100 protein-coding genes and 3 pseudogenes (2 of these 103 only partly in view) are annotated in these 115,343 nt (G+C 66.5%); 50 read left to right on the forward strand and 53 right to left on the reverse strand.

What is annotated here, in order from left to right; genetic code table 11:
- On the forward strand, positions 1–3,195 hold the 3' portion of the coding sequence (locus XAN126_RS0111445; RefSeq protein WP_024278731.1) for an autotransporter outer membrane beta-barrel domain-containing protein. It extends 279 nt beyond the left edge of the window; the window shows 3,195 of its 3,474 coding nt (coding positions 280–3,474); its start codon lies beyond the left edge, outside the window; its stop codon occupies positions 3,193–3,195.
- 87 nt (positions 3,196–3,282) lie between these two features.
- Here the strand turns inward: XAN126_RS0111445 and XAN126_RS0111450 are convergent, their stop codons facing one another.
- The 8 genes from XAN126_RS0111450 to XAN126_RS0111485 form a co-directional block, all read right to left on the reverse strand.
- A complete protein-coding gene (locus XAN126_RS0111450; protein ID WP_024278732.1) occupies positions 3,283–4,116 on the reverse strand; it encodes a triphosphoribosyl-dephospho-CoA synthase in 834 nt (277 codons plus the stop codon).
- Between the two features lie 19 nt (positions 4,117–4,135).
- The gene (locus XAN126_RS0111455; protein ID WP_024278733.1) at positions 4,136–5,272 is read right to left on the reverse strand and encodes an ATP-grasp domain-containing protein; all 1,137 of its coding nucleotides are present in this window, start codon (positions 5,270–5,272) and stop codon (positions 4,136–4,138) included.
- A gap of 107 nt (positions 5,273–5,379) precedes the next feature.
- The gene (locus tag XAN126_RS0111460) at positions 5,380–6,360 is read right to left on the reverse strand and encodes a beta-ribofuranosylaminobenzene 5'-phosphate synthase family protein (protein ID WP_024278734.1); all 981 of its coding nucleotides are present in this window, start codon (positions 6,358–6,360) and stop codon (positions 5,380–5,382) included.
- 8 nt (positions 6,361–6,368) lie between these two features.
- Entirely contained in the window at positions 6,369–6,803 is a 435-nt protein-coding gene (locus XAN126_RS0111465) for an HIT family protein (protein ID WP_024278735.1), read from the reverse strand.
- A gap of 80 nt (positions 6,804–6,883) precedes the next feature.
- Entirely contained in the window at positions 6,884–7,735 is an 852-nt protein-coding gene (pstB, locus tag XAN126_RS0111470; RefSeq protein ID WP_024278736.1) for a phosphate ABC transporter ATP-binding protein PstB, read from the reverse strand.
- A 170-nt stretch (positions 7,736–7,905) separates the two neighbouring features.
- Entirely contained in the window at positions 7,906–8,745 is an 840-nt protein-coding gene (locus tag XAN126_RS0111475) for a transglutaminase family protein (protein WP_024278737.1), read from the reverse strand.
- A 108-nt stretch (positions 8,746–8,853) separates the two neighbouring features.
- The gene (locus tag XAN126_RS0111480; protein ID WP_024278738.1) at positions 8,854–9,804 is read right to left on the reverse strand and encodes an alpha-E domain-containing protein; all 951 of its coding nucleotides are present in this window, start codon (positions 9,802–9,804) and stop codon (positions 8,854–8,856) included.
- A gap of 293 nt (positions 9,805–10,097) precedes the next feature.
- Positions 10,098–11,513, reverse strand: a complete 1,416-nt coding sequence (locus XAN126_RS0111485) for a circularly permuted type 2 ATP-grasp protein (RefSeq protein WP_024278739.1) — start codon at positions 11,511–11,513, stop codon at positions 10,098–10,100.
- A gap of 170 nt (positions 11,514–11,683) precedes the next feature.
- Here XAN126_RS0111485 and XAN126_RS0111490 point away from each other — a divergent pair, with 170 nt between their 5' ends.
- On the forward strand, positions 11,684–12,436 hold the full coding sequence (locus XAN126_RS0111490; protein WP_024278740.1) for a molybdopterin-binding protein: 753 nt from the start codon (positions 11,684–11,686) through the stop codon (positions 12,434–12,436).
- Between the two features lie 6 nt (positions 12,437–12,442).
- Here the strand turns inward: XAN126_RS0111490 and XAN126_RS0111495 are convergent, their stop codons facing one another.
- From XAN126_RS0111495 to XAN126_RS28315, 3 genes are all read right to left on the reverse strand, one after another.
- Entirely contained in the window at positions 12,443–13,483 is a 1,041-nt protein-coding gene (locus tag XAN126_RS0111495; RefSeq protein WP_197024026.1) for an NAD-dependent epimerase, read from the reverse strand.
- A gap of 745 nt (positions 13,484–14,228) precedes the next feature.
- Positions 14,229–15,692 (reverse strand): undecaprenyl-phosphate glucose phosphotransferase, encoded by a 1,464-nt coding sequence (locus tag XAN126_RS0111505; protein WP_024278742.1) that lies wholly within the window; start codon positions 15,690–15,692, stop codon positions 14,229–14,231.
- Positions 15,693–16,535: 843 nt separating this feature from the next.
- Positions 16,536–17,009, reverse strand: coding sequence for a hypothetical protein (locus XAN126_RS28315; RefSeq protein WP_155982289.1), 474 nt, complete (start codon positions 17,007–17,009; stop codon positions 16,536–16,538).
- A 287-nt stretch (positions 17,010–17,296) separates the two neighbouring features.
- Here XAN126_RS28315 and XAN126_RS0111515 point away from each other — a divergent pair, with 287 nt between their 5' ends.
- The 6 genes from XAN126_RS0111515 (at position 17,297) to XAN126_RS0111540 (ending at position 24,582) form a co-directional block, all read left to right on the forward strand.
- Entirely contained in the window at positions 17,297–18,520 is a 1,224-nt protein-coding gene (locus XAN126_RS0111515) for a DMT family transporter (RefSeq protein WP_245272244.1), read from the forward strand.
- A 125-nt stretch (positions 18,521–18,645) separates the two neighbouring features.
- Positions 18,646–18,924, forward strand: a complete 279-nt coding sequence (locus XAN126_RS0111520; RefSeq protein WP_024278744.1) for a hypothetical protein — start codon at positions 18,646–18,648, stop codon at positions 18,922–18,924.
- A 219-nt stretch (positions 18,925–19,143) separates the two neighbouring features.
- Positions 19,144–21,396: a Wzz/FepE/Etk N-terminal domain-containing protein gene (locus tag XAN126_RS0111525; protein WP_024278745.1), complete on the forward strand. Its 2,253-nt coding sequence runs from the start codon at positions 19,144–19,146 to the stop codon at positions 21,394–21,396.
- 100 nt (positions 21,397–21,496) lie between these two features.
- Entirely contained in the window at positions 21,497–22,249 is a 753-nt protein-coding gene (locus XAN126_RS0111530; protein ID WP_024278746.1) for a hypothetical protein, read from the forward strand.
- Positions 22,240–23,724, forward strand: coding sequence for an O-antigen ligase family protein (locus tag XAN126_RS0111535; protein ID WP_024278747.1), 1,485 nt, complete (start codon positions 22,240–22,242; stop codon positions 23,722–23,724). Before XAN126_RS0111530 ends, XAN126_RS0111535 begins: the two co-directional genes overlap by 10 nt.
- A gap of 138 nt (positions 23,725–23,862) precedes the next feature.
- Positions 23,863–24,582 carry a GDSL-type esterase/lipase family protein gene (locus XAN126_RS0111540; RefSeq protein ID WP_197024027.1) on the forward strand — a complete coding sequence of 240 codons (720 nt, stop codon included), beginning with the start codon at positions 23,863–23,865 and terminating at the stop codon, positions 24,580–24,582.
- A gap of 25 nt (positions 24,583–24,607) precedes the next feature.
- Here the strand turns inward: XAN126_RS0111540 and XAN126_RS0111545 are convergent, their stop codons facing one another.
- The 5 genes from XAN126_RS0111545 to rfbC all read right to left on the reverse strand — a co-directional run bounded on the left by XAN126_RS0111545 (position 24,608) and on the right by rfbC (position 29,043).
- Entirely contained in the window at positions 24,608–25,381 is a 774-nt protein-coding gene (locus tag XAN126_RS0111545) for a ferredoxin--NADP reductase (protein WP_024278749.1), read from the reverse strand.
- Between the two features lie 159 nt (positions 25,382–25,540).
- Positions 25,541–26,413 carry a glucose-1-phosphate thymidylyltransferase RfbA gene (gene rfbA / locus XAN126_RS0111550; protein WP_024278750.1) on the reverse strand — a complete coding sequence of 291 codons (873 nt, stop codon included), beginning with the start codon at positions 26,411–26,413 and terminating at the stop codon, positions 25,541–25,543.
- Positions 26,410–27,372, reverse strand: coding sequence for a dTDP-4-dehydrorhamnose reductase (rfbD, locus tag XAN126_RS0111555; protein WP_024278751.1), 963 nt, complete (start codon positions 27,370–27,372; stop codon positions 26,410–26,412). The genes rfbA and rfbD overlap by 4 nt, the downstream gene beginning before the upstream one ends.
- Complete coding sequence (rfbB, locus tag XAN126_RS0111560) at positions 27,369–28,454, reverse strand: dTDP-glucose 4,6-dehydratase (protein WP_024278752.1); 1,086 nt, start codon at positions 28,452–28,454, stop codon at positions 27,369–27,371. The genes rfbD and rfbB overlap by 4 nt, the downstream gene beginning before the upstream one ends.
- A gap of 4 nt (positions 28,455–28,458) precedes the next feature.
- Positions 28,459–29,043, reverse strand: coding sequence for a dTDP-4-dehydrorhamnose 3,5-epimerase (gene rfbC / locus XAN126_RS0111565; protein WP_024278753.1), 585 nt, complete (start codon positions 29,041–29,043; stop codon positions 28,459–28,461).
- Positions 29,044–29,279: 236 nt separating this feature from the next.
- Between rfbC and XAN126_RS0111570 the strand changes: the two genes are divergently transcribed.
- Positions 29,280–30,425 (forward strand): AGE family epimerase/isomerase, encoded by a 1,146-nt coding sequence (locus tag XAN126_RS0111570; RefSeq protein ID WP_245272245.1) that lies wholly within the window; start codon positions 29,280–29,282, stop codon positions 30,423–30,425.
- Positions 30,426–30,460: 35 nt separating this feature from the next.
- On the opposite strand, the gene XAN126_RS0111575 is transcribed toward XAN126_RS0111570, so the two are convergent.
- Complete coding sequence (locus XAN126_RS0111575) at positions 30,461–31,915, reverse strand: mannose-1-phosphate guanylyltransferase/mannose-6-phosphate isomerase (RefSeq protein ID WP_024278755.1); 1,455 nt, start codon at positions 31,913–31,915, stop codon at positions 30,461–30,463.
- A gap of 85 nt (positions 31,916–32,000) precedes the next feature.
- Entirely contained in the window at positions 32,001–33,320 is a 1,320-nt protein-coding gene (locus XAN126_RS0111580; RefSeq protein ID WP_024278756.1) for a UDP-glucose/GDP-mannose dehydrogenase family protein, read from the reverse strand.
- A 798-nt stretch (positions 33,321–34,118) separates the two neighbouring features.
- On the opposite strand from XAN126_RS0111580, the gene XAN126_RS0111585 reads away from it, so the two are divergent.
- The 11 genes from XAN126_RS0111585 to XAN126_RS27735 all read left to right on the forward strand — a co-directional run bounded on the left by XAN126_RS0111585 (position 34,119) and on the right by XAN126_RS27735 (position 50,856).
- Positions 34,119–35,828: a hypothetical protein gene (locus tag XAN126_RS0111585; RefSeq protein ID WP_155982290.1), complete on the forward strand. Its 1,710-nt coding sequence runs from the start codon at positions 34,119–34,121 to the stop codon at positions 35,826–35,828.
- A gap of 148 nt (positions 35,829–35,976) precedes the next feature.
- Positions 35,977–37,440, forward strand: coding sequence for a D-glycero-beta-D-manno-heptose-7-phosphate kinase (gene rfaE1 / locus XAN126_RS0111590; RefSeq protein ID WP_024278758.1), 1,464 nt, complete (start codon positions 35,977–35,979; stop codon positions 37,438–37,440).
- Between the two features lie 380 nt (positions 37,441–37,820).
- Positions 37,821–39,089 (forward strand): nucleotide sugar dehydrogenase, encoded by a 1,269-nt coding sequence (locus tag XAN126_RS0111595; RefSeq protein ID WP_024278759.1) that lies wholly within the window; start codon positions 37,821–37,823, stop codon positions 39,087–39,089.
- Complete coding sequence (locus XAN126_RS0111600; RefSeq protein WP_197024028.1) at positions 39,086–40,444, forward strand: glycosyltransferase family 4 protein; 1,359 nt, start codon at positions 39,086–39,088, stop codon at positions 40,442–40,444. The genes XAN126_RS0111595 and XAN126_RS0111600 overlap by 4 nt, the downstream gene beginning before the upstream one ends.
- Positions 40,445–40,549: 105 nt before the next feature.
- The gene (locus XAN126_RS0111605; RefSeq protein WP_024278761.1) at positions 40,550–42,730 is read left to right on the forward strand and encodes a bi-domain-containing oxidoreductase; all 2,181 of its coding nucleotides are present in this window, start codon (positions 40,550–40,552) and stop codon (positions 42,728–42,730) included.
- 3 nt (positions 42,731–42,733) lie between these two features.
- A complete protein-coding gene (locus tag XAN126_RS0111610; protein WP_081762616.1) occupies positions 42,734–44,554 on the forward strand; it encodes a heparinase II/III family protein in 1,821 nt (606 codons plus the stop codon).
- Positions 44,555–44,590: 36 nt separating this feature from the next.
- Positions 44,591–45,805, forward strand: coding sequence for a glycosyltransferase (locus tag XAN126_RS0111615; protein ID WP_024278763.1), 1,215 nt, complete (start codon positions 44,591–44,593; stop codon positions 45,803–45,805).
- A gap of 15 nt (positions 45,806–45,820) precedes the next feature.
- Positions 45,821–46,378, forward strand: a complete 558-nt coding sequence (locus XAN126_RS0111620; protein ID WP_245272246.1) for a WcaF family extracellular polysaccharide biosynthesis acetyltransferase — start codon at positions 45,821–45,823, stop codon at positions 46,376–46,378.
- Positions 46,379–46,587: 209 nt separating this feature from the next.
- Positions 46,588–47,601 carry a glycosyltransferase family 9 protein gene (locus XAN126_RS0111630; protein ID WP_024278765.1) on the forward strand — a complete coding sequence of 338 codons (1,014 nt, stop codon included), beginning with the start codon at positions 46,588–46,590 and terminating at the stop codon, positions 47,599–47,601.
- An 83-nt stretch (positions 47,602–47,684) separates the two neighbouring features.
- Entirely contained in the window at positions 47,685–48,998 is a 1,314-nt protein-coding gene (locus tag XAN126_RS0111635; protein ID WP_155982291.1) for a hypothetical protein, read from the forward strand.
- A 55-nt stretch (positions 48,999–49,053) separates the two neighbouring features.
- The gene (locus XAN126_RS27735; protein ID WP_024278767.1) at positions 49,054–50,856 is read left to right on the forward strand and encodes an acyltransferase; all 1,803 of its coding nucleotides are present in this window, start codon (positions 49,054–49,056) and stop codon (positions 50,854–50,856) included.
- A gap of 23 nt (positions 50,857–50,879) precedes the next feature.
- Here XAN126_RS27735 and XAN126_RS28320 read toward each other — a convergent pair.
- The 7 genes and pseudogenes from XAN126_RS28320 to XAN126_RS0111670 form a co-directional block, all read right to left on the reverse strand.
- A pseudogene (locus tag XAN126_RS28320) lies at positions 50,880–50,990 on the reverse strand (IS5/IS1182 family transposase); the annotation flags it as partial.
- Between the two features lie 4 nt (positions 50,991–50,994).
- Positions 50,995–51,837 (reverse strand): annotated as a pseudogene (locus XAN126_RS27740) (IS21 family transposase); the annotation flags it as partial.
- 23 nt (positions 51,838–51,860) lie between these two features.
- A pseudogene (locus XAN126_RS26275) lies at positions 51,861–52,386 on the reverse strand (IS66 family transposase zinc-finger binding domain-containing protein); the annotation flags it as partial.
- 42 nt (positions 52,387–52,428) lie between these two features.
- Positions 52,429–52,785 (reverse strand): IS66 family insertion sequence element accessory protein TnpB, encoded by a 357-nt coding sequence (gene tnpB / locus XAN126_RS0111655; protein ID WP_024278770.1) that lies wholly within the window; start codon positions 52,783–52,785, stop codon positions 52,429–52,431.
- Positions 52,782–53,222, reverse strand: coding sequence for a transposase (locus XAN126_RS0111660; RefSeq protein ID WP_024278771.1), 441 nt, complete (start codon positions 53,220–53,222; stop codon positions 52,782–52,784). Before XAN126_RS0111660 ends, tnpB begins: the two co-directional genes overlap by 4 nt.
- A 467-nt stretch (positions 53,223–53,689) precedes the next feature.
- Positions 53,690–55,978 carry a hypothetical protein gene (locus XAN126_RS0111665; protein ID WP_155982292.1) on the reverse strand — a complete coding sequence of 763 codons (2,289 nt, stop codon included), beginning with the start codon at positions 55,976–55,978 and terminating at the stop codon, positions 53,690–53,692.
- Between the two features lie 705 nt (positions 55,979–56,683).
- Positions 56,684–57,172, reverse strand: a complete 489-nt coding sequence (locus XAN126_RS0111670; protein ID WP_024278773.1) for a disulfide bond formation protein B — start codon at positions 57,170–57,172, stop codon at positions 56,684–56,686.
- Positions 57,173–57,508: 336 nt separating this feature from the next.
- Here XAN126_RS0111670 and irrA point away from each other — a divergent pair, with 336 nt between their 5' ends.
- Positions 57,509–57,994, forward strand: a complete 486-nt coding sequence (gene irrA, locus XAN126_RS0111675; RefSeq protein ID WP_197023077.1) for an iron response transcriptional regulator IrrA — start codon at positions 57,509–57,511, stop codon at positions 57,992–57,994.
- Between the two features lie 66 nt (positions 57,995–58,060).
- On the opposite strand, the gene XAN126_RS0111680 is transcribed toward irrA, so the two are convergent.
- From XAN126_RS0111680 to acnA, 3 genes are all read right to left on the reverse strand, one after another.
- Positions 58,061–58,432 carry a DUF2794 domain-containing protein gene (locus XAN126_RS0111680; protein WP_024278775.1) on the reverse strand — a complete coding sequence of 124 codons (372 nt, stop codon included), beginning with the start codon at positions 58,430–58,432 and terminating at the stop codon, positions 58,061–58,063.
- A gap of 483 nt (positions 58,433–58,915) precedes the next feature.
- Positions 58,916–59,647, reverse strand: a complete 732-nt coding sequence (locus XAN126_RS0111685; protein ID WP_024278776.1) for a DUF1223 domain-containing protein — start codon at positions 59,645–59,647, stop codon at positions 58,916–58,918.
- A gap of 179 nt (positions 59,648–59,826) precedes the next feature.
- Entirely contained in the window at positions 59,827–62,523 is a 2,697-nt protein-coding gene (acnA, locus tag XAN126_RS0111690; protein ID WP_024278777.1) for an aconitate hydratase AcnA, read from the reverse strand.
- 175 nt (positions 62,524–62,698) lie between these two features.
- Here acnA and ccmA point away from each other — a divergent pair, with 175 nt between their 5' ends.
- A complete protein-coding gene (ccmA, locus tag XAN126_RS0111695; protein ID WP_029877080.1) occupies positions 62,699–63,307 on the forward strand; it encodes a heme ABC exporter ATP-binding protein CcmA in 609 nt (202 codons plus the stop codon).
- Positions 63,308–63,566: 259 nt separating this feature from the next.
- The gene (gene ccmB, locus XAN126_RS0111700; protein WP_024278779.1) at positions 63,567–64,235 is read left to right on the forward strand and encodes a heme exporter protein CcmB; all 669 of its coding nucleotides are present in this window, start codon (positions 63,567–63,569) and stop codon (positions 64,233–64,235) included.
- A 72-nt stretch (positions 64,236–64,307) separates the two neighbouring features.
- Here the strand turns inward: ccmB and XAN126_RS0111705 are convergent, their stop codons facing one another.
- Entirely contained in the window at positions 64,308–64,664 is a 357-nt protein-coding gene (locus XAN126_RS0111705) for a winged helix-turn-helix domain-containing protein (protein ID WP_024278780.1), read from the reverse strand.
- A 142-nt stretch (positions 64,665–64,806) separates the two neighbouring features.
- Here XAN126_RS0111705 and XAN126_RS0111710 point away from each other — a divergent pair, with 142 nt between their 5' ends.
- The 3 genes from XAN126_RS0111710 to XAN126_RS0111720 all read left to right on the forward strand — a co-directional run bounded on the left by XAN126_RS0111710 (position 64,807) and on the right by XAN126_RS0111720 (position 67,754).
- On the forward strand, positions 64,807–65,727 hold the full coding sequence (locus XAN126_RS0111710; protein WP_024278781.1) for a LysR family transcriptional regulator: 921 nt from the start codon (positions 64,807–64,809) through the stop codon (positions 65,725–65,727).
- Positions 65,728–65,962: 235 nt separating this feature from the next.
- Positions 65,963–67,168, forward strand: a complete 1,206-nt coding sequence (locus XAN126_RS0111715) for an NAD-dependent formate dehydrogenase (protein ID WP_024278782.1) — start codon at positions 65,963–65,965, stop codon at positions 67,166–67,168.
- A gap of 217 nt (positions 67,169–67,385) precedes the next feature.
- Positions 67,386–67,754 (forward strand): HPP family protein, encoded by a 369-nt coding sequence (locus XAN126_RS0111720; RefSeq protein WP_081762833.1) that lies wholly within the window; start codon positions 67,386–67,388, stop codon positions 67,752–67,754.
- 135 nt (positions 67,755–67,889) lie between these two features.
- On the opposite strand, the gene XAN126_RS0111725 is transcribed toward XAN126_RS0111720, so the two are convergent.
- Positions 67,890–68,312, reverse strand: coding sequence for a hypothetical protein (locus XAN126_RS0111725; RefSeq protein WP_245272247.1), 423 nt, complete (start codon positions 68,310–68,312; stop codon positions 67,890–67,892).
- Between the two features lie 321 nt (positions 68,313–68,633).
- Here XAN126_RS0111725 and murI point away from each other — a divergent pair, with 321 nt between their 5' ends.
- Both murI and XAN126_RS0111735 read left to right on the forward strand, forming a co-directional pair.
- Complete coding sequence (murI, locus tag XAN126_RS0111730) at positions 68,634–69,530, forward strand: glutamate racemase (RefSeq protein ID WP_024278785.1); 897 nt, start codon at positions 68,634–68,636, stop codon at positions 69,528–69,530.
- Positions 69,531–69,545: 15 nt separating this feature from the next.
- Positions 69,546–70,814: a lytic murein transglycosylase gene (locus XAN126_RS0111735; RefSeq protein WP_024278786.1), complete on the forward strand. Its 1,269-nt coding sequence runs from the start codon at positions 69,546–69,548 to the stop codon at positions 70,812–70,814.
- Positions 70,815–70,982: 168 nt separating this feature from the next.
- Here XAN126_RS0111735 and rpmG read toward each other — a convergent pair whose 3' ends face one another.
- From rpmG to rnr, 5 genes are all read right to left on the reverse strand, one after another.
- Positions 70,983–71,150: a 50S ribosomal protein L33 gene (gene rpmG / locus XAN126_RS0111740; RefSeq protein WP_012115832.1), complete on the reverse strand. Its 168-nt coding sequence runs from the start codon at positions 71,148–71,150 to the stop codon at positions 70,983–70,985.
- 164 nt (positions 71,151–71,314) lie between these two features.
- Positions 71,315–72,490, reverse strand: coding sequence for an MFS transporter (locus XAN126_RS0111745; RefSeq protein WP_024278787.1), 1,176 nt, complete (start codon positions 72,488–72,490; stop codon positions 71,315–71,317).
- Between the two features lie 10 nt (positions 72,491–72,500).
- Entirely contained in the window at positions 72,501–73,235 is a 735-nt protein-coding gene (locus XAN126_RS0111750) for an NUDIX hydrolase (RefSeq protein WP_024278788.1), read from the reverse strand.
- Between the two features lie 5 nt (positions 73,236–73,240).
- Entirely contained in the window at positions 73,241–73,780 is a 540-nt protein-coding gene (locus tag XAN126_RS26280) for a DUF983 domain-containing protein (RefSeq protein WP_024278789.1), read from the reverse strand.
- A gap of 64 nt (positions 73,781–73,844) precedes the next feature.
- Positions 73,845–76,148: a ribonuclease R gene (gene rnr / locus XAN126_RS0111760; RefSeq protein ID WP_029877083.1), complete on the reverse strand. Its 2,304-nt coding sequence runs from the start codon at positions 76,146–76,148 to the stop codon at positions 73,845–73,847.
- Between the two features lie 493 nt (positions 76,149–76,641).
- On the opposite strand from rnr, the gene XAN126_RS0111765 reads away from it, so the two are divergent.
- Both XAN126_RS0111765 and purB read left to right on the forward strand, forming a co-directional pair.
- A complete protein-coding gene (locus XAN126_RS0111765) occupies positions 76,642–77,610 on the forward strand; it encodes a hypothetical protein (RefSeq protein ID WP_024278791.1) in 969 nt (322 codons plus the stop codon).
- Between the two features lie 74 nt (positions 77,611–77,684).
- Positions 77,685–78,992 carry an adenylosuccinate lyase gene (gene purB / locus XAN126_RS0111770; protein WP_024278792.1) on the forward strand — a complete coding sequence of 436 codons (1,308 nt, stop codon included), beginning with the start codon at positions 77,685–77,687 and terminating at the stop codon, positions 78,990–78,992.
- A gap of 162 nt (positions 78,993–79,154) precedes the next feature.
- Here the strand turns inward: purB and XAN126_RS0111775 are convergent, their stop codons facing one another.
- Positions 79,155–80,423: a threonine ammonia-lyase gene (locus tag XAN126_RS0111775; protein ID WP_024278793.1), complete on the reverse strand. Its 1,269-nt coding sequence runs from the start codon at positions 80,421–80,423 to the stop codon at positions 79,155–79,157.
- A 22-nt stretch (positions 80,424–80,445) separates the two neighbouring features.
- A complete protein-coding gene (gene hemB, locus XAN126_RS0111780) occupies positions 80,446–81,492 on the reverse strand; it encodes a porphobilinogen synthase (protein ID WP_024278794.1) in 1,047 nt (348 codons plus the stop codon).
- Between the two features lie 236 nt (positions 81,493–81,728).
- On the opposite strand from hemB, the gene XAN126_RS0111785 reads away from it, so the two are divergent.
- From XAN126_RS0111785 to XAN126_RS0111795, 3 genes are read left to right on the forward strand one after another with little or no spacing between them, the layout of a single operon-like run.
- Entirely contained in the window at positions 81,729–82,799 is a 1,071-nt protein-coding gene (locus XAN126_RS0111785; protein ID WP_024278795.1) for an enoyl-CoA hydratase/isomerase family protein, read from the forward strand.
- Positions 82,796–83,227, forward strand: a complete 432-nt coding sequence (locus XAN126_RS0111790) for a DUF6163 family protein (protein WP_024278796.1) — start codon at positions 82,796–82,798, stop codon at positions 83,225–83,227. The genes XAN126_RS0111785 and XAN126_RS0111790 overlap by 4 nt, the downstream gene beginning before the upstream one ends.
- 60 nt (positions 83,228–83,287) lie before the next feature.
- Positions 83,288–83,953 carry an O-methyltransferase gene (locus XAN126_RS0111795; protein ID WP_024278797.1) on the forward strand — a complete coding sequence of 222 codons (666 nt, stop codon included), beginning with the start codon at positions 83,288–83,290 and terminating at the stop codon, positions 83,951–83,953.
- Positions 83,954–84,180: 227 nt separating this feature from the next.
- Here XAN126_RS0111795 and XAN126_RS0111805 read toward each other — a convergent pair whose 3' ends face one another.
- The 3 genes from XAN126_RS0111805 to XAN126_RS0111815 all read right to left on the reverse strand — a co-directional run bounded on the left by XAN126_RS0111805 (position 84,181) and on the right by XAN126_RS0111815 (position 85,681).
- On the reverse strand, positions 84,181–84,468 hold the full coding sequence (locus XAN126_RS0111805) for a helix-turn-helix transcriptional regulator (protein ID WP_155982294.1): 288 nt from the start codon (positions 84,466–84,468) through the stop codon (positions 84,181–84,183).
- Positions 84,469–84,555: 87 nt separating this feature from the next.
- Positions 84,556–85,263, reverse strand: a complete 708-nt coding sequence (locus XAN126_RS0111810) for an SDR family NAD(P)-dependent oxidoreductase (protein WP_024278799.1) — start codon at positions 85,261–85,263, stop codon at positions 84,556–84,558.
- Between the two features lie 85 nt (positions 85,264–85,348).
- Complete coding sequence (locus tag XAN126_RS0111815; RefSeq protein ID WP_024278800.1) at positions 85,349–85,681, reverse strand: Rieske 2Fe-2S domain-containing protein; 333 nt, start codon at positions 85,679–85,681, stop codon at positions 85,349–85,351.
- A 231-nt stretch (positions 85,682–85,912) separates the two neighbouring features.
- On the opposite strand from XAN126_RS0111815, the gene XAN126_RS0111820 reads away from it, so the two are divergent.
- From XAN126_RS0111820 to folD, 6 genes are all read left to right on the forward strand, one after another.
- A complete protein-coding gene (locus XAN126_RS0111820; protein WP_024278801.1) occupies positions 85,913–86,731 on the forward strand; it encodes an indole-3-glycerol-phosphate synthase in 819 nt (272 codons plus the stop codon).
- Positions 86,732–86,903: 172 nt separating this feature from the next.
- Complete coding sequence (locus XAN126_RS0111825; protein WP_024278802.1) at positions 86,904–87,131, forward strand: zinc ribbon domain-containing protein; 228 nt, start codon at positions 86,904–86,906, stop codon at positions 87,129–87,131.
- 153 nt (positions 87,132–87,284) lie between these two features.
- Complete coding sequence (locus XAN126_RS0111830; protein WP_024278803.1) at positions 87,285–88,355, forward strand: hypothetical protein; 1,071 nt, start codon at positions 87,285–87,287, stop codon at positions 88,353–88,355.
- Between the two features lie 142 nt (positions 88,356–88,497).
- The gene (locus tag XAN126_RS0111835) at positions 88,498–88,845 is read left to right on the forward strand and encodes an STAS domain-containing protein (RefSeq protein WP_024278804.1); all 348 of its coding nucleotides are present in this window, start codon (positions 88,498–88,500) and stop codon (positions 88,843–88,845) included.
- 357 nt (positions 88,846–89,202) lie between these two features.
- Positions 89,203–91,410, forward strand: coding sequence for an EAL domain-containing protein (locus XAN126_RS0111840; RefSeq protein WP_024278805.1), 2,208 nt, complete (start codon positions 89,203–89,205; stop codon positions 91,408–91,410).
- Positions 91,411–91,607: 197 nt separating this feature from the next.
- On the forward strand, positions 91,608–92,483 hold the full coding sequence (gene folD / locus XAN126_RS0111845; protein ID WP_024278806.1) for a bifunctional methylenetetrahydrofolate dehydrogenase/methenyltetrahydrofolate cyclohydrolase FolD: 876 nt from the start codon (positions 91,608–91,610) through the stop codon (positions 92,481–92,483).
- Positions 92,484–92,541: 58 nt separating this feature from the next.
- Here folD and XAN126_RS26285 read toward each other — a convergent pair whose 3' ends face one another.
- The 8 genes from XAN126_RS26285 to purC all read right to left on the reverse strand — a co-directional run bounded on the left by XAN126_RS26285 (position 92,542) and on the right by purC (position 98,122).
- Positions 92,542–92,799 (reverse strand): hypothetical protein, encoded by a 258-nt coding sequence (locus XAN126_RS26285; protein ID WP_051460593.1) that lies wholly within the window; start codon positions 92,797–92,799, stop codon positions 92,542–92,544.
- A gap of 100 nt (positions 92,800–92,899) precedes the next feature.
- Positions 92,900–93,238, reverse strand: coding sequence for a Grx4 family monothiol glutaredoxin (gene grxD / locus XAN126_RS0111855; protein WP_024278808.1), 339 nt, complete (start codon positions 93,236–93,238; stop codon positions 92,900–92,902).
- 158 nt (positions 93,239–93,396) lie between these two features.
- Complete coding sequence (locus tag XAN126_RS0111860) at positions 93,397–93,633, reverse strand: BolA family transcriptional regulator (RefSeq protein WP_024278809.1); 237 nt, start codon at positions 93,631–93,633, stop codon at positions 93,397–93,399.
- Positions 93,634–93,664: 31 nt separating this feature from the next.
- On the reverse strand, positions 93,665–95,872 hold the full coding sequence (gene purL, locus XAN126_RS0111865; protein ID WP_024278810.1) for a phosphoribosylformylglycinamidine synthase subunit PurL: 2,208 nt from the start codon (positions 95,870–95,872) through the stop codon (positions 93,665–93,667).
- A 37-nt stretch (positions 95,873–95,909) separates the two neighbouring features.
- Positions 95,910–96,608 carry a phosphoribosylformylglycinamidine synthase subunit PurQ gene (gene purQ / locus XAN126_RS0111870; RefSeq protein WP_024278811.1) on the reverse strand — a complete coding sequence of 233 codons (699 nt, stop codon included), beginning with the start codon at positions 96,606–96,608 and terminating at the stop codon, positions 95,910–95,912.
- A gap of 6 nt (positions 96,609–96,614) precedes the next feature.
- Positions 96,615–96,857, reverse strand: coding sequence for a hypothetical protein (locus tag XAN126_RS0111875; RefSeq protein ID WP_155982295.1), 243 nt, complete (start codon positions 96,855–96,857; stop codon positions 96,615–96,617).
- 61 nt (positions 96,858–96,918) lie between these two features.
- On the reverse strand, positions 96,919–97,161 hold the full coding sequence (gene purS, locus XAN126_RS0111880; RefSeq protein WP_024278813.1) for a phosphoribosylformylglycinamidine synthase subunit PurS: 243 nt from the start codon (positions 97,159–97,161) through the stop codon (positions 96,919–96,921).
- A gap of 166 nt (positions 97,162–97,327) precedes the next feature.
- Positions 97,328–98,122, reverse strand: a complete 795-nt coding sequence (gene purC / locus XAN126_RS0111885) for a phosphoribosylaminoimidazolesuccinocarboxamide synthase (RefSeq protein ID WP_024278814.1) — start codon at positions 98,120–98,122, stop codon at positions 97,328–97,330.
- A gap of 355 nt (positions 98,123–98,477) precedes the next feature.
- On the opposite strand from purC, the gene XAN126_RS0111890 reads away from it, so the two are divergent.
- Positions 98,478–98,801: a DUF1476 domain-containing protein gene (locus XAN126_RS0111890; protein ID WP_024278815.1), complete on the forward strand. Its 324-nt coding sequence runs from the start codon at positions 98,478–98,480 to the stop codon at positions 98,799–98,801.
- A gap of 97 nt (positions 98,802–98,898) precedes the next feature.
- Here the strand turns inward: XAN126_RS0111890 and rpsD are convergent, their stop codons facing one another.
- Positions 98,899–99,516, reverse strand: a complete 618-nt coding sequence (rpsD, locus tag XAN126_RS0111895; RefSeq protein WP_024278816.1) for a 30S ribosomal protein S4 — start codon at positions 99,514–99,516, stop codon at positions 98,899–98,901.
- A 228-nt stretch (positions 99,517–99,744) separates the two neighbouring features.
- The gene (locus XAN126_RS0111900; RefSeq protein WP_024278817.1) at positions 99,745–100,302 is read right to left on the reverse strand and encodes a manganese efflux pump MntP family protein; all 558 of its coding nucleotides are present in this window, start codon (positions 100,300–100,302) and stop codon (positions 99,745–99,747) included.
- A gap of 377 nt (positions 100,303–100,679) precedes the next feature.
- Here XAN126_RS0111900 and XAN126_RS0111905 point away from each other — a divergent pair, with 377 nt between their 5' ends.
- On the forward strand, positions 100,680–101,387 hold the full coding sequence (locus XAN126_RS0111905; RefSeq protein ID WP_024278818.1) for a type 1 glutamine amidotransferase: 708 nt from the start codon (positions 100,680–100,682) through the stop codon (positions 101,385–101,387).
- A gap of 205 nt (positions 101,388–101,592) precedes the next feature.
- Here the strand turns inward: XAN126_RS0111905 and rimO are convergent, their stop codons facing one another.
- Entirely contained in the window at positions 101,593–102,915 is a 1,323-nt protein-coding gene (rimO, locus tag XAN126_RS0111910) for a 30S ribosomal protein S12 methylthiotransferase RimO (protein WP_024278819.1), read from the reverse strand.
- Between the two features lie 190 nt (positions 102,916–103,105).
- A complete protein-coding gene (gene tyrS / locus XAN126_RS0111915) occupies positions 103,106–104,356 on the reverse strand; it encodes a tyrosine--tRNA ligase (RefSeq protein ID WP_024278820.1) in 1,251 nt (416 codons plus the stop codon).
- A 102-nt stretch (positions 104,357–104,458) separates the two neighbouring features.
- On the opposite strand from tyrS, the gene XAN126_RS0111920 reads away from it, so the two are divergent.
- A complete protein-coding gene (locus XAN126_RS0111920) occupies positions 104,459–105,568 on the forward strand; it encodes an anhydro-N-acetylmuramic acid kinase (RefSeq protein WP_024278821.1) in 1,110 nt (369 codons plus the stop codon).
- Positions 105,569–105,781: 213 nt separating this feature from the next.
- Here XAN126_RS0111920 and XAN126_RS0111925 read toward each other — a convergent pair whose 3' ends face one another.
- Positions 105,782–106,444 carry an alpha/beta hydrolase gene (locus tag XAN126_RS0111925; RefSeq protein WP_024278822.1) on the reverse strand — a complete coding sequence of 221 codons (663 nt, stop codon included), beginning with the start codon at positions 106,442–106,444 and terminating at the stop codon, positions 105,782–105,784.
- 309 nt (positions 106,445–106,753) lie between these two features.
- On the opposite strand from XAN126_RS0111925, the gene XAN126_RS0111930 reads away from it, so the two are divergent.
- The 8 genes from XAN126_RS0111930 to proS all read left to right on the forward strand — a co-directional run.
- Positions 106,754–108,004, forward strand: coding sequence for a cysteine desulfurase family protein (locus XAN126_RS0111930; RefSeq protein ID WP_348550907.1), 1,251 nt, complete (start codon positions 106,754–106,756; stop codon positions 108,002–108,004).
- A gap of 107 nt (positions 108,005–108,111) precedes the next feature.
- Positions 108,112–109,584, forward strand: coding sequence for a Fe-S cluster assembly protein SufB (gene sufB, locus XAN126_RS0111935; RefSeq protein ID WP_024278824.1), 1,473 nt, complete (start codon positions 108,112–108,114; stop codon positions 109,582–109,584).
- A 92-nt stretch (positions 109,585–109,676) separates the two neighbouring features.
- Positions 109,677–110,426, forward strand: a complete 750-nt coding sequence (sufC, locus tag XAN126_RS0111940; RefSeq protein WP_024278825.1) for a Fe-S cluster assembly ATPase SufC — start codon at positions 109,677–109,679, stop codon at positions 110,424–110,426.
- Between the two features lie 11 nt (positions 110,427–110,437).
- Positions 110,438–111,766, forward strand: a complete 1,329-nt coding sequence (sufD, locus tag XAN126_RS0111945) for a Fe-S cluster assembly protein SufD (protein ID WP_024278826.1) — start codon at positions 110,438–110,440, stop codon at positions 111,764–111,766.
- A 198-nt stretch (positions 111,767–111,964) separates the two neighbouring features.
- Complete coding sequence (locus XAN126_RS0111950) at positions 111,965–113,212, forward strand: cysteine desulfurase (RefSeq protein WP_024278827.1); 1,248 nt, start codon at positions 111,965–111,967, stop codon at positions 113,210–113,212.
- Positions 113,209–113,583: an SUF system Fe-S cluster assembly protein gene (locus XAN126_RS0111955; RefSeq protein WP_024278828.1), complete on the forward strand. Its 375-nt coding sequence runs from the start codon at positions 113,209–113,211 to the stop codon at positions 113,581–113,583. Before XAN126_RS0111950 ends, XAN126_RS0111955 begins: the two co-directional genes overlap by 4 nt.
- 9 nt (positions 113,584–113,592) lie before the next feature.
- Positions 113,593–114,036, forward strand: a complete 444-nt coding sequence (locus XAN126_RS0111960; protein ID WP_024278829.1) for a VOC family protein — start codon at positions 113,593–113,595, stop codon at positions 114,034–114,036.
- 577 nt (positions 114,037–114,613) lie between these two features.
- Positions 114,614–115,343 carry the 5' portion of a proline--tRNA ligase gene (proS, locus tag XAN126_RS0111965; RefSeq protein ID WP_024278830.1) on the forward strand. 593 nt of this gene lie beyond the right edge of the window, so 730 of the gene's 1,323 nt are visible here — the first part of the coding sequence; the start codon lies at positions 114,614–114,616; its stop codon lies off the right edge, out of view.

Below are 115,343 nucleotides of genomic sequence, written 5' to 3' on the forward strand. Positions count from 1 at the left end.
GACACCACAGGCGCCTTCACCGGGACCTTCACGCTCGACAACAAGGCCGGCGGCAAGGTCAATTCGAAGGATGATGCCTTCCGCATCAACGGGCCGCTCGCCAACGGCACGGTGGTCGTCAACAACGCCGGCGTCATCACCTCGCAGACCGGGCAGGCGCTGGACTTCGACAAGGCGACCGCTGCCACGGCCACCATCACCATCGGCAACACCGGTACCATCTCCTCGGCCGGCTCGGACGCCATCCGCCTCGGCGGCGGCACCATCGGCATCACCAATTCCGGGACGATCGCGACCACCTCGTCCGGCAAGCGCGCCATCAAGTTCGACACGGCCTCGAACTTCGACACGCTGAAGAGCCTCACCATCGTCAACGAGGCGAGCGGCGTCATCACCGGCACCGACGACGCCATCAAGATTTCGTCCACCACCAGCAGCACCGCGGCGCCGGTGATCTCCATCACCAATGCGGGGACGATCCAGTCGAAGTCGGGTGGTCAGGGCATCGACCTCGGCGACATCTATTCCACCAACGCCACGATCACGATCACCAACCAGAAGACCGGCCTGATTACCGCCGCCGACAATGACGGCATCCAGGGCACCAACGGCGTCACCATCAACAATTACGGGACCATCTCGTCCTATTACGCGGCCGGCACTGCCGACACGCAGAACAATTCCGCCGTCAAGGTGAGCGGCGACGACCAGGGCCACGCCATCACCCTCAAGGTGAACAATTATGCCGGCGCCCTCATCACCGGCGCCTATCACGGCATCAAGGCCACCGGCACCGACGACAACCTGATCGTCACCAACAACGGCACCATCGAGGGCCGCAACGGCTCGGGCGTGAACTCGAACGGCACGGGCACCGTCGTCAATTACGGGCTGATCTCCGGCACCTTCGATCCGGCCGCGAGCTTCGGCGATGGCGACGGCGTGGATTTCGACAAGGCCGGCACCGTCTACAACTACGGCACCATCGAGGGGCTCGGCTCCAAGGGCATCAAGCCGGGCGAGACCAAGCCCAGCACGTCAGAGGGCATCGCCATCGGCGGCGGGCTCATCGTCAACGGCGACGCCGCCCACACCTCGGCGCTGATCTCCGGCGCCAACAATGGCATCCTGGCCGACGACAGCAACGGCGGTGACGCCTTCGCCGCCCTGACCGTCACCAATTACGGCACCATCCAGGGCCTCGCCGGCTACGGCATCCGCTATGTGAACTCCGGTGTCGACACTTCCAAGTCGCTGACCATCTACAATTACGGCACCATTTCCGGCACTACCTATGCGGTGCAGATGGGTGGAGGGAATGATCTGTTCGTAATTGGTCCCAAAGGCAGCGTGGTGGGCATCGTGGACGCCGAAGGCGGCTTCGACACCCTTCAGCTGGGTGCCAATGGGGAGCAGGTCCGTTTCGATGTGAGCCTGCTCGGCAACAGCTCCACCTATCGCAATTTCGAGCGCCTCACGACGGGTACGGACACCTTCACGACCCTCTATGGCACCTCGGATTTCGCCGGCTCGGTGGTCTTCGACCAGGCGGCCGTCACCCTGCAGGGCGCCTCCCTCGCCAATGCCTCGGTCAGCGTGACGGGCACCGCCCTCATGGAAGGCAACCTTTTCGGCTGGGGAACGGTGGGCAGCCTCTCGATCTCAAGCGAGGCAAACGTCGACCTCGCGTCCGCGACCACGCGTTTCGGTACGCTCAATGTCGTGGGCAACGCCGCCATCGCCGGCTCCTACGTGGTGGACGTGGACACTTCAGGCCATACCGATCTCATCAGCGTCGGCGGCAAGACCACCATCGCGGACGGCGCCCAGGTCTACATGTTCGGCGAGCTCGCCTGGGGGACGCACTACACGATCCTGTCCTCCGACGGCGGCATCAGCGGCTCCTTCGGCTCCCTCAACGTGGTCACCCCCATCGACTATCTCTTCGTCGATCCGGCCCTGAGCCAGGACACCAACAACGTCTACCTCGCGCTGGAACGCAACGGCGTTGCCTTCTCTTCCTTCGCCGTGACGCCCAACCAGCGCTCGGTGGCCGGTGCGCTGGAGCGCATCGGGGCGGGTCCGAAGGCCGACACGTCGAAGCTCTATTCCGCCTTCGTGACCCAGACCGCCGACGACAAGCCGACGCTGGCCCTCTCCCAGCTCTCCGGTGACCTCTACGCCACGCTGCCCGGGCAGATGGCCACCGAGAACATGATGGTCAACGACCTCATCCTCGGCCGCCTGCGGCAGGCGGGCTACGCCGGCGCCAAGGGGGCGGAAGCCGCGCTCGGCGCGGGCGGGCCGGCCCGGGCCTACGCCGACCCGGCGACGCCGGGCGCGCAGGCCTTCAAGGCCATCAAGGCGCCCGAGCCCGGTCCGGTGTGGACCACCTGGGCGCAGGGCTACGGCCAGTGGCTCTCCACCTCGGCCAACGGCAATGCCGCGGCGGCTGACACCAATCTGGGCGGCCTGTTGATCGGTGCGGACGTTTCGGCCAGCAACTGGGTGATGGGCCTCGCCGCCGGCTATTCCTCCGCCTCCACCAGCGCGGACGCGGCGTCGGCGAACACCGAGACCTGGCGCATCGCCGCCTACGGTGGCGCCACCTTCGACGCGATCAAGCTCCGCGCCGGCGCCAGCTACGGCTGGAGCAGCATAGACCAGAACCGCTTCGTCGCCCTGACCGGCGAAAGCCCGAAGGCGAGCTACACCGGCACCGCCGGCAACCTCTTTGCCGAAGCCGGCTACACCTTCGCGTTCAGCGGCGTGGCGCTGGAGCCCTTCGCCGGCATCGGCTGGACCAGTGTGGATCTCGGCAGCTTCATCGAGAACAACGCGCCTGTCGCCGGCCTGTCCTCCACCGGCACGTCGTTCGACACCGCCTATTCCACCCTCGGCCTGCGCGTCGCCACCAGCTTCAACGCTTCCGGCATCGTCGTGACGCCCCACGCCTCGGCCGGCTGGCGCCACGCCTTCGGTGATGTGACGCCCCAGACGGTGCTGAGCTTCATCAACACCGGCACGGCCTTCGGCATTGACGGCCTCGCCATCGCCGAGGACAGCATCGTCGGCTCGGCGGGCATCGACTTCGCCTTCGCCACCGGCGCCACCTTCTCGCTGGGTTACGAGGGCATGGCCGGTGACGGCACCAGCTACAACGCCGGCAAGGCGACGCTGGCGGTGAAGTTCTGAGGAGATCGGGCGCGCGAGCAAGGCTGAATGCCCGGCATCGCGCGCCCGTCTCGTCGCCCACGGGGAGCAAGGGACGCGCCTAAGGCTTCAGCCCTTGGCCTGCTGCTCGATCAGCGTGGCGAAGATGCTCGCCACGGTCAGGTCGGCGCTGGTGCCCGGGTTGAGCCCTCGGGCCTTCAGGCTCGTGTCGAAGGCGAGAAGCGCGTCGTGACGTTCGCCCGGTGACAGGCCGGAGAGCCCGCCACGCAGCGCTACAGCCTCCTGCCGCACCACCTCCGCCTGCTCCGCCCCGAACTTGCGGGCGATGTGACTGTCCGGAAGCGTCGCCAGGAAGGCGAGGTAGGCGTCCTCAATGCGCCGCCGCTCCAGCGGCCCGCCGGCAAGTGCGGGAATGCCGAGCGCGAAGAGGTCGGCATATCCGGTCACATACTGGCGGGCGATGGCGTCGCGATCGGCGGCGAGCGCCATGGCTTCCTTGAGCGTGACGCTGGCCGGAGCGCGCACATCCGCCTCGGCCGATGCGCCGAGGCCGCCCGGCGACGCAGCCGCGATGGCGTGGAAGGCGTTTCCGGCGTCGCTGAGATCCAGCCCGTCGAGCACTCGCACCAGCCGCTCCCGGAGCGGGCCGCCGCCCTCGGCCGCCACGGCCAGAGGTGCGCAGAGCAGGATGATGCCGAGATTGGTGTTGCAGCCGGCGACCGAGAGCGAGGCTTCCACCGCCGCCAGCACCCGCGCGCCGACGGAAGCGCCGGCGCGGGCGATGGCAGGGGCCGCGGCAGCGGCCGCCGCCTCGAACTGATTGGTTTCCATGCCGTGCCCGGCGGCGAAGACATGGACGTTGCCGGGTTTCAGCGCGGACAGTTCCGCAAGGCAGGCGGCGCGGAAGGCCTCCGCCACCTCGGCCGGCGCAAGAGCCCTCATGCGGTGACGCAGGCGGTGCTCACGGGGCCGGTTCCATCACCGCGCCGAGTCCGAAGTCGCGCAGCAGGGCCTGCGTGCGCTCGCGCATGCGCGCCTCGGCGACTTCCGGCGTGGGGCCGGTGGCGCGCACCGTGCAGAGCGGGGCCCCCTTCAGCACCGAGGCACCTGCGGGCGGGCGGTCGGCCACGAATTCGGGCCATGCATCCTGCGGCACCACCATGTCGTGCGCGGCATAGATGACGCCGGCGGCGTGCGCCTGCGCGGGCACGGGCAGCACTTCCGGCAGCCTGCCGCCGCAGGCCGCCAGATGCAGGCCGAGCAGGGGGGGCAGGGGATCGGTGTCGAAGATGTCGAGGGTGGCGCCGGGGCGGGGGTTCACCTCCACCAGGCACCAGCCGTCATCGTTCACCACGAAGTCGAGCGAGACCAGCCCCACCAGCCCGCAGGCGAGCGTGACGCTGAGCGCGCCCTTCAGCATCTCGCCGGCGAACGCTTCCGGCAGGGCGACAGGCCCCGCGGCGCCGCCATAACGGAAGGGATGTTCCTCGTCCTGCGCGTGCCATTGCCGCGAGGCGCCGATGACCCGGGCGGCGCTGCCATTGGACAGGAGAAGCAGAGAGAGGGACTGCCCGTCGACCTCGCGCTGGAGATAGTGGCCCGGCGCGGGCGGGGAGAGGTCGCCGGGCGCACGCCGCCGGATGTGGGCACCGCCCGCCCCGCCGATCTTCTTCTCCAGCACCGGAGCGTCGCCGAAGGTCTCGGCGGTGGGTGCTTCGAGCGAAACGGCGGGGAAGGGAATGCCGAGATGGGCCGCGAGGGCGGCAAGGGCGATGGGGTCCTTCAGCACGCGCACGATCGCCGGTGCATTGCCGAGGATGGGGTTGCGCTCGGCGATGCGGGTCATGAGGGCGGTGTCGTCCTCCAGCCCGCCGCCCAGCACCACCGGCAGCCCGGTGGGCGCGAGGGAGTGGAGCGCCTGGATCAGGTCGTCGCCATCGAAGGCGCAGCCGTTCTTCTTGTGCACGCGCACGCAGCGCGCAGTGTGAGCACAGGTATCGAGATCAGCGAACAGGTCGAACGAGAGCGCGGCGAAGCCGGCACGGGCGGCGCTGGCCGCCAGCGGCCGGGCGGAAATGGCGATCAGAGCAATATCCATATGGATCCCAGCCTGTTGGTTCGGAGCCCACTTTCGGGGCCTTTTGTGCGGCGCGGCCCTTTGGGGCGCGCCTCCTCCCGTCCTGTCCGGTGCCGCGCCGGAGGTACTCAGAGAGCGATGATGTCCGCGCCCTGATTGTTTCCTCGCACGCAATCGAATGACAGGTTTGTGAACGATGCGAAGCGGTCGCGCAAGGTGGCGGCCAGTCGCGTCGCTGCCTCCTCGCCATCGACGATGGCGAATCCGGTCGGCCCCCAGGAGCTTTGGCCGACGCCGGGGACGCCCTCGGCCTCAATTGCGGCGATGGCTTCCGCAACCTGCGGGCTCAGGAAGCGCCCGCCGCCCTGAGCTGCGGCATAATGATCGCCCAGCACGCGCTGCCAGTGCCCGATGACGCTGCCGAAGCCGTCCGCATCCGCGGCCGCGAGCGCCGGCAGCGCCTGAAGCAGCATCATGTGGCAGAGCTCGGCCGCCTGTTCCGCCGGGAAGGGCGGAAGGGTGGCCATGGCCGCCGTCTCCTGCGGCCCGCTCAGTCCTTCGCGGGCAGCGTCGAACACCAGGAGGATGCGCCAGCTCTCGGGAATCTTGAAGCGCGCAAGCAGGGGCGGGGGCGCGCTGGCCGCCGGACCTTCGAGCGCCTTGCCGCCGTCGAGGATCACGCCACCGGCCGCAAACGCCTCCAGGCCGATGGCCGAGCGTCGGCCACGCCCGAGCACGGTGGCGACCTCGCGGGGCGACAAATCATGCCCGGAGAGACGCGCCACCGCGACTCCCACCGCCAGCGCCAGTTGGGTGCCGGAGCCGAGCCCGCCATGGGCCGGCAAGGCGGCGTCCACGTCGATGGCGAAACGCTCTTCAATGCCGAGCTTGTCGCGCACCAGATCCCGCGCGCGGGCGGCACGGTCGCTGTCCGGTCCTTCGGCGGCATCCTTGGTGCTGCGGAGGACGCTCACCTCGGTGGCCGGCCGTTCCAGCGCGATGCCGAGCGAGCCGAAGCGGCGGCCGAGCGAGCCGCCGAGATCGAGAAAGCCGAGATGCAGCCGCGCCGGCGCGCGCACCTTCACCCCGGCCGCGTTGCGCAGATCCACGCGGCGGCTCAGCCGGCGAGGGCGGCGCGCAGCCGCTCCGCATGGGCGGCGAGCACGTCGGGCTTCTCCATCTCGCTCGCCGGCGGCTTCATGGGCACACCCGAATGGCGCGGGATGACATGGACGTGGAGGTGGAACACCACCTGCCCGCCGGCCTCCTCGTTGAACTGCTGGATGGTGATTCCATCCGCCGCGAAGGCCTTCATGCCGGCGATGGCCACCTTCTTGGCGATGGTCGCCACATAGGCGAGGTCCTCGGGCGTGATGTCGAGGATGTTGCGGGCCGGCGCCTTGGGGATCACCAGCGTATGGCCGGGGCAGCGCGGCATGATGTCGAGGAAGGCGAGGGCCTTGTCGTCCTCATAGACCTTGTGCGCCGGCAGCTCGCCGCGAAGGATGCGGGCGAAGATGTTCTGCGGATCGTAAGCCGGCGTTGCGGTCATGCGCGTGTCTCCCTGTTGGGGGAGGAGATTGCAGGGCGCGGGCGGAGGGTCAAGCCCGCACCGGTGCGGCGCGGACGACCTCAGCCGAACCGGCCGGTGACGTAATCCTGCGTCCGCTGATCCCGCGGGTGGGTGAAGAGGTCCTGCGTGGGGCCGAACTCCACCATCTCGCCGAGATACATGAAGCCGGTGAAATCGGAGATGCGCGCCGCCTGCTGGAGATTGTGGGTGACGATGGCGAAGGTGTAGTGCGCCTTCAGTTCCTCGATGGTCTCCTCGATGCGTGCCGTGGTGATGGGGTCGAGGGCCGAGCAGGGTTCGTCGAGCAGGATCACCTCCGGCTTGAGGGCGATGGTGCGGGCGATGCACAGGCGCTGCTGCTGGCCCCCGGAGAGGCTGAGGCCGCTCTGGGGCAGGATGTCCTTCACCTCGTCCCACAGGGCCGCCTTGCGCAGCGCCTCCTCGACGCGCAGGTCGAGATCGGCCGGCTTCAAGTCTTCGTTGATGCGCAGGCCGATGGCCACGTTGTCGTAGATGGACATGGGGAACGGCGTCGGCTTCTGGAACACCATGCCGATGCGCGCCCTGACGCGCGCAGGGTCCATGGCGTCGCCGAGGATGCTCACGCCGTCGAGCAGCACGTCGCCCTCCACCCGCTGGTCCGGATAGAGCTCGTACATGCGATTGAAGATGCGCAGCAGCGTCGATTTTCCGCAGCCCGACGGGCCGATGAAGGCGGTGACGCAGTGCGCGCGCAGGTCGACCGAGATGTTCCTGAGGGCGATGGCGTCGCCGTAATAGAAGCTCAGGTTTCGGACGGAGAGCTTGACCGGAGGCAGGGTCGCCTGCCGGCTGGCGAAGACCGTCGGCGCGGGCAGGCCGGCGTGGGCCGAGCCGTCCGGGGGCAGCGACGACGGAGTGTGGATGGACATGGCGACCGATCCTCGGCAGGAGCTGATGTATCCTGCCTAGATCGTCTGCAGCGGGGCGTCCTTGCGCCAGCTCATGCGGCGCACGCGGAATGCGAAAAATCGAGCGACGGCGCCGCTTTTCCGGGGCGCCGGGCAGGACCGCTTCCTGCGCCGGCTCAGCGTCCCTCTGCTCAGTTCTGGCCCTGGCTCTGGGCCTGCGCCAGCTTCTGCGGCGCGCGGCCGTCGAGGGCGCTGATGCGCTCCTCCACATCGAGACCGGTGCTGCGCAGCGCCTGCACGCCCACGGCATCGAGGCCCACGGCGAGGCGGACGTAGTTCTCCGTGCCGCAGATGTTGCGGCCGGCATCGAAGGAGACCCAGCCGATCTTGGGCACATGCGCCTCGGCCCAATGGCGTGCCTCGCCCTCACCCTCCTCGCCGTCCTCAGGCGCGACATAGCCGGAGATATGGCGGGCCGGCAGGCCGAGGTGCCGGGCGGCGGCGGTGAAGACATGGGCGATGCTGCCGGCGCAGGCGATGCCCGCCTTCACGGCCTCGGCCGCGCTCAGGGGATCTCCGAGGGTCGGCCCGTCCTGCTCTTCCACCGTCTCGTGGACCTTGACCATGAGGGCGTGGAGCTGGGCCAGCGGGTCGTCGGCCGGCGCCTCGATGTCCGCCGCGAGGGCGGCGAGGGCGGCGTCGACTTCGGTGAGGTCGGTCTGGCGCAGGAACAGGGACGGCGGGAAGCGCTCCACCGTACCGCGCACGATGCCGGTGGTGTCCTGCGTCTCGATCTCGCCCTCGGCGCAGACTGTGAGGTGATCGGCCGGCCCGTCCACGGAGAAGGTGTGGCAGAGGTTGCCGAAGGCATCCTCCTGGGGGTGCAGGCGGCAGTCGGAATTGAGGTCCAGCGCCCAGCGCAGGATGAACTGGCCTTCGTGGGCGCGCGGGGTCATGCGCACGGTCACGGCCATGTTGCGGGTGCCGGGCTCGAAGCGCTGGGTGATCTCGTGGCGGATGCGGATGCGCATTGCGGGCGTCCCTGGTGACGATGCGGCGCGCGCGCCGCGACTGACATTCCCCCGGCGCGAGCCGGCCGCGCCGACGGGGAAGCTGATGGGGCCGCGAGGGGCCCGGGGTCAGGTCAGATACTGCTCGGTGATCTCGGCGCCGAGCTTGTTGTTGTCCGAGATGAACTCGGAAATGAACTCGTGCAGGCCGGTCTGGAAGATATCGTCGATGGACTTGTTGGTGAGTCGCGCCAGCATGGCCCGCGCCTGCCGCTGGGACGGACCCTGCCGACCATAGACCGAGGCGATGTCGTCCAGATTGCGGGCGAGGCTGTCGTAGCAGGCGGCCAGCGAGCGCGGCATCTGCCGGTTCAGGATGAGCAGGTCCGCCACCAGCCAGGGCTTCACGCTGTCGCGATAGACCCAGTGGAATGCGGTGAGTGCCGAAACCGAGCGCAGGATGGAGGCCCACTGGAAGTAATCGAGCGGGCCGCCGATGTGCTCCTTCTCCGGCAGCAGCACGTGATACTTCACGTCGAGGATGCGAGCGGTGTTGTCGGCGCGCTCAAGCTGGGCACCGGAGCGGGCGAACCAGTAGCCGTCATTGCGCAGCATGGTGCGGAACGTCGCTCCGTCGAAGCGCAGCGACGTTTCCTTCACGAAGGCGAGGAAGCGCGAGAGCTCGTCGCGGGTGAGCGCGCGGTTGGGGAAATTGCGCAGCTCGATCCAGGCCGAGTTGATGACGTCCCACATCTCCGAGGTCAGCGCCGTGCGCACCGAACGGGCGTTGGTGCGGGCCACCTCGAAGCAGTTGCGGATGGAGGAGGGGTTCTCCGACTCGAAGGCGAGGAACGACACCACGTTCTCCTCCTTCGCCTCCTCCAGCGGACCATAGCGCGCGACGAACTCGTCGGCGCAGCCTGCGGTGAGCACGGCCGAACTCCACTCGTTGGTGGAGCCGCCGTAGGTCACGGGCGTGTAGGCGAGGCGCTGGGAGACGTCGAGGATGCGGGCCAGGCAGTCGGCGCGTTCGACGTAGCGGGTCAGCCAGTAGAGGTTGTCGGCGGTGCGGGAAAGCATGGGGAGCCCGTTGCGGAAGGAGAGGGTGCGCGGCGCGGTTCATCCGCGCTCAGGCGTCCTGCACCCGGATGGCGTGGTGCCTCCGGGGGCGGTTCAGGCGGCGGAACCGGGCGGGGCCCCGGCTCCGGCAGTGGCACGGGCCGGGATGCCCGTGCGCGGGGAGAAACCTGCATCAACGATAGCGCTCACGCGCCGAAAAGCGAGAGCGCGCGTGCCCGCGCTCATGCGTCCAGCACCCAAAGCACGAGCGTGCCCGCTCATGCGTCCAGCACCCGAAGCATGAGCGCCGCCGCTCATGCGTCCAGCACCCAAGTGTCCTTGGTACCGCCGCCTTGGCTGGAGTTCACCACGAGGGAGCCCTCCTTCATGGCGACGCGGGTGAGGCCGCCGGGGACGATGCGCACCTTGTCGGAGCCGGAGAGGATGAACGGGCGCAGGTCCACATGGCGCGGAGCGATGCCCTTTTCCACCAGCGTCGGGCAGGTGGAGAGTGCCAGCGTCGGCTGGGCGATGAAATTCGCCGGGTCCGCCTTGAGCTTGTCGCGGAACTTCTCGATCTGCGCCTTGTCGGAGGCGGGGCCGACCAGCATGCCGTAGCCGCCGGAGCCGTGGACTTCCTTCACCACCAGCTCGGGGAGGTGCTCCAGCACATACTTCAGATGGTCCGCCTCGCGGCAGCGCCAGGTGGGCACGTTGGGGAGCAGGGGCTCTTCGCCGAGGTAGAACTTGATGATGTCCGGCATGTAGGAATAGACGGCCTTGTCGTCGGCCACGCCCGTTCCGACCGCGTTGGTCAGGGTGACGTTTCCGGCCTGGTAGGCGCTCATCAGCCCAGGCACGCCAAGCACGCTGTCGCGGCGGAAGGCGAGGGGATCGAGGAAGTCGTCGTCGAGGCGGCGGTAGATCACGTCCACGCGCTTCGGCCCCTCGGTGGTGCGCATGTAGACCACCGCATCCTTCACGAACAGATCGCGGCCCTCGACGAGGTCGACGCCCAGCTTGTCCGCGAGGAAGGAGTGCTCGTAATAGGCCGAATTGTGGATGCCGGGGGTGAGGATCACCACGTTCGGCTCATGCCCGCCGTGGGGCGAGAGCGAGCGCAGGGTGGCGAGCAGGTCGTCGGCGTAGTTCTCCACCGGCGCGACGCGGTGCATGGAGAACAGCTCCGGGAACAGCCGCAGCATGATCTCCCGGTTCTCCAGCATGTAGGAGACGCCGGACGGGGTGCGCGCGTTGTCCTCAAGCACGTAGAATTTGTCGGGGTCGGTGCGGACGATGTCGATGCCGGCGATGTGGACATAGAGATCGTGCGGCACGCGCTGCCCGTTCATCTCCGGGCGGAAGGCGGGGTTCTGGTAGACGAGGTTCTCCGGAACGATACCGGCCTTCAGAATCTCCCGCTTCGAGTACACGTCCTTGATGTACATGTTCAGCGCCTTGACGCGCTGCTCGAGCCCGCGCGAGAGGCGGGTCCACTCGTCCTTGGTGAGGATGCGGGGCACGATGTCGAACGGGATCAGGCGTTCCTGCGCGTTCTGCTCGCCGTAGACCGCGAAGGTGATGCCGATTCTCCGGAAGATGAATTCGGCCTCCTTGCGCCGGTGGTCCAGCACATCCTGGGGCACCTCGGCGAGCCAGCGCTGGAGGGTCTCGTAGGCCGGCCGTACCGCGCCGTCGGTACTGGACATTTCATCGAACGCATGCGGCATTGGGATCGACACTCCACGCCCCGGGGAAGCTCCCCATGAACTTAACAAACATCGTGCCAAAGAAGTGCTAAACGGGAAAGCGGAGCGAAGGCGCCGCTCACGCTTTATATATGCCTAGATTTTGGGCGGTTTTATCCCGGCTGACGCCGGCAAGGGCAGGGATCTGAGACATGGGTGAGGCAGGCGACGCGCGATCGGTCACGGCTGCGCTGATCGTGATTGGCGACGAGGTTCTCTCCGGCCGGACCAAGGACAAGAACATCGGCCACATCGCCGAGCGGCTGACCGACGTGGGCATCGACCTGCGGGAGGTCCGGGTGGTGGCGGACGTGGAGGAGGACATCGTGGCGGCGGTCAACGCGCTGCGCGCCCGCTTCGACTATGTCTTCACCACCGGCGGCATCGGCCCGACCCATGACGACATTACCGCCGACGCCATCGCCAGGGCCTTCGGGGTTTCCATCGACGTGGATCCGCGCGCCCGCGCCATGCTGCTCGAATATATCGCCGAGAAGGACCTGAACGAGGCGCGCCTGCGCATGGCGCGCATTCCCGCCGGGGCGAGCCTTGTGGTGAACGAGGTGTCCAAGGCGCCCGGCTTCCGCATCGGGAACGTCATCGTCATGGCCGGCGTGCCGCGCATCATGCAGTCGATGCTGGAGGCGGTGCTGCCGGAGCTGCGCAAGGGCCGGCCCATGCTCTCGCGCACCATCCTCGCCGAGGCGAAGGAGGGCGACATCGCCGCCCCGTTGCGCAAGATCGCCGAGACCTATCCCGACGCCATCATCGGCTCCTACCCGTTCCGCGACGAGGTGGACGGGCGCTACAAGACCAACCTCGTGGTGCGGGCGCGCGAGCCGGAACTGCTCGCCGCAGCCGGAGACGCGGTCGCCCGGATGGTAGAAGACAATGCGGGCGGCTGACGCCGCCTAGTCGTTCTTTGCGATCTGGCCGAGCCAGACCTCACGATACCACGTGGCAAAGCGGGCGATGCCCTCCTTCAGGGGGGTGCGCGGCGCGAAGTCCACCGCCTGGGCGAGGCTGGTGACGTCGGCGAAGGTGGCCTGCACGTCGCCGGCCTGCATGGGCTGGAAGTCCAGCTCCGCCTTGCAGCCCAGCGCCTCCTCGATATGGCCGATCAGCGCCATCAGCGGCTCGGGGCTGTGGTTGCCCACATTGTAGATGCGATAGGGCGCATTCGAGGTGGCGGGGTCCGGGTCCGCCCCGGTCCAGGCAGGATCGGGCGTCGCCGGCCTGGGGAGCAGCGCGACCACGGCATCCACCACATCGTCGATGAAGGTGAAGTCGCGCTGCATGTCGCCGTTGTTGAACACCTTGATGGGCCGGCCGTGCCAGATGGCGTCGGTGAACAGGAAGACCGCCATGTCCGGGCGTCCCCACGGGCCGTAGACGGTGAAAAAGCGCAGCCCGCTCACCGGCAGCCGGTAGAGGTGGGAATAGGCGTGGGCCATCAGCTCGTTCGCCTTCTTGGTGGCGGCGTAGAGGCTGATGGGATGGTCCACCGTCTGGTCCACCCGGAAGGGCAGGTCGGTATTGGCGCCGTAGACCGAGCTCGACGAGGCATAGACGAGATGCGCGACGCCGCCATGGCGGCAGCCTTCCAGTACATTGCCGAAGCCGACGAGGTTGGAGTCGATATAGGTCTCGGGATGCTCGATGGAGTAGCGAACGCCAGCCTGCGCCGCGAGATGGACCACATGGCTGGGCCGGTGGCGGGCGAAGACATCAGAGGTGGCAGCGCGATCGGCCAGGGTCAGGCGCTCGAAGCTGAAGCCGGGATGGCCGAGCAGCCGGGCGAGGCGGGCCTCCTTGAGGCGCACGTCATAATAGGCGTTGAGGTCGTCGATACCGACGACGTCCTGTCCCATCGCAAGCAGCCGCTCGGCGACGGCGGCACCGATGAAGCCGGCCGCGCCGGTAACGAAGATGGGAGCAGTGGTGAAGGTCAAGAACGGTCCCCGGACAGAACGCGCCGGACGGCGGAAGCTTCGCCGGGGTCGCCCGCATTCTTAGATCAGCGCTCCCACGGCATCAACGCGCCCAAAGGGCAGGAGCGCGTCGGACCGGCGGCGTCAGGGGTCGGGCCGCGCGGGGCAAGCCCATTCAGAGCGACCTCAGAAGGCGAGAGCGACACGAGCGGGAGTGAGGAGCGCGCCAGGCTTCTCGGGTGCTTGGCCTTGGCCAGGAGCGGGGTTAGGCTGGGGCGTGGTTTTCCGGGGCGAACCACTGGCGGACTTTTGGCGCCTCGCGTTCTCACCTCAGCTCACGCGGACCATGAAGACGATATAGGCCACCGAGCAGCACAGCATGCCCCACAGGGCTAGGACGGATTCGGCTATCATTTTATCTGCCCCCCAGCAGTCGTTAGCGCGATTGTGGCGTCGAATTTACTCAAAGGGTTGTGGAGGGGGCGACGGAAAACAGGTCAGTGTCCGCTTTGATCAAACGGTAGGGTTAATCAGATAGGGCTGGGGATTTGCGACTACATTGCGCGCCTGAGCGGGCGGGGCGGCAATGGCGGAGTTGGAGATCGAGGCTCGCGACCGCGGGCGGCTAGGTCTTGCGGTGCTTCAGCGGAAGAGCCGATTGGCCTGAGAAGCGGGAGAGGTAAAGTCGCAGGCGAATGAGGCGCCTTTTCACTCGCGCATCCCGAGGGATCAGAGCGGGCTGTGCAGCCGGCGCTCCAGCAGGGCCTCAGTAGGCTTCCTTGCGCAGGACCTCGAGGAAGGTCTTCAGGATGATCTTGATATCGATCCAGACGGACCAGTTGTTGATGTACCAGAGGTCCATCTCGATCCGGCGCTCCATCTGCTCAAGCTCCGCTGTCTCGCCGCGGAAGCCCTGCACCTGGGCCCAGCCGGTGATTCCCGGCTTGACGTGGTGGCGGAACGCATAGCCGGAAATCAGCTTCGAATATTCGTCGTCATGGGCGATGGCATGGGGTCGCGGCCCGACGATGGACATCTGCCCGAACAGCACATTCAGCACCTGCGGCAGCTCGTCGAGGCTCGACGCGCGCAGGAAACGGCCGACGCGCGTGACGCGCTTGTCGTTGCGCTGCGCCTGCACCACCTTCGCCCCGTCCTCCATCACCGTCATGGAGCGGAACTTGTAGATGGTGAATTCACGGCCGCCGAAGCCGTTGCGGCGCTGGCGGAAGATCACCGGACCACGGCTGTCGAGCTTGATCGCGGTAGCGATGATGGCGAACAGGGGCAGCAACAGGAGAACGGCGCAACTGGCGACGGCAATGTCCAGAAGGCGCTTCTGCGCCAACTCGAAGCGCGACAGTGGCGCGCGTTGGACCTCAATGGCGATGGACGAGCCGAAATCGACGCGCGGCGCGTCGAGCAGCTCGCTCACGATCTCGTCCGGCAGGAGCTTTACCGGAAGCGGCACCGAGCGCAGCCGGGCGCGCACGGCATCGAGCCGATCCACGTCGCTCCATGGCATGGCGAGAACGATTTCCTCGACGCGGTGCTGTCGGGCAAACTGCAGCGCCGCCTTCAGCGCATCCTTGTCGGACGCGGAGAGCAACTCCGTGGCCGAACCATCCGGCGTGGAAAGGCTGAAGCGCCGCACCTCGTTCAGGCCGAGGCGCACCAGCATGTGGGCCGGTACCACCTTGGCGAGTTCTCCAGCATCGCCGACCAGAATGGTCGCGCGACCTTTCACTGCGCCGCTCGCAATGGCCCGGCGCAGCCAGACGCCCATCGCCCATCGCCACGCCGGGAGAGCTACAAAGCCGAGAACGGCAAAGGCCCCGGTAGAGATGCGCGAGGTGCTTCCCGCCACCTTCAGGCAGAAGATCACCGTTGCGACGACGAGGATCGCGAAGGTCCAGTTGACCATCGTCGCGCGTACCTCGTCGACCACCCGCACCATGCGCCACGGCTTGTACAGGCCGCGCGAGATAGTGGTGAGCACGAAGGCCACCGCTGCGAGAATGCCGATCCCAACCGGCTGCGTCACCTCGAACCCGCTGCTCGATTGCGCCGAGAACAGGAAATCCACGAGGACGCTCAGTCCCAGGATAAGGGCTACGTCGGCCATAACGAAGAGCGGCGGCATCGACGCGTAGTCGAGCGCAGGGCTGACCCCAGACCGCTGCGCTTCGCTCGCCCGTTCAACCCGCATGTTGTCCGTGGAAAGCGACATTCGTCCCTCAGTCGGCAGATGGCTACCGCAAGGAGATGTGAAATTGTGGGGTGAACATAGCACTTCGGCGGGAGATCGACAAGTGAGTAAAGGTGGGCCTGATGGCGTATACACGGGTGTCATATCCCTGAAACAATTGGTGCGGTAAGAATAGATCGTGAAAATATCCGAAAATACCCAACTCAATGCCTGTCTGGATCGCGTGTCGGTGAGTTGAATGCCGGAAGAGGGAAGCGGAATGATGACTTTGTTCTCGTCTAGGTGGCATTTCGACTTGCGCGGTGACGTCGGTCAAGTCGTGCGATCAATCTTTAGGCAATGCTGCGCTGCGGAATAAATTCCAAGTGCTTAGCATGACGGCGGAAGCCTCGTTTTTTGGCATTGAGATACCGGCAATGCTCCCTTTCGCAGCCCAAGTTTTGTCTAACGGCCAATGCGCCGCCTTTCGCCATCGAATCAATAATTTAGCCTATCCGGACACAGCCCTTTGGACCTTCCGCAATCTCGCTCTCTCGACTGCCTCGCCGCGTCAATTCGCCGCCGTAAGGGCGCGCGGCGGGCGCGGCGGCCATCCCCCGCAAGCGAAATTCTTGACGGCGCGGAGAGGCTCACAACATCTTGAAAAATAATGTGATACCTCATCATGGCACGCCGCGTTCGGGGGGCGGGATGACCATCGATACGCATCTGGAACACGAAGTAGGTGGGCGAGCAGTATCCAGTGTCCCTGGCTAAAGGCCGCGGCACCGGCCAGATTCGGCGGAAGGGCCTGGCACATGAAATCCTCCCGGCAGAATCGCCCTTCGCCGCATGCCGGGCGATTGCCTCGGGCGACGCTGGCGCTCATGCATTTTGCGAAATTATCTGTTGCAATGCACAAATCGAAGGCCCTTCCGCCCACGAAGGCGCAGATCTCGGGCGGCGCTGATCGCCTGAGGCTCCCTTGCCGACGCCTGCGAAGGTGCGCTCCGCCTCGGTGCATTGGCGGATGCGGAGCCCCGGAACGCCGAGCTTGGCTGGGCGGCAGGTATAGGAGGACGGGGAAGCCGATGGGGAGGGGCTGTTGATCTGCCGCACGACCCGAAAACGATCAAGATATGGCGCGACGCCGGGCACGACTTCGCATGAAAGGCAGGCCATGCCGGAAACGATCCCGGCGGCGCGTTTAGGCATGCATTGCCCGGTCCCCGCGGGCAGGCGCGGGTTGTGGGTGATCGCTTCACAGGCGTATCCTTCGCCGCATCGCCAGCCCGTGCGGAAGGCCGTCTCGTCCTGCGGGAGGAGGCAGGCCATGGTCGCCGCCGCGGCCTCGGCCACAGGCGGTTCCGGGCGTGACCAGTCGGCCGGCGGTGCCATGGACAGCGGGCGGAAGGTTTCCGGCGTGCGGCCCTCCGCATAAGTGGTGGCGCCCTTTGGAGCCGGTCGATGAGCCGGACCTCGCCGCACGACGGCTGATCGGTGAGCGCGGGAAATCCCGCCGGTCCGTCCTGTTGGCCACGCCGATGAGCCTGAAGCCGGCGAGCGGCGAGGCGAGCCAACGCAGGTCCACGACCCATTCGACCTTGTCGTTCGTGACCTCATGAAGGGCACGGAACGCTCGCGACGTGAGCGCCCGCAGGACGTTCTGGCCAACGATCAGTGCTTTCCTCGGCTCCCGCGATGCCATCGGCTCCTCCTCCCTGGACGCGGGGCTCGAACCTCTGCCTTGCAGCATCCGCATGCCGATCCCGACCTCAAGGCGCTATATGACGTCTACCCATCGGATTTTCCTCATGAATGTCCCAGCAGGCATTGCCCTGCAAATCAGCGCCACGTTCTTCTTTGCCGTCATGTCCGCGCTCGTGCGCTTCGTCGCAGACGATGTGCCGAGCGGACAGGTGGTGTTCGCGCGCAGCGCCTTCGGTCTCGTCCCGCTCGTCATCTGGCTGCTGTGGAAGCAGCGGATGACCAGTGCGCTCGTGACGCACCAGCCGCTCGGCCATGTGGTCCGCGGGCTGGTGGGCGTGAGCGCCATGTGGCTCAGCTTCGCGGCGCTTGCCTTCATCCCGCTCGCCGAGGCCGTTGCCTTTACCTATGTGACGCCGCTGGTCGCCGTGCTTCTCGCAGCCGTTCTTCTGGGAGAGCGTGTGCCCGCCTATCGCTGGGCGGTGCTTGGCGTCGGCTTTGCCGGCATCCTCCTGATGCTTTGGCCCTCCTTCACCCATGCCTCGCTGGGGAGTGGGCCGGGGCCGCTGATCGGGGCGGCCATGGCCCTGGTCGGGGCCGTGATCGCCGGGCTCGCGGTCACCCAGGTCCGACACCTGACGCGGACGGAGACCAGCGAAGCGATCGTCTTCTACTTCTCCATCGTCGCGTCTCTCGCGGGTCTCGCGACCTTGCCGCTGGGATGGGTCGTTCCGGATCTGCGTACCAGTCTCGTTCTCATTGCGACCGGCATCGCCGGCGGCCTCGGCCAGATCCTGATGACCACGGCCACGCGCTATGCGCCGGCCTCGGTCGTGGCACCGCTGAATTATGCGACCTTGATCTGGGCCACCCTGTTCGGGGTGCTCGCCTTCGGGGAATGGCCCGATTCCCTGGTGCTGATCGGAGCGGGGGCGGTCGTTTCGGCAGGTCTTGTGCTGGTGTGGCGAGAGCGCCACGGCCTGAAGGTACCGGCGCCCGGTGTGCCCCGGGCAGAAGAGGCGGCCGAAGAAACTGCCAAGCTTGCGGCCGTTATATCTCAACGTACTAGGCTGGATGATCCGGCCGTCGCCCGCCCTGAAGATTACGCTGAGGAAGATGAAGGCGGCCAGGAACTTCCGGTCCGCCGTGCATGTTCTAGGTAGCACGGTAGGTTGCCTCTGGTGAAAGTCCAGTAGACTTGCCGTCCAGCGTGCATGCGTCTTCCGGGGATTGTTGCAGCGCCACAGGGCTTGTGGTAAACATGGCTCACCTAATCGGAGTGCGGGCGATGGCGAAAGTTTCCAAGATCAAGGCGGCGCTCACGGGCGCCGCTGTCGCGGGTCTGGTCCTCGGGGCGGTTATGCCGTCGCAGGCTGCTGGCCTTTGGGGTGAGCGTTTTGCGTCTCTGCGCAGCCAGGCGAATCTTCAGTCTTCCAGCCGTCTGGGTGCTCAGTCGACCGGTGGGTACAAGTGGTCGCTGATCCAGTATCGCGCTTACAAGTATGACCAGCGCATCAGCAAGTTCCTCGGCCGTCCGGTTTCGCCGTTCTGCCGCTTCTTCTGCTGATCGGCCTTACAAGTCCAATCTGGTGGCCCACTTCCTGTGTTCCTTGACCGTCGCGATTGAGTTGGTCAGGGGATGCGTGAGGCGGGCCACTTGCGTTTGATGCGCTCAGTCGCGCGGGTGTACTCGGCAGGAATCCTTTCGGGGCGTCGGATTGCCGGGCTTTTGCTTGGGCGATGCATGTGCTTCGACTGCATCTGATGTTAGCGGGGCTTTAGCGGCATGCTTCGTATCGACAAGTCTGGGCCGGGGAAGTCTCTGAATATCCAGACCGAGGGCGAGCTCGATCTGGTCAATCTGCTTCAGGTGGTTCGGCGTCAGAAGTGGGTCATCGCAGCCGTCGCCGGCGCGGTGGCAAGTCTGGCCGCTCTCTATTGTTTTGTTGCGACGCCGCAATATACGGCAAGCGCCGAGTTGCTGATCGACACGCAGCAGGCCCGCGGCTTGGAGGTTATGCCTCAGCTGACCGGCGTGATGGACTCCAGTGGCATCGATAGCCAGGTCCAGATTCTTCAGTCCGAGCGCATCGCCAAGGCGGTCATCAAGGAACTGAAGCTCGTCGAGGCCAAGAAGAAGGAAATCGAGGAGAACGGCAACTCGGTGTTCAGCTCCGTGGCCGGGTTCCTGCTGCCCTTCCTTGTCAGCAACACGCCCATGAGCGACTACGAGCTCGAGCGGACGCAGGTCATCGATTTTGGCAAGCGTCTGCGTGTCAAACGCGTTGGCCTGAGCTATGTCATCAGCATCGACTACAGGGCCACCAATGCGGTTCAGGCGGCGGATGTCGCGAACCAGCTCGCCGAGGCCTATATTGTCGACCAGCTTGAGGCCAAGTATCAGGCGACCCGCCGCGCCAGCGTCTGGCTGCAGGACCGCATCGCCGAGTTGCGCGATCAGGCGCTGGCGGCCGACCGCGCGGTGCAGGACTTCAAGGCCAAGAACAACATCATCGACACGCAGCGCGGCCTGATCTCGGACCAGCAACTGTCCGAACTGAATACTCAGCTGATCACGGCGCGGACGGCCGTCGCCGAGGCGAAGGCGCGCTACGAACGTGTCAACAGCATCATCAAGCAGGGTGGCGTAACCGGCACGAGCGACGAAGTCGTGTCGGATGTGCTCAACAATCAGGTCATCAGCCTCCTGCGCACCCAGTATCTCGACGCCGTGAAGCGCGAGGCGGACTGGTCCAAGCGGTATGGCCCCGACCATATCGCGGTCGTTAATCTCAACAACGAGATCAAGGGGCTCCAGCGGTCACTCTTCACCGAGCTGTCGCGCATCGCCGAGACCTACAAATCCGATTACGAAATCGCCCGGGCCCGCGAGGCGAGCCTTTCGTCCAGCCTTGAGCAGTTGATGGTCCAGGCCAAGCTGACCGGGCAGGCGCAGGTTGAGCTTCGCGAGCTCGAAAGCAACGCGCAGTCCTATCGCGCGCTGTACGACAACTTCCTGCAGCGCTTCATGCAGGCGACGCAGCAGCAGTCGTTTCCGATCACAGAAGCGCGCCTGATCACCGACGCCTCGACGCCCTTGCGCGCGTCTTCTCCGCGGACGACTTTGATCGTTGCGGGTGGCCTCTTCATCGGGCTGCTGGCCGGGTTCGGCGTCGGCATGTGGCGCGAGAGAATGAACCGGACCTTCCGGCTGCCGGCCGACGTGGAGCGCTATCTGGGGCTGGATTGCCTTGGGGTTCTGCCGCTTCTGCCCTCGTCGGTGGCGACGCCGGTTCCTGCGGGCCAGAGCGCGTTCGACAGCTCCACCGGCATCATGCGTCAGGTGACCTCGGATCCCTTCTCGCGTTTTTCCGAGACTTTGCGCTCGGTCAAGGTCGCGGCGGATGTGTCCATTCACAGCCGGGCAGTGAAGGTGATTGGCATCATCTCGACGCTGCCGAAGGAAGGCAAGTCTACCGTCTCCGCGAACTTTGCCCAGCTGATCGCGCACAGCGGGCAGCGTTGCGTGCTCATCGACGGCGACCTGCGCAATCCCACGCTGACACGGCGCCTTGCGCCCGGCCGCAGTGTGGGGCTCCTTGATCTCGTCTTCGGCAAGGCGACTCTTGAAGAGGTCAGCATCGTCGACCGGATGACGGGGCTTCGCTTCATTCCCGCCGTCGTGCCGGGGGATATCGTTCATACCAACGAGATCCTCGCTTCGGAGCAGATGTCGGCTGTGCTCGATGCGCTGAAGCGGGATGTCGATTACATCGTCATCGACTTTCCGCCGCTTGCGCCCGTGGTGGACGTTCTGGCCTCGACACATATCGTCGATGGCTATGTCTATGTGCTCGACTGGGGTTCCTCCAATCGCGATCTCGTTATGAATACGCTGCAGAATGCGCACGCGGTCTACGAGAAAGTGCTCGGATGCCTTCTCAACAAGGCCGACCTGAAGGCGCTTCGCAGTCTCGAGGACTATGGCAGCAAGTATTATTATCACAAATACTACGCGAGCTATGGCCGAGAGTCCTGATCCGGCCGGGACGGCGGAAGCGGCGGCCGGCGCAGCCGTCGGCTCCGGCAATAGAAGCGGTGCTCGGGACGGTCGCCGGTCATCCGGCTCCGGCAAGGCGGTGAAGATCAACGCCCGCCTTGTCGGGCTGGTCATCGCCATCGGCGCCGTGATCTGGCTTTGGAATTCGGCGGGCATCAGGCGCCTGGATTCGGGCCTGTTCCTGCGCCCCGTCGCGACCCGAATGATGGCCGGAGAGCCCTTCGATCCGGATCTTGTCGTCGCTATGGATGCCGACATGTCCGTGGTGCTTTCTGATCGCCTCTGCGATTATCAGGCGCTTCAGGATCTAGCGATCGTTCGCTCCGCCCTCGCCGAGATCGCCTTCCAGGGAGACGATGCCGATCTCGCGGACAAGCGGCTTGCCGCCGCCGCGGAGGCGGCCAAGGCCAGCATTGCCTGCAGCCCCGGCTCCCCCCGCGCCTGGACGGTGCTGGCGTGGATCGAGCACATCCGGCACGAGGACACGCCGCTGCTGCGGACGTATCTGAGGAAGTCCTTTCGCTCCGGGCCCTATGAGGGATGGTCGCTCGTCCGCCGCATGGAGATCCTTCTGGCGCTCTATCCAAAGCTCGATGCAAGCGAGATGGCGGATTTGAAGCAGTCGGTGAACTGGCTGGCCATCAAAGACATGGCCGAGTACATCGGCGAACAATATGTTTCGACCAAGCCGGAATCGCGGGTGGCCCTGCGGGATATTCTCGCGGAGACGCCTGAAAGGGCGCAGAAGCGGGCGGCGGAAGTCATCCGCAACGGCGGCGAGGATATCGACCTCCCGGCAGTCGAACCTCTGGGGAGCCGGCCGTGGAAGTGACCGCAGAGACTCCGGCCGATGCCCCGGCGGAGGAACCGGTCCGCCGGCGCCGCGTGCGAAGCTTTCCGGACCGCATCGGCTTCTGGTTTTTCCTGGCGATGGTCATCCTTGCCCCCGTGCCGGACGGCTCGATTGCGCTCTTGTGGATCCAGGTATGGACGGGCTTCGCCACGGTTGCGGTGCTCCTCATCAGCTATCGCGAGGCCTCGCGCGGCGCAGTACTGCTGCTCGGCGGACTTCTCGTCGTTCTCGCCGCGTACGGGCTGGTGGCCTATCTCCAGTCCATCTCGCCGGGCCCGAGCCCTCTCGCCATATGGTCCGAGGCGGGCACGATTCTAGGTATCGAAATCGCGCCCCTGTCCGGCTCGGTCCGGCACACGCCTCTCATCTTTCTGGGGAGGCCCCTGCTCGCGGCGCTGGTCTTGACCGTGGCGATCGTGATCGGCTCGGACCGGCAGAGGGCCGGGCAGGTGCTGCGCGCCATTGTCGGGGCCGCTTGCCTTTATGGGTTGGTCGGCTTTATCGGCTTCGCCTTCGATGCCGAAAGTCTCAGGCCGTTCGACCAGAGCGGCGCGCTGACGACCTTCTTTCTGAACAAGAACACCTCGGCGATCTATCTGGGTTCAGCCTTCCTGATCGTTCTGGCCATGCTTTTGCCCCCCGCCATCGACGCCATGCGGGAGCGCAAGCCCTTGTCCAGCCTGTTCACCGGCCCCGGTGGCCGCCGGCGGGCGATCGCCGCTTCGGCCGGGCTGTTCGTGCTGGTCCTGCTGCCCCTGACGCTCTCGCGCGCCGGGGTGATACTGACTCTCCTTGCTGCGATTGGCGCCGTCGTCTTCAAGCTTCGCCTGCGCAAGCGCGCATCCATCTGGAAACTCGTGTTTGGCATCCTGGTGCTGCTCTCGCTGATCTACGGTATCTCGGGCGGTGCCTGGCGCGAGCGGCAGGCGCGGATCGGCTTCGACAGTCTGGGACGCTTCGATGCCTACGGGATGATGCTTGATGCGGTCAAAGAGCGGCCGCTCATCGGGTATGGGCTCGGCAGCTTCTCCGAAAGCTTTCCCCAGTTCCGCACCGAGGATCTTGGAACCTCGGCGGTTTTTGACATCGGGCACAGTACGGCCGTCGAACTGATCTTCGAAGGCGGATATCCGCTCGCTCTCCTTGTGTTCGCCTATGTCGCGCTCTGCGGCGGCCTGCTTGTGCGCGGTGCGATACGCCGGCCCAGCGATCCCTACATCCTGGCGGGCCTTCTCGTCGGACTGATCGGTCTCGTGCACACGAGCTTCGATTTTTCGCTCCAGATCCCCGGCTTCCTGATCATCTATCTCTCGGTCGTCGGGATCGGCATTGGCCGTTCTTTCCTGCCGCTGGAAGAGCGGAAGTTCATCAAGACGCGCGTCGTTCGGCGCCCGGTCGGGCCATCGGCAACCGGGACCCCCGAGGCCGTGCCGGCCACAAGCCCTGCCAAATGAGGCGGGTATCGACGGCACGTCCGGCTGAATCGCGTCCACACCGAGCTTATGCGGACTGGGATGAAGGGGCGTAACGGGAGTGGACGGGGCGCGATGAATTGGCCGGCGGCAGGTCTCGGTGTCTTGGCGCTCCTTTGCATGCTTCTCGGTGGCGCGCTGTTTGGCGCGCTGAAGGGCGCCAAGGACTTCTTCGATGGCAGGTCCGAGCTGCGGCTCCGCCCCATTGATCCCGCACACTTTGCCCAAGAGAACGCGATGCTGCCTTCCTCCGGCAAGCCGCGCCTCGTCATCTTCGGCGATTCCCGCGCGCACCAGACTACCGTCAGCGGGGACACTGCATCGGCATGGCAGGTGGTGAGCAGGGGCGTGTCGGGCGAGAGTTCGGTCCAGGCCAGCTACCGATTCCGCAACGACGTCATCGATCTGCGGCCAAGGGCGGTGCTCATCGTCACGGGCATCAACGATGCGGTGGCCGCCGCCAATCTTCCCGGCATGGAGCGGGCGGCTGTGGCCGACCTCAAGGCCAACGTGTCGCGGTTCGCGCAGGAAGCCGCGTCGTCCGGCGCGGTCGCGATCGTGTCCACCATCGTCCGCCCGACGACTCCGAGGCTGATCCGGCGGCCGTTCTGGTCCGATCGGGTCTATGCCATCATCGACGAGGTGAACGCCCACATTCGCGGAATGGCGGCGGACAACGTCCTGATCCTGGATGCCGATGCGTTGCTCGTCGGTGATAAGGCGACGCTGCCGCCGCAACTCGCCACCGACGAGGTTCACCTTTCCAAAGAAGCGCACGACCTACTGGCGGCGCGCTTCGACGAGATACTGCCGCCGCTGCGACCCGGCGCAACACATTGACCGTCTGATCGGTTGATACGCCGGCTCAGCGCTCCACGAACGCCTTCTCGATGACGTAGTGGCCGGGCGCCGACTGGCTGCCCTCGGCAAAGCCGCGCGATTCCAGAAGGTCCACCACATCCTTCAGCATCTGCGGGCTGCCGCAGAGCATCAGGCGGTCTTCCTCAGGCGACATGACCGGCATGCCGAGGTCGGAGAACAGCTTGCCCGAGGTGATAAGGTCCGTGATGCGGCCCTGATTGCGGAAAGGTTCGCGGGTCACGGTCGGGTAGTAGACGAGCTTCGCCTTGACTTCCTCGCCGAGGATCTCGTCGTCGGGCAGGGTCTTGGTCAGATACTCGTCATAGGCCAACTCGGCCACCGTGCGGGTGCCGTGGATGAGGATGACCTTCTCGAACCGGTCATAGGCCTCCGGGTCCTTCACCACCGACAGGAAGGGCGCGAGGCCGGTGCCGGTGGAGAGGAGATAGAGGCGCTTGCCGGGCAGCAGGCTATCCTGCACCAGCGTGCCGGTGGGCTTGCGGCCGACGAGGATCTTGTCGCCCACCTTGAGGTGCTGGAGGCGGGAGGTGAGGGGGCCGTTCTGCACCTTGATGGAGAAGAACTGCAGCTCTTCCTCGTAGTTTGCGCTCGCCATGGAATAGGCGCGCAGCAGCGGCTTGCCGTCCACCCGAAGGCCGATCATCGTGAACTGGCCGTTGAGGAAGCGGAGGCCGGGATCGCGGGTGCAGGTGAAGGAGAAGAGGTTGTCGGTCCAGTGGTGGACGCTGGTGACGGTCTCTTCGTTGAAATTGCTCATCTCGAAAGTCCGGTCTCGACAAAGGGCGGCGCGCCGGAACGGCGAGAACCCCGCAAAGCTCAAGGGAAGACAGCCCCCACCCTACAGGATGCGGCCGCGCTTCAAAAGTGCGGCGGGTGTCCGCAGGCCGCGCGGGCCCTCAACCCACCCGTCCCCTGGTCAGGCGGTGCCGGCGGCCACGCGCGCCAGATACTGGCCGTAGCTTGATTTGGCGAGGTCGTGCGCCCGCGCCTCCAGACCGGCCCGGTCGATGAAGCCGGCGCGGTAGGCTACTTCCTCGGGGGAGGAGATGCGCAGGCCCTGCCGCTTTTCCAGGATCTGGACGAACTGGGCGGCCTCCACGAGGGAATCCGGCGTGCCGGTGTCGAGCCAGGCAAAGCCTCGGCCCATCATGGCCACGCGCAGCTCGCCGAGTTCGAGATAGGCCTTGTTGACGTCGGTGATCTCGATCTCGCCGCGCGGGGAGGGCGCGAGGTTCGCGGCGATATCGACCACCCGGTTGTCGTAGAAATAGAGGCCGGTCACCGCGAGGTTCGATTTCGGAACCTTCGGCTTCTCCTCCAGCGACAGAACCTTGCCGGAAGCGTCCATTTCCGCCACGCCATAGCGCTCGGGGTCCTGGACCGGATAGCCGAACACCGTGGCCCCCGTCTCCCGCCGCGCCGCATCCGCCAGCAATTCGGGCAGGCCATGGCCGAAGAAGAGGTTGTCGCCGAGGACCAGGGCCACGCGGTCGTTGCCCACGAACTCGCGGCCGACGATGAACGCGTCGGCGAGGCCGCGCGGATGCTCCTGCACCGCATAGGTGAGGTTGATGCCGAACTGGCTGCCGTCCTTCAGCAGCGCCTGGAACAGCGCGGCATCATGCGGCGTGGTGATGATCAGGATGTCCCGGATGCCCGCCATCATCAGCGTGCAGAGGGGATAATAGATCATCGGCTTGTCGTAGACCGGCAGCAACTGCTTGGAGACGACGAGCGTGATGGGATGAAGCCGGGTGCCGGAACCGCCGGCCAGAATGATGCCCTTCACGATGCTTCCTCGGATTGCGGCGCGGGAATTGCGGATGAGAGGGCGGCCACCTTCTCAGGCTCCGAAGCCGCCGGCTGGGAGGGCTTGACGAGAAGCGCGTCTACCACCTCGCGGGCACGCTGCTCCCACGGGGCGGCACGCACGCCAAAGGTGCGCTCGAACAGGTCGCTGGCCAGTTCCGAATTCTTCGGGCGGCTGGCGGGCGTCGGATAATCGACCGTGGTGATGGGGGTCACCTCCGGCTTGCGGCCGGTGTGGGGTTCGGCCGCCGCCACGATGGCGCTGGCGAAGCCGTGCCAGGTGGTCACGCCGCGTCCGGCGAAATGGTAGGTGCCCCAGCGGGCATCGCCCTGGGCGGCCGCAAGCGCCGCGGCGAGCACCGCCTCGGCAAGGTCGCGCGTGGCGGTGGGGCAGCCGCGCTGGTCGGCCACGACCCGCAACTGGTCGCGCTCGCCGGCGAGGCGCAGCATGGTTTTCAGGAAATTGTTGCCGTGGGCGCCGTAGACCCACGAGGTGCGCACGATCACATGGCGTTCGTGCGCGGCGCGCACCGCCGCCTCGCCGGCCGCCTTGGTGCGGCCGTAGACACCAAGCGGCGCCACCGGGTCCGCCTCCACATAGGCGCCGCGCTTGGTGCCGTCGAACACGTAGTCCGTGGAGACATGGATGAAGGGCGTGCGATAGCGGGCGCACCGCTCGGCGATGAGGCCGGGCGCGAAGGCGTTGATGCGGGCGGCGAGGTCCGGCTCGCTCTCGGCCTTGTCCACGGCGGTGTAGGCCGCGGCATTGATGAGCGCATCGGGGCGCGCTGCCTCCAGCGCGCGGGCGACGGCGACCGGATCGGAAATGTCGAGGTCGGCATGGCCGAGGGCGATAAGATCTATCCCCCGCTCACCGGCCAGCGCGACGGTTTCGCGTCCCAGCTGCCCCCCGGCACCGAACAGAAGAATGCGCGTCAAGATGCGAGCCCCAGTTTCGTGCCGGCCACCGTTGCCTTGTCCAGCCCCAGCCGCTGGCCCTGATAGCGCTGGCGCAGCGGCTCCCACCACGGACGGTTGGCGAGATACCAGCGGATGGTCTTTTCGAGACCCGTCTCGAACGTCTCCCGCGGCGACCAGCCGAGCTCCGCCTTCAGCTTGGAGAAGTCGATGGCGTAGCGGGCATCATGGCCGGGTCGGTCGGTAACGAAACGGATCAGCCCCTCGCGCTTGCCGATGGCGGCGTCGGGCACCAGATCGTCGAGAATGGCGCAGATGGTGCGCACCACGTCGATGTTCCGCCGCTCGCAGGCGCCGCCCACATTGTAGCTCTCGCCCGGACGGCCCTTGGTGGCGATGAGGAACAGGGCCTCAGCGTGGTCCTCCACGAACAGCCAGTCCCGCACGTTCTCGCCCGTGCCGTAGACGGGTAGATCCGCGCCTTCCAGCGCGTTCAGAGTGACGAGGGGAATGAGCTTCTCGGGGAAGTGGTACGGCCCGTAATTGTTCGAGCAGTTCGACATCACCGCCGGTAGGCCATAGGTGTGGAACCAGGCCCGGACCAGATGGTCGGAGGCCGCCTTGGAGGCGGAGTAGGGGGAGTTGGGCTGGTAGGGGGTGTCCTCACGGAACAGCCCCTCTGCGCCGAGGCTGCCGAACACCTCGTCGGTGGAGATGTGGTGGAAGCGGAAGGCCTCCTTCTGCGGTCCCGGCAGCGTCCGCCAGTAGCGCAGGGCCTCCTGCAGCATGGTGTAGGTGCCCACCACGTTGGTAGAGATGAAGTCACCCGGCCCGTCGATGGAGCGGTCCACATGGGACTCCGCGGCGAGGTGCATCACGAGGTCGGGCTTGAAACCCTCCAGCGCGGCACGCACGGCACCGGCATCGCAGATGTCGGCCTGCACGAAGGCGTAGCGCGAATTCTCCGCCACCGGCGCGAGGGAAGCGAGGTTGCCGGCATAGGTCAGCTTGTCGAAGGTCAGGACGTCGTGCCCGAGCCCCACAAGGTGTCGCACCACCGCCGAGCCGATGAAGCCCGCGCCACCCGTCACCAGCACCCGCATGAAGCTACCTTTCGTTCGCCGCCGTCCCCTGATAGGCGAACGGGCTGTCGAAATCCTTGAGGCGCGGCAAGACGCGATCCTTGTCCGAGAGGATCTTCTCGCCGTCACCCAGGGTCCAATCGATGGCGAGGTCGGGATCGTCCCAGATGATCCCGCATTCGCTCGCCCGGTCATAGACCGCGTCCACCTTATAGGCGACGCGCGTGTCCGGCGCGAGGGTGCAAAAGCCGTGGGCAAAACCCTGAGGTATGTAGAGCTGTTCGCCGCCCTCGGCCGTGAGGCGTGCACCGGCCCAGCGGCCGTAGGTGGGAGAGCCCTTCCGCACGTCCACCGCCACGTCGTAGATGGCACCGGAGAGCACCCGCACCAGCTTCGCCTGGGCGAAGGGGGGAGCCTGCATGTGCAGCCCGCGGATGGTGCCGACCTGCGCCGACAGGGACTCGTTGTCCTGCACGAAATCCGCGCTGATCCCGTTCGCCGCATATACGGGCTTCACATAGGTCTCGCAGAAATAGCCGCGCGCATCGCCGAAGCGGCGCGGCTGGACGAGAATGACGTCGGGCAGGCCAAGCGGGAGGAATGCCGTCACAAGCGTATCCACCTTTCCAAGGACCGGATGGAATCGGGCTCGCCTCGCGACAAAGCCGCATTGGCGCGTGCTCTAGCACAAGGGCCGGGCCATGAGAACACAAGGCCACGGCCCCGTTCCTCCGCCCCGTGGGGCACGAGGAGATACAATTTGTCGCTGCAGTGCGATAAGGGCAGAAATGGCGACGTATGGATCGGGGCGTCAAGATCAGCCACTGCGGACATTGGGGAATCGCGATGATGCTTGAGGCCGAAGCTCGCTGGGCGCGTGAATGGCTGTTCGATGCCGCACTGCCGCTCTGGTGGCAGGTGGGGGCGGACCCGGCGGGCGGCTTCTACGAGAAGATCGCGCTTGATGGAAAGCCGGTCATCGCGCCGCGCCGCCTCAGGGTTCAGACCCGACAGACCTACGCCTTCATCGAAGGCGGACGGCTGGGCTGGCAGGGGCCGTGGCGCGAGGCAGCAGAGCATGGCCTCACCTTCTTCATGAGCCATTACCGGCGCGCGGACGGGCTCTATCGCTGCCTCGTGACGCCGGATGGTTCGCCCCTCGACGAGACCGTCGACCTCTATGATCAGGCCTTCGTGCTGTTCGCCCTCGCCCATGCCCGTGCGGCTGGGATCGGAGACTCGGACCTGCTCACGGCAGCCCGCTCGCTGCAGGCCGAACTGACGGCGCAGCGCGCGCACCCGATGATTGGCTTCGAGGAGGCGACGCCCCGTGTCCTCCCGCTGCGCTCCAATCCGCACATGCACCTTCTGGAGGCCCAACTCGCGTGGGTCGCGGAGGGCATCACCGAGCCCTTCGAAGGTGTCGCGCGTGCGATCGTCGAACTCGGCGCGACGCGCCTCCTGGACCCGCAGACCGGCGCCATCGGCGAATATTACGATGGGGACTGGAACTTCGCGGAAGGCGCTCAGGGCGCAGTGCGTGAGCCGGGGCACCAATTCGAGTGGGCCTATCTGTTCCGCCATGCGGGCGATCTGCTGGGCGTGGATCACCGTGCTGCTGCGGATCGGCTCTATGCCTTCGGTACCCGCTTCGGCATCGCCCCGGATCGCCGCGCGGCGATCTTCGCCGTGGATGCGGCGGGAACGCCGACGGACCCGCGCGCCCGCCTGTGGGCGCAGACGGAGCGCCTGCGGACCGCGCTGGTGTTTGCGGCGGCGACCTCAGATGCGCAGGCGCGGGAGGCCTTCGTTGCCGATGCGCGCGAGGCGTTCGAGGTTCTGAAAGTCTATCTGGACGTGCCCGTGGCCGGCCTGTGGCGGGACCAGTGGCTGGCCGATGGCGCCTTCCTGGAAGAGGCGGCGCCCGCCTCGTCCTTCTACCACATCCTCTCGGCCTTCGTGGTTCTGCTGAAGGCCGGCGGCCTCGCCTAGGCTACCCCTCTCGCCGCTCCTCGGGACCAGCGCGCCTAAGCGCGCTGGTAGATGTCCTCGAAGCGGGTGATGTCGTCGTCGCCGAGATAGGAGCCGGTCTGGACCTCGATGAGTTCCAGCGGAATCTTGCCCGGGTTCTTGAGGCGATGGACGGTGCCGATGGGCAGGTAGGTGGATTCGTTCTCGTGCACGATGAAGGTGCGATCCTCCAGCGTGACCTCGGCCGTGCCGTGCACCACGATCCAATGCTCGGACCGGTGGTAGTGCTTCTGAAGCGAGAGCACGCCGCCGGGCTCGACCACGATCTTCTTCACCTGGAAGCGTTCGCCTTCGCACACACTCTCCAGCGTGCCCCACGGCCGGTGAACGGTGAGGTGCTCGTCGACCTCCCGGGGGTTGTGCGTCTTCAGCAGATTGACGAGGTGCTTGACGTCCTGGCTGCGGTTGGACGGCATGACCAGCACGGCGTCGTCGGTCGCGATCACGGACAGGCCGTCGATCCCGATGGTTGTCACCAGCGGGCCATCCGAACGGACGTAGGAATGGGAGGTGTCCAGCAACTGGACGGAGCCGACCGTCACATTGCCATTCTGGTCCTGCGCGCCAATCTCGTGCAGCGCGTCCCACGCGCCCACGTCCGACCATCCGAAGCTGCCGCGCACCACCGCCGCAAGGCGCGTGCGCTCCATCACGGCGAAGTCGATGGACTTGGCCGGGGACGACTTGAAGGCCGCCGGATCGAGCCTGAGGAAGCCGACGAGATCCACCTTGGCGTTTGCCACGGCGGAGGTGACGGCCGCCGAGATGGCCGGCTCATAGCGTTCGGCCTCCTCCAGAAGGAGACCGGCGGGAAAGAGGAAATTGCCCGAGTTCCAGAGGTAGCCAGCCTGGACGTAAAGCTCTGCGGTCGCGCGATCCGGCTTCTCGACGAAGGAATCCACCTCATACGCGCCGAGGGGGTCAAGCTCGGTGCCCAGCCGGATATAGCCGTAGCTGGTGCGCGGCTCCGTGGGTGAGATGCCGAACGTCACAATGCGGCCGGGGCGTGCGATCTTCGCACCCAGCTGAACGGCCTCCCGGAAGGCCGCCTTGTCCTGCACCACATGGTCTGAGGCGAGCGCGAGCACCAGCGTCTCGGGACCGTAGGTGTCAGCCACATGGCGGGCCGCCGCGAGAAGGGCAGGGGCGCTGTCGCGCCGGGCAGGCTCGAGCATGACGGTGGCATCGATGCCGATCTGGCGAGCCTGGCGCTGCGCAAAGAAGCGAAACTCCTCATTGGCCACCACCACGGGCGGACCGAACACATCGTCGGGTGCCGACCGCAGCAGCGTGTCCTGATACAGCGTCCTTTCCGAAGCGAGCGGCAGGAACTGCTTGGGCAGGCTGTTGCGCGAGAGCGGCCACAGACGCGTTCCCGATCCTCCAGCCAGAACGACCGGAATGATCTTTCCGGCGGCGGGGTGGGTCTCGGTCTGAGTTTGGCTTGTCATGGAAGGCGCCTGGCGTTGAATCGAGGCAGTTTACCGCAACGCGGCCGCTCGGTGCACAAAGAGTGCGCCCGGGCGGCAATGCTGCTCAGGCGTCGGCGAGGCTGCGCCGGCCGACGCTGGAATAGCGAAAGCCGAGGGCTTCCATCTCGTCCGGGCGATAGATGTTGCGCAGGTCGATCACCACCGGCTGCGCCATCATGCCGTGGATCCGCTTCAGGTCGAGCGCGCGGAAAGCATCCCACTCGGTGACGATCACCAGAGCATCGGCGCCCTCAGCCGCCAGATAGGGATTGTCCACATAGGTGACGTTGTCGAGGACGAGCTTGGCCTGCTCGATGCCCTCGGGATCATGCGCCTTGATGATGCCGCCGCCGTCCTGGAGGGCGGTGATGATGGCGATGGAGGGGGCATCGCGCATGTCGTCGGTGTTGGGCTTGAAGGTGAGGCCCAGCACGCCGATGGTCTTGCCGCGCACCGACCCGCCGAGCGCCTCGGTGACCTTGCGGGCCATGGCGCGCTTGCGCTGGTCGTTCACCGCCACCACGGTCTCGACGATGCGGACGGGGGTGCCATAGTCCTGCGCCGTCTTCATGAGGGCGAGGGTGTCCTTCGGGAAGCACGACCCGCCGTAGCCCGGACCGGCATGCAGGAATTTCGAGCCGATGCGATTGTCGAGGCCGATGCCTCGAGCCACGTCCTGCACATTGCCGCCCACCTGCTCGCACAGGTCGGCGATTTCATTGATGAAAGTGATCTTGGTGGCGAGGAAGGCGTTGGCCGCATACTTGGTCAGCTCAGCGGTGCGGCGCGAGGTGAAGAGCAGCGGCGACTGGTTCAGGAAGAGCGGACGGTAGAGTTCGGTCATCACATGGCGGGCGCGCTCATCCTCGGTGCCCACCAGGATGCGATCGGGGCGCTTGAAGTCGGTGATGGCCGCACCCTCGCGCAGGAACTCCGGGTTGGAGACGACGGCGAATTCCGCTTCCGGGCGCGTCTCGCGGATGATGCGCTCCACCTCGTCGCCCGTGCCCACCGGAACGGTGGATTTGGTCACCACGACCGTGTAGCGGCCGATGGCGCCGGCGATGTCACGCGCGGCCTGATAGACATAGGACAGGTCGGCATGGCCGTCGCCGCGGCGAGAGGGCGTGCCGACCGCGATGAAGACGGCATCGGCGTCCTTGACTCCTTCGGCGAGGCTGGTCGTGAAATAGAGGCGCTCGGCCTTCACATTGTTCGCGACAAGCTCGGCGAGGCCGGGCTCATAGATCGGAATCTCGCCCTGCTTGAGGGCTTCGATCTTGCCGGCATGCGTGTCGACGCACGTAACAGTATGGCCGAAATCGGCGAAGCACGCACCTGAGACCAGGCCGACATATCCCGCTCCGATCATCGCGATACGCATGATAAATTTCCCGACCAGGATTTCGCTAACCAGAACCGCGGCGCCTCAGGCTGCTGCTTAGGGGCATCGCTGTGAATTCTCAATGACGTTTTTGCGGCGCGTCATTCGCGTCGGAATGCGGTGGCCAGATTGGCGCACGCATCGTGCGGAAGGGTATGTGACCGCACACCGGGTTCGGTGGATGAGCGTGCCGCGCCGCGCTTACGAATGCCCGGACAGCAAATGCCTAACCCTGAACTGCAGCACGAAATTCCGCTGCATTTTGCAAAAAGAAGTCCCTCTCGCCGTGGGTCAATCATCGATTTCGTTTGATGGCGCGGGCTCGCATTCAGGGGCATGTCGGCCCGGCCTCGCGGCGCGTCCAGAGGGCGATTTTGCATTGCAAAATGCCGCCGCATTTTGTATTGCATTGAACAATAGGCGGACGGCATGTTGGGGGCGACGTGGCGCTGAGACAGCTGCCTCGAAGCGCCTGTGAGCGCTACTAAAACCTTGCGGGGCAACGCATGATGACGGGGGGGTTCTCAGATGCCGATCCGTCCTTCGGCACTGACGCGGGTCATCTCGACTTCCTTAGCGTGCATGCAGCAGCGGTTCAACCTAGTGAAAGTACGCTCCGCTGTACGGCGGCTGTACAATATCTCGAAGCTCCCGGTGCGGTGAGGTCGGCTCGCGCTCAGGGCGGTCCAGACTTCCATTCCTTCGTGACGTGCCGGCAGCCTCGCGCCGCCGCGTCTGCCATTGGTTGCAACACGATGGGAACTGGATTGGTGTGCCTAACCGCTCCGTGTGATCTTGATGGCGCATCCGTCTATGATGCTGGCGCGCGCCTTGCTTGCCAGCGTCGTGGAATCGACGCGCGCAGGGCATCGTTGGGTCGGTTGCCGCTACGAAAGCTGCGCAATGACTAAGGCTATATCAAAGCTCTATCTGCTGGCGATCACGCTTGTCGCGGTGATTCAGCTTTTGATGGAAGCGGACCTCGTTGTCCTTGCGTGCCTTTATGTCGTGTCAGCGTGCGCTGTTCTCGTGTTCGAGAGAAAGGTGATCCGCGCGCCGGATGTGATCTATTTTCTTTTCGTGATCTATTATGGGCTTTTCAGTCTGGTCGTTAAGACCGTGCTCGCGCAGCCCGTAGACGAGAATCTCACAAGCCCGCTCAATACGAGCCTTGCGCTCTTCCTGGGTTTTGCCTCGATCACGATTGGCTATCTGCTCGCGCGTGGGCAGACGCGCTTCAAGCTGACCTACCAATTCGAGCAAAACCTCAATCACAAAAAGACGCTTGAGTGGTGCTCGCTGGTTTTCTTCCCCATCGGTATCGTGTTCGAAACGCTTCATGTGCTGCTGAGGCCGGTGGCCGAAGTGTCGTCTGCCGCTACGGAAGGTGGCATCGGCATGTTCGGCACTTTTGCTTTCGTGACGACGTTTGCCGTGGTCTGTGAGGCTTCACTGGTCTTTGACAAGAATGGACGCTCGTCGCGGGGCATCGGCCGGCTCGCTCTGATGCTTCTCGTTATTCTCGCGCTCGGCATCGCGGGAAACGTGAAACAGTCGTTTCTGATGAACTTCGCCGCGGTGATCGTCGTCGTCGTCGTGAATGCGAACCGGATCAACCTGTGGCGGGAGGCGATCGGTGGCGGGCTCCTTGCGTTCCTGCTCATCTTCTATGTCTCTCCGGCGATCCACATCACCCGAGGTCAGGCGAAGACGATGCCGGTCATGGACCGAATCGAACTCGCAGAGGATGTTCTCGCCAAGGCGGACTACAATCCATTCACGCTCCAGGAGCAGTTGTCTTTGACCCTGGCAGACATCGGCGTGTCGAAGAACCCGGCGTACAACTACTTCTTTCCGCAAACGGGAAACTATGACCGCTTTGCGATGATCCAGCCGATCAACGTTGTTGTGACCGGTTGGGAGAGCCTGGGGGCCATGGATGCGTATGACGCCTTCCAGGATCTCGGCAATCTGTTGCCGTCATTCCTTGTCGGCGAAAAGACGGTGGTGGCCAGCGTGGATCGCATCGCCTGGTATTATGGCTATCGCAAGGAGCCGATCATTGGCCGGCCGGTGATGGGGATCGTCACCAGCTCGATCGCAGTGGGAGGTATCGTCGGTGCCCTCCTGCTGACCGGCCCCTTCATCTGGCTGATGTTCTGGTTGCTGGACAAGCTATGCGGCCCCCTCAAGCACAACGTGACGGGGCTCTTCCTAACGTCCGTCATGCTGCTCACGGTCGAGGGAGATCTTGCGTCTCTGTTTGCCACGTTCAGCCGGCAGATGCCCATCATCCTGGCGTTTCTGTGGGGCGTGAACGTCTTGATCAAGTTTCTCCCCTCTTCCGTGGGGGATGTATCTCCCGGGCCAAATTCCGGGCCTGGGCGAGGGCAAGCCTCTGGGCCTGGTTCCGCCCCTGGCCCCCACTCGGGCTTGGGTCCTCGTTCTGGTCCTGGACACGGCGCTGAGCTTGGCCAGCAGGGTCTGCGGCGCTCAAGGCTCCTCTGACGAGGGGGGCGATATTGGGGGGGCGGCCGAGGGGTCGAGCGGATCGGGCCGCGTCGTCCCGGCGCAGGAAGATCTGCCCTGCCTTCCCCAGTGGGGGGGGGGCGGGATGAAGGTTTGGCAAAGGTTCTAATCGCCGTGAGGAGGCGAGATGTCGGTTATCGATCACTTCGAGCGCGTGCGTGTGCTCTGCGTCGGAGACGTCATGCTCGACCGCTTCGTGATGGGCGCGGCGCGCCGCATCTCGCCGGAAAGCCCGGTGCCGGTCCTTTCTGTGACGGGCAGCACCACCATTGCCGGCGGCTCTGCCAACGTCGCGCGGAACATCGCCTCCCTCGGCGGCCGGTGCACGCTTGTGGGCGTCATCGGGACGGACGCCTGCGGCGCCGAACTCAAGCGCATCCTCGATGAGACCGTGGGCGTCGCGACCGCCTTCGTGGAGGTGGCGCAGCGGCCGACCACTGAGAAGATCCGTTTTGTGGCCCAGGGGCAGCACATGCTGCGCTCGGACAGCGAGGACAGCTCGCCCGTCGTGCCGGACGTGGAGGAGGAACTGGTCGCCCGGATCGCCGCCGCGCTGCCGGAGCACGACGTGGTCGTTCTCTCGGACTATGCCAAGGGCGTGCTGACCCCGGGCGTGATCCGCCGTGTGGTGGAACTCGCGGCCAGGCGCGGGGCGCCCGTGATCGTTGACCCCAAGAGTTCCGATCTCGCCCGCTATGACGGGGCGAGCGTGGTGACGCCCAACCTGAACGAGACCTATCTGGCGACGGGAATCCAGGGCGACGACGATGCTTCGGTCGTGGCGGCAGCCCGCAAGGTTCTGGACAACACCAACATTGGCGCCGTGCTTGTGACCCGATCGGAAAAGGGCATGACGCTGGTGCAGCGCACGGCCGATCCGGTCCACATCCCCACCGCCGCCCGAGAGGTGGCCGACGTGGTCGGTGCCGGCGATACCGTGATCGCGGCCTTGTCGCTGGTGGTCGGCTCCGGCGGCGATCTGCAGGAAGCAGCCTATATCGCCAATGCGGCCGCCGGCGTGGTGGTGGCCAAGCGCGGCACGGCCACGGTCTCCCGCGATGAGCTTTTGGCTGAGCTGGACCGGCAGAGCGTGACCGAGGGTAATCCCTCGGCTTTGAAGGTGGTCTCGCGCAAGGATGCGGCGGCGCAGGTCGAAGCCTGGCAGCGCCACGGGCTGGCGGTGGGCTTCACCAACGGCTGCTTCGATATCGTCCATGTGGGGCACGTGGGCATCATCGAATTCTCCCGGGCCAATTGCGATCGGCTTGTGGTGGCGGTGAACTCGGATGCCTCGGTGAAGCGGCTCAAGGGGCCGACCCGCCCGGTCAACGGTGAGACGGATCGTGCCCAGGTGATTGCCGCCCTCGGTGCAGTCGATCTTGTGGTGGTTTTCGATGAGGACACGCCGAAGGAACTGATCGAGGAACTTCAGCCGGACGTTCTGGTGAAGGGGGCGGACTACCAGGTCTCCGAGATCGTCGGGGCCGACAGCGTGCTCGCGCGGGGCGGGCGTGTTCTGCGCTTCGAGCTTGTTCCGGGGCGCAGCACCACCACGGTCATCAGCCGCATGACCGACGGCGTCAGTGCTTGAGGCGGGCGTCCTTATGCTGCCGCTCAATCTCCATCCCGCACCACGCCCGCCGGCGGCACGTCGCCGATGGGCTCAAGCAGCAGGCGATGGATGCCCGAGTCGTCTGGGTCAGCCTCGCGAACTCGGATGTCAAGGGGTTTGGCAGAAGTTGAACTTTCCGCTCACGCGCGTCCGGAGAGAATATGTTCGTCGTCCTGCGCGTCATGGCTCCGAATTCTCAGGAGTTGGAGCCACGGTCAAAACCCGCTTAGAGCATAAGGTCGCACCGTCATATATGCGTCAGAACTACGTTTCATTGTCGATTGATATGTGCGACTGATTGGACGATCCAGTCATTCTGAAACTGCTGTAAGTGCCTAACTGATAGGTGGCGAGAAATCATGAATATTGCAATTTATGGTTTGGGCTATGTAGGCTTAACAGCTGCGGGATGCCTGACGCATAGCGGCCATCGAGTTCTTGGTGTCGATGTCAGTGCCAATAAAGTTGAAGCAATCAACGCCGGCAAAACTCCTATTTCAGAACCTGGCCTCGACAAGCTGATCGCCGATGCGGTCAGCAGCGGGCAGCTGAGTGCGGTCCAGTCCATACAGGGCGGTCTCAAAGATTTTGACATGGCGATCGTCTGCGTGGGCACGCCCAGTGCGCCGGACGGTTCGCACAACATGGGCTACATCGCTGAAGTTTCGCGACAGATCGCTCACGCCCTGGGAGCTGCCGGGCCGCGCGCCACGCCGCTCACCGTCGTTTATCGCTCCACGGTCCGTCCCGGCACGATCGAGGAACTGGTGCTGCCGATCTTCGCTGCGGTGCTGGAGCAGCCAGGCGCCTATGTGGAGTTGGTGTACAATCCCGAGTTCCTGCGCGAATCCATTGCCATCAAAGACTTCTTCGCGCCGCCGAAGATCGTGATCGGCACTGCGGACGGCCAGCCTTCGGCGAATATGGAAAAGCTGAATGGGGGCCTGAACGCGCCTACCTTCTACACCGGCTTCCGTGAGGCCGAGTTCACCAAGTTCGTCGACAATACATTCCACGCCTTGAAGGTGTCATATGCCAACGAGATCGGCCGTCTCTGCCTTGATCTCGGCATCCAGGCCTCGAAGGTCCACGAGATCTTCGTTTCCGACACGAAGCTGAACATCTCGCCCTATTATCTGCGCCCGGGTGGTGCTTTCGGCGGCTCCTGCCTGCCGAAAGACGTGCGCGCCCTGCAGTACATCGCCGCTGATATCGGGGTCGCGGTTCCGGTGATCGACAACGTGATCCGGTCGAACGATGCGCACAAGCACTACCTGTTCTCCTACGCATCTGAGGGCCTGGCGAAGGGGGCCAAGGTGCTGATGGTCGGTCTTGCCTTCAAGGCGGATACCGACGACCTGCGTGAGAGCCCCAATCTCGATCTGGCGCGCAAGCTGCTGCAGGCCGGGTTCAAGCTCTCGATCTGGGACGACACGCTCGAACCGGCGAAGCTGGTCGGCCAGAACCTCGGCTATGGCTTCACGCACCTGCCGTCTATGGACGCACTTCTGGTCTCGAAGGATGAGGCCGAAGCGGGTTCATATGACCGCGTGATCGACACCAATGGCCGTGCCGGGTCGCTTGCCCTCACGTCCAGTAGCGTCATTAGCCTGGATCACCTGCCATGAGCGCGCTTCAGGCCGCAGGATCGACGGGCCCCGGCTCTCCGGCGCCCGTCGACGTCAATGCAGCCAAGTTCCCGCGCCAGCAGGACGTAGAACGCGCCGAGCGGCCTCTTCGGATATGCGTCGTCTACGGGCGTACGCCGCTACCGATGCGGCGCGCCGACCAGATGACGGTCGCCCATCTGCTGGCTTTCCTCCACGCCCGCGGACATGAAGTCGATTTCTTCTACATCGACACGGGGGGTGAAACGACGCCGGAAGACCGGCAGTGGATCGCCTCGCACACGCGGCGCGCGGAAGCGTTCAAGCTGGACAAGCTGTTGGCGCTTCGCGGGCTGACGCGGGTCGTCACGGGGCTGACGCCCTTCCAGGTCGGGCTGTTCTCCCATGCCGGCCAGAAGGAGGCGGTGCACAAGGCGGTCGCGACCAACAAGTACGACATCCTGTACACCTACTATTTCCGCAGCGCGGAGATCACGAAGGACCTCGGCTATCTGCCAGGAACGCCGCGCTCGCAGCGTGCCGGCCGTCCGGCCTCCTTCCTCGCCTTCCAGCTGTCGCAGACGCTCAACGCCCGCCGCATCGCCAAGAATGCGCCTGATCTTGCGCACAAGCTCTTCTATGAAGTCGAAAGCCGGCTCGTCGAAGGGTATGAGGCTCGGATTTGGCGGCATTTCAGCCGCTCGGTGCTGATCGGCAAGAGCGACGTCGAGGAGATCAAGGCGGCCTGCCGCCGTCGTGGTCGCCCGGAGCTCGACAACTTCGTGTTCGGCGCCCATGGGACCGACGTCAGCCGTTTCAAGCCGCGCACAGACATTCCGATCAAGACCGATCATCTGGTGTTTTCGGGCGTGATGCGCACGCCGACCAATGTGCAGGCGGCGCAGTGGTTCGTGAACCGTGTATGGCCGCTGATCCGCGCCGAACGCCCCAACGCGACCTTCTCCATCGTCGGGCGCGAGCCGACGGGCGACGTGCTGGAGCTGGGCCGGCAGCCCGGCGTGACGGTCACGGGCACCGTGCCAGATCCCGCCGTGCTCATGGCGGAGGCCTCGGTCTGCGTGAACCCGATGCAGGCCGGTGGCGGCATGCAGAACAAGCTGATCGAGTTCATGGCCAGCGGCAAGGCGATCGTCGCGACCTCGGTGGCGAATGAAGGCGTCGCCGCCCCGGCGGATACCCTTGTCGTCGCGGACGAGCCGGCAGATTTTGCCCGCGCGGTTCTCGACTTCCTGGCAAACCCAAATCTTGCCGAAGCATTCGGCCAGCGCGCGCGGGCTCACGTGCTCGCCAAATGGACTTGGGAAGCTCACTACCTCAAGCTGGAGCGCGATTTCTACGCTGCTCTCGATGAATGATGCGGATCGGAGTGATGAATATCTCCCCCATGTGCGGGGAGGCTCCAGTATCCGCTTGGTGCTGTACTGCGGCTGCAGTCCAATTTTAGGGCAGGGACTTGAATAATGAAGCAGGTCATTCAGAATGCCAAGGGTGGTAAGCTGCGCCTGAAGAATGTGCCGGCGCCGGGCGTGTCTTCGCGTTCGGTGTTGGTCAGGACCGAGGCGTCACTCATCTCCTCGGGCACCGAACGCCAGATGGTCGGCTTCGCCCAGTCCAGCATGATCGAAAAGGCCCGGGCCCGGCCCGACCTCGTCAAGAAGGTGGTCGACAAGGTTCGGCGCGACGGTCCGATGGCGACCTTCAAGTCGGTGACGGCGCGTCTCGACGAGCCCCTGCCGCTTGGCTACTCCTCGGCGGGGCGGGTGATCGAGGTCGGCCCCGGCCTGGAGGGCGTCTACAAGGTTGGCCAGCTGGTCGCCTGCGCCGGCATCGCCATCGCCAACCATGCCGAATATAACGTCGTGCCCGAGAACCTGGTGGTTCCGGTGCCTGAGGACGTGACTGCGGAGCAGGCCTGCTTCTCGACCCTGTCCTCCATTGCCCTTCATTCGGTGCGCCTGATCTCGCCGGTCCTCGGCGACGTCGTCGCGGTGCTCGGCGCCGGCCTTGTCGGCCTGCTCGCCGCCCAGTTCGCCAAGCTTCACGGCGCCCGCGTCATCGTGCTCGACTTCAACAAGGGCCGCCTTGCCCTGGCCAAGAGCCTCGGCGTCGACATGACGATCGACCTCTCGGCCGGCGACCCGGTGGAAAGCGTGCTCGACGTCACGCGCGGCATTGGCTGCGATGCCGTTCTGGTCGCCGCCGCGACCAAGACCTCCGAGCCGTTCCAGACGGCGGCCGACATCGCGCGCGATCGCGCCAAGGTCTGCCTCGTCGGCATCACCGGCACCGAGTTCCCGTATCGCCCCTATATGCAGAAGGAGCTGAGCATCCTCGTCTCGCGCTCCTACGGCCCAGGGCGCTACGACCGCGACTACGAGAACAAGCACGTCAAATATCCGCTCGGCTATGTGCGCTGGACGGAGAATGAAAACCTGCGCGAATGCGCCCGGCTGATGTCGCCGTCGCTGTCGAGCCGGCTGGATGTCGATCAGCTGATCTCGCACCGTTTCGCCTTTTCCGAATCCGAAAAGGCCTACGATCTCGTGCTGAATGGCACCGAGCCGCATCTCGGCGTGGTGCTGAAATATGACTCGACCGATCCCGCCCCGACGCGGGCGCTCGTCCTGCACGACGCCCCCAAGGCGGCGGCCGGCAAGGCGGTGATCGGCGCAGTCGGCGCTGGCAGCTTCGGCAAGACGATGATCCTGCCGGCGCTCAAGGACGACAAGCGTGCCGAGCTGTCGACCCTCGTCACCTCGCGCGGCGTCTCGTCTGAAGGCAGCGCCGGCCGGTTCGATTTCGCCAAGGCGTCGACGGACCTCGACGACCTGCTGAACGACGCGGCCACCTCCGCCGTTGTCATCACCACGCCGCATGCGACGCATGCGAGCATGGTCGCCAAGTTCCTGAAGGCGGGCAAGAACGTCTTCGTGGAGAAGCCGCTGGCCCTGACCCATGAGGAGCTCGAAGCGGTGGTTGAGGCCCGCTCCAGTTCGCCGGCCTTCTTCACCGTCGGCTTCAACCGCAGGTTTGCGCCTTATGTCATCGAAGCGCAGAACTTCATGAAGTCGAAGCAGGGACGGGCCGTCGTCTCGATCCGCGTGAATGCGGGCCAGCTGCCGCCGGAAAGCTGGCAGCGCGACGCGGAGGAGGGCAACGGCCGCATCCTCGGCGAGCTTTGCCACTTCATCGATCTCGCCATGTTCCTGGTCGGCTCGCCGATCGAGCAGGTGTCGGCGACCAGCGGCACCGCTGCCCGCGGCCTGTGCGAGGATGTCAGCACTTCGCTGGTTTTCGCCGACGGCAGCCTCGCCACGATCATCTACACGGCGCTGGGTGACACCTCGTTCAGCAAGGAGCTGATCGAGTGCTACAAGGGCGGCGCGGTTTGCAGCATCGACAATTTCCGCGAGCTGCTGGTGGTGGCCAACGGAAAGCAGGTCACGAAGAAGACGACCATGTCGCAGGACAAGGGTCACAACGCGCAGATCGCGGCCTTCGTGTCCGGCGTGATCTCGGGCCAGGCTCCCGTCGACGAGCAGTCGCTTGTGGACTCGAGCGCCGCGACCCTTGCCGTGCTCGACTCGCTGCGTCTCGGCCGTCCGATCGACCTCTCCACCCTCACCGGTGACGGCGACTGATCGATGAGCTTCGCGCGCACATTTCGGACGTTGCGGCACCTTACGGCGTCGCAGCTGGCTTGGCGGCCCGTCTGTCGCGGAAAGTTCGTCGCGATGGAGTCGCTCCCGTCGCAGGCCTCTGCCTATTTTGCGCGGCAGAGCGCCCGGATCGGGCCGTTCGACTTCGCGTCGGCGCGGCTGCGCGCGACGATCGAGCATGTGCGTCAGCTGCAGCAGACCGTTCACGGTGCCTTTCTCGACGGCATCGCGGACGGACGCTTCACCCTCCTCAACCGCGAGATCGACTTTGGCGATCTCGCGGTTGTCGAGTGGCGTCGGGAGCTGGGCGAGAAGAACAACCGCCTGTGGCGGATGAACCTGTCCTACATGGGCTATCTGGTGCCCTTCGTTGAGCGCCATGGAGCGGCCGCTGTGCCGGTGATCGGCAGCCTCATCGCGTCGATGACCGCACAGAATCCGTGGTCATCGCGCGGTGTGTTCCGGGACGTGTGGCACCCCTATTCCGCGTCCCATCGTGTCATCAACCTGATCGCGTGCCTGTCGCTGCTCGAAAGCGCGGGGGTGCGCGTGGACCCGGCCGTCAAGGCTGCCGTCGAGGCCGAAATCCGGCTGGGCGCGGCCTTCGTGCTGGACAATCTCGAACGCGACCTGCAGTTCAACCACCTCTTCAAGAATTTCGTGTGCCTCGCCGTGGTGAAAACGGCACTGGTCACGCCCGGCCGCTTTGCCGAGGGCCCATTGGATGAGGTCGCGCAGTCGATCGCGCAGCAGTTCCTGTCCGACGGCGGGCATGCGGAACGTGCGCCGATGTACCATCTGCTGTCGCTTCTCGACCTCCGGGTCCTTCGGGACAGCGGTGTCCTGAGAGGCGAGAGTGCCACGGCGGTCGCGCGCACGGCAGCGGCGGCGGAGAAGGTGGTGAACGTCTTCGTCCATGCGGACGGTGACGTTGCTCTCTTCAACGACAGCTGGCTTGGCGAGGCACCGCGTGCCATCGACCTGACCGAGGCGATCGAGCCTCATCCCGCTTCGCCGGTGAAGATCGAGCGCCCCGCAGTGGGCTACGCTCGCCTCGCCCAAGGAGGAGACGGGCTCGTACTCGATTACGGGCCGTGCGGGCCGGACGCCAATCCGGGCCACGCCCACGCCGATTTCCTCTCATTCGAGCTGTCGGTGGACGGGGTTCGCACCATTGTCGATCCAGGGGTGCCGACCTACAGCGAGGGCGTTGCCCGGAACGTTTCCCGATCGGCGGCGAGCCATAACGGGCCATGCCTCGTCGGTGCGGAACCCATCGAGTTCTGGAGCTCGTTCCGGGTCGGGCGGCGCGGCTATGCTTACCGGTTGCCTCTCGCAGACGACGCCCTGGCCGTCGCTGGCTGGCAGGACGGGTATGCGCCGCAAGGCCTGAAGGTCGCGCGCGCTGTCAGACTCTATCCAGGGCGCGGGCTGCTGGTGGCTGATGTCTGGCAGGGAACGGCCGGCCTGCCGGAGCGGTCGAGCTTCACTTTCACCAACGCCTGGAAGCCGGGGAGCGAGGCGGGCCACGTCGTCGCGACGAACGGGAGCGGCAGGCGGCTCGATGTGTCGGTGCTCAAGGGGACGGCCGAAGGGGCGGACGTCGCCAGCTACTGCCGGGGCTTCGGCGAAACGTTTCCGGGCACTCGGTTCTCCTATGCGCCGTCGGCGGGCGGGAGCATCCGGCCTCTGGTTCTTTGGTTCTCCTGGGGAGCGGACGGGGCGCCGCCGACCTCCGACGCCGACCAACTGCTCGCCACCCTCACATCGGCCTTATCGACCGCGCGCCCGGCGCTCGCGACCTGAGGCGACCGCAACATCGACAGAGGGGGACGGCGAGGCATGAAGGTTCTGCGCATCATCAAGTCGGTCAATCCGGGCGGGGGGGGGCCCATCGAAGGCTTGTTGCAGCAGGCCCGGCAACTGGCCGACGACGGGATCATCACAGAGGTGGTCAGCCTCGACGATCCAGCGGCGCCTTTCGTCAAGACCTTCCCGCTCACGCTCTATCCGCTCGGTCGCCCGGTCGATCGCAGCGGCTGGCGGCGCTTCGACCCGCTGCGGCACTATGGCTATGAGCCGAGCCTCGTCCCTTGGCTGCGTGCACACCAGGACGATTACGACGTCGCAGTGGTCGAGGGGCTTTGGAACTACTCGGTCATGGGCGCGCGCCGGGCTCTGGTCGGCTCGCGGTTGCCTTATGTGGTCTTCTCCCACGGCATGCTCGATCCGTGGTTCAACAAGACCTATCCGGTCAAGACCGCCTTCAAGCAGGCGATGTGGTTTGCCTGCGAGGGACCCCTGCTGTCCGGCGCCCATGCCGTGCTTTTCACGACCGAGGAGGAGCAGGTGCTCGCCCGGCAGTCGTTCCGCCCCTACAAGGTCAGGGAGAAGGTGGTCGGCTTCGGCACGGCGGATGTCCCCGGCGACGCGGCGGCCCAGATCGCCGCCTTCCGCGCCGCCATGCCGTCGCTCGGAGACCGGCCCTACCTGCTCTACTTGAGCCGCATCCATCCCAAGAAGGGCTGCGATCTTCTGATCGACGCCTTCGCCGCCATCGCCAAGGACTATCCCGGCCTTGATCTCGTCATCGCTGGTCCGGATCGCGTGGGCTGGCAGGCCGATCTCGAGGCGCAGTCCGCACGGGTTGGAATGTCCGGCCGTATCCACTGGCCCGGCATGCTGATGGGTGACGTGAAGTGGGGCGCCTTCCGCGATGCCGAGGCGTTCGTCCTGCCCTCGCACCAGGAGAATTTCGGAGTCGTGGTGGCGGAAGGCATGGCGGCGGGCAAGCCGGTGCTGATCACCGACAAGGTGAACATATGGCGCGAAGTCGATGCCTCAGGCGGCGGGCTGGTCGAGACGGACGACGTCCCCGGCATCACCCGGCTGCTGCGGCGCTTCCTCGAACTGTCGCCGGCGCAGAAGGCGGAGATGGGGCAGCGCGGGCGGCAGGCCTTCCTTGATCGCTTCGAAATCGGCCGTGCCGGCATCGCCATCAAGGCCGCCCTTATGGACGCAGCGAGCGCATCTCGTCGAACCAACCGGCCTTCGTGATAGGAGATTGATGCCTTGCGCGAATACGCGATCCAAGACCTTTCCCGCTTCAAGGTCCCGCCCGGGTTTCGCGGCCGTCCGAGCTATGTCGTAGCCTTGTGGTGGATCGTCGAGGCGACGCTTTTCCGTTACTCGCCGGCCATGCTCTATGGATGGCGGCGTTGGCTGCTGCGGGCGTTTGGCGCCAAGATCGGCCGCAAGGCGCGGATCAAGCCGACGGTGCGCATCGTTTATCCGTGGAAGCTCGAGGTCGGCGAATATTGCTGGGTCGGCCAGCGGGTGGACCTGTATTCCCTCGGCCCGATCATCATCGGCAACAACGTGTGTATTTCCCAAGATTCCTATCTCTGCACCGGTTCGCATGACCAACGGACCACGACATTCGACATATTCGAGAAGCCGATCGTGATCGGCGACGAGGCTTGGGTCGCGTCCCAGTCCTTCATCATGCCCGGCGTGACCATCGGCCGGGGGGCTGTGGTGGGCGTGCGCTCGTTGGTCCTGCACGATGTGGAAGCCGAGACGGTCGTGGTGGGCCAACCCGCGCGGCCGGTCGGCAAGAGACGCGGATGATGACGACAGGCGATCTGAGCGACCGGCCACCGGCTGCGAACATCGTCCATGGTGGCGAGGGCGTGCGCTTCCACTTCCTTTCCGGGAGCCGCACGTCCAGGGCGATTGCCAGGATCGAGAGGGAGCCGGAAGGCTGACGGCTGCTTTCGAGCGCGCGCCGCCGGCTCGTTCCGGAGCGCAATTGGAGAACAGACTGCCGGGGTGGGGTGATGAGCAAGATTGTAATCTACCGGTTGGGCAGCCTCGGCGACACCGTCGTCGCGCTTCCGTTCTTCAACAGGATCGCCGAGCTTTATCCTGACCACGAGCGCATCGTGCTGACCAATGTCCCCGTCTCTTCGCAAGCGGCGCCGCTGCTCGTCGTCCTCGGCAACAAGAAGCTCGTCCATGACGCCATCGCCTATCCTGCCGGAACACGTGATGTTTCGGCTCTAATGGCCCTTTGGCGCCAGCTTCGCGCGCTGAAAGCCGATGCCGTCATCTACATGATGCCCGCGCGCAGCAACGTGAACATCTGGCGCGACTATCTTTTCCTCAAGGCGTGCGGCTTCCCGAAGATCATCGGTGTGCCCGAGTCCCACAGTGTGGCGGCCTCGCGGATTGATGCAGGAACAGGGGAGATGGAGCCGGAGGTCGAGCGTCTGGGACGTCTGCTCTCCGATCTTGGACCGATTGACCTCAAGGATCCGGCGAACTGGAATTTGTGGCTGGACGACGAGGAAGTCGCGGTCGGTCATGGCATGATCGCGCCCTTGGGGGGGCGGCCGTTCCTTGCCATCAACATGGGCGGCAAGCTCGCAAAGAACGACTGGGGCCTGGAGAACTGGCGGGCAATGATGCCACGCCTTGCCGCTACCCATCCGGGGCTCGGACTGCTGGGCGTGGGTGCGGCCGAGGACCAGCAGCGTTTCGATGATATTGCCCGGCTATGGCCAGGTTCCGCAGTGAATGCCTGCGGCCGGCTCAAGCCACGCCAGTCAGCCGCGGCGCTGCGCGAGGCCTGCCTTTTCATCGGTCACGATTCCGGCCCGATGCATCTCGCCTCGGCGGTGGGGGTCCCCTGCGTGGGGCTGTTCGGGGACAACAACCCGCCGCGGAAGTGGCACCCTTATATCGGCGTCAACCGCCCCCTGCACGATATGCGCGGGGTGACGTTCATTACCGTCGATGACGTGCTGGCCGCGGCCGATGACCTTCTGTCACTCCGGGAGAGTGCGGCATGACGTCGGACGCCTTCCAGCTTCGGTCCGCGATCGGCCGGCGACTTCTCATGGGGGCATGCCTGCAGGCGGGCTGACATCGAACCATGGCTCAATCCTATTCCATAAGGCGTCTCGGCAGCACGATGGGCGCGCAGGCTTACAGCCAGCTCGTCACCGTTGGCGTGCAACTGGCGAGCGTGCCGCTGCTCATCGCGTTCTGGGGGGCGGATCGCTACGGCGGCTGGCTGGTTCTCGCCGCCATACCGATCTATCTGACGCTCAGCGATTTCGGCTTCACCTTCATCGCCAAGAACGAGATGGTGATGCAGGCGGTGTCCGGCCGCCACGAAGGCATGCTCCGCACATACCACAGCGTCTTCGCCCTGCTGAGCCTTGTCGGCGTCGCGCTGGTCGCGGTGCTGGGGATGGGGATATGGCTGGCACCGCTCGACAGTATTTTCGCGCTCGGCCCCATCACTCAGTCGCAGGCGCGGCTCGTGCTGAGCCTGTTGATGGTGAACGTCGTCGCGACCCAGTTCTTCCTGCTTTACTGCGCCGGTGTCCGTGCCGCAGGCCGGCCCGCCGCCGAGGTACTGTGGGGTGCGACGGGAAAGCTGCTGGAGGCGGTGGCGATCGTGGTAGGCGCCAGCCTTTCGTCGAATGTGGTCGTGGCTGCAGCGGGCTCTCTTGCGGCCCGTCTTGTTTGCATGGCCTGTCTGGCGTTCTGGCTGAACAGGATCGCTCCGGCTCTACCCTTGAGCTACCGTCAGGCCGATCGTAACGAGGTCCGCCGACTGTTCTCTCCGTCGATCAGCTATATGCTGGTTTCCCTGTCGAATGCCGTGATGATCCAAGGGCCTGTCATCATCCTCGGCATGGTGGCCACGCCGGTCGCGGTCGTCACCTTCGCGACCACGAGGACGCTCACGCGGATGGGCACCTCGGCGGCCAACCTGATCAATTTCTCCTTCTCTCCGGAATATTCGCGGCTGTGGGGCGCGCAGAACTGGAACGGGTTTCTGCGCCTCGAGAAGCTGCATCTCATCATCGGGGCGGCCGGCATCGTCGTCTACGCGCTGGGCCTCGCCCTTCTCGGCGATTGGATCATGCGGCTGTGGACGCACGGCGTGGTTCCGGCCGAGCAACCGTTCTTCGGGTTGATGATCGCGGCGGTCGCGGCCGAGATGGCCTGGGCGGCGCTGTTCACACCCATTGCCGCGATCAACCGGCACATGAAGGTCTCGAACTTGTTCGGCGCGCTGTCGATTGTCGCGATCATCGCCTGTTACATGCTGGCCATAGTTGGCGGCATCAGTGCAGTCGGGGCCGCCATCGTGGTCGTGCACGCCATCATGCTGGGCTACATTATCGTATGGGCGAACCCTTTCAGGCTGCATCGCCCGCATCCCGACGATTAGATCTGTATTCGCGCCACAAGTCCTCTCGGTTTGACGTTCTTTTTGGAGTTCCTGCATGAAATACCGTTCAGAAGTCGACGGTCTGCGCGCCTTCGCGGTGATGCCGGTCATTTTTTTTCACGCAGGATTTTGGCCCTTCACCGGCGGTTATATCGGTGTCGATATTTTCTTTGTCATTTCGGGCTACCTTATTACCTCGATCTTGATCAAGGAAGTCGCGACCGACAGCTACAGCATCCTGCGGTTCTACGAGCGGCGAGCTCGGCGTATTCTGCCAGCCCTCTTCCTTGTCATGGGAGTCACCGCGGTCTTCTGCTATTTCTTCATGCTTCCAGACGAGCTCAAGCGGTTCGGCCAGTCGGTCGTCGCAACGACCTTGTTCTCGAACAATATTCTCCTGACGCTGACGTCGGGATATTGGGACATGGATTCCGAGTTCAAGCCGTTGCTTCACACGTGGAGCCTCGGCGTTGAGGAGCAATATTATATTCTGTTCCCGCTATACATCTACGCTGGATGGAAGCTGTTCCCGAAGGCCCTTGCCCCCTCGCTTGCAGCGATCGGCGTGGCAAGTCTGGTCCTGGCTTGCTGGAGTGTGACGCGCCACCCCGACGCGGCCTTCTATTTGTTGCCGACCCGGGCTTGGGAACTCTTGATCGGCTCGATTGCCGCCTTCGTGCTGCAGTCGCGCGACGGTGCTCCGCTGGTGCATCGTTTCAGCCAGCCGCTCAGCCTGCTCGGCTTGATCATGGTGGCGGCTCCTTCGGTTGTATTCACCCCGCATACGCCGATGCCAAGCCTCTGGACTCTCATTCCGACGGCCGGTGCAGCGCTTGTGATCGTCTTCGCGCACAATGGCACGCTCGCGAACAGGATCTTGTCGCTTAAGGTGCTGGTCGGCATCGGGCTGGTCAGCTACAGCGCATATCTCTGGCACAATCCGCTGTTCGTGCTCGCCCGCATCTATTCGCCGACCCCGCCGTCTTACATGGTGATGGCGATTTTGACGGTGCTGACGATGATCCTCGCCTATTTCAGCTGGAAATATGTCGAGCGTCCGTTCCGTACAAAGGGGTTGTTTGGCCAGCGCTCAATCTTCGCCTACTCCGCGGCCGCTTCGGTGGTCTTCATTGCCATGGGGGGGTATCTCAATTTCAGTCTTGGTATCCCAAGTCGGATGTATTCTGCTAAGAATATGCAGTTTGATGATATTTTCAAGTCTTACAATCAAGGTGCATTCAAGTACAAGGTGGATAGCTTTCCCGATAATGGTAAGCTAAACATTTTGATTATTGGAAATAGCTTCGGCCGTGATTTTGTCAATATGGTTCGCGAGACGTTCAACGTGGACAATGTCAACGTCGTTTATCGCGATGATACGCCAGACTGTTTCTCGAAAAGCCCGGCCAAGGTTGACCAGGCTCTGGTCAACGAGGCAAATGTTATTTTCATCTCCAAGGATGTGTTCGAGCCTGCCTGCGTGGCGCCAAATCTCGATTTCGTGCGCACGCACGGTAAAAAGCTGTTCTATATCGGTACCAAGCATTTTGGAGCCAATCTGAACTGGCTGATCCGTCTGCCGTTGGAAGAGCGCAAGAATCAATACAATACCATCCCTCCCGAGGCTCTGGCGCTTGAGCAGGAGATGTCGGTGGCCGTCCCGCCGGCGAACTTCATTTCGCTGATGGCCCCGATCCGCAAGGGGGAAACCATTCCTATTACAGATGCGGACGGGCATTTGCTGAGTCCGGATCGCGTTCACCTCACCCGACAGGGGGCAATCTTCCTGGGGGCACGTGCGTTGAGGAATAGTTCCCTCGCGACGGTGTTGACTCCGCGCAGCGCATCATCCGATTGAAGTCCGTCTTCTAGGCGGCGGACTCATAACGCATTGATCCAGATGCGGACGGCAGCGAGCTTGAGGGCTGCGAGGAAGTTGTCCGGACGGCGATCGTAGCGCGTGGCGGGGCCGCGCATCTGCTTGATGCGGTTGGCCGAGAGCTTCGGCGCACGCTGCATCGACCGCGGGCAACCCGTCGCTCAGCACGCTGGTGAGGATGTCGACCATCTGCCGGTCCCCATCGGTGGCACCGGCGAGCTTGCGCCGGACGCGATCGAGGCTCGTGGGCAGGACCCAGTCCTTGAACGGAGCGCCGTTCCTGAGGGCGCCGGGCTTGCGCGCCAGCACCGGCACATAGTGCCAGGGATCGAAGATGGTCTGGTCCCGGCCGAAGCAGCGCGGGTGGGACCCGACCTGCCACCCATCCTGGCGCAGCTCGATCCGCTCCGCATAGGCCCGGACCTCGACCGGGCGTCCCACGGCGCTGGCGGAGACTGAATACCGGTCGTTATCGAAGCGGACCAGACAGGTCTTGGACACGGAGGCGGGCACGGAATGGAAGCCGTCGAACCGGCCGGCATAAGGCACCAGGCTGGACGCTCCGCTTCGAAGGTCTGCCAGATGGTCTCCTCCCGCCGCTCGGGGTGCGGATGGCCCTTGGCGTAGGCGATGCACTGGTCCAGCAGCCAGGCGTTCAGCTCGCGCGCAGTCAAGCCTGCGCAGACTGCGTAAACTGCATAAACTTGTCTGCGTGCTCTTCACCCGAAGGCGGGGGGTGAAGAAGCGCTCCCGCACCAGCCCGACCTGGTTCTCCACCTGCCCCTTCTCCCAGCCTGAGGCCGGCGTGCAGGCCACGGGATCGACGAGAAAGTGGCTGCACATCTGCAGGAAGCGGCGATTATAAGCCCGCTCCTTGCCCACGAAGATCGCATCGACCGCGGTCTTCATGTTGTCGTAGATGCCGCGAGTGCAACAGCCCTTGAAGAAGGCGAAGGCCCGCAGCCAAGTCTACGCAGGCTGCGCACGCTTGCCTCCGTCGGCAGTCCGCCCTCGATCAGCCGCGCCGGAGCGGGGGCCTGGACCACCACGTCCGCGCAGGAACGGCAGGCATATTTCGGCCGCCGCACCACCAGGACGCGGAACTGGGCCGGCACCATGTCGAGCCGCTCGGCCACGTCCTCGCCGATGCGGTGCAGCTTGCCGGAACAGCACGGACAGATGTCGCTCCCGATATCGACCACGGTCTCGATCCGCGGCAGATGGGCGGGCAGAGCCCTGCCGTTTGCCCGGCGCTTCGCGATCCGGTCGGCCTTCTCGGCCGGTGCCTGCTCCTCGGACGCGGCGAAGCCAGTGGCCTCGACCTGCTCGGCCTCTTCCAGGGCTAGAAGCAACTGGTCCTCAGGCAGCGTCTCCGCCCGCCGTCCGAAGCGGTGGCGCTGCAGTTCCTTGATGATTTGGCGCAGGCGCTCGATCTCCGCGTCCCGCGCGATCAGCATCGCCTGGAGCGTCTCGGGGGTCACGGGGGAACTCGGCGGAGAGCGAAGCCATAACCCGCAATGAATCATATTCGCCGAGAGGCAGCGAGCCTCTTCAACTGGCGGCGACCGGTGTCGTCGTACGCTGTGCCTCATGCACCCGCCGCCAGTCGAGCCCTTCGAGCAAGGCCTGCAACTGGGCCGATGTCAGATGCAGGATGCCGTCCTCGATCTTCGGCCAGCGGAACTCCCCGTCCTCCAGCCGCTTCGCCACCAGCACGACTCCGGTGCCGTCCCAGAACACCAGCTTCACCCGGTCCGCCCGCTTGGCCCGGAACACGTACACCGTGCCGGAGAACGGATCGGCGCCCATGGTCTCGCGCACCAGGGCGGCGAGCCCCTCCGCCCCTTTGCGGAAGTCCACCGGCCGCGTCGTCACCATGACCCGGACCGCGCCGCTCGGGCCGATCACGACCCGGCCTTCAGCGCGCCGATCACCGCCGCGATGGTGGCCGGCGAGGCCCCGTTCTCGATCGTCATCCGGACCCCGGCGACGTCGACCTCGATCGTCGCCGCCCGGCGTTGCCGGCCTCGCCGCTTCGGCCGTGACGGTGGGGCGGACGGCTCAGATGCGGGAGCCGGTTCCGGCGTGACCACCGCCGGCACGAACGCCGGGAACGTCTCGGCCGCCTTGCGCGCCTCCCGGCGCCAGGTGAACAGCTGCTGTGGCGACAAGGCATGGCGCCGCGCCACGGCACTCACCGTGGCTCCAGGCTCAAAGCTCTCGGCGACGATCCGCGCCTTCTCCTCGGGAGCCCACTCCCGGCGACGCCCCGCTCCGGTGAAAACCTCGAACCGCCGCACCGGCTCATCGGCACTCGATTTAAGCGTAAGCTTTGAAATCGTCATATGTCCAAGCCCTCCAGGCTCGGAACATCGCCCCCTCAACCTCGTCGGCGAAAGGTGGGGTCAGGACGCCGCTTACGAAACAGGAAGCGCTGCGGTCGTTCATGCGGCCATCGACCGCACGCCATACTCGTAATGGGCCGGTGGTAGGCGTAGCGGCGAGCTGAGCGCATCAATTGTCGCACCGCGTCGAGGACCTCCCGGAAATCCACCTCGCGCGATCGGCCGGCGTGGCCAGGCGCGGGCGTCAAAAACGTCACGCGCCCAGTGTCATTCGTCAAATCCGACAGACACCGCTTGGTATTGCCGGCGATTGAGGCCTTCGCTCTCGATCGTCCGGTGTTCACATCTCCGTCGTGAATGACACTCGCGTCGCTTTGAAAACCCGCGGCGCGTCTCCAGGCTGTCTCAGGGGTGCTCAGTTGAAACTGCTATGCCCAAGCCCTACAGGCTTGAAGAGATTATCCCCCTCAAGGACAGGTTGCATCGGTAGCGTAGGTGCGGTGACTCGTGAGCTGCGCCGACCATTCACCGTTGGTCGCTTGCTTGACGGGCACAGTGCGCTTGTCGGCGCGGTCCGTAAGGGCGCTTGGTGCACTCAAAAGGCTAGGCTGGATGCTTATATTTACGGTGCCGCGAGTGGAATAGGCGCGCGCCACCCACTTTTTATCTTCACACGAAAACCAGACCTGCCCGTCGGCTTTGAGAGGCCCGAAATCAAACGGCGCAGCTTGCTGCGCGTCACCGGGGGACCAGTTACCTGCAATCGACCGGGCATCGGCGTAGATCGAGTGATCGCTTTTCAGATAGTCGATTCTGCCATTCGCCTTCGATAGGGAATAGCCGTCGATCCTTGGCCCATAAACGGTCCACGTACCCTTCGACAGCTCCTTACCCCGGTCATCTCTGACAAGTGCATCGCCGATGTTCGCAGTGACGGTGAGGCCGTTCTCATAGTTGACCCGGACTGCGGAAAACGTGCCGCCAGTGATGATAACCTGTTCCGTTGGCTGCCAGCTGCCGTTCAGCCAGTAGGCAATGTCTTTCACTTTCGAGCGGCCATAGAGTGTGGCCGGGGGGCCTGCCAAAGCCTGCTCTTGGGTGAACAGGCGGACATCGCTCCAATTCACGCCCGATCGATATGGTGCATGACCGAACGCAAGTTCCTGGGAGCGATAGATGTCCCGGGTAAGCTCCTCGGTTTCCATGGGGATTCGTTCCCATGGCGTCCTGTTTTTCGTGTATGGCGATTCCGAGTAGCGCCAATAATACCCCATGCCGTGGTTCACCTGGTACGGGTGCATTCGGTACAGGTCGAAATCGACCAGCAACGGCGCCTCCCGCGAATCACCGAGAAATCCGGTGCTGAGCTGGGCCTCGACGCCATCCAGCTGCCCAGTCCAATAGAAATGAGCACTGCCTTCGCCGAAAACGGGACCGTTGTATGCGCGGTTAAGATAGGCAAACAGCGATGAGGTGTTCTCGTAGAAGCCTGCAAAACGCCCTCCGAGCGGTTCGCCGGCGTCCATGTCCACACGCTTCCAGGGCGCAAAGCTAGAATTCACGTCGACGAAACTGCCATTGGCGCCGACCCGATCGCGAATGTCCGGGGCCGTCCGCTCCGCGAGGGCGACGAACCGCGAAGGTTTGACGGAGTAGGACTGAAGACCGGTATGGCGGTTGAGCCACGCCTTCATGAGTCTGCCGGCGCCATCGCGGGCGATGTCCGATTCACTATAATTTTCGTAGTTTGGATAGTAATCAATATAATTCTCGTGGAGCGTGGCGTAGCATCCGTGTGATTTGATGGCGTCAAACACAGTCTTGAGGTACATGCCGCCCAGATCTTTGTTGGGGGGCATGACGGTGGGGAAGCCGTTGTCAAAGCCATCGCGCTGCCAGTTGTGGATAATCACGACGCAGTCTCGGAGGCCGGCGGCGAACAAGTTATTCAGCTTGGCGCCGATGGGGCCGAATTTCTCCGTCGTCACGATGTCGAGGACAAGGCGGCCGGCCACTTCGTCATAGAAGGCGGACTTCTTGAAATCAAGGTTTGGTAGTGCGGACTTAAAATAGGGAGATGCAGTGACGATTATAGAGTCTCTGACATTATTTTGAGTCCCGTCTGTTTTGTTGATGTATTTCGCAACGTCTCCATCAAATACGGAGGCGTTACTATTCCTCCAGTCAAAGAATGCAGAAGAAAATAGGCGCGTGTTCTTATTGAATTTAACGAAAATCGGATTATACGGTACGTCGATAGCTTGCCATTGTCCGCTCCACCGGCCTGCAGAAATTTCCCTGATGCCACTATCCGAGGCGGTGATTTTGAGCAGAACTGAATCTTGGAGCAGCTGCGCCACCGCGGTGATTGTGAGTAGTTTATTATTGATGCGATAAGTTCTGGTAACGCTTCCTCCAGAAGGTGTCTTGGCGAAGGTCAATGAGACGCACTCGGCGGCAGCTGACCAAACTGGCCCGGGACCGCTTTCCCAGACCGCTTCGCTACCATCGGCTGCGCGTGCCACAATTCGGCCAATCCACGCGGAACCAAGATTGCCATTCAATTCCCAGCGATAGGTGACTGGGTTTGCTGCACTGACCGGCCCGAATTCAACTTTACCTTGGAGGGGTTGGCCGCAAGGCACCTGTTCGTCGGCATAGGCTGGGGGGGTGATGCCAATCGACACGATAAGTGTCACAAGAATAATCGTCAGCGTAGGTATGGCGATCTTAGAATAAGATACGGTAGCGGCCATCGGTGTATCGGCTCCATTGCCCACGATGATCAGGTCCGTCGCGCGCTATCTTGCTATACCGTGTAGCAAATATAGCGAAACGATTAGGTGCACGCCTGCCGGAGACCTGTTTTTCTTGGTATTTGGACCGAAGCCAAACTGAGCGATGGTTGCGGCTTGGCTGGAGCACTGGCGTCTGCTGTTCCTGAGCGGCTCCCAAAACAACGCACCGGCAACGACGTGGTCCGACGTCGATGGCGAGCATGATGCCCGCAATGACCTGTGTTAGCAACCTGGTGTCCCAAGGCGAGGCGTACGATTTGTCTGAGCCAGGGCGCTCGGGGCGGTAGGGAAGGTTGGTTGGCGACGCCAATATCGATCGATCCGCTGGGCAGGATGCTCGGTTGCTGAGGTTGGCCGCAGCAGTATCCAGATTGCGGACTCCCCGCCGCGCCGGGTGATAGGCCACGACGACGAGCAGGTCGTGGCGCGAAGCATTCTTGGGCCGTGCGTGATCTGCCCGGGCGAAGGAGATGCTGTCTTGTGCATCGTCGCTTTCCTATGAAGCGTCCGCCAAAGTCGCGCCGATGTGTCGCGCGTGCGCCTCAATTGCGTCGGCGGCGTTCACGCCGGTGATACGGATCGGGCGGGCGTGTCAGCCCGTTCATCCAAAGACCAGACGCATCGCCCATCATGTCCCTGGGAATAGTCTCGTCCGCACCGGGATCACGCCTTGCGACTGGTCGTCGCGCCCGCAAACCCGACCACCGCCAGCCCCAGCGCGATCAACGCGTTCCAACCCGCCATGGACAGCCCGAACATCCGCCACGCCGCTTCGTCGCAGCGTGGAACGCGGGCACCCTTGAGGGCGGAGAGGACATTGCTCGTAGCCACCGGGGCGCCGGTGCAGGCCGTGGGGCCGGTCCAGAACTGCCACTCGATGCCGGCGTGGTAGACGGCCAAGCCGGCGTTCGCGAGCATGGCGACGCCCAGCAGGGCGAGCAGCACCCGCGCCGGTCCGGACCGGTCGCTTCGGGCGAGGAGGAAGGCGAGCAGTCCCAAGGGGATAGCGGCATAATAGGCGATGCGCTGGTCGAGGCAGAGGGGGCAGGGCGCCAGCCCGACGACCAGCTGGAAATACCAGGCAGCGCTGAGGGCCATGACAGAGCCCGCCACCAGCAGCAGGGACGCGGTTTCCTTCGTGGTCGGATACAAGGCAGGCTCCGTTCTCGGTCGGCGGCAAGGTCCCGCGATAGCTTGGGCGAGGCGTCATTGTCCATGCGCTGTGCGTTGATTGACGCTCATGTGACCGGGCATGACGCAAGGTTCGATGGTGCGCCCCTACCTTGGAAATATTCTTACTCAGCCCCTCCCGTATGGCGCTGCTGTGCAGCATGGGGTATAAATTTGCTAGTCGTCTTCGGAGGCATTCGCATTGCGTTTCCCTCGGCGGCGCATATTTTGGTTTTAGCTACGAAGATTGCAGCCGAAATGACCGAGATGCCCCGCGCCCGTACCACCTTCAGCACCTCCTTCTCCCAGGGCGGTGACATGCAGGTTGAACCGATCCTTCCCGTTGCACAGCTTCGGGATGTGAATACGGCGCGTCGCACCGGCTGCCCGTTCCACGACGTCCGGGAAATGCTGAAGGAAGTTGGCCTGAGGCCGACCCGCCAGCGTCTGGCCCTCGGCTGGCTGCTGTTTGCCAAGGGCGACCGGCATGTGACCGCTGAAATCCTGCACGAGGAAGCCATCAAGGCGCGCTTCCCGGTCTCGCTCGCCACCGTCTACAACACGCTGCACCAGTTCACGGAAGTGAGCCTGCTGCGCGAGGTGGCGGTGGATGGCTCGAAGACCTATTTCGACACCAACGCCTCCGACCACCACCATTTCTTCGTCGAGGGCCAGAACGACCTCGTGGATATCCCGGCCGCCGATGTGGCCGTGAACCTGCTGCCCGAGCCGCCGGAAGGCTATGAGGTGGCGCGCGTGGACGTGGTCGTCCGCCTGCGCCGCAAGGGTACGAATCGCGCCTGATTCGCTTCTTTATCGCTGAGGGTCAGGCCGGGCATGTCCCGGCCTTTTTTGCGTCCGGACGCCGGCTCAGATGGTGCGCAGCGGCTTTTCCAGCACCGCCAGCACGCGCGGCAGTTCATGGCCGCGCTTCAGGATGAGGCCGGTCTGCGAGACCACGCTGTAGATGCCCTGCTTGCGGGCGAGTCGGGGGTCCTTCTCGATGCGGTAGAGAGGGACGTCCATGGCGCGGCGAAATATGCTGAACACGGCCTTGTCGCGTTGGAAATCAATGGCGTAGTCGCGCCATTCCCCCTGGGCGACCATGCGGCCGTAGAGGTCGAGAATCCGGTCCAGCTCGCGGCGATCGAAGGTGACGCGGAGGGGAGCGGGGGACGGCGTGGAGGGCTGGACCGGCGAGGCACCGCGCCGCTGCAGGACTATGGGTTCGATGTCTCCCATCGGGCCTCCTTGTCCTTGTCTGGCATCACTTTCCGGCGGGGCTGCCGGGGATCGGACGCATGCATTGTCTCATGATCCCTCCACCGGCGACCCCTTTCAAGGGCAATCCGTAGCCGGCTGCTGCCGATCGCTGGACGGCAACCAGATACCGATCACGCCAACGTCAATGGAATCACAGTGTCGCCGGAATTCGGCCAATCGCGTGCCGCGGCCCGGCGCGATCTTTCTTCGCGTAGCAGGGCCGGTTCGTGAAGCGCTCCGGTCTATCCCAGCCCCCCAGCCCCCCGGGGTGCATCCGAACCGGCCACTGCTACGCACCGACTTCAGACCCCCGATGTAGGCCATCCCCCGCGGATGGCCTTTTTTTTGGCCGGCGCGGCGACGCATTGCGTGTGTCGAATCGACACGCCGAGTCAGGAGCAGTTCAGGGGGGTAAAAGGGGCCGTTCAGGCCGGTTCGACGGCAGTTCGGTCGAATGCCGGTTCAGTCGAGCGGGAAGAGGGTCGCGCCGACGATCTGTCCGGGGGTGGCCGGGGTGCCGGTCTGCACCATCACCGCCACCGCATCCATGCCATCGCGATGGATATCTTTCAGAGGCACCCGGAAGGTGCGGGCGTCGCCCTGCCAGCGGGCCACCCGGGTCCAGCCGCGCACCACATTGGCATAGGTTACGTTGCGTCCGCCGTTCTCGCCCCGGCCGATGGAGACCGACTGGGTGCGGGCGACGGGGCAGGCCCACAGCTCGGCACCATCCTCGATGGCGAGGGGCTGGGGCAGGGTGATCTCCAGCGCGTCACCGTCCCGCTTCACCTCCACCGGGAGGGAGAGGCCGCCGGAGGCGCGGGCGGTCATGACGGCGCGCTGCACCGCGGCGCGGTCGCTGCCCTTGGCGGCGATCTGGCCGTCGATGACCATCTGGGGGGTGTAGATCTTCTTGTCCGGCCGCTGCTCGGCATAGGCCTTCTGGCGCAGGGAATGGCCGTGGAGGGCAAGGGTGTCCTTCCAGCCCACATAGTCCCAGTAATCCACCGAGAGAGTGAGCGCGAGCACCTGCGGATCCTTGGCGAGATCGTTCAGCAGCGCGTCGGCGGGCGGGCAGGAGGCGCAGCCCTGGCTCGTGAACAACTCCACCACCACCTTCGGCTGGGTCTGCGCCAGCGCCGGCGAGGCGGCGAGGGCGAGGACGAGCGCGAGGGTGGAGCGGTTCAACATCATGGAGCGCAATGCGTTGTTGGAATGTGTCTCCGCAATAGCGGACGGAGGCACCGCACTCCAGTCACAAAGGGGTGCGGGGCGGTATCTTTGAGCCGCTCCAGACGCGCAAACGCCGGCCCGACAGGCATCGGGCCGGCGTTCATCACGGTTCCGTCAGCGCCCTGTGGGGCGCCGAAAGATCAGGCCGCCAGCGAGCGCAGCACGTAGGGCAGGATGCCGCCGTTGCGGAAGTAATCGAGCTCGTCCAGCGTATCGATACGGCAGATCAGCTCGACGTTCTTCACGGTGCCGTCGGCGAACTTGATCTCGGCGGTGAGCGTCTGGCGGGGCTTGAGATCGCCCTCGATGCCCTTGAGGGTGACGACCTCGTCGCCCTTGATGCCGAGGCTCTGCCAGCTCTCGCCGTCCTTGAACACCAGCGGCACGATGCCCATGCCGACCAGGTTCGAGCGGTGGATGCGCTCGAAGGACTGGGCCACCACGGCGCGCACGCCGAGCAGCTTGGTGCCCTTCGCCGCCCAGTCGCGGGAGGAGCCGGTGCCGTATTCCTTGCCGGCGAACACCACCAGCGGCACGCCTTCGGCCCGGTACGTCATGGCCGCGTCGTAGATGGGAAGCTGCGCGCCGTCCGGATAGTGGATGGTCACGCCGCCTTCCACGCCCGGCACCATCTGGTTCTTGATGCGGATGTTGGCGAAGGTGCCGCGCATCATCACTTCATGGTTGCCGCGGCGGGTGCCGTACTGGTTGAAGTCCACCGGGCGCACCTGATGGTCGATCAGGTACTGGCCCGCCGGGGACGCCTGCTTGATGGAGCCGGCCGGCGAGATGTGGTCGGTGGTGATGCTATCGAGGAACAGGCCCATGATCCGGGCATCGATGATGTCCTTGACCGGCTCCGGCTCCTTCTGCATCCCGACGAAATAGGGCGGGTTCTGTACGTAGGTGGAGGCGTCCTGCCAGGCGTAGGTCTGGCCGGTGGGCACCGCGATCTTCTGCCAGTGCTCGTCGCCCTTGAAGACGTCGGAATACTTTTCCTTGAACATCTTCTTGGTGACGTTCTCGCGGATGTACTGGGCCACTTCCTTGTTGGAGGGCCAGATATCCTTGAGATAGACCGGGTTGCCGTCCTTGTCCGTGCCGAGGGGCTCGGTGGTCAGGTCGATCTGCAGCGAGCCGGCGATCGCATAGGCGACGACCAGGGGCGGGGAGGCGAGGTAGTTCGCCTTCACGTCCGGGTTCACGCGGCCTTCGAAGTTGCGGTTGCCGGAGATGACGGCGCCAGCCACGAGGTCGTTGGTGTTGATGGCCTCGGAGATGGCTTCCGGCAGCGGGCCGGAATTGCCGATGCAGGTGGTGCAGCCGAAGCCGACCAGGTTGAAGCCGAGCTTGTCGAGGTCGTCCTGCAGGTCGGCGGCCTTGAGATAGCCTTCCACCACCTGCGAGCCCGGCGCCAGCGAGGTCTTCACCCACGGCTTGGAGCGCAGGCCCTTCTTCACGGCCGCCTTGGCGAGGAGGCCGGCGGCGATGAGCACCGAGGGGTTGGAGGTGTTGGTGCAGGAGGTGATGGCGGCGATCACCACGTCGCCATGGCCGAGCGTGTAGTCGGTGCCGGAGACGGGCACACGCTTGGCGGCCTCACCGGGCTTCTTGAACTCGCCTTCCAGCGCGGCCTGGAAGCCGGCCTTGGACTCGGAGAGCAGCACCCGGTCCTGCGGGCGCTTGGGGCCGGCCATGGACGGCAGCACGGTGTCGAGGTCCAGCTCCAGCGTATCGGTGAACACCGGGTCAGGGGTGTCCTTCTTGCGCCACATGCCCTGGGCCTTGGAGTACTTCTCCACCAGCTCCACGCGGCTGTCCTTGCGGCCGGTCTCGTCGAGATAGTCGATGGTCTCGCGGTCCACCGGGAAGAAGCCGCAGGTGGCGCCGTATTCCGGGGCCATGTTGGCGATGGTGGCGCGGTCGGCGAGGGAGAGGTGCTCGAGGCCCGGGCCGTAGAACTCGACGAACTTGCCCACCACGCCCTTCTTGCGGAGCATCTGGGTGACGGTGAGCACGAGGTCGGTGGCGGTGATACCTTCCTTCAGCTTGCCGGAGAGCTTGAAGCCGATCACCTCGGGGATGAGCATGGAGATGGGCTGGCCGAGCATGGCCGCCTCGGCCTCGATGCCGCCCACGCCCCAGCCGAGCACGCCCAGGCCGTTGACCATGGTGGTGTGCGAGTCGGTGCCCACCAGCGTGTCGGGATAGGCCACCTCGACCTTCTTGCCGTTGATCTCTTCCTTGCGGGTCCAGACCGTCTGGGCGAGGTATTCGAGGTTCACCTGATGGCAGATGCCGGTGCCGGGCGGGACGACGCGGAAATTGTCGAACGCGTTCTGGCCCCACTTCAGGAAGCGGTAGCGCTCCTGGTTCTGCTTGTATTCTTCCTCGACGTTCTTTCCGAACGCCTTGTTGTCACCGAAGAAGTTCACGATCACTGAGTGATCGATGACCAGATCCACGGGAACCAGCGGGTTGATGCGCTCGGGATCGCCGCCGAGGGCCACCATCGCATCGCGCATTGCGGCGAGGTCCACCACGGCGGGAACGCCGGTGAAGTCCTGCATCAGCACGCGCGCGGGGCGATAGGCGATTTCCTTCTCGGCCTTGCCGCGGTTGTTCACCCAGTCGGCAACCGAGATGACGTCTTCCTTCGTGACGGTGCGGCCATCCTCGAAGCGCAGCAGGTTCTCGAGCAGCACCTTCATGGAGAAGGGAAGAGCGGAAATGCCCGGAAGGCCATTCTTCTCCGCGCGCTCGAGATCGTAATAGACGTATTCCTTGTCGTCTACCGTCAAGGTTGTGCGGCACTTGAAGCTGTCGAGGGAGGTCACGGCTGAAAACTCCGGTTCGATGATCGACCGAAACAGCACCTCCTTTGACGGTGGAGGTCTTTTCTCCACCACCTTGGACGGCGCGGCTGCGGGCTTTATAGAGCCATTTCAAAGCGCGGTCATGCGATAACAGCGTTGAATGTGCAATGCACCAAAAGGCAGGGGTGAGCAACGCATGACTGTCAAGGCGCTGGTAGGGGATAACCTTTCCTGCCGAAGAGGTTTCAAGCTCCTGTTCGAAGGCCTCACCGTATCGGCCGCCGCCGGGCGGGCGCTGGTGGTGGTCGGGCCGAACGGCGCAGGCAAATCCTCGCTTCTGCGCATCCTCGCCGGTCTGCTGGCCCCCACCGCCGGGACGGTACGCCTGGATGGGGGCGGGGAGAGCGTCGGCGAGCATCTGCATTATCTCGGGCATGAGGATGCGGTGAAGGGCGCGCTCACGGTGGCCGCCAACCTCGCCTTCTGGCGCACAGTGCTCGGCGGCGGCGGACTTCAGGTGGAAGAGGCGCTGGAGGAGGTGGGCCTCGGCGGGCTCGGCCGGCTGCGCGCGCAGGTGCTTTCCGCCGGCCAGAAGCGCCGCCTCGCCATCGCCCGCCTCCTCGTCGCCAGGCGTCCGGTGTGGGTGCTGGACGAGCCGACTACGGCGCTCGACGTGAAGGCGCAGGCCCGTTTCGCCGCCTTCGGCCGCGCCCACCTCGCCGCCGGCGGCCTCCTCATCGCCGCCACCCACGCACCGCTCGACCTCGGCGAGACGGACGAACTCCGGCTGGGAGGGGTGGGGTGATGGCTGTTTTGTTTCTCGGTCTCGCGCCTCGCGTTCGCTTGCTCGCTCTCGTCGCCTCTGCCCCATTCCTCCCCTCTCCCCTTGCGGGAGAGGGGCCGGGGGTGAGGGGGCTGGTGGGGCAGGGAACACCTGCTGGGCCAAACGGCGCCACACCCCTCACCCCGGCCCTCTCCCGCAAGGGGAGAGGGGGTAACGGTGGTTGGGCAAGGAGGCGCCTGCTTCTTTCCTCTCTCTACACCCCGGCCGGAGGCCGCCCATGATCGCCGCCTTCCTTGCCATCGTGCGCCGGGATCTGGCGCTGTCGCTGGGCGCCGGCGGGGGCGCGGGGCTGGGCGTGGTGTTCTTCCTCAGCGTGGTGACGGTGGTGCCGTTCGCAGTGGGGCCGGACCTCGTGCTCCTGGCGCGCATCGGCCCGGCCATCCTGTGGATCGGCGCGCTGCTGGCGAGCCTGATCGGGCTGGAGCGCCTGTTCGCCTCCGATGCGGAGGATGGCTCGCTCGATGCCCTCACCCTCTCCACGCTGCCACTGGAACTGACCGCCGCCGCCAAGGGCCTCGCCCATTGGCTCGCCACCGGCCTGCCGCTGGTGCTCGCCGCCCCCGTGCTGGCGCTGATGCTGAATCTGGAACCCGCTGCCATCGGCGCGGTGGTGCTGACGCTGCTGGTGGGCACGCCGGCCGTGACCTTCCTCGGCCTCATCGGCGCGGCCTTCGCCGGGGCGTTCCGGCGGGGCGGGCTTTTGATCGCGGTGCTGGTGATTCCCCTCACCATCCCGGTGCTGATCTTCGCCGTCTCGGCGACTCAGGCGGCGGTGGTGGGGCCGGTGCCGTTCGGCACGCCGTTCCGCGTGCTGGCGGGGCTCGCTCTGTTCGCGCTGGTGCTGGGGCCGGTGGCGGCTGCGGCGGCGCTGAGGGCGGCGCGGGCCTAAAGCAGGCAGCGCGGGCGCCGCGCGGAGTTCACGCGAGTTCCGCTCAGGCGCCGCGCGGGCTTGGGGGAGGGACTATTCGGCGGCGGTGGGCGTGGCGGCGAGTTCCGCTTCCAGCTCCGCCACGGCCGCGCGCGTCGCGGCATCGGCGGCCTTCTCGATGGCGCGATAATTGGCGACGACCGACTGCCCCAGCGCCGTGAGCGCCGTGCCGCCGCCGTGCTTGCCGCCGGAGCGGGCGGAGACGAGCGGGGCGGGGAAGAGCGTGTTCAGTTCCTCCACCAGTTCCCACGCCCGGCGATAGGACATGTCCATCTCGCGCCCCGCCGCGGAGATGGAGCCGAGCGCCTCGATCTTCTCCAGAAGCTCGATCTTGCCGGGGCCGAGCCGGCCTCCGGGAGCAAGGTCGATTCTCACGCTCAGCGACGCCATGGAACCTCACACACGCAATCGCGCATCGGAACGCCCGGCGCTGCGCTGTATCCGCCGCGCGCAGCTTATCAAACCGGACGGTGCCTTGTCGTTATTCCCTTCGATATATAAGATCGACTCGCAGAACAGGAAGGGCACACACATGTTCATGCGCCAGCTCGAATATCTGGTGGCGGTGGCGCGCGAAGGGCATTTCGGGCGGGCGGCGGAGGCCTGCCGGGTGTCGCAGCCCGGCCTGTCCGCCGGCATCCGCAAGCTGGAGGAGGAGCTGGGCCTGCCGCTGGTCATCCGCTCCCACCGCTTCCTCGGGCTCACGCTGGAGGGCGAGCGCGTGCTCGCCTGGGCGCAGCGCATGGTGGCGGACTACAACGGCATGCGGCAGGACCTCTCGGATGCCGCCACCGGCCTGTCCGGCACGCTGCGCATCGGCGCCATCCCCGCCGCCATCCCCGCCTTGCCGGCGCTGGTGAACGGCTTCTGCGCCCGCTATCCCAACGTGCGGGTGCAACTGCTGTCGCTCGCCTCCACCGCCATCCAGCGCGGGCTCGACACGCTCGATATCGATGCCGGCGTCACCTATTCCGAGAACGAGCCGCTGACCCGCGTGCGCTCCCTCCCGCTCTATGACGAGACCTATGTCTTCGTCACCGCCGCCGGCGCCTTCTCCGGCCGCAACGCCATCGGCTGGTCGGAGGCGGCGGCGCATCCCCTGTGCCTGCTTACCAGCGACATGCAGAACCGGCGCATCGTCGACCGCATCCTTGCCGAGGCGGGGGTTGCCTCCAATCCCCGCATCGAGGCCAACAGCTTCCTCGGCGTGTGGTCGCTGGTGCGCTCCGGGGCGTGGTCCGGCATCGTGCCCCACACCTATCTCGAAACCTTCGATGCGCCGGACCATCTCGTCGCCGTGCCGCTGGTGGACCCGGTGCACAGCCAGAGCGTCGGCGTCGTGACCTCGGACCGCGATCCGCAATCGCCGCTGGCCGGCGCCTTCATGCGCCACGCGGCGCGCCGTATGGGCGAGAGCGTCGCCCGCCCGCCGGCCCTCACCGCCTGCGCCTGAGGGGGCTTATCGCAGGCGGCTATCAATCGTTGCCGCCAAACGATTGGACCGGCCGCCGCCCCCGTCCTTAACTCGCAAAAGCCGGACGCGACCTGCGCCGGCCTCAAGATGGAAGCGCGGCGCGGTGGCCTCAGGCTGCCCCGCGGATCGTCCCAAATGCGTCCCGTTCCCACCGGCGCCGGCCTCCCACCCGGCGATCGCGGACGCGCGCCTCCATCGCCTCAAGGAGGAAACCATGGCCAAGGTTCTCTGCGTTCTCTACGACGATCCCATCGGCGGCCTGCCGAAGACCTATGCCCGCGACGACCTGCCGAAGATCGATCAATATCCCGGCGGCCAGACCCTGCCGACGCCCAAGGCCATCGACTTCATCCCCGGCACCATGCTCGGCAGCGTCTCCGGCGAGCTGGGCCTGCGCAAATATCTGGAAGCCAACGGCCACATGCTGGTCGTGACCGCCGACAAGGACGGCTCGGATTCGGTGTTCGAGAAGGAGCTGGTGGATGCCGACATCGTCATTTCCCAGCCGTTCTGGCCAGCCTATCTGACGCCCGAGCGCTTCGCCAAGGCCAAGAACCTCAAGCTCGCGCTCACCGCCGGCATCGGCTCGGACCATGTGGATCTGCAGTCCGCCATCGACCGGGGCGTCACCGTCGCGGAAGTCACCTATTGCAACTCCATCAGCGTCGCCGAGCACGTGGTGATGATGATCCTCGGCCTGGTGCGCAACTATCTCCCCGCCCATGACTGGGCTCGGAAGGGCGGCTGGAACATCGCCGACTGCGTGCAGCACTCCTACGATCTCGAAGCCATGAGCGTCGGCACCGTGGCTGCCGGCCGCATCGGCCTCGCCGTGCTGCGCCGCCTCGCGCCGTTCGACGTGAAGCTGCACTACACCGACCGCCACCGCCTGCCGGAAGCCATCGAGAAGGAGCTGAACCTCACCTTCCACGCCACCCGCGAGGAGATGTATCCGCACTGCGATGTGGTGACGCTGAACTGCCCGCTGCATCCCGAGACCGAGCATATGGTGAACGAGGAGACGCTGAAGCTGTTCAAGCGCGGCGCCTACATCGTCAACACCGCGCGCGGCAAGCTGTGTGACCGCGACGCCATTGCCCGGGCGCTGGAGAGCGGCCGGCTTGCCGGCTATGCCGGCGACGTGTGGTTCCCGCAGCCGGCGCCGGCCGATCACCCCTGGCGCACCATGGCGTGGAACGGCATGACCCCGCACATGTCCGGCACCTCGCTCACCGCGCAGGCCCGCTATGCGGCCGGCACCCGTGAAATCCTCGAATGCTTCTTCGAGGGGCGCCCCATCCGCGACGAATATCTCATTGTTGAGGGCGGCAACCTCGCCGGCGTCGGTGCGCACTCCTATTCCAAGGGCAATGCCACCGGCGGCTCGGAGGAGGCGGCGAAGTTCAAGAAGGCGGGCTGATCCGCCGGCGCGGCGGCGGGTCTCCGGGGGCGCCGCCGTGCCATCGCCGTCATCCTCCCGCTTTTCGGGTGCTTGTCCCATGACATTTCCGTTTTCCGGGTTAGGAGCCTCCGGCCAGGGGGCGCCGCTGGCCCGGCGCGCGTTTGACGCCGGCCTTGCCGGGTTCGGGGCCTTCCTGGCGATTCTCCTCCTCGGCCTCGCTCAGGATGGCTCCGGCATGCTGCTGCTGATCGCGCCCTTCGGCGCTAGCTGCGTCCTCGTCTTCGCACTCCCCCAAAGCCCGTTGGCGCGGCCGCGCAATGTCGTGGGCGGGCATGTGCTGTCGACGGCCGTTGGCGTTGTCGTGCTGGCTTTTTGCGGCGCGGCGCCCTGGGCGGTGGCCGTGGGCGTTGGTGTTGCCATCGCCGTGATGCTGCTGACCGACACCTTGCATCCGCCGGCGGGGGCCGATCCGATCGTCGCCATGCTCATGGGGGCGTCCTGGACGTTCGCCCTCATGCCCGTTGCGGTGGGTGCCATGGCCATCGTGCTGCTCGCGACCGGCTTCCACCGATACGTGACGCGGCGTCCCTATCCGATCCGCTGACGCACCGAAAAAAATGGCACCGGGGGCCTTTCGGCTCCCGGTGCCTCCGTTGCGAGATGCCACACGAGAGATGGGAAAACGGGATCGGAAAAACAAACGGATCAGGTGGGGGAGGTCGCTCGGCAGAAAGGGGGATCAGTTGAAGACGGGAGCCGCCTCGCTCGTGCGGCGGATGCTGGCGTGGGCGGCGGCCAGCGTCTGGAGCTGGCGACCGCCGAGGGCAAACGACACCTCGAAGCCGTCGGGCGTTGCGAGGGTGAGGATCAGGGTGGAGGGCTCGGACGCCTGCTCCACCCGCACCATGTGCGCGGGATAGACGAGGCGCAGGCTCTCATCCTTGTATTGGGCACGCAGCACCTCGGCCATCATCTTGGGCAGGGTCATCACCAGCGCGCGCAGGCAATCGGACGGCAGGTTGAGCGACGCGCTGGAGCCATCCGGCTGGCTGAAGCTCATGCGGAACCGGCTGCCGTCCACCGCGACGTCGAACGACAGGAGATCCTGCCCGATGATGTCGTCCCGCTGGAGGCTCTCGTCCGTCATGGCGTCGGTTTTCATGGCGTCGATCCAGCCCCGCTTGTGCAATAGAGCTATATTCGTTCAGATATAGCGTGTGTCAAGCGTCACGGCGCTGACGTTTCGGCGGGGCGGCCCTTTTCACCCCAACGGACCGAGCCCCCTCTCCCCTTGCGGGAGAGGGCTGGGGTGAGGGGTATGGTGCCGAAAGGGCCGATGGAGGGCAGGTGGAGAGGTCGCCCCCCTCACCCCCGGCCCCTCTCCCGCAAGGGGAGAGGGGAGAACCAAGGTCCCTCCGTCCACGCTCACCCTTCCTTTACGATGGCGCGGTCACAATCTCGCCTGCGCTATTGAGGATAAGCCATGGCACACGCTGCCATCGAGAGTTCCGCCGTGACCTCCCTCGCCGCCCCGCTGACCGCGACCGCGTCCCATCCCGGCGTCGCGCCGACCATTCTCGTATTCGATTCGGGGGTGGGCGGGCTGTCCGTCTTCCGCGAGGTGGCCAAGGCCCGGCCGGATGCGCGCCTCGTCTATGCGGCGGATGATGCGGCTTTTCCCTATGGCGCGCTGACCGACGACGTGATGCTGGAGCGCGTCGTCCATGTGGTGGACCGGCTGATCGCGGACGTTTCGCCCGATCTGGTGGTCATCGCCTGCAACACCATTTCCACGCTGGCGCTGCCCAGCCTGCGCGCCCGCCATGCGCTGCCCTTCATCGGCACCGTGCCGGCCATCAAGCCGGCCTGCATCGCCTCCCGCACGAAACGGGTGAGCGTGCTCGCCACCCCCGGCACCGTGCGGCGCGACTATACGGCCGGCCTCGTGCGCGAGTTCGCGCAGGGCTGCGACGTGGCCCTCGTGCCCAGCGACCGGCTCGCCGGCCTCGCCGAGGCGGCCATATCGGGCGATCCGGTGGACGATGAGGACATCGCGGCCGAGATCGCGCCCTGCTTCGTTTCCGCCGGCGGCCGGCGCACCGACACGGTGGTTCTGGCCTGCACCCATTATCCGCTGCTGGTGGACCGCTTCGAGCGCCTCGCGCCGTGGCCCGTCACCTGGATCGATCCCGCGCCCGCCATCGCCCGGCGGGTGACGCAGCTCATCGGCCCGGCCGTGGCACCACCCGATACGGCGCCGGTGCGCCTCATTTCCACGCTGCGGCCGTTCGAGCCGGAGCGTGTCACCGCCATCGTCGGCCTCACCGTGGCCGATCCCGAGGTGCTGGCATCCGCCCGGCCGTTCGCCTCCCCCAGCTGATCCCGCCGAGGAACCATGACCGACGACCGATCCCGCCTCCTCATCGGCCGCCGCGCCTTCACCCTCGGTCTCGCGGGGAGCGCATTTCTGGCAGGTGCCGGGCTTCTGGCCCCGCCCGTCTTCGCCCAGCAGGCGGCGCAACCGTTCCCCAAATGGGTCGAGACCTTCCGCGCCCGGGCGCGCGCCCGCGGCGTGTCGGATGCCACCTACAACAAGGTCTTTGGCGGCTTGAAGCCGGACACCTCGGTCTATGCGCAGGACCGCAACCAGGAAGAGTTCACCGAGCAGTCCTGGCAATATCTCAATCGCCGCGTCTCCGACTGGCGTATCGCCACCGGCAAGCAGAAGGCGCGGCAATATTCCGGTCTGTTTGATCGAATCGAGCAGGCGTTCGGCGTCGATCGCCGGGTGATGCTCGGCTATTGGGGCATGGAGAGCGCCTATGGCGAGGTGCTCGACAATCCCAAGCACATGAAGCCCATCTTCAATTCGCTGGCGGCGCTGGCGTGGGGCGATGCGCGGCGGCGCAAATACTGGGAGGCGGAGCTTCTCAACGCCCTCGTCATCGTCGAGCGCGGCTGGGGCACGCCGCAGGAGATGACCGGTTCGTGGGCCGGCGCCATGGGCCACACCCAGTGGATGCCCGAGGTGTGGCTCAACATGGGCGTCGATTTCGACGGGGACGGGCGCATCTCGCCCTTCGGCAAGCCGGACGACGCGCTGGCCGGCACCGCCAATTATCTGGTGAAGCGCGGCAAGTACCGGCGCGGCGAGCCGTGGGGCTTCGAGGCGAAGCTGCCGGGCAATTTCAATTCCGACCTCGCCGACAACAAGACGCGCCGCCCGCTCTCCCAGTGGGGGGAACTCGGCCTCACCACCATCGAGGGGCAGTCGCTGTCCGCCTATGACGAGCCGGCGCGGCTCTGGCTGCCGGGCGGTCCCGGCGGGCCGGCACTGCTGCTGCTCCACAATTTCTATGCGGTGCGCTCCTACAACCCCTCGTCCAACTACGCCCTGGCGGTGGTCCACCTCGGCGACCGGGTGATGGGGGAGGGGCCGTTCGTCGCCTCCTGGCCCGGCGGCGAGCGGGCGCTGACGCTGGCGGAGATCCAGGAGACCCAGCAGCGCCTCACGGCGGCGGGCTTCAACACCGGCGGCTCCGACGGCCGCGTGGGTGCCGACACCATGCGCGCGGTGCGCGCCTTCCAGCAGAAGGCGGGAATCACGCCGGCGGACGGCTACGCCTCGCTTACGGTTCTCAACGCTCTGCGGCAGGGGCGGTAGGGGAATCAGCCCCGAGCCGCCTGCCCAAAAGAAACGGGCGCCTAGCGGCGCCCCTCTCGCGCAAAAGAAAAGGGCACCCGGTGGGTGCCCTATCCAGTCACGATGAACCACAGATTGTAGGTGGCGCGGTTCCGGTTGTCCAGACCCGCTGCGATCACCCGATCCAGATCACTTGATCTTGGTCTCGCGGAACTCGACGTGCTTGCGCACCACCGGGTCGTACTTCTTGAGCACGATCTTGTCGGTCTTGGTGCGGGAATTCTTCTTGGTGACGTAGAACACGCCCGTGTCCGCCGAGGACAGGAGCTTGATCTTGATGGTTGCAGCCTTGGCCATGTCTTGATCCCTGGGTGCCGCGTGCGGCGTGCGACCGTCTGGTTTTTGCAAACCGTGAGGTGGCGAAAAGAAGAACGGACGCGCTGCCGGTCTCCGGCGGCTCGTGGGCGCGGAAACTCTCTCAATGCGCCCCTAATGTCAAGGGCGGGTCCCCTTCCGATGGCTCACGCCTCCCGCTTGCCCCGCACTATCAGCCGGCCGGCGACGATGGCCGCATAGACGGTGAGCATGGCGCAGATGACGAAGGCGAAGCCGTACGGGTTGTAGAGATCCATGCCGGCGCCGGCGAGCGGCGGGCCGGCGATGAGGCCCACGGAATAGAGCATCACGAACGCCGCATTGGCGGCTGCGAGGTCCGCGCCGTGGAATCGCTCGCCGAGATGGGCGAGGCCGACCGTGTAGAGCGAGCCCACCACGCCCGTGGCGAGGAAGATCATGGCCAGGAACCACGGGCTCGACACCGGCACGAACGGCAAAGTGAAGGCCCCCGCCGCGCCGGCCACCGAGCAGGCGAGCAGCAGCACCCGCCGGTCCACCTTGTCGCTGATGAGACCGATGGGGATCTGGAAGGCGACGTTGCCCAGCACCGCTGCCGTCAGCAGCAGGGCGGCGCTGGTCTCGGCGAGGCCGAGGCGCAGGCCGTAGAGCGGCAGGAAGGTCATCACCGCCGTCTCGATGGCGCCGAACACCAGCGCCGCCAGCACCGCCGAGGGCGAGCGCCGCACGAAGGTGAGCACGCCGTGATGGCTGTCGTCATGGATTCGGGGGGTGATTCCCCGCGCCAGCAGGATGGGAATGGCGCCCAGCAGCAGCACGACCGCGCCGGCGAGGTAGGGCGCCCAGCCGGAGGCGCCGAGCACGCTGAGCATGGTCGGCCCCAGCGCCGCCCCCAGCGACAGCGCGGTGGCGTAGATGCCCATGATGAGCCCGCGCCGGTTGGGCGGGGCCAGGGCATTGATCCAGAACTCGCTGACCGCGAACAGGATGCACAGCGCCGCGCCGAAGGCGAAGCGCAGCGGGAACCACATGAGGAAGGACGGGGCCGCCTTGAAGCCCACGAGGCTGGCCGCCGCGAGCACGATGGCGCCGACCAGCAGCGCCCGCAGCCCGATCTTGCGCACCATGAGCGGCACGAACGGCGCGGTGAAGATCGTGGCGATGCCGGCAACCGCCGTGTTGATACCGATCCACTTGCTGGAGATCCCGCGCGATTCCAGCTCCAGCGCCAGCAGGGGGATGGACAGGCTGATGCCGACGCCCACCACCGTGATGGCGGAGATGGCGGCCGCGATGGAGGCCGTCCGGCTCATATGGCCGAGGGACCCGTGGGGAGCATGCATCGCGTCGGCTTCAATCCAGGAGGGTGCGGACGAAGCGTCCGCGGACCATGGCGTAGGAGGGCACCGGCAGGCGCGGGCCGAAGCCGGCATCGATGCGGGCGGCCAGTTCCTCAAGCACCACGCGGGTGATGGTGGGAAGCTCCTGCTTCTCCGTCTCCGCGAAGGTCAGCCATGCAAGGTCGATGAGTTCGGACTCCTCGCCCACCAGCCCCTTCACCTCGTCGCAGACGGCCGTGGCGTCGGCGATGAAGAAGCGGGTGTCAAAGCGCCGGGGGCGGCGGGGCGGGGTGATGGCGCGGGCCACGAAGGTGAGGGCGCCGAGATCGGGGAACACCCCGCGCTCCTCGAACGCGCGCCAGTCGTCACCGGGGGATTCGGGGGCGCCGCACTCCTTGGTGCCGACGAGCAGGCCGGTCTCCTCGTACATCTCGCGGATGGCGGCGGCGGCAAGGCCGCGCGCGCGGCCGAGGCTCGGGCGCTGCACATGGGCCATCAGCCGGCGTTCACTGTCCGGATCGAGGCAGCCATAGACCGGCATGGCCTTGTCGGACTTCTCCAGCCGGCCGCCGGGAAACACGTAGACGCCCGGCAGGAACTTGAGCTTGGGATGCCGCCGGCCCATCAGCACGCGGGGCTTCTTGCCCTTGCTGTCGAGCAGGATGAGGGTGGCGGCGTCGCGCGGGCGCACGTTGGGAGAAGCCTGAAGGCGCTCGGCTTCGGTCAGGCGGGTGGCAAAATCGTTCATGATGCTCAGAGTATCGGACGGACGGCACGGATGACGGGGCGGACGGCACCCTCGGGGGGCGCCTCCCGTTCCTCACTGCCGGAATCGAAGCCGTGCATGCGCAGCGCCCATTGCAGGTTCACCAGCATGCCCTTCAGCGGCGGTAGCAGGGCGAGGCAAAGCACCAGCGTCAGCGGCAGCCAGAGGGAGAGGTGCACCCACAGCTCCGGCCGGTACAATTCCTCCACCAGCACCATCAACGGCACCACGATGTGGCCCACCACGAAGATCACCGCATAGGGCGGCGCGTCGTCGGCGCGGTGGTGGTACAACTCCTCGCCGCAGGTGGCGCAGAAGGGCGAGACCTTCAGGTAGCTGGAAAACATGCGGCCGGCGCCGCAGGCGGGGCACAGGCCGCGCGCGCCGCGCATCAGGGCGCCGGGCACCTCGCGGCGGGGCGGGGGAAGCTCGAACGCGCCGCCGGGCGCACCCGCGGCCTCGCCGGCCGCCGCCTCTTCGGGCGTCGCCAGCTTCTGGGTCACGGTCATGCCGGTCGGCGTGGTCACGGTCCTGAACCTCTCGGTCGCCCCTGAGGAGCGCGCTTCTCCAACGTTTTATCGGCCGGACGCCTCAGCGCCTGCCGGGTCCCGGCTTGGCCTTGCCAGGGCCGGCCTTTCCGGAACCTGCCTTGCCCGCTTTCGCACGGCCCGGCGCGGATCTCCCCGGCCGGCCCGCGAACCCGGAGGGCGCGCCGCGGCGCTGGGGGCCACCCCCGCGCGGCCCCTTTACATAGGAGCCTTCGCTCAGAAGCTCAAACCGCAACGCTCCGGCCACCGGCGCGGCCTCCACCAGCTTGACCTCCACCCGGTCGCCGATGCGGTGCATCTCGCCGGTACGGTCTCCCACCAGCGCCTGCCGCACTTCGTCGTACCGGTAATAGTCCTGGCCCAGGGTTGAGGCGGGAATGAAGCCGTCCGCCCCGGTGATGTCGAGCGCGACGAAGAGTCCCGCCTTGGTCGCCCCGGTGATGCGGGCGTTGAAGGTCGCGCCGATCTGGTCCGCCAGATGATGGGCGATGAGCCGGTCCACCGTCTCCCGCTCCGCCGCCATGGCGCGACGTTCCGTAACGGAAATAGCCGCCGCCACCTCGCCGAGGCTCTCGACGGTCGCGTATTCCGGCAGCCCGTCCTTGCCCACACCCAGCGCCCGCACGAGGCCGCGATGGACGATGAGGTCCGCATAGCGGCGGATGGGCGAGGTGAAATGCGCGTAGCGGCGGAGATTCAGGCCGAAATGGCCGTAATTCTCCGAGGCGTACTCCGCCTGGCTCTGGCTGCGCAGGATCACCTGGTTCACCAGCGGGGCGGCGTCGGTGTCCTTCACCTCTTCCAGGATGCGGTTGAAGTGGGAGGGGCGGACCTGGTCCGTCTTGGGCAGGCCGATGTCCAGCGTCTTCAGGAAGTCGCGCAGGGCCGAGAGCTTCGCCAGCGTCGGGCCGTCATGGACGCGGTAGATGAGGGGAGTCTTCTTCTCCTCCAGCGTCTCGGCGGCGGCGACGTTGGCGAGGATCATGAACTCCTCGATGAGCCGGTGAGCATCGAGGCGCTCGGGCACCACCACCCGGTCCACCGTGCCGTCCGGCTTGAGGATGATCTTGCGCTCGGGCAGATCGAGATCGAGGGGCTGGCGGGCGTCGCGCGCCTTCTTCACACAGGCATAGGCCGCATAGAGCGGCCTGAGCACGCTCTCCACCAGCGGATCGGTGATGTCGTCGGTGCGGCCCTCGATGGCGTTCTGCGCCTGCGCATAGGCGAGCTTGCCGGCCGAGCGCATGAGGATGCGGTGAAAGCTGTGGCTGCGCTTGCGCCCATCCGCGCCGATGACCAGCCGCACCGCCAGCGCCGGCCGGTCCTCGCTGGGGCGCAGGGAGCACAGGTCGTTGGAGATGCGCTCCGGCAGCATGGGCACGACGCGATCGGGGAAATAGACCGAATTGCCGCGAATGAGCGCCTCGCGGTCCAGCGCCGTGCCTGGGCGCACATAGGCCGAGACGTCGGCGATGGCGACGGTGACGATATAGCCGCCGTCCTCGTCCGGCGCCGCGTGGACCGCGTCGTCATGGTCCTTGGCGTCGGGCGGATCGATGGTGACGAGGGGCAGGTCGCGCCAGTCCTCGCGGCCGCGCACGGTGATCTGCTTCGCTGCCTCGGCCTCCTTCACCACCACGTCCGGGAAGGCGTTGGGGATGCCGTGGGCGTGGATGGCGATGAGACTCACCGCCTTCTCGGAGTTCAGCGAGCCGAGCTTTTCCTTCACCCGCGCGGTGGGCAGGCCGAACACGCGCTGGCGCATCAATTCGACGGTGACGAGATCGCCGTCCTGCGCCTCATGCTCGGCGCCGGGGGGCACCTGAAGCTCGCGGCCGAGCTGCTTCTTGTCGATGGGGATGATGCGCCCGCCGCCGCCCTGCGGGGCCGCGCGGAAGATGCCCATGGTCTGCTTGCGGGCCTTCTCCAGCACCTTGATGACGCGGCCCACATGGGGAACCGCATGCTCGATGGAGCCTTCGACGATGCGCAGCAGTACCCGGTCCGACAGTCCCGGCGCGGGGCCGGAGGCGCGGCGCGGCACCTGAACGAGAATGGGCGGCGCCTCGCCCTGGGCCTCCGAGTCCCATTCCACCGGAATGGCCACCAGCTCGCCGTCGCCGTCGCGGGAGACGATATCCGCCAGCACCACCGCCGGCAGCGCGCCGGGCACATGGAGGCGCCTGCGCTCGCGGCTCACCGTGCCTTCTTCCGAAAGGTCGCGCAGAAGCTGCTTCAGTTCCACCTTCTGCGCCGCCGAGAGCCCGAAGGCACGGGCGATCTCGCGCTTGCCCACCTCGCCGTTCTGCGAGGCGATGAAGGCCAGCACCTGCGCCTTGGTCGGCATCTCGCCGGTGGCCAGCGGCGCAACGGCGAGCGCCGCAGCCTCATGGGCCGCAGCGGCCTGCTTGCGCGCGGCACGGGATTTCGTCGCGCGTGCTGGCCTCTCCGCGTGGGATGGCTTGGCGGCGCGGCCGTCCTTGCTGGCGTGGGTGCGGGTGGGCGGCTTGGTCGGGCGCTTCGGCAAGGGGTGTTTCCGGTTTCCCGTGGACGCTACCCGGAACACGCCCCGGCCGCCAGAGCCGGGTTTCTCTTGGCGCCGGGCGTAGCAGGGACACGCGCAGTGCTGGCCGCCATTCCTCCCCTCTCCCCTCGCGGGAGAGGGGCCAGGGGTGAGGGGGCTGGTTGGGCCATTCTCGGCGGCGGGACGGGGGGAGCGGGAGCCCGCCGGTTCTCGTCCATCACCATGGTGACACGTCCGCGCCTTCCATTAGATACCGGCAGGGGCTAGAAGCGACCGAGGCCCATTCGATGCCCCTTTCCTGCACAAGATCCCGCCCATGAGCCCCGGCTTCCTGCCCGCGCTCGCCCCGACGCGCCTTCTGGCCTGGCTTGGCCGGCGGAGCGCGCCGGCGGTGGCGGCGAGCGTGTTCATCGGGCTCGCCCTCCCGCCGTTCGCGGCGCTGGCCAAGCCGCTGGTGGTGCCCACCATCCTCGCGCTGCTGGTGCTGGCCTTCGTGCGCACCTCCATGGCGGGAGCCTTCACCGTGCGGCGTGCGGGCATCGCAGGGCTGGCGTGCGCCTGGGTCATGCTGGTGCTGCCGCTGGCGATGGGGCTCATCACGCGGCTTCTGGGCGAGCCCAACGCCATCGTGCTCGCCCTCATCATGCAGGCCTCGGCCCCGCCCATCATGTCCGCCCCCGCCTTTGCGGCGCTGCTCGGCCTCGATGCGCGGCTGGTGCTCGTGACCATGCTGGGCGGCATGGCGCTGACGCCACTGACCGCGCCGGGGCTGGTGTTCCACTTCTCCGGTGGCGCGCTGGCGCTCGATCCGCTGGCGCTGGCCCTGCGGCTCGCTGCTGTGGTGGGCGGCACCATTGGGGCGGGCCTCCTCATCCGCCGGCTGCTGGGTCTCAAGCGCGTGGAGGCCATCTCCGCCCATCTCGACGGGCTGAACGTGGTGCTGCTGGGCCTCCTCGCCGTCGGGTTGATGGACGGGGTGACCCATGCCTTCCTCGACCAGCCCGGCTTCATGGCGGGGCTGGTCGCTTTGGCCTTCTTCGTCTCGCTGCTGGGCTTCGGCGCGACTGCGCTCGTCTTCCGCGCCGTCGATCCCGGGGATGCGATGATGCTCGGCTTCTGCGGCGGCCATCGCAACATGGCGGTGGTGATCGCCGCCACCGGCGCGGTTCTGCCCCACGAAACGTGGCTTTACGTAGCGGCAGCACAATTCCCCATCTACCTCCTGCCCGTGGTGATGCTGCCGCTGGCGCGGCGCGTCAGCGCCGCCGGCCGCCGCAAGGCGTGAGCCGCGCCGCTACCCCCGGCCGCCGTCATCTGCTAGACGAGCCGCCTGCCTGACATTTTGACGAGCGTCGAACCATGATCCCGCGTTACAGCCGGCCGGAAATGGCCTCCATCTGGTCCCCCGAGGCCCGCTTCCGCATCTGGTTCGAGATCGAGGCCCATGCCGCCGACGCCATGGCCGAGCTTGGCATCGTCCCCAAGGAGGCCGCGGCCAAGATCTGGGAGCTGGGCGGCAAGGCCGAGTTCGACGTGGAGCGCATCGACGCCATCGAGCGCGAGGTGAAGCACGACGTCATCGCCTTCCTCACCCACCTCGCCGAGTTCGTGGGGCCGGAGGCGCGCTTCGTCCATCAGGGCATGACCTCGTCCGACGTGCTGGACACCTGCCTCGCCGTGCAGCTCGCCCGGGCCGCCGACCTGCTCATCGCCGACGTGGACAAGCTGCTCGCCGTGCTGGAGCGCCGGGCGTTCGAGTTCAAGCTGACGCCCACGGTGGGCCGCTCCCACGGCATCCATGCCGAGCCCACCACCTTCGGCGTGAAGCTTGCCATCGCCGCGGCCGAGTTCCAGCGCTCGCGCGCCCGCCTCGTGGCGGCGCGGGAGGAGATCGCCACCTGTGCCATCTCCGGCGCGGTGGGCACCTTCGCCCATATCGATCCGGCAGTTGAGGCCCATGTGGCGGAGAAGATGGGGCTGAGGGTGGAGACCGTCTCCACCCAGGTCATCCCGCGCGACCGGCACGCCATGTTCTTCGCCGTGCTCGGCGTGGTCGCCTCCTCGGTGGAGCGCCTCGCCACCGAGGTGCGGCATCTCCAGCGTACCGAGGTGCTGGAGGCGGAGGAGTATTTCTCCCCCGAGCAGAAGGGCTCCTCGGCCATGCCCCACAAGCGCAACCCGGTGCTCACCGAGAACCTCACCGGCCTTGCCCGCATGGTGCGCGCCTATGTGACCCCGGCGCTGGAGAATGTGGCCCTGTGGCACGAGCGGGACATCTCCCATTCCTCCGTCGAGCGCATGATCGGCCCCGATTCCACCGTGACGCTGGACTTCGCCTTGTCGCGCCTCACCGGGGTGATGGACAAGCTCGTCGTCCACACCGACAACATGCAGAAGAATATGGACAAGCTGGGTGGCCTCATCCACTCCCAGCGCGTGCTGTTGGCGCTGACTCAGAAGGGCGCCAGCCGCGAGGACAGCTATCGCCTCGTGCAGCGCAACGCCATGCGTGTCTGGCGCGGCGAGGGCGACTTCCGCACCTTCCTTCTGGAAGACGCGGACGTGCGCAAGTATCTGTCCGAAGAGGACATCAACGAGAAGTTCGACCTCGGCTACCACTTCAAGAACGTGGACAACATCTTCAAGCGGGTGTTCGGCCGGGCTTGAGGCTCTTCTGCGCACCCCATAAAACAAAACCACCGTCGTGGTCCGGCTTGACCGGACCACCCATCTCGCCTTTCGCCCCGGCCATCGGCGGCTTGTCCCGGCGAAGGGATGGGCCCTCCGGTCGAGCCGGAGGGCGACGGCAGTGAGGTGGCGCTAAGGCCCCTACCAGTCCGCCCCGCCGGCCCCCAGCCGTTGCACCGGCAGCCCTTCACCTTCCAGCGCCTTCTGGATCAGCTCCGCGTGGGCCTGGTCGCGCGTCTCCACCGTGAGGTCGAGGCGGGTGCCCTTGGCGGGGACGTCGAGGAAGGTGCGGCGGTGGTGGACTTCCAGGATGTTGGCGCCGAGCTTGCCGAGCAGGGTGGCGATGCGCCCCAGCATGCCCGGCCGGTCGAGGATGGTGAGGCGGAAGGAGACGATGCGCTCTTCCCGCTCCAGCTCGCGCAGCAGGATGCCGGCGATCATGCGCGGGTCGATGTTGCCGCCGGAGACGACGAGCCCCACCGTCTTGCCCCGGAAGCGCTCCGGCTCGGCGATAAGGGCGGCGAGGCCCGCGGCGCCGGCGCCCTCGGCGAGGGTCTTCTGGTGCATGAGGAAGGCGTTCACCGCCCGCTCCAGCGCCGTCTCGTCCACCAGCACCACATGGGGCACGAGGCGCCGCACGATCTGCGCGGTGATCTCGCCCACATTGCGCACGGCGATACCCTCGGCCAGCGTCGGCCCGCCGCAGGGGCGGGCCTCGCCGGTCATGGCGGTCCACATGGCGGGATAAAGCTGGGTCTCGACGCCAACCACCTGCGTCTGCGGGGAGCGGCCGGCGAAGGCCACGGCCATGCCGGCGATGAGCCCGCCGCCGCCGATGGGCACCAGCACGGCGTCGAACGCCGGCCCGTCCTCGATCATCTCCAGCGCCACCGAGCCCTGGCCGGCGATCACGTCCACATCGTCATAGGGGTGGACGAAGACGCGGCCCTGCGCCTTGGAGATGCGCTCGGCCTCCTCATAGGCGTCGGCCACCGTCTCGCCGAACAGCACCACCTCGGCGCCAAAGGCCTCGGTGGCGGCCACCTTCACCTGCGGCGTCGTCTCCGGCATCACGATGAGGGTGGAGATACCGAGCCGCGTGCCGTGATAGGCCACCGCCTGCGCATGGTTTCCGGCGGACATGGCGACGGCCCCGCGCCGCGCTTCCTCCGGCGTGAGGCGCGAGAGCTTCACCAGCGCGCCGCGCTCCTTGAAGGAGGCGGTGGCTTGAAGGTTCTCGTACTTCACATAGACCTCGGCGCCGGTGAAGGCGGAGAGGCGCGGGGCGCGCAGGGTCGGCGTGCGCAGCACGGAGGCGCGGACCAGCGGCCACGCGCCCTCCACGTCCGCCAGCGTGACGGGCAGATCCTTTTCCCGGTCGATTTCCAGCGCCGTCGCGGGCACGGTCATAAGTCTTCTCCCGCGAGGGGCCTCAGCCCCGTTCGGCCAAAGCCTGCGCCACGCGCGGCGCGAAATAGGTGAGGATGCCGTCGGCGCCGGCGCGCTTGAAGGCGAGCAGGCTCTCCGGGACGATGCGATCGCCGTCCACCCAGCCGTTGCGGATGGCGCCCTCGATCATCGCGTACTCGCCGGACACCTGATAGGCGAAGGTCGGCAGGCCGAAGGTCTCCTTCAGCCGCCACACGATGTCGAGATAGGGCAGGCCGGGCTTCACCATCAGCATGTCCGCGCCTTCCTCGACATCGAGGGCCGCCTCGCGGATGGCTTCCAGCCCGTTGCCGGGGTCCATCTGGTAGGTGCGCTTGTCGCCCGAGAGGGTCTTGGCGGTGCCGATGGCGTCGCGGAACGGGCCGTAGAAGGCGGAGGCGTACTTCGCCGCATAGGACATGATCTGCACGTCCTCGAAGCCGTTGGCGTCGAGCCCGGCGCGGATGGCGCCGACGCGGCCGTCCATCATGTCCGAGGGGGCGATGACGTCCGCCCCGGCTTCGGCCTGCACCAGCGCCTGACGGACGAGCAGTTCCACCGTCTCGTCATTGAGGATGCGGCCATCCTCCAGCAGACCATCATGGCCGTGGCTGGTGAAGGGGTCGAGGGCCACGTCGGTGATAAGGCCGAGGTTGGGAATCTCGGCCTTGATGGCGCGCAGCGTCTGGCAGACGAGGTTGTTGTCGTTCAGCGCCTCGCTGCCGGTGGGGTCGCGGCGGGAGGGGTCGATATAGGGGAAGATGGCGAGGGCCGGGATCTTCAGCTTGGCCGCCATCTCGGCCGCGCGCACCGCCTCGTCCACCGTCAGGCGCTCGACGCCGGGCATGGAGGGAATGGGGGTGCGGGTGGCCTGGCCGTTCATCACGAAGATCGGCCAGATCAAATCGTCGACCGTCAGCGTCGCCTCGCGCACCAGCCGGCGCGCCCAGTCCGTCTTCCGGTTCCGCCGGGGGCGGTGGACGAGGCCGAGCCGGCTGGCGGTGGCCTCGGCTTCGGAAACGGCATGCAGGCGGGGCTGGGAGAGGGGCATGATGCGCTCGTTCTTCGTTCGCCCGCGAACGGGCACCGAGCGGACCTTATAGACCCCCGGCCTGCTGCCCGCGAGTGGCGCGCGGCAGAGGGTCACGGCAAATTCAGCGTGGGAAAGCCTTCAGCGTGTGCGCCGCCGCACGGCCACGGTGCGCCGGCCTGCGTTGACGCTCCCTCCGGCCGCGTCTAACCCTGCCGGCGGGCGTTCGCCGCTCAGCGGCGGCAAGGGAGGGATGAATGACCACGGAGCCTGAAGTCCTGCTCGAGGTGAAGGGCGAAGCCGGGGTCATCACCCTTAACCGGCCGAAGGCGCTCAATGCGCTCAACCTCTCCATGGTGCGCGAGATCCTGCCGCGCCTGCGGCAATGGGCGCAGGACCCGGCCGTCACCCGCGTGGTCATCAAGGCGGCGGGCGAGAAGGCCTTCTGCGCTGGCGGCGACGTGCGCACGCTCTATGACCTCGGCCGCGCCGGCAACACCGCCGAATCGCTCTCCTTCTGGCGCGAGGAATATGTCCTCAACGACTATATCGGCAGCTTCCCCAAGCCCTATGTGGCGCTCATCGACGGCATCTGCATGGGTGGCGGCTTCGGCCTCTCGGCCCATGGCGCGCACCGGGTAGCGGGCGACAAATACCTGTTCGCCATGCCGGAGGTGAACATCGGCCTGTTCCCGGATGTGGGCGGAACCCATGTGCTGCCGCGCTTGCCCGGTGCCTTCGGCGTGTTCCTGGCGCTGACCGGCACGCGCATCCGCGCCGCCGAGGCCTTCGCCTGCGGTCTTGCGACGGACGTGGTGCCGAGCGCCGCCTTCCCGGCGCTGGAAGAGGCCCTGTGCGCGGGCGGCGATGTGGAGCGCATCATCTCCGATCACCGCATCGAGCCCGGCCCCGGCGCCTTCGCCGACCGCGCCGACTTCATCGCCGACGCCTTCGGGCGGGGCCATCTCGCCGGCATCCTCGGCGCGCTGCAGGCGGCGGCGGAGGGCGAGGGACCCCATGCGGCGTTCGCCACCACGCTCCTCACCGACATCGCCGGCAAGTCGCCCACCAGCCTCTCCATCACCATGGAGCAGATGCGGCGCGGGCCGGCGCTCGACCTTGGGGAATGTCTGAAGCTGGAATTCCGGGTGGTGAACCGCGTCGCGGCCGGGCATGATTTCTACGAAGGGGTGCGCGCGGTGCTCGTCGATCGCGACAACGCGCCCCAATGGCAGCCGGCGACCCTCGCGGAGGTGGACCCGGCCGTCATCGCGGCGCATTTCGATCCCATACCCGACGAACTGGAACTTCTGGCCCCCGGCACATGAGTCATTACGATCCCATCGACGCCAGCGCCCGCGCCCAATGGGAAAATCTCTCGCCCTGGCGGCGGCGGCTGTTCCTGTTCCTGCGCGGCGTCGCGGCCTTCCTGCTGCTGGAAGGCATCATCCACTGGGCGGTGATCCTCGGCATCGGCGACGGGCCGGCGAGCCGCTTCGAGGCCATGCCCATGGCGGCGCAGGCGGCGGTGATCTGGGCGGCGATCATCGATCCCATCGCCGGCGTCGGCCTGTGGCTGCGCGCCGGCTGGGCGATCGTGCTCTGGCTCCTGGCGACGCTGACGCAGGTGGTGCTCGGCATCTGGGCGCCGGCCGGCATGACGCGGCTGATGCTGTTCACGCTGGTGGAGCTGGCGCTGGTGGTGGCCTATGCCGTTCTCTCCATCCGCGCCGCGCGGGAGAGCGACCAAGACTGACGCATTTCCTTCACGCAAACGGTATTCCTTGCGCCGGCAAATGCTGTGACGGAGGCGGGAATGGACGAAGCGCTCTGGAACGAGATGGACGGCTTCATCGTCGAGAAGCTGCTGCCGGCGGACCCGGTGCTCGACGCCGTGCAGGCCGCGTCGGAGGCCGCCGGCCTTCCCGCCATCAGCGTCTCGGCGGCGCAGGGGCAGATGCTCCACATCTTCGCCCGCATGATGGGCGCGAAGCGCATCCTCGAAATCGGCACGCTGGGGGGCTACAGCACGCTCTTCCTCGCCCGTGCGCTGCCCGAGGGCGGCATGGTGGTGACGCTGGAGGCGGACGCCCACCATGCCGAGGTCGCCAGCGCCAATTTCGCCGGCGCGGGACTGTCTGACCGCATCGACCTGCGGGTCGCCCCGGCCATCGAGACGCTGCCGGTGCTGGAGGCGGAAGGGGCGGGGCCGTTCGACCTCATCTTCATCGACGCCGACAAGCCGAGCAATCCCGCCTATCTCGATTGGGCGCTGCGCCTGTCGCGGCCGGGCACGCTCATCGTCTGCGACAACGTGGTGCGCTGCGGGCGGGTGCTCGATGCGGCGAGTACGGACGCCTCGGTCATCGGCATCCGCCGCACCTACGAGATCGCGGGCGCAGAGCCCCGCCTCACCGCCACGGCGGTGCAGACCGTCGGCGCCAAAGGCTATGATGGGTTTGCGTTGCTGCTGGTGGGGTGAGGGCGGGAGCCGTTTCTCGTCGCCCTCCGGCTTGACCGGAGGGCCCATTCCTCCACCGGGCTCAGCCTGCGGCGGTTGGTGCAAATGGCGCCATGGGTGGTCCGGTCCAGCCGGACCACGGCGGCGTTACGACCAGCTGCCGAGATATGCCAGCGTTGCGATGACGAGGATGATCGCCACGATGATCCAGTGGCGGGCGGCGAATTTGTGCAGGATCATGGGGCTCGTCAGTCGTCGTTGGAGGCGTTGAGGTCCTGGGCGCGAATGCCTTCGTCCCTGGGGATGATCTGCACGCCCATGCTGCCGCCGTTCAGGAAGGCGATGCCTTCGGCCTCCAGCGTGGCACACAGGCGGGTGCGCGTGGAGGAGAGGGCTTCCAGCGTGACGGCATCCTGCTCCACCACTTTCACGGTGTCGGCGGTCACGCCGGTGCGCTCGGCCAGATCCTTGCGCGACCAGCCGAGCAGGGCGCGGCCGGCCTTGATCTGGCGGCCGTTGACCATGGATTGCGGCACGAAATCCTCCCGTCGTTGGGACCGGAAGATGGCACGCCGCCCCGCCCGCCACAATGCACGGGCGGCGGCAGGCTTAACGCGGGCGCCTCAGAACTTCTCCACCCAGGGCCGCAGGTCCAGCTCGCAGGTCCAGGCCGAGCGGTGCTGGCGGTGGACGGCAAGATAGGTCTCGGCGATGGCGTCGGGATCGAGCCACTTGTCCGCCGGCCCCGGCTCCCCCGCCGTCGCCCAGGACGAGGCGATGCCGCCGTCGAGGATGAAGTGGGCCACATGGATGCCGCGCGGCCCGAGTTCGCGGGCGAGGCCCTGCGCCAGCGCGCGCAAAGCGAACTTGGCCATGGAGAAGGGCACCGAATGGGGCATGGCCTTCACGCTGGCGGTGGCGCCGGTGAAGAAGAGCGAGCCCTTGCCCCGCGCCAGCATCCGCCGCGCCGCCGCCTGCGCGGTGAGGAAGCCGGCGAAGGCGCCGACGGAATAGGCGTCCATCACGTCCGCCGGGTCCAGCACTTCCACCGGGCCGCGATAGCGCATGGCGGCATTGAACACCACGAGGTCGGGCGGTCCGAAGGCTTTTTCCACCTCGGCGAACACGCCCTCGATGGCGGCCGCATCCTGGGCATCGGCCGCCCAGGCGCGGGCGCCGGTCTCGGCGACGAGCGGGGCGAGCTTGTCCACGTCGCGCGCCACGAGGGCGATGCGGAAGCCCTCGCGGGCAAGCCGGCGGGCGAGGGAGGCGGACAGCCCCTTGCCTGCGCCGACGATGATGGCGGTCTGGGCGGCGGTCTCATCTGTCACGGGTCGAACTCCGGCTGTGGCCGCACCCCGGCAATGCACCCGGCGCGGCGCCTCGACTGATTATTGCGGCTGGGCTGCGGCGCTCTCAGGGCGCGGCGAACAGGGGCTCTATGCCTTCCGTGTCGATATAGACGACGCCATCTTCCACCTTCACCGGATATTCCGCGAGCGCGCTTTCCTGCGGCTCGACGGGGGCGCCGGAATTCAGGTCCCAGGTCCAGTGATGGAGGGGGCAGGTGAGGACGGTGCCGTCGAACTCGGCCTCGTTGAGCGGCGTGTTCGAATGGGGACAGACGCCCTGAAAGGCGCGGATCTCCCCATTGTCGGGCCAGGCGAGGACGATGAGGTGGCTGTCGGCGATCACCAGCCGCATGCCGCCTTCGGCAACGGTTTCCGCTTTGCAGACGCGTGTGAACATCTTCAAAAACTCGATCGGCTAAGAATGAGCGGATCATCGCGCGTTGCGCTGCAAGAGGAAAGAGCCAACCGCGCGGCCGCCTCTGCCGCGGTGCGAAAGCGGCATGGCCAAAGCGCGCGAAATCTGTGAAGCTGTAGGTGCTTATTCATCGGGAGCGTTTTGCTCCGTTCGGGTGCCTGTCTCCTTTCGCCTGCCCCTTTGCCTTTCACCTTTGCCTCTGGACGTTCTTTCATGATCCTGCCCGAAAACAGCCGGCTGAAGCCGTTCCTCCTCCAGCGCCGCGATCAGCTCGCCAAGGCCAAGGCCCGCCGCTCGCTGGGCCAGATCCAGGGCAAGGTGGGCGAGATGCCCATGACGCGCGGCTTCCACGGCGCGATGGCCGCCGCCTTCCGGGCCACCGGCAAGCCCGGCATCATCTGCGAGCTGAAGGGCGGATCACCGTTCGAGCCGGCGCTGAAGACCATGGTGCCCTACAAGGCGCTGGCCGAGGATTTCGAGGCGGTGGGCGCGGCGGCCCTTTCGGTGGCGGTGGAGCGGCAGTCCTTCCGCGGTTCCTATTCGGACCTCGCCACCGTGCGCGGCGCTGTGGACCTCACCATCCTTGCGCAGGACATCATCTACGACGTCTACCAGATCCTGGAGGCGCGCCTCGCCGGGGCGGATGCGGTGGTGCTGTCGGCGGCGCTGCTCGGGCCGGACCTGGCCGCCTATCGCGAGCGCGCATCCTCCATCGCCCTCGACGTGCTGGTTCAGGTGCATACCCCGCAGGACGTGGATGCGGCGCTTGCGGCGGGGGCGGATTTCATCTGCGTCACCAACCGCAACATCCACACCTTCGAGCTTGTGCCGGGCACCTGCGAGGCGCTGATCCCGGTCATTCCGCCGGAGAAGGCGTTCGTGGTGGCGGAAGGTGGCCTCGGCACCGCCGAGGATCGCGCGCGGCTCGGCGCGGCGGGCGCCAAGGCGCTGATGATGGGCACCGCCCTGATGGGGGATGAAGACCCCGCCGGAGTGCTGGAGAAAGTGCTCGGCATCGAGACGGTGGGCTGACGGACGCCTCTCCGCCATCTGGCCCGCTTCCTGCTTGGGAGAGACCGGCGCGCGCTCCGGGCGACGGCGGCAGCGCGGCGCCGCAGCACGTCGGCAGCGGCTTGCGCGTGGTCTTTCAAGGACTTGCGCCGGACGCGCGGACGTGCCCCCGGAACAGGACAGGAGGCTCGGCGTGCCGCTCTACAATTTCCATTGTCCCGATTGCGACAAGGAGTTCGAACTCCTCATCTCGTCGTCCGACACGCCCGTCTGCCCCTCGTGCGGCAGCACCCGCGCGGAGCAGATGGTGTCGCGCATCGCGCCCGACCAGAAGCTGAAGGCGGTGGCCAAGGCGTGGCGCGCGCAGGCGACGAAGGAAGGCCACACCAGCAATTTCGGCGGCGGCGGCCCCAAGCGCTGACGCCGGAGGTCGGAAGGACGGGCGGGCGATCCCGAAGAGGCGGCCCGGGGCACGTTAAATGCTTCAGGCTTCTCCATCTGGATCGTTGGCCGAAACCCGCCGGGATCGAGGGCGGCCGCGAGGCGGTCCATGCTCTCGCCCCGGGTGCCCCCTATGACCCAGCAGCCTTCCGCCCAGAAGTTCGCCGCAGCGCCGTTCGCGCTCGCCCTCGATAGCGACGGCGATTACGTCTCGCCGGCCCATCTGCGGACGCCGTTCCGTTCCTTCCTCGTGAGCTTCGATCGCGGCGTCTACTGGCTCCGCATGCCGGGCGGCGCCGGGAAGACCCAGTTCGTGCGCGGCATCATCGCGCGCCGGACGGGCAAGGACGGCAGCGCGGAGGGGATCGACAGCGCCATCTCCAGCGGTGCCCGCGCCATCGCTGCCGGCCTCACGGCACAGGCCAGCCCCGCCGCGCTCGTAGAGGCCCTGAAGGCCGCCTTCGAGGCCGAGCACGGCCTGCCCGCGCCCGAGGCCTCGGGCGCGTCCGAAAGCCCGGAGGCCTTTGCCGGCTGGCTCGCCGCGCTCGCCGTCGTGGCGGGGGGGCAGGGCGCGAAGCGTCTCGTCGTGTGCATCGACGGGATCGAGGCGGCGGACGACCTCACCCTCTCCCTCCTGCCGGCCGCTGCCGCGCTGCCGGGGGGCGTCGTCCTTCTGCTCACGTCCCGCCCCGCCGAGGACTGGCCGGCGGAGCGCTTCGCAGCCGCCGCGGGCCGGTTCGGTCCGGGACCGGGGGTGGTCATCCATGAGATCGGCCTCGCCGATGCCGAATACGTGGGTTCGTTGCGCCGTCTGTTCGTGGAGCGGCTCCGGCCGCTGCTGCGGAGCCGGGCGAATGCGCTGCTGCTGTCGTTGATGGAAACCCGCGCCAGCTACGAGCGCGGCGGCCGCGATGCGCGCCTCACGGCCGATCCCGTGTTGCGCGACGGATTGAAGGACGACTGGAAGAAGCTGACCAACAAATTCCCGCGCTATTCCGGCCAGCAACTTCCCGTGGAGCCGCTGGGGCCGGTGCTCGACACGTTCGACAGGCTCTGGGTGGACACGCTCGCCAGGAGCGAAGGCCGCGCCGACCGCTTCTTCCTCATGGTGCGCCATCTCGCGGCGGGTGGCCTCGCCGTGGAAGCGGTGTCGGACCTGCCCGAAGGGGAGGCGCTGGACGCCCGACTTGCCGCCCTCGGCTGACCGCGCGGCAGACGCCGCCGGGGCGGGAAGCCGGTCCGGGCCGCTGTCACAAAACTGTAAAGACAGGGTGGGAAGAGGAGCCGGATAACCCGGAACCGCATTGGTTCCGGGTGCACGGCCCAGCGAACCACGGCGGACCGCCATGAAACTCGAATCCACTCCGCTCGATTCCGGGCAGATCCTCGTTTCCCTCGCCGGCCGCATGGACATCGCCGGCGCCGCGGAAATCGAGAACACCTTCAGCGCCCTGGTGAGCCACGCCCATGTGGCCCTGGTGGACATGGCGGGCGTGACCTTCCTCGCCTCCATCGGCATCCGGCTGATCCTCGCCAACGCCAAGTCGCTGCACAAGCGCGGCGGCACGCTGGTGCTGTTCAACTGCGATCCGCAGGTGGAGCGCGTGCTGCTCACGACAGGTGTCAACGAACTCACCGAGATCGTCGCCACCCGCGCCGATGCCGACCGCTTCCTGGTGCCCGCGGCCGGTTGAGCGCCGCCGGGGCTTAACCTTGGGGAATACTTCGCCGCCCGGCTGAGACATCATCAGCCGGGCGGCCTTGCTTTGTGCCGCCGGTGCCCGGTGCGTGCAGTGCAAGGTGCTGCACTGCAAGGTGAATGCCTGACGGGCAAGGCCGTCCCGCTGGCTGGGGGGTGCCAGTATTCGTGGCGCCGCAACGGAATGACGTCCCCCTGGTTGAGCCCTGATGGTTGCTCGCTCGCCGGTCGGCTGCGCAGATTGGAGAAGGTCGAAACGACCTTGCGCAAGGTGCAAATCTATCGGACATAGAGATAAATCCGGCAGACACCGCCGCATTTTCTGCCGAGCGGCGCCATCTGCGGCTCTGCGGTGGAGCAACGTTTCTGGACCGCGTTCCAGGGAGGCATCGCCATTTCTCGCCCGTCCGGCCGTCACGTCCACCGTTCGCTCCTGGCCGGGCTCGGCGCGCTCGCGCTCCTGGTGGCCGGGCTCGTGGGCGTCTTCGTCTATGCCGGCATGAAGCAGGACGAGAAGGCGGGGATGCGCGAGCGGCTGGCGCTGCTCGCCGCGCTCCACGCCCACGAGGAACTCATCCAGCAGGCCATGGCGACCTCGGAGGACGAGCGGCAGGTGCTCGGCCAGCTCGCCAGCGGCGACATCGCGCACCTGCACGAGCGCTTCGGGCGGCGGCTGAACGACGGGTTCGGGCTGGAATTCGTCTACATCATCGATGCCAAGGGGAACCTGCTCTATTCGTCCGAGAACGGGAAGACGGGGGAGCAGAAGGCCTTTGCGTGGATCCGCCCGGCCATCACGCGGGCGCTGGCGGAGGGCCGCGCCGGCCGCGCGGGCCTCGTCGCCAGCAAGGACGGCGCGGGCATCCTCGTGGTGCGCCCCTTCTCGGAGCGCGCGGACGACATCAAGGCCCCGCAACCGCTGGCGGCGGTGACGGTGGACCTGCTGGACGATTCGCTGCTGCAAAGCCTCGCCGCGCCCGCCCATCTGCACGACGTGCAGCTGCGCACCGGCCGTACCGCCACCAACCATCCCGACCGCGTCGGCACGGCGATCCCCAATCTCTTCGACGGCACCGAGGCGGAACTGGCCTGGCGCGGCGCACAGCCCGGCCGGAGCCTGCTGCGCAATGCCCTGCCGGCGCTCGCGGTGCTCACCACGCTGCTCTCCGTGACCTTCCTCGTTATGATGTTCCGCGCGCTGCGGGTCGCCGCGGCGCTGGCCGCGAGCGAGGCGCAGGCCCGCGAGATGGCCTCCCGCGACTACCTCACCGGCCTCTTCAACCGCGGCTATTTCATCGAGGCGCTGGAATCCGCCCTTGCCGGCCGCGCCCCCGACGCGCGGCTGGTGCTGCTGTTCATTGACCTCGACGACTTCAAGCTCATCAACGACACCGCCGGCCACGGCGCCGGCGATTTGCTGCTGAAGGCGGTGGCGACCCGCGTTGCCCTGACCATGGGCGATCGCGGCGTGGTGGGGCGGTTCGGCGGGGATGAGTTCGTCGCGTTCTTTCCGGCCGCGAACGCGGGCGAGATCGACGCGCTGCTCGATCGCCTTCAGGCGGCGCTGAAGGCTCCGGTGCCGGATGGGGCCGGCGAACTGCGCGTCTCCGCCTCCATCGGCGTCGCCGAGGCGCCGCAGGATGCCGCCACGGCCAGCGATCTCATGCGTCGGGCGGACATCGCCCTCTATCGGGCCAAGGACAGCGGCGGCGATACCCTCTGCCGCTTCGAGACCCAGCTCGAGAGCGAGCGCAACGCCCGCCGCGAGATCGAGACCGCCCTCGGCGGGGCGCTGGAGCGGGGCGAGCTGGTCATCACCTACCAGCCGCAGGTGGACGTGGCGAGCGGGCGCGTGGTCGGCTTCGAGACCCTGCTGCGGTGGGACCACCCCAAGCTCGGCCGCCTGCTGCCGGCCCAGTTCATCGCCATGGCCGAGGAGATGCACATCATCGGCGGGCTCGACCTGTATGGCCTGCGCCGCGCCTGCATGGAGGCCGCGGCGCTGCCGGGCATGTCCATCTCGGTCAACATCGCGCCCTCCACCATGCGGTCGGCGGATTTCGCCCAGCAGGTCGGCGCCATCCTCAAGGAGACGCACTTCGATCCCGCACGGCTGGAGATCGAGGTGCCGGAAACCATCGTCCTCAACAGCTCGGCGGAGCTGAGCCGCACGTTCGAGGCGCTGCGGGAGCAAGGGGTCGGCGTCGCGCTCGACGATTACGGCACCGGCTATGCCTCCCTGCACCATGTCAGCCGCTTTCCCGTCACCCGCATCAAGATCGACCGCTCCTTCATGCTGAAAGCCTGCAGCGATCCGGACGTCGCGGCGGTGATCGAGCACAAGCTCAAGCTCGCCCAGTCGCTGCGCATCAACGTGACGGCGGAAGGGGTGGAGACGCGGGAGCAGCTGCGCTTCCTGCGCGAGATCGGGATGCCGACCGCGCAAGGCTACCTGTTCGCCCCGCCGCTGCCCATTGCCGCCGCCATCGACATGCTGCGCCGGCAGGATGAGGCGCTGCCGGACGGGATGTTGCGGGCCAAGGCGGGCGGCGCGGGGTAGGACGGGCCTTTCCGTGAGATAAGACAATTTTCTTTACAAGAAACATATGCGCGCTGTAAGCACCACAGCTGCGGCGTTCCGGCATGCTTTTGGCCTTGCCTCAGCCGCCCCGCCTGCCGACAAGGACAGGAATTGCGCACAGCGAGCGGAGCCGGCGCCGCCGAGGCCGGGCTCCCGATGATTCCGGGGAGTGCTTCGTGATCGAGACCAAGCCAATCGACGGAAAGGCCTTCGCCGCCGGACTGCGCGCCCGCATCGCCGAGGAGGTGTCCGCGCTCAAGGCCAGCGCCGGCCTCATCCCCGGCCTCGCCGTGGTGCTGGTGGGCGAGGACCCGGCCAGCCAGGTCTATGTGCGCAACAAGGCGGCCCAGACGGCCGAGGCCGGCATGGCCTCGTTCGAGCACAAGCTGCCGGTCGACACCCCCGAGGCGGACGTTCTCGCCTTGGTGGCGAAGCTGAACGCCGATCCTGCCGTGCATGGCATCCTCGTCCAGCTCCCTCTGCCGGCGCAGATCGACGCCAACAAGGTCATCGCCGCCATCGATCCCGCCAAGGACGTGGACGGCTTCCATGTGGTGAATGCCGGCCGCCTCGCGGTGGGCCTTGACGCGCTGGTGCCCTGCACGCCGCTCGGCTGCATCATGCTGCTCAAGCACCACCTCGGCAGCCTGTCCGGCCTCAAGGCGGTGGTGGTCGGCCGCTCCAACATCGTCGGCAAGCCTGCGGCGCAGCTGCTGCTGAAGGAAGACTGCACCGTCACCATCGCCCATTCCCGCACCCGCGACCTGCCGGGCGAATGCCGCACGGCGGACATCCTGGTGGCGGCCGTGGGTCGGCCGGAAATGGTGCGAGGTGACTGGATCAAGCCCGGCGCGACCGTGATCGACGTGGGCATCAACCGGGTGCCGAAGGAAGACGGCAAGACCCGCCTCGTGGGCGACGTCGCCTATGGGGAAGCGCAGGGCATTGCCGGCCTCATCACGCCGGTTCCGGGCGGCGTCGGGCCCATGACCATCGCCTGCCTGCTGCAGAACACGCTGACGGCGGCCAAGCGGCAGAAGGGCCTCGCCTGAGCGTCACAAGCAAAAGCCGGCGGCGTCGTGCCGCCGGCTTTTGGCCGGGCAAGGTGATTTAGAGCAGCCCGAAGGCCAAGGCGGCGAGTGCCGCCAGCGGCGGAAGCCATGCGAGCGCAACGCCCACGTCGGGCCGGCCGCGCCGCCAGAACCAGAGACCGAGCGCTGGCGGAACGACGAAGGTCGCCACCGCGCCGGCCCATCCCATCACGGCGTGAATCTCGCCACGCGCACCTTCCGGCCCGCCGAAGACGAAGCCGGAAATGGCGATGAGCAGGATGACCACGCCGGCATCCGCCAGCAGTCCGAAGGCCATGGCGACCTTGAGCCCCCAGCCCGCCGCTTGCGGCGGCGGGAGTGGGGTGGGCGGCAAGGCCGCCTCAGGTGCCGATGGCGGTGCGCTCACGCGGCCAGAATCAGCCGATGGCGCGGTCGCGGATGGCGACGCCCTTCTCTTCCAGCAGGGGGATCAGCTCGCCCGACTGGAACATCTCGCGGACGATGTCGCAGCCGCCCACGAACTCGCCCTTGATGTAGAGCTGGGGAATGGTCGGCCAGTTGGCGTAGTCCTTGATGCCCTGGCGGATCATGTCGTTCTCGAGCACGTTCACGCCCTTGAAGGGGACGCCCACGTGGTCGAGAATCTGCACCACCTGGCCGGAGAAGCCGCACTGCGGGAACTGCGGCGTGCCCTTCATGAACAGCACCACATCGCCGGACTTCACGATGGCGTCGATATCGTCACGAATGCCCATGGTCTCAAATCCAATGTCTGCGGCCAGAACAGCGGCCTTCCGCCGATGAAGATCGGCCCAAGCGGCCCAAAGCGCAAGGGCACCGGGGGCGACACGCTTGCACAGGCGCGTGTTGGGACGCCGCAATGGTGCGGCGCACGCGAGGCGCGGAGGCCCGCCTATTCGGCGGGCGCGGAGGTCTGCAGGGCGAGCGCGTGCAGCACGCCGCCCATGTTCCCCTTGAGGGCGGCATAGACCATCTGGTGCTGCTGCACCCGGCTCTTGCCGCGGAACGAGGCCGAGACGATGCGGGCGGCGTAGTGGTCGCCATCCCCGGCCAGATCCTCGATCACCACGGTCGCGTCGGGCAGCGCATCCTTGATGAGCTGCTCGATGTCGCGGGCATTCATGGGCATGGTCGAAACGTCCTTGCTGTGCACGAAAGCGTCAGGACGAGGCACCCATATAGATGGGCAGCCACGTCTCGTGCCGATCCTTCAGCGATTCCACGACTATCGAGCGGTCGTCCGGAACGATCAAGCGGTCGCCGCCGGTCTTGCCGATCTTCATGATCGGCACGCCGGCCATCTCCGCCTTGTGGATCACCTCGGCGCTCTGGCCGGACGCGACCGTGACCACGTAGCGCGCCTGATCCTCGCCGAACCACCACGCATAGGGGTCCACGCCGTCCGGGGCGTCTTCCAGCGAGACGCCGATGCCGCTGGCCATGGCCATCTCGGCCAACGCGACCAGGAGGCCGCCGTCCGAGACGTCATGCACGGCGGTGGCGACGCCGTCGCGGATGAGGTTGCGCACGAAGTCGCCGTTGCGCTTCTCGGCGATGAGGTCCACCGGGGGCGGGGCCCCTTCCTCGCGCTCGCACACGGTGGCGAGGAAAGCGGAGGCGCCCAGCCAGCCCTTGGTCTTGCCGATGAGCAGCACCGGCTCGCCCGCCGCCTTGAAGTTCAAGGTCATGGTCTGGTCGAGATCCTCGATCAGGCCGACGCCGCCGATGGTCGGGGTGGGCAGGATCGCCTTGCCGTTGGTCTCGTTGTAGAGGCTGACGTTGCCGGAGACGACCGGGAAGTCCAGCGCCTCGCAGGCCGCGCCGATGCCTTTCACGCAGGCCACGAACTGGCCCATGATCTCCGGCTTTTCGGGATTGCCGAAGTTCAAATTGTCCGTCACCGCGATGGGGGTCGCGCCCACGGCGGTCAGGTTGCGCCACGCCTCGGCCACCGCCTGCTTGCCGCCTTCGAAGGGGCCGGCCTCGCAATAGCGGGGCGTCACGTCGGTGGTCATGGCGAGGGCCTTCGGCCCGTCATTCACGCGCACCACCGCGGCGTCGCCGCCCGGGCGCTGCACGGTGTTGCCGAGGATGAGGTGGTCGTACTGCTCCCACACCCAGCGCTTGGAGCACAGGTCCGGCGAGGCGATGAGCCGCTCCAGCGCGTCCGCCACCGAGGCGGTGGTGCGCACGTCAGAAGGCAGGATCTCGGGGCGCGGGGCCGGCTCCTCGTAGGGACGGCGGTATTCCGGCGCCTCGTCGCCCAGCTCCTTGATGGGGAGGTCGGCTTCCACGAGGCCCTTGTGCTTCACCACGAAGCGCAGGGTGTCGGTGGTGTGGCCGACGATGGCGAAGTCGAGGCCCCACTTCTTGAAGATGGCCTCGGCCTCCGCCTCCTTGCCGTCGGCGATCACCATGAGCATGCGCTCCTGGCTCTCCGACAGCATCATCTCGTAGGCGGTCATGCCGGTTTCGCGGCAGGGCACGGCGTCGAGGTTCAGCTCCACGCCGAGGTCGCCCTTGGCGCCCATCTCGACGGCGGAACAGGTGAGGCCGGCGGCGCCCATGTCCTGGATCGCCACCACGCAGCCCGCCTGCATGATCTCAAGGCAGGCCTCCAGCAGCAGCTTCTCGGCGAAGGGGTCGCCCACCTGCACGGTCGGGCGCTTCTCCTCGGCGTCGGCGCCGAACTCGGCCGAGGCCATGGTGGCGCCGTGGATGCCGTCGCGGCCGGTCTTGGAGCCGAGATAGACGATGGCCCGGCCAACGCCGGTGGCCGCCGCGTAGAAGATCTCGTCCGTCTTCGCGAGGCCCACGGCCATGGCGTTGACGAGGATGTTGCCGTTGTAGCGCTTGTGGAAGCCTACCGAGCCGCCCACCGTGGGCACGCCGAAGGAATTGCCATAGCCGCCGATGCCGGCCACCACGCCGGCCAGCAGGCGGCGGGTCTTCAGATTGTGGCAGTCGCCGAAGCGCAAGGCATTGAGCGCCGCGATGGGCCGCGCGCCCATGGTGAACACGTCGCGCAGGATGCCGCCCACGCCCGTTCCCGCGCCCTGATAGGGCTCGATGAAGGAGGGGTGGTTGTGGCTCTCCATCTTGAACACGACGGCAAGGCCGTCGCCGATGTCCACCACGCCGGCATTCTCGCCCGGACCCTGGATGACGCGCTTGCCAGTGGTGGGCAGGGTGCGCAGCCAGACCTTGGAGGACTTGTACGAGCAGTGCTCGTTCCACATGGCGGAGACGATGCCGAGCTCCGTAATCGACGGCTCACGGCCGATCAGCTTCACGAAGTGATCGTACTCCTCCGGCTTCAGGCCGTGCTCGGCGACGAGTTCCGGCGTGATGCGGGGGGTATTGGGAATGAGGTTCACGGGCGTCGATCCGAATTGAGGCCGCGGCTCACGCCGCCTTGAGGGCGCCGGCGAGGCTCTCGAAGAGGCCGCGTCCGTCGGTGGGGCCGATCTCCGGCTCGATGTAGTTTTCCGGGTGGGGCATCATGCCGAGCACGTTGAACTTCTCGGAATAGATGCCGGCGATCCCGTTGATGGCGCCGTTGGGGCCGTCCGTCTCGTCGATCCGGCTGTCCGGCCGGGCATAACGGAAGGCGACGCGGCCCTCGCCCTCGATGCGGGCGATGGTGGCCTCATCGGCGGTATAATTGCCTTCGCCGTGGGCCACCGGGATGCGGATCAGCTCGCCCTTGCGATAGGCCTTGGTGAAGGGCGTGTCGGCCCGCTCCACGCGCAGCAGCACCTCGCGGCAGACGAAGCGCAGGCGGGCGTTGCGCACCAGCACGCCGGGCAGGAGGCCCGCCTCGCACAGGATCTGGAAGCCGTTGCAGATGCCGAGCACCAGGCCGCCGCGGGCGGCATGGGCGCGCACGGCCTCCATGATGTTCGCCCGCGCGGCGATGGCGCCGCAGCGCAGGTAGTCGCCATAGGAGAAGCCACCGGGCAGGACCACGAGGTCGGTGCCCTTGGGCAGCTCGTGCTCGGCGTGCCAGACCACCTGGGGCTTGGCGCCGGAGACGAGCCGCAGCGCGCGCACGGCGTCCTGCTCACGATTGGAGCCGGGGAAGAGGATGACGGCTGGTTTCATGATCTCTCAGTGGATGCCGACGAGGCCGAGCCTGCGTTCGATGCGAGCGAGCCGCGCGTCACGGCCCGCGTGCATGCCGTATATGGTGTTCATGTCCTGCCCGAAGGCCTGTCGGGGATCGCACCGGGCGATCACCTCTTCGCGAGCCTCAAGCCCTTCGCGAGCCTCAAGGACCCGCGCGCCGAGGGCCGCGCCCTGCGGGATCGACTTCGGAACCTCGATGAGAAGCTCGTTGGTGATCTCGGCCATCATGCCCTCTCGGCGGCCTTGCTCCCTGAAGCGGCCGCCAGACTATAACATCCTTCGCCCGTCACTCGGCGAATTCGACCTTGTAGGTCTCGATCACGGTGTTGGCGAGGAGCTTGTCGCAGGCTTCCTTGAGGGCGCCCTCGGCGGCGGCGCGGTCGTTGCCGGCCAGCTCCACGTCGAACACCTTCCCCTGCCGCACGCTCTGCACGCCGGCCACACCCAGCGACCGCAGCGCGCCTTCGATGGCCTTGCCCTGCGGGTCGAGCACCGCCGACTTGAGGGTGACGATCACTCGGGCCTTCATGGAAACCTCGCCTTCATGGCACGCGCTTGCGCCCGCGCTGTTGCTTGCCCGCCGCCGGGCACCGCCTGGCCCGCACAGGGCCCGGCAACGCAAAACGGGGGCCGATCCGGCCCCCGCCTAGCACTTTTCGGGTATGGGAAACAACGCCCCCGCCCGAATTGACGCGTCACTTCACGAGGACGGGGCCCTTGCCCTGCGTCGGATCGTTCTCCATCAGGATTCCGAGCCGGCGCGCAACCTCGGTGTAGGCCTCCACGAGGCCGCCCATGTCGCGGCGGAAGCGGTCCTTGTCCATCTTGTCGTTGGACTTGATGTCCCAGAGCCGGCACGAATCGGGGCTGATCTCGTCAGCGACCACGATCCGCATCATGTCGTTCTCCCACAGGCGGCCGCATTCCATCTTGAAGTCGATGAGACGGATGCCGGCCCCGAGGAAGAGGCCGGACAGGAAGTCGTTGACGCGGATCGCGAGCGCGATGATGTCGTCGATTTCCTGGGTGGTGGCCCAGCCGAACGCGGTGATGTGCTCTTCCGACACCATCGGGTCGTTGAGCGCGTCGTTCTTGTAATAGAACTCGATGATCGAGCGCGGCAGCTGCGTGCCCTCCTCGATCCCGAGGCGGGTCGAGATGGAGCCGGCGGCGACGTTGCGCACCACGATCTCGAGGGGGATGATCTCCACTTCCCGGATGAGCTGCTCGCGCATGTTCAAGCGGCGGATGAAGTGGGTCGGCACCCCGATGTCGTTCAGCCGGGAGAAGATGTACTCCGAAATCCGGTTGTTCAGCACACCTTTGCCGTCGATGACATCGTGCTTCTTCGCATTGAAGGCCGTGGCATCGTCCTTGAAGTGCTGAATGAGTGTGCCGGGCTCGGGTCCTTCATAGAGGACTTTCGCCTTGCCTTCGTAGATTCGGCGGCGGCGGCTCATGGGAATATACCGCTGATTGAGGAAATCCATGGGTTTGCCAAGGCTCCGTTCGGGTGACGCTCCTCGGCTGGACCGGGGATGTCTGTTTCAAGGACATCCCAAGCCCGATCGGACACTAGCCGATTGGACGGCTGGATACAACGCGCGTCCCGATGCGCCCACCCGTGCCATCCCCTTGAAGAGGCCGGGCGGCCATCAGGTCGCATGGTCGGGACGGGGCACGGCGCCTCACTGCCGTTGATCTAATATGAGGCGGGGGATATTCAAGGCGCGCGTGCGGACGACGGCTGCCCTTGCGTGAGTGCAGCGGCAACCCAAATCAGCCATGTCCGCGCAAACAGATCAGGCCGGCCGCCGGCCGCCCATTCGCAGGAAGAGGGGTGCCATGACCACGTTCGACAAGCGCGAGGAAGGTTTCGAAAAGGCTTTCGCGCTCGACGAGGAGACGCGGTTCCGGGCGCTCGCCCGCCGGAACAAGAAGCTCGGCCTGTGGGCCGCCGAGAAGCTCGGTCTCGCCGGCGAGGAGGCTCTTGCCTACGCCAAGTCCGTCGTCGAGGCCGACCTGCAGGAAGCCGGTGACGACGACGTGTTCCGCAAGCTGCGCGCCGACTTCGACGCCAAGCAGGTGGACGTCTCCGACCACCAGATCCGCCGCAACATGGACGAGTTCCTCGCCGCTGCCGCGGCCGAGGTGAAGTCCGGCAGCTGAGCCCGCACAGGGTTTCCCGCCGCGTCCCGTGACGCGGCGGCCCAAACAAAAAGGCCGCCCACCGGGCGGCCTTTTCTTTTTCGGGTCCCGCGCCGGATCAGCGCGAGTAGAACTCGACCACGAGGTTCGGTTCCATCTGAACCGGGTAGGGCACCTCGTTCAGCTCTGGGATGCGGGCGAAGCGCGCGGTGAGCTTGTGGGTGTCGAGCTCGATGTAGTCGGGCACGTCACGCTCGGCGAGCTGCTGCGCCTCGATCACGATGGCGAGCTGGCGGGAGGCTTCCTTCACCTCGATCACGTCATCCACCTTGACGAGGTAGGACGGGATGTTCACGCGCTTGCCGTTCACCTTCACGTGGCCGTGGGAGACGAACTGGCGGGCGGCGAAGATGGTGGGCACGAACTTGGCGCGGTAGACCACCGCGTCCAGGCGGCGCTCCAGCAGGCCGATGAGGTTGGCGCCGGTGTCGCCCTTGAGGCGCGAGGCCTCGACATACACCTTGTGGAACTGCTTCTCGCCGATGGAGCCGTAATAGCCCTTCAGCTTCTGCTTGGCGCGCAGCTGCACGCCGAAGTCGGACAGCTTGCCCTTGCGGCGCTGGCCGTGCTGGCCGGGACCGTACTCACGACGGTTCACCGGGCTCTTGGGGCGGCCCCAGATGTTCTCGCCCATACGGCGATCGATCTTGTGCTTGGCCGCAATGCGCTTGCTCATGTAACGCGAATCCCTGTTGGTTCGTTCGGGTTTGGATCGCGCCCCTCCTCTGCGAAATGGCTTGGGAACCAAGAGGTTCCGGACCGTTCCGCCGACAGGCTCGCCCGGCGCGCTGCCTTGCGAAGCCACGGGTGCGTGAAACGCCAAGCGGGCCACTTCCGGCCCGCGAGGTGGCGGGTTCTTAGTCGCGAAAGCGTGTCGAGTCAACGCCGGCGGCGCTTTTCGCCCTCAGGCGGTGAGGTGCTCGACGAGAATCGTCGCGCCGAGGGCGACCAGGGCGAGGCCCGCGACCACCTCCGCCACCCGCCCGAGACGCACGCCCACGAGGCGCCCGATCAGCATGCCGCCCGACGACATGATGAAGGTGGTCAGGCCGATGGCGGCAGCGGTGATCCAGATGTTCACATCGAGGAAGGCGAGCGAGACGCCCACCGCCATGGCATCGATGCTGGTGCCGAAGGCCGTGGCCAGCAGCACCGGCAGAGAGCGCCCGCGCGGCGCCGCTTCGTCCCGCGTGGAGAAGGCGGAGGCCAGCATGTGCAGGCCGACGCCGCCGAGCAAAGCGAAGGCGATCCAGTGGTCCACCGCTTCCACATAGCTGCTGGCGGCAAGGCCGGCCACCCAACCGATGACCGGCGTCGCGGCCTCGACGAGGCCGAACACCATGCCGGTGCGCAGGGCCTCGGCGAATCGCGGGCGGCCCATGGCGGCGCCGCGGCCGACGCTGACGGCGAAAGCATCAACGGACATGCTCAGGGCGAGCACGAGGATCGTGGCGGGTGACATTTATCTATCCAGGCGGAGGGGGAGGCTTTGAGAACCCTGGCGCATCCAGCCCGTCCGCGCGCGAACCGGTGCGTCACGGTCTCGCCGGGCCGAACATTTCGGCTGGCCGCGCCATGCGCAATCCGCGCAAGCCTGTTGGCACGACCCCGCCCGGCGCGTCTCCCAGGCGGTGGCTACTCCCCGATTGCGCCTCTGATAGCGGCTTCGCAGGAGCGCGGTAAACCCGCGGGCCGAACTCTTTAGCGCAACTAACTCGCAATCGCGATTTGCGTGGGAGGAAAACCTGTTGCCGGGCCGTGGCGCGACTGGTCTTATCGGGGCACCAGCCACCGCACGCGCGATCGTCGCCACAGCCGCGTTGTCCATGGAGAACGTCCGTGAAAGTCCTGGTCTTCCAGCATGTCGCCTGCGAGCACCCCGGCCGCTTCCGCGACTTCATGCGCGCCGATGGCGTCCTATGGGATGCCGTGGAGCTGGATGAGGGCGAGACCATCCCGGCCTTCGACGACTATGCCGCCCTGATGGTGTTCGGCGGCCCCATGGACGTGTGGCAGGAGGAGGAACTGCCCTGGCTCGTCGCCGAGAAGGCGGCGATCCGAGATTGGATGGCCACCGGCAAGCCCTATCTCGGCGTCTGCCTCGGCCACCAGTTGCTCGCCGATGCGCTCGGCGGCAAGGTCGGTCTCATGCCCCGGCCGGAAGTGGGCGTCACCGACGTGTCGCTGACGTCGGCCGGGCGCGAATCCCCCCTGTTCAAGGGGCTCGCCCCCACCTTCCCGACCCTCCAGTGGCACGGCGCCGCCGTGCTGGCCCTGCCGCCGGGCGGGGTGGTGCTCGCCGAGAACGAGCATTGCGCCATTCAGGCGCTGCAGGTCGGGGAAAAGGCGTTCGGCATCCAGTATCATGTGGAGCTGACCGACGCGACGGTGCCTGAATGGGGCGTGATTCCCGAATACCGCTGCGCGCTGGAGGCCATCACCGGAGCCGGCGGGCAGGCGCTGCTGGAGGCCGCGACAAAGGAGCGGATGCCGGTTTTCGCGGCGGCGGCGGAGCAGCTTTACCGGAACTTCAAGGCGACGTGGTGAGGGGCGAGCTCCCCCCTTCTCCCCTCGCGGGAGACGGGGTATCGCAGCCTAATACCGTCATCGCCCGGCTCGTCCGGGCAATGACGGTTGGGCCGGGTCGGTTCTTCGGGCAGCGCGCAGGCGAATGGGTGGATCGCCCGGACGAGCCGGGCGATGACGTACGAATGGGGGAGGGGCTTGGCCGCCGTGCGCGCGCAGGCTGCGCTCAGAACCCCACGGCCGTGCCGGTGAGGTCGTAAGGCCCGGCGGCTTCGATCTTGACCGTGGCGATCTCGCCCACGCGCAGGGGGCGGCGGGAGACCACCTTCACCGTGCCGTCGATCTCCGGCGCATCGCCCTTGGTGCGGCCGATCGCGCCCTGTGCGCTCACGGAATCGATGATGACCTGCTGGCGGGTGCCCACCTTCTTCTTCAGCCGCCGCGCCGAGACCTTCTGCTGGGTGCGCATGAAGCGGTCGTAGCGGTCCTGCTTCACCTCGTCAGGAACAGGGTCTGGCAGGGCATTGGCATCGGCGCCGCGCACCGGCTCGAACTTGAAGGCGCCGGCGCGGTCGATCTCGGCCTCTTCCATGAAGGCCAGAAGCTCCTCGAACTCCGCTTCCGTCTCGCCCGGGAAGCCGACGATAAAGGTGGAGCGGAGCGTCAGGTCCGGCACCGCCGCCCGCCACGCCTGGATGCGGGCGAGGGTCTTTTCCTGCGAGGCCGGGCGCTTCATACGCTTCAGCACGGTGGGGCTCGCGTGCTGGAAGGGAATGTCGAGATAGGGCAGCACCTTGCCGGCGGCCATCAGCTCCATCACCGCATCCACGTGCGGATAGGGATAAACATAGTGCAGGCGCACCCAGGCGCCGAGGTCGCCCAGCGCGGCGGCTAGGTCGAGGAAGCGGGTCGCCACTTCCTTGTCGCCCCACTGGCTCGGCGCATAGCGCAGGTCCACCCCGTAGGCGGAGGTATCCTGCGAGATGACGAGCAGTTCCTTCACCCCCGCCTTCACCAGCTTCTCGGCCTCGCGCAGCACGTCGGCGGCGGGGCGGGAGACGAGATCGCCGCGCAGCTTGGGGATGATGCAGAAGGTGCAGCGGTTGGAGCAGCCTTCGGAGATCTTCAGATAGGCATAGTGCCGGGGCGTGAGCTTCACGCCCTGCTCGGGCACGAGATCGAGGAAGGGATCGTGCTGCGGTGGCACCGCCTCGTGGACGGCGGCGAGCACGCTCTCATATTGCTGCGGGCCGGTGATGGCGAGGACGCTGGGGTGCACCTCGCGGATCTGCTCAGGTTCTGCGCCCATGCATCCGGTGACCACCACCTTGCCGTTCTCCGCCAGCGCCTCGCCGATGGCGGACAGGCTTTCCGCCTTGGCGCTGTCGAGGAAGCCGCAGGTGTTGACGATGACGAGGTCCGCGCCTTGATGGGTCTTCGTCAGCTCGTAACCCTCGGCGCGCAGGCGCGTGACGATGCGCTCACTGTCCACCAGCGCCTTCGGGCAGCCGAGGGAAACGAAGGAGATGCGCGGCGCGGGCTCGGCCATGGGGAGGCAGGTTCTTTCTGAAGCATTTTCCAGCGAAGGGGTACCGGTTCGCGTGACGAAAATGCGTTGAAACAGGTGGCTGTGCGAAGGGCGTGCGCTTACGGCAGCGCGACGGGGCCGTCAACGCCGGGTCTCTGGCGGGCCTTTGTGGCCGAAGGAGGGAGGAGGGGCCGGACGCCGACCCCGCGCCTCACACCGGCTTCAGCAGTACGTGCTTCTTCTTGCCCATGGAGAGCTTCACCACGCCCTCGGGGGTGAGCGCCGCGAGGTCGAGCGTTGCCTTCTCGTCGGTCACAACGGCGTCGTTCACGCGAAGGCCCCCGCCCTTGATCTGGCGGCGCGCCTCGCTGGTGGAGGCGACAAGGCCGGCCTCCACGAAGGCGTTGGCGACGGGCAGGCCCGCCTCCAGCTTCGCGCGCGGCAGCTCGACGGTGGGCAGGTCCACGGCCAGAGCGCCCTGCTCGAAGGTGGTGCGGGCGGTCTCCTTGGCCTTCTCGGCGGCCTCGCGGCCGTGCAGGAGCGCGGTCGCCTCGGTGGCGAGCACCTCCTTGGCGATGTTGATCTCCTGCCCCTGGAGGGTGGCGAGGCGGGCGATCTCATCCAGCGGCAGCTCGGTGAAGAGCTTCAGGAAGCGCTCCACGTCCGCATCGCCCGCATTGCGCCAGTACTGCCAGTACTCGTAAGGCGAGAGCAGGTCGGCATCGAGCCACACGGCGCCGCCGGCGGTCTTGCCCATCTTGGCGCCGGAGGAGGTGGTGAGCAGCGGGGTTGTCAAAGCGAAGAGGTCGGCACCGTGCATTCGGCGGCCCAGCTCCATGCCGTTGACGATGTTGCCCCACTGGTCGGAGCCGCCCATCTGCAGCATGCAGCCGTGGCGCCGGTTCAGCTCCACGAAGTCATAGGCCTGCAGGATCATGTAGTTGAATTCGAGGAAGGTGAGCGGCTGCTCGCGCTCCAGGCGCAGCTTCACCGAATCGAAGGTGAGCATGCGGTTGATGGTGAAATGCGGCCCCACCTCGCGCAGGAGGGGGATGTATTTCAGCTCGTCGAGCCAGCCCGCATTGTTCTCCATGATGGCGCCGCCATCGAAATCGAGGAAGCGCGCGAAGACCTTGCGGATGGAGGCGATATTGTCCGAAATCTGCTGATCCGTCAGCATCTTACGGGCCTCGTCCTTGCCGGACGGGTCGCCGATCTTGGTGGTGCCGCCGCCCATGAGCGCGATCGGCCGGTGGCCGGTGCGCTGCAAGGTGCGCAGCATCATGATGGAGAGCAGGTGCCCCGCATGCAGGCTCGATGCGGTGGCGTCGAAGCCGATATAGGCGGTGATGGGCCCTTCCGCGGCCTTGGCGTCGAGGCGCTCGAGGTCCGAGCACTGGTGGATGTAGCCGCGCTCGTGAAGCGTGCGCAGGAAGTCGGAGCGGAAGGAAGGAGAAGTCATCACACAAATCGAGGCTTGAGGCTGGCGCTCACGCGCCGGAAAGGAGCGGTGGTGTATCAGGTCCGGCGCAAGAATGCATGTGCGTGAGGCGAGGGGGCGGATATGCGTGTGGTCGGGCTGATGAGCGGCACCTCCATGGACGGCATCGACGCCGCCTTGATCGAGACTGACGGCGAGAGCGTCGGCTGGCTCGGCTCGGCCATTACCCGTCCCATCGACGCCATGACCCGCGCCCTCCTCGTCACCGCCATGGAAGATGCGCGGGGCGTGAACCATCGGGACGATAGGCCGGGCGCGCTGGCGGAAGCCGAGCGCCGCATCACCGATCTCCATGCCGAGGCGGTGCGGGCGCTGCTGGAGCCGCTGCGGTTCACCCCCGGCGACATCGATCTCGTGGGCTTCCACGGCCAGACGGTGATCCACCGGCCCGATGCGCGCCTGACCGTGCAGATCGGCGAGGGGCAGCGGCTGGCTACGGCGCTGGGCATCCCGGTGGTGGCGGATTTCCGCGCGGTGGATGTGGCGGCGGGCGGGCAGGGGGCGCCGCTGGTGCCGGTGTTCCATCAGGCGCTGGTGCGGCGGCTCACCCTGCCGCAGCCGGTGGCGGTGCTGAATGTGGGTGGGGTCGCCAATGTCACGGTCATCGATGGCGATGCCCCGCCCATCGCCTGCGATACCGGGCCGGGCAACGCCCTGATCGACGATTTCCTGAAAGACCGCACCGGCGTGCCCTTCGACGCGGATGGCCGCGCGGCGGCGCGGGGGCGGGTGGACGAGGAGCGCGTCGCGGCTGTTCTGGCCGACCCCTTCTTCCAACAGCCGCCGCCCAAGTCACTGGATCGCAACGCCTTTCGGCGTGGCGTGGCGGAACGGATGGGGCTGGCGGGCCTGTCCGTCGAGGATGGCGCGGCGACGCTGACGGCCCTGACTGCGGCGACGGTCGCGGCCATCGTGCCGTTCCTACCCCGGCGTCCTGTGGTGTGGATCATCGCGGGGGGCGGCGCGCGCAATCCGACTTTGCTCGCCATGTTGGCGGAGCGTCTCGGGGCGGAGGTGCGCACGGCGGACAAGGTGGGGTGGTCCGGCGATGCGCTGGAGGCCCACGCCTTCGGCTATCTCGCCGCGCGTTCCGTGCGGGGCCTGCCGCTGACGTTTCCTACGACCACCGGGGTGGCGGCGCCGATGACGGGTGGGGTGCTGTTCCGGCCTTGAGGGGTCTCTGGCACCCCTCTCCCCTTGCGGGAGAGGGGTAGGGGGTGAGGGGGGCTGGTCGGGGTTCGCCAACCAACAGGCCGGGCAAAAGGCGCGATACCCCTCACCCCAGCCCTCTCCCGCAAGGGGAGAGGGAGCACGGTTGGCTCCAGACCAACCTCCCAAACGAAAACGGCGCGCCGAAGCGCGCCGTTCAAGCGGGGAGAGCCGCGCTCAGGCGGCGCTGTCCTTGCGGGTGCCGGGGAGGCGCTTGTCGAGATAGGTGCCGACCACACCCATCAGATCCTCGGTCTTGCCGTCGAAGAAGTGGTTGGCGCCGGGCACCACCTGCTGCTCGATGACGATGCCCTTCTGGGTCTTCAGCTTCTCCACCAGCGTCTGCACCGCGGAGGTGGGCACCACCGCATCCTTGTCGCCATGGACGAACAGGCCGGAGGAGGGGCAGGGGGCGAGGAAGGAGAAGTCGTAGAGGTTCGCCGGCGCTGCGATGGAGATAAAGCCTTCCACCTCCGGACGGCGCATCAGCAGCTGCATGCCGATCCACGCGCCGAAGGAGAAGCCGGCGATCCAGCAGGCGCGGGCGTCCGGGTTCACCGACTGCGCCCAGTCGAGCGCGGCGGCGGCGTCCGAAAGCTCGCCCTGGCCGTGGTCGAACGAGCCCTGCGAGCGGCCGACGCCCCGGAAGTTGAAGCGCAGCACCGAGAATCCGCGGTTCACGAACTGGTAGTACAGATTGTACACGACCGGATTGTTCATCGTCCCGCCGAACTGCGGGTGCGGATGAAGAATGATGGCGATGGGCGCGTTGCGGGTCTTGGCGGGCTGGTAGCGGCCTTCGAGGCGCCCCTTTTCGCCGGGGAAGATCACTTCTGGCATGGAAGTCTGCAACCTCTGGGTAGCAATGACGCGCGGCGCGCCCGTTCCGTCCTATAGGACGACGGGTCCGGCGCGGGAACCCGTCAGCATGACCCCTGTCGACTTGACGCCGGAACGGTAATGCTTGACTAACGGACGCGCGAGACCTATCTATTTAGAATAATTCTAATTTGTTCCCGGCGGCTGCGCGAACCGAGGGGCGCTGCGTTGTGAGAACGGGTGAAGTTTGACCTATGACGGAGATCGCCGGCAATTGCAAGCCTGGCACGGGTCGCGGGTGCGTTTGGCACATGCGGCCGGGAGGCGGAGATGAGCGCGGGCGACGCGTCACGGCAGATGGGTACCATCGCGGGCACGGTTGAGGCGACCATCGCTTCCCGCCCGGCGGTGCCTCGCCGCGCCTATCTCGATCACAACGCCACGAGCCCCCTTCGGCCCGAGGCCCGCGCCGCGCTGGTCGCCGCGCTGGATGCCGGCGGCAATGCCTCTTCCGTCCACGCTGAAGGCCGCGCCGCGCGCGCCCGCATCGAGGCTGCCCGCGCGGCCGTCGCGGCGCTGGCGGGTGCGCCCGTCCGGGGCGTGGTCTTCACGTCCGGCGCCACCGAGGCGGCGGCGCTGGCGCTGCATCCCGCTGTCGAGATCGCTGGCCGGGCCAAGCCCTGCGACGTGCTGCTGGCGAGCGCGGTGGAACATCCGGCCGTTCTCAAGGGCCATCGTTTCCCCTCCGACGCGCTGGAAATCCTGCCGGTGGACGGCGAGGGGCGGCTTGATCTGGCCGCGCTGGCCGAGGCGCTGGCCCGCCATCGCGCCTCCGGCCGGCGCGTCCTGCTCGCGGTGATGGCCGCCAACAACGAGACCGGCGTGATCCAGCCCGTGGCCGAGGCGGCGCGGCTGGTGCGTGAGGTGGATGGCATCGTCTTCTGCGACGCGGTGCAGGCCGCCGGGCGCATCCCGCTGGACATGGCGGCACTCGGCGCCGATTTCCTGGCCCTCTCCGCCCACAAGATCGGCGGCCCCCCCGGCGTTGGCGCGCTGGTGGCGGCGGGACCTGACCATCGCACCGTGTCGCTGCTATCTGGCGGCGGGCAGGAGCGCAACCGGCGTGCGGGCACCGAGAACGGGCCGGCCATCGTCGGCTTCGGCGCGGCTGCAAATGCCGTCAAGGCAGCGCTTTCCGCCGAGGCGGATCGGCTTGCCGTGCTGCGCGACCGTCTGGAACGGGCGGTGCTGGAGGGCGTTCCTGGAGCGAGGGTTGTGGGCTCGGGTGCCGATCGCCTGCCCAATACCACCATGGTCACATTCGCCGGACTTCGGGCCGAGACACTGGTGATCGCGCTGGACCTCGCCCACGTAAGCATCAGTGCCGGCTCTGCCTGCTCGTCCGGCAAGGTCGGCGCCTCGCAGGTGCTGCTGGCCATGGGACTGCCCGAGGATGAGGCGGCGGGCGCCATTCGCCTGTCGCTCGGCTGGTCGAGCACCATCGAGGATGTGGATGCCGCGGTCGAAGCCTTGAAAAAGGCCGTGCCGCAGCTGAGAAGCCGCGCTTCGCGCGCGGCATAGCGGATTAAGCCGCGCTTTGCGCGGTTAGGGGAATTACGCCGCGCATGATGTGCGGCACACGGACTTGACCCGCGGGCCTTGACCCCGCGTGGGAGAGGAGAAGAGAGATGCCTGCGGTTCAGGAGACCGTCGAACGCGTCCGCGCGATCGACGTGGATCAGTACAAGTACGGTTTCGTCACCGATATCGAGAGCGAGAAGGCCCCCAAGGGCCTGTCGGAAGACACCGTTCGCTATATCTCCGCCCGGAAGAACGAACCGGAGTGGATGCTGGAATGGCGGCTCGACGCCTACCGGCGCTGGCTCACCATGGAAGAGCCCACCTGGGCGCGGGTGAGCTACCCGAAGATCGATTTCCAGGACTATTATTATTACTCGGCCCCCAAGGCGGCGCCGAAGTCCATCGACGAGATCGACCCCGAAATCCTCAAGACCTACGAGAAGCTCGGCATCCCCCTGCGCGAGCGCGATGCGCTGCTCGGCATCCAGCGCGAGGGCGGCTCGAAGGTGGCGGTGGACGCGGTGTTCGACAGCGTGTCGGTCGCCACCACCTTCAAGGAGGAGCTGGCCAAGGCGGGCGTGATCTTCATGCCCATCTCTGAGGCCATCCGCGAGCATCCCGAGCTGGTGAAGAAGTATCTCGGCTCGGTGGTCCCCGTGTCCGACAATTTCTACGCCACGCTCAATTCGGCGGTCTTCTCGGACGGCTCTTTCGTCTATGTGCCGAAGGGCGTGCGCTGCCCCATGGAGCTTTCCACCTATTTCCGCATCAACGAGCGCAACACCGGCCAGTTCGAGCGCACCCTCATCATCGCCGATGAAGGTGCCTATGTGAGCTATCTGGAAGGCTGCACCGCGCCCCAGCGCGACGAGAACCAGCTGCATGCGGCGGTCGTCGAGCTGGTAGCGCTGAAGGATGCGGAGATCAAGTATTCCACCGTCCAGAACTGGTATCCCGGCGACAAGGACGGCAAGGGCGGCATCTACAATTTCGTCACCAAGCGCGGCGACTGCCGCGGCGACAATTCCAAGATCTCCTGGACCCAGGTGGAGACCGGATCGGCAATCACCTGGAAGTATCCGAGCTGCATCCTGCGTGGCGACAATTCGCAGGGCGAATTCTATTCCATCGCCATCTCCAACGGCCACCAGCAGGTGGATTCGGGGACGAAGATGATCCACCTCGGCAAGAACACGTCGAGCCGGATCATCTCCAAGGGCATCGCCGCCGGGCACTCGGACAACACCTATCGCGGGCTCGTCTCGGCCCACCGCAAGGCGACGGGCGCGCGCAATTTCACCAACTGCGACTCGCTCCTCATCGGCGATCTCTGCGGGGCGCACACCGTGCCCTACATGGAGGCCAAGAACGCCTCGGCCCAGTTCGAGCACGAGGCGACCACCTCCAAGATCTCCGAGGACCAGCTGTTCTACTGCCTCCAGCGAGGGCTCTCGCAGGAGGAGGCGGTGGCGCTCATCGTCAACGGCTTCGTGCGCGACGTGCTCCAGCATCTGCCCATGGAATTCGCGGTCGAGGCGCAGAAGCTGATCGCCGTGAGCCTGGAAGGCTCGGTGGGCTGACGAACCGGCCGGCGCGCCGCCGGCTCCATCCCTTCTCGCGCAGCGCGTCCTTCGGGGCGCAGCCGCGCGGATCGACATTTCAAGGACCGACCATGCTCGAAATCCGCAATCTCCACGCCCGCATCGGCGAGAACGAGATTCTCAAGGGCCTCGACCTCACCATCCCGGATGGCGAGGTGCATGCCATCATGGGGCCGAACGGCTCCGGCAAGTCCACGCTCTCTTATGTCCTCTCGGGCAAGCCCGATTATGAGGTGACGGATGGCAGCGTGGCCTTCGATGGCGCGGACCTGCTCGCGCTCGACGCCAGCGAGCGCGCGGCGGCGGGTGTCTTCCTCGCCTTCCAGTATCCCATCGAAATCCCCGGCGTCGCCAACATGACCTTCCTGCGGGCGGCCATGAACGCCCAGCGCAAGGCGCGCGGCGAGGAGGAAATCTCCACCCCCGACTTCCTGAAGCTGGTGCGCGCGAAGGCGCCGGACCTCGGCATCTCGCAGGACATGCTCCGGCGCGGCGTCAATGTCGGCTTCTCCGGCGGCGAGAAGAAGCGCAACGAAATCCTCCAGATGACCCTGCTGGAGCCCAAGCTCTGCATTCTGGATGAGACCGATTCCGGCCTCGACATCGACGCGCTCAAGGTGGTGTCTCACGGCGTTAATGCGCTGCGATCGCCTAAGCGCTCCATGCTGGTCATCACCCATTATCAGCGCCTGCTCGACCATATCGTGCCGGATGTGGTGCACGTGATGCACAAGGGCCGCATCGTTCGCTCCGGCGGGCCGGAGCTGGCGCTGGAGCTGGAAGAGTCGGGCTACGCGGCGTACGCGCAGGACGCGGCGTGAAGGACGGCACCATGACCATTAACGTCCGACCCGCCCGAACGGCGGCGGAAGAGGCCATCGCCGCCGCGCTCGAGGCGTCGATCGCCACCGAGGCGGGGCAGGGGCGCATCCCTGAACTCCGCCGCGCCGCCCGCGACGCTTTCCTGTCCCACGGCCTGCCCAGCCGCCGTGTGGAAGAGTGGAAGTACACCGACCTGCGCGCCGCCATCCGCGACGTGCCCAATCGCGCCCCCGCGCCGGGCACGGTGGAGGATCTGGAAGCTGCGCCATTCGTGCCGTCGCTGCCGAACGCGGGCCGCATCCTGTTCGTGAACGGCGTGCTCTCCCGCGCCGGCTCGGACTTCGCGGCGCTCTCGGAAGGCGTCACCGCCTTGCCGCTGGATGCCGCCATTGCCGCCGGCGATCCGCTCGCCGACCGCATCAATGCCCTGTCGCCGAGCCGCTATGACGGGCCGCTGGCCCTCAACACCGGGTTTCTCGGCGAGGGCGTCGCGCTCCGCGTCGATGCCGGGGTGAAGGCCGCGCGGCCGGTGCACATCGCCCACGCCTTTCCGGGCGCCGAGGCCGTCGCCGGCTTCACCCGCACCGTCGTGGTGGTGGGCGCAGGCGCCGAGGTGACACTGGTGGAGACCTTCGCCGGGCGCGATGGCGTCGCCTACCAGTCCAACCACGCGGTTGAGCTGGTTGTGGGCGACGGTGCTGTCGTGAATCTCGTGCGCATCCAGGAGGAGGGCGACGCCGCCTTCCACTTCGGCACCCTCATGCTGGAGCTGGGGCGCGAGGCGAAGCTGAACCTGTTCGCCCTCGCCCAGGGCGCTGCATTGGCCCGATACAACGTCTACGGCCGCTTCGAGGGCACCGGCGCCCATGCCGGCATCCGCGGCGCGACCCTCGCCCGTGGTCGCCAGCATTCGGACACGACCCTTGTCATCGATCATGCGGTGGCGGGGGGCGAGAGCCGCGAGCTGTTCAAGACCGTGCTCGCCGACGATGCCCACGGCGTGTTCCAGGGCAAGATCGTGGTGCGCCGGGCCGCCCAGAAGACCGACGGGCGGATGATGAGCCAGTCGCTCCTCCTCTCCGACCGCGCCGAGATGGACAACAAGCCGGAGCTGGAAATCTTCGCGGATGATGTCCAGTGCGGCCACGGCGCCACCGCCGGCGCCCTCGACCGCTCCATGCTGTTCTACCTGCGCTCGCGCGGCCTGCCGGAGAAGGAAGCCGAGATGCTCCTCATCCAGGCCTTCCTCGGCGAGGCGGTGGAATATGTGGAGAATGCGGACCTGCGCGACCTGCTGATCGAGCGGATCAGCGGGTGGCTGGAAAAGCGGGCGGGGTAGGCAGCGCGGCATCCATCCGCCTCCCCACCGTCATCCTCCAGCTTGACTGGAGGACCCACGGCCGCCGGGGCCAGCGGAGAGATGGACCCTCCGATCGAGCCGGAGGGCGACGCAAACGAGAGATAGTGGCGCTCCGAGGCCGCAAGGCCAACGAGGCCGACCGACATTCCTTGAGGACATTGCCAGAAGGATTTGGCCATGACTGAGCCCCACCCCGCCGTCGCCAATGGCTCCTTCGACATGGAGCGGGTGCGCGCGGACTTTCCGGCCCTGTCGCTGGAGGTGAACGGCCATCCGCTCACCTATCTCGACAATGCCGCCTCCGCCCAGAAGCCGCGGCAGGTGATCGACCGCATGGTGACCGCCTATGAGCGGGAATATTCCAACGTCCATCGCGGCCTGCACTATCTCGCCAACGCCGCCACCGAGGCGTTCGAGCATGCCCGCGAGACGGCGCGCGCCTTCCTGAATGCCGGCAGCATCGACGAGATCATCTTCACCCGCTCGGGCACCGGCGCCATCAACACGGTGGCCTCCTCCCTCGGCCAGTCCATCGAGGCGGGCGACGAGATTGTGCTCTCCATCATGGAGCACCATTCCAACATCGTGCCGTGGCACTTCCTGCGCGAGCGCAAGGGCGCCGTCATCAAATGGGCGCCGGTGCGGGAGGATGGCTCCTTCGACCTCGACGCCTTCAAGGCGCTGCTGGGGCCGCGCACCAAGATCGTCGCCATCACCCACATGTCCAACGTGCTGGGCACGGTGACGCCCATCAAGGAGATCGCGGCGGCGGCCCATGCGGTCGGCGCCAAGGTGGTGGTGGATGGCTGCCAGGCCATCGTTCACATGCCCGTGGACGTGCGCGACCTCGACGTCGATTTCTACGCCGTCACCGGCCACAAGCTCTATGCCCCCACCGGCATCGGCCTGCTCTACGGCAGGAAGGAACTGCTGGAGGCCATGCCCCCCTATGAGGGCGGCGGCGAGATGATCCGCGAGGTGACGGAGGAGACCGTCACATACGGGGTACCTCCGCACCGTTTCGAGGCTGGAACACCTCCAATCGTGCAGGCCATCGGCCTTGGCGCTGCAATGGAATATGTCCAGTCCATCGGCCGCGAGCGCATCGCCGCGCACGAGCACGATCTCTCGGCCTATGCCCACGAGCGCTTGAGGGCGTTGAATTCCCTGCGGATCATCGGCACGGCGGCGGACAAGGGCGCCATCATTTCCTTCGAGATGAAGGGCGCCCATCCCCACGACGTGGCCACCATCATCGACCGCTACGGTGTCGCGGTACGGGCGGGCACCCATTGCGCACAGCCGCTTTTGGCCCGATATGGTGCGACAGCGACATGCCGCGCATCGTTTGCTCTTTACAACACGCGCGCCGACGTGGACCGTCTCTTTGACGCCCTCGTCAAGGCGCAGGATTTGTTCGCATGACCGATACCAAGTCGATCGAGGCGCCGAACCAGCCGCAGATCCAGTCTCCGATCCCGGAGGCGGAGCTTGCGCGGCTCACCGACGACATCGTGATCGCCCTCAAGACGGTCTACGATCCCGAAATCCCGGTGGACATCTACGAGCTTGGCCTGATCTACAAGGTCGATATCTCGGATGCCCGCACCGTTGCTGTCGAGATGACGCTTACAACGCCGAACTGCCCTGCCGCCGCCGAACTGCCCGGCATGGTGGAGAGCGCCGTCGCGGCCGTGCCCGGCATCTCGGACGTGAAGGTGGACATCACCTTCGATCCGCCGTGGGACCAGGGCCGCATGTCCGAGGAAGCCCGCGCCACGCTCAACTTGTGGTGAGCCCGCGTCATGCCTGACGGGCAGGGGACCGCGCGCAGTGCGCCGCCCCTCGGCCGGGTGCTGGAAACCGGCCTCTACGTGGACGACCTCGACCGGGCGCGCGGCTTCTACGAAGGCGTGCTGGGCCTCGTGCCCATGCTGGACGATGCGCGTTTCGCCGCCTATCCGGTCGGCGGCACCGTGCTTCTGCTGTTCCTGCGCGGATCGGCCGACGCGTCCATCACGCTGCCCTTCGGCGGCGCGATTCCCCCGCACGATGGCGCCGGCCGCCTGCACTTCGCCTTTTCCGCCGAAGCCGCCGACATGGACCGCCGGCGCGCGCACCTGATGGCGCACGGCGTCGCCATCGAGGGCGAGGTGCATTGGCCGAAGGGCTCCACGAGCCTCTATTTCCGCGATCCGGACGGAAACCTCGCGGAGATCGCCAGCCCTGGGCTCTGGGAGAATTATTAGCGCACAGATTCGCCGTCATCGCCCGCCTCGTCCGGGCGATCCACTTTGCCGTTCGTCCGGTGCATCATCGAAAGAGCCGCCCCGGCCGAACCGTGGATCCCCCCGCACAAGGCGGGGGATGACGATCAGTGATGCGGAGGGGGTATCGTCGTGCGACCGCCAAGCCCCAAAAGAAAAAGGCGAGGCCCGGAGCGGGCCTCGCCTTTTTTAATCCACGGCTCCAGCGCTGCCTGCAGATCTAAGTCCGCTTTGGGGGCTGCGCGGCCAATCCGTGATGCCGATTCCGTATGCGCCATCAAAGGCGGCCGTCGGTCGGCTTTTTCTTACCTCTCCTCCCGAGACCTGAACCGCATTCACCGCCGTCTGGCCGGCCGGTGACGGTCCCCTTTCTTGTGCGGGGGGAAAATAGAACAAGAATCTGTCGTTTGTCATCCTTGCGCCGCAATAAGTCGTTCGCTGCGTCGCAATATGGTTGCATGGCACCGCATTCGCGCCACTGCCCTTGTGTTTTGGCCGCCCTTCCGCTTTCACTCCCGCCAGCCTGATTTCCCTCCGCACGAAAAGTCCGAGCCACCCGATGCGACTGTCCCGCTATTTCCTTCCCATTCTGCGCGAGGTGCCCAAGGAGGCGGAGATCGTCTCGCACCGGCTGATGCTGCGTGCCGGCATGATCCGGCAGGAATCGGCCGGCATCTACGCCTGGCTGCCGTTCGGCCTGCGCGTGCTGAACAAGGTCTGCAACATCATCCGCGAGGAGCAGAATCGCGCCGGCGCCATCGAGATGCTGATGCCGACCATCCAGTCGGCGGACCTCTGGCGCGAGAGCGGCCGCTATGACGACTACGGCAAGGAGATGCTGCGCATCCGCGACCGGCACGACCGCGAGATGCTATTCGGCCCCACCAACGAGGAGATGATCACCGAGATCGTCCGCGCCTATGTGAAGTCGTACAAGGCGCTGCCCCTCAACCTCTACCACATCCAGTGGAAGTTCCGGGACGAGGTGCGCCCGCGCTTCGGCGTCTACCGCTCGCGCGAGTTCCTGATGAAGGACGCCTATTCCTTCGATCTCGACGCGGCCGGGGCCCGCCATTCCTACAACAAGATGTTCGTCGCTTATCTGCGCACCTTTGCCCGCATGGGCCTGAAAGCGATTCCGATGGTGGCGGACACGGGACCGATCGGCGGCAACCTCTCCCACGAGTTCATCATCCTCGCCTCCACCGGCGAGAGCGAGGTGTTCTGCCATGGCGACTATCTCGACATGGCGCCGCCCCCCGCCGATGTGAACTTCGACGATCCCGCCG

Origin of the sequence: Xanthobacter sp. 126 (assembly GCF_000526175.1) — a bacterium.
In the GTDB taxonomy this organism is placed as follows: domain Bacteria; phylum Pseudomonadota; class Alphaproteobacteria; order Rhizobiales; family Xanthobacteraceae; genus Xanthobacter; species Xanthobacter aminoxidans.

Coding starts and splice junctions, on each gene's coding strand:
- pstB (WP_024278736.1), bottom strand. CDS start 7,735: ATGTCCATCCACACTCCGTCGTCGCTGCCCCCGGACGGCTCGGCCCAC.
- XAN126_RS0111875 (WP_155982295.1), bottom strand. CDS start 96,857: ATGGCCGAGATCACCAACGAGCTTCTCATCGAGGTTCCGAAGTCGATC.
- XAN126_RS0111920 (WP_024278821.1), top strand. CDS start 104,459: ATGCGTGTGGTCGGGCTGATGAGCGGCACCTCCATGGACGGCATCGAC.
- XAN126_RS0111660 (WP_024278771.1), bottom strand. CDS start 53,222: ATGACGATTTCAAAGCTTACGCTTAAATCGAGTGCCGATGAGCCGGTG.
- XAN126_RS0111570 (WP_245272245.1), top strand. CDS start 29,280: ATGATGCTTGAGGCCGAAGCTCGCTGGGCGCGTGAATGGCTGTTCGAT.
- XAN126_RS0111715 (WP_024278782.1), top strand. CDS start 65,963: ATGGCCAAGGTTCTCTGCGTTCTCTACGACGATCCCATCGGCGGCCTG.
- irrA (WP_197023077.1), top strand. CDS start 57,509: ATGCAGGTTGAACCGATCCTTCCCGTTGCACAGCTTCGGGATGTGAAT.
- XAN126_RS0111765 (WP_024278791.1), top strand. CDS start 76,642: ATGAGCCCCGGCTTCCTGCCCGCGCTCGCCCCGACGCGCCTTCTGGCC.
- purB (WP_024278792.1), top strand. CDS start 77,685: ATGATCCCGCGTTACAGCCGGCCGGAAATGGCCTCCATCTGGTCCCCC.
- XAN126_RS0111830 (WP_024278803.1), top strand. CDS start 87,285: ATGACCCAGCAGCCTTCCGCCCAGAAGTTCGCCGCAGCGCCGTTCGCG.
- rimO (WP_024278819.1), bottom strand. CDS start 102,915: ATGGCCGAGCCCGCGCCGCGCATCTCCTTCGTTTCCCTCGGCTGCCCG.
- XAN126_RS0111900 (WP_024278817.1), bottom strand. CDS start 100,302: ATGTCACCCGCCACGATCCTCGTGCTCGCCCTGAGCATGTCCGTTGAT.
- sufD (WP_024278826.1), top strand. CDS start 110,438: ATGACCATTAACGTCCGACCCGCCCGAACGGCGGCGGAAGAGGCCATC.
- grxD (WP_024278808.1), bottom strand. CDS start 93,238: ATGGGCATTCGTGACGATATCGACGCCATCGTGAAGTCCGGCGATGTG.
- purS (WP_024278813.1), bottom strand. CDS start 97,161: ATGAAGGCCCGAGTGATCGTCACCCTCAAGTCGGCGGTGCTCGACCCG.
- ccmA (WP_029877080.1), top strand. CDS start 62,699: ATGACTGTCAAGGCGCTGGTAGGGGATAACCTTTCCTGCCGAAGAGGT.
- XAN126_RS0111835 (WP_024278804.1), top strand. CDS start 88,498: ATGAAACTCGAATCCACTCCGCTCGATTCCGGGCAGATCCTCGTTTCC.
- rfaE1 (WP_024278758.1), top strand. CDS start 35,977: ATGTCGGTTATCGATCACTTCGAGCGCGTGCGTGTGCTCTGCGTCGGA.
- XAN126_RS26285 (WP_051460593.1), bottom strand. CDS start 92,799: ATGGCCTTCGGACTGCTGGCGGATGCCGGCGTGGTCATCCTGCTCATC.
- rpmG (WP_012115832.1), bottom strand. CDS start 71,150: ATGGCCAAGGCTGCAACCATCAAGATCAAGCTCCTGTCCTCGGCGGAC.
- XAN126_RS0111955 (WP_024278828.1), top strand. CDS start 113,209: ATGACCGATACCAAGTCGATCGAGGCGCCGAACCAGCCGCAGATCCAG.
- XAN126_RS0111465 (WP_024278735.1), bottom strand. CDS start 6,803: ATGACCGCAACGCCGGCTTACGATCCGCAGAACATCTTCGCCCGCATC.
- XAN126_RS0111890 (WP_024278815.1), top strand. CDS start 98,478: ATGACCACGTTCGACAAGCGCGAGGAAGGTTTCGAAAAGGCTTTCGCG.
- rfbB (WP_024278752.1), bottom strand. CDS start 28,454: ATGCGGGTGCTGGTGACGGGTGGCGCGGGCTTCATCGGCTCGGCGGTG.
- XAN126_RS0111820 (WP_024278801.1), top strand. CDS start 85,913: ATGATCCTGCCCGAAAACAGCCGGCTGAAGCCGTTCCTCCTCCAGCGC.
- rnr (WP_029877083.1), bottom strand. CDS start 76,148: ATGCCGACCAAGGCGCAGGTGCTGGCCTTCATCGCCTCGCAGAACGGC.
- XAN126_RS0111540 (WP_197024027.1), top strand. CDS start 23,863: ATGCTTCTCGGTGGCGCGCTGTTTGGCGCGCTGAAGGGCGCCAAGGAC.
- XAN126_RS0111960 (WP_024278829.1), top strand. CDS start 113,593: ATGCCTGACGGGCAGGGGACCGCGCGCAGTGCGCCGCCCCTCGGCCGG.
- XAN126_RS0111630 (WP_024278765.1), top strand. CDS start 46,588: ATGAGCAAGATTGTAATCTACCGGTTGGGCAGCCTCGGCGACACCGTC.
- XAN126_RS0111595 (WP_024278759.1), top strand. CDS start 37,821: ATGAATATTGCAATTTATGGTTTGGGCTATGTAGGCTTAACAGCTGCG.
- XAN126_RS0111710 (WP_024278781.1), top strand. CDS start 64,807: ATGTTCATGCGCCAGCTCGAATATCTGGTGGCGGTGGCGCGCGAAGGG.
- XAN126_RS0111860 (WP_024278809.1), bottom strand. CDS start 93,633: ATGCCCATGAATGCCCGCGACATCGAGCAGCTCATCAAGGATGCGCTG.
- XAN126_RS0111815 (WP_024278800.1), bottom strand. CDS start 85,681: ATGTTCACACGCGTCTGCAAAGCGGAAACCGTTGCCGAAGGCGGCATG.
- XAN126_RS0111580 (WP_024278756.1), bottom strand. CDS start 33,320: ATGCGTATCGCGATGATCGGAGCGGGATATGTCGGCCTGGTCTCAGGT.
- XAN126_RS0111600 (WP_197024028.1), top strand. CDS start 39,086: ATGAGCGCGCTTCAGGCCGCAGGATCGACGGGCCCCGGCTCTCCGGCG.
- XAN126_RS0111485 (WP_024278739.1), bottom strand. CDS start 11,513: ATGCCGCATGCGTTCGATGAAATGTCCAGTACCGACGGCGCGGTACGG.
- XAN126_RS0111790 (WP_024278796.1), top strand. CDS start 82,796: ATGAGTCATTACGATCCCATCGACGCCAGCGCCCGCGCCCAATGGGAA.
- sufC (WP_024278825.1), top strand. CDS start 109,677: ATGCTCGAAATCCGCAATCTCCACGCCCGCATCGGCGAGAACGAGATT.
- sufB (WP_024278824.1), top strand. CDS start 108,112: ATGCCTGCGGTTCAGGAGACCGTCGAACGCGTCCGCGCGATCGACGTG.
- XAN126_RS0111525 (WP_024278745.1), top strand. CDS start 19,144: ATGCTTCGTATCGACAAGTCTGGGCCGGGGAAGTCTCTGAATATCCAG.
- XAN126_RS0111450 (WP_024278732.1), bottom strand. CDS start 4,116: ATGAGGGCTCTTGCGCCGGCCGAGGTGGCGGAGGCCTTCCGCGCCGCC.
- XAN126_RS0111795 (WP_024278797.1), top strand. CDS start 83,288: ATGGACGAAGCGCTCTGGAACGAGATGGACGGCTTCATCGTCGAGAAG.
- XAN126_RS0111930 (WP_348550907.1), top strand. CDS start 106,754: ATGAGCGCGGGCGACGCGTCACGGCAGATGGGTACCATCGCGGGCACG.
- XAN126_RS0111775 (WP_024278793.1), bottom strand. CDS start 80,423: ATGACCGTGCCCGCGACGGCGCTGGAAATCGACCGGGAAAAGGATCTG.
- XAN126_RS0111735 (WP_024278786.1), top strand. CDS start 69,546: ATGACCGACGACCGATCCCGCCTCCTCATCGGCCGCCGCGCCTTCACC.
- XAN126_RS0111785 (WP_024278795.1), top strand. CDS start 81,729: ATGACCACGGAGCCTGAAGTCCTGCTCGAGGTGAAGGGCGAAGCCGGG.
- XAN126_RS0111725 (WP_245272247.1), bottom strand. CDS start 68,312: ATGAAAACCGACGCCATGACGGACGAGAGCCTCCAGCGGGACGACATC.
- rpsD (WP_024278816.1), bottom strand. CDS start 99,516: ATGAGCAAGCGCATTGCGGCCAAGCACAAGATCGATCGCCGTATGGGC.
- tyrS (WP_024278820.1), bottom strand. CDS start 104,356: ATGACTTCTCCTTCCTTCCGCTCCGACTTCCTGCGCACGCTTCACGAG.
- XAN126_RS0111665 (WP_155982292.1), bottom strand. CDS start 55,978: ATGGCCGCTACCGTATCTTATTCTAAGATCGCCATACCTACGCTGACG.
- XAN126_RS0111750 (WP_024278788.1), bottom strand. CDS start 73,235: ATGAACGATTTTGCCACCCGCCTGACCGAAGCCGAGCGCCTTCAGGCT.
- XAN126_RS0111575 (WP_024278755.1), bottom strand. CDS start 31,915: ATGACAAGCCAAACTCAGACCGAGACCCACCCCGCCGCCGGAAAGATC.
- XAN126_RS0111520 (WP_024278744.1), top strand. CDS start 18,646: ATGGCGAAAGTTTCCAAGATCAAGGCGGCGCTCACGGGCGCCGCTGTC.
- XAN126_RS0111475 (WP_024278737.1), bottom strand. CDS start 8,745: ATGCGCATCCGCATCCGCCACGAGATCACCCAGCGCTTCGAGCCCGGC.
- XAN126_RS0111605 (WP_024278761.1), top strand. CDS start 40,550: ATGAAGCAGGTCATTCAGAATGCCAAGGGTGGTAAGCTGCGCCTGAAG.
- XAN126_RS27735 (WP_024278767.1), top strand. CDS start 49,054: ATGAAATACCGTTCAGAAGTCGACGGTCTGCGCGCCTTCGCGGTGATG.
- XAN126_RS0111545 (WP_024278749.1), bottom strand. CDS start 25,381: ATGAGCAATTTCAACGAAGAGACCGTCACCAGCGTCCACCACTGGACC.
- XAN126_RS0111480 (WP_024278738.1), bottom strand. CDS start 9,804: ATGCTTTCCCGCACCGCCGACAACCTCTACTGGCTGACCCGCTACGTC.
- XAN126_RS0111635 (WP_155982291.1), top strand. CDS start 47,685: ATGGCTCAATCCTATTCCATAAGGCGTCTCGGCAGCACGATGGGCGCG.
- XAN126_RS0111745 (WP_024278787.1), bottom strand. CDS start 72,490: ATGCATGCTCCCCACGGGTCCCTCGGCCATATGAGCCGGACGGCCTCC.
- XAN126_RS0111680 (WP_024278775.1), bottom strand. CDS start 58,432: ATGGGAGACATCGAACCCATAGTCCTGCAGCGGCGCGGTGCCTCGCCG.
- XAN126_RS0111490 (WP_024278740.1), top strand. CDS start 11,684: ATGGGTGAGGCAGGCGACGCGCGATCGGTCACGGCTGCGCTGATCGTG.
- murI (WP_024278785.1), top strand. CDS start 68,634: ATGGCACACGCTGCCATCGAGAGTTCCGCCGTGACCTCCCTCGCCGCC.
- purC (WP_024278814.1), bottom strand. CDS start 98,122: ATGGATTTCCTCAATCAGCGGTATATTCCCATGAGCCGCCGCCGCCGA.
- XAN126_RS0111925 (WP_024278822.1), bottom strand. CDS start 106,444: ATGCCAGAAGTGATCTTCCCCGGCGAAAAGGGGCGCCTCGAAGGCCGC.
- XAN126_RS0111705 (WP_024278780.1), bottom strand. CDS start 64,664: ATGGCGTCGCTGAGCGTGAGAATCGACCTTGCTCCCGGAGGCCGGCTC.
- XAN126_RS0111505 (WP_024278742.1), bottom strand. CDS start 15,692: ATGTCGCTTTCCACGGACAACATGCGGGTTGAACGGGCGAGCGAAGCG.
- XAN126_RS0111455 (WP_024278733.1), bottom strand. CDS start 5,272: ATGGATATTGCTCTGATCGCCATTTCCGCCCGGCCGCTGGCGGCCAGC.
- XAN126_RS0111615 (WP_024278763.1), top strand. CDS start 44,591: ATGAAGGTTCTGCGCATCATCAAGTCGGTCAATCCGGGCGGGGGGGGG.
- XAN126_RS0111685 (WP_024278776.1), bottom strand. CDS start 59,647: ATGATGTTGAACCGCTCCACCCTCGCGCTCGTCCTCGCCCTCGCCGCC.
- XAN126_RS0111610 (WP_081762616.1), top strand. CDS start 42,734: ATGAGCTTCGCGCGCACATTTCGGACGTTGCGGCACCTTACGGCGTCG.
- purQ (WP_024278811.1), bottom strand. CDS start 96,608: ATGAAACCAGCCGTCATCCTCTTCCCCGGCTCCAATCGTGAGCAGGAC.
- XAN126_RS0111950 (WP_024278827.1), top strand. CDS start 111,965: ATGACTGAGCCCCACCCCGCCGTCGCCAATGGCTCCTTCGACATGGAG.
- XAN126_RS0111720 (WP_081762833.1), top strand. CDS start 67,386: ATGCTGCTGCTGATCGCGCCCTTCGGCGCTAGCTGCGTCCTCGTCTTC.
- XAN126_RS0111585 (WP_155982290.1), top strand. CDS start 34,119: ATGGCGCATCCGTCTATGATGCTGGCGCGCGCCTTGCTTGCCAGCGTC.
- hemB (WP_024278794.1), bottom strand. CDS start 81,492: ATGCCCCTCTCCCAGCCCCGCCTGCATGCCGTTTCCGAAGCCGAGGCC.